A 111,068-nucleotide genomic window follows, 5' to 3' on the forward strand; every position below is an offset into this window, starting at 1 on the left:
CCAAGTGCTCCCCATTTTCCGTGGGCAACTTTGTGGATAACTCAGGTACTGCGTTGTAAAAGCGATCTAAGCTGTTGTTTTCAAAGGGGAAACAACAGTCTGCTTAAAGTTTGTGCGGTGCACAGCTTTGTCCGGCAGCTTGCTGGCGCCATCTTTTCCCTGACGAACGCCCTCCACCGCTGAGGGCGCGAGCGCCAAGCCCCTTCATCCTTTGGTATTCCCTCCGCCCGGCCGCCTTCGGCCCGGGCGCGCTGCGCATGGGCCTTCGCGTGCCCGCCGCCCCCCTCCATCCAGCCTTTTCGCGCCGCCAGCCATCCGCTTGCACCGTTTCGATTCGTCATATAGGATATATCCTGCATCCAAACCCAGACCATGACCGACATCGAAACCCTCTCCCCGGACACGGCGCGCCACAGCGCCGTCGGCAAGGCCGACACGGCACACCACCTGCATTCCCAGACCAACCTCCAGACCCACCGCAGCCGCGGCCCGCTCGTGATGGTGCGCGGCGAAGGCGCCTACGTGTTCGACGAGCACGGCCAGCGCTACCTCGAGGGCATGGCCGGCCTGTGGTGCGCCTCGCTGGGTTTCTCCGAGTCGCGGCTGGTGGACGCCGCACTGCGCCAGATGCGCCGGCTGCCCTACTACCACACCTTCAACCACCGCTCGACCGACGTCGCCTCGCTGCTCGCGGCCAAGGTCGCGGCGCTGGCGCCGATGCGCGATGCGCGCGTGTTCTTCGCCACCTCGGGCTCGGAGGCCAACGACAGCATGGTCAAGCTGGCCTGGAACTTCCACATCGCGCGCGGCGAGCCGGCGCGGCGCAAGATCCTCGCGCGCCAGCGCGGCTTCCATGGCTCGACGGTGATGGGCGCGAGCCTCTCGGGCCTGCCGAACATGCATGCCGCCTTCGGCCTGCCGATCCCCGGCATCGTGCGGCTCGAATGCCCCTCGGCCTACCGCCACGCCCTGCCCGGCGAGAGCGACGCGGCCTTCGTCGACCGGCTGGTGGCCGACCTCGAGCAGACCATCGAGCGCGAGGGCGCCGGCACCATCGCGGCCTTGATCGCCGAGCCGATCATCGGCGCCGGCGGCGTGCTGGTGCCGCCCGAGGGCTACTTCCCGCGCGTGCAGGCGGTGCTGCGGCGCCACGGCATCCTGATGCTGTCCGACGAGATCATCTGCGGCTTCGGCCGCACCGGCAAATGGTTCGGCGCGCAGTCCTTCGGCTTCGAGCCCGACATGATGGCCTGCGCCAAGGGGCTGTCGGCCGGCTACGCGCCGATCTCCTGCGTGGTGGTGGCGCCGCGGGTGTACGAGGTCATCGAGGCCGAAAGCGGCCGCACCGGCGGCTTCGGCCACGGCTTCACCTACTCCGGCCATCCGCTGGGCGCGGCCGTGGCGCTCGAGGCGCTGTCGATCTACGAGCAGATGGACCTGCCGGCCCATGCTCGTCGCCTTGGCGAGCGGCTGCACGCGAGCCTGGCGCCGCTGGCTGCGCATCCGCTGGTCGGCGAGATCCGCGGCAAGGGCTTCATCGCCGGCATCGAGCTGGTGCGCAACCGCGACACGCGCGAGGCCTTCGATCCCGCGCAGGGCGTGGGCGCCCAGGTCGAGCAGGCCACGCGCGAGCGCGGGCTGATCGTGCGCAACATGGGCGACGTGATCGCGCTGAGCCCGCCCTACGTGCTCGACGAGGCCCAGGTCGAATGGATGGCGCATACCCTCGGCGCCGCGCTCGACGAGGTGGCCGCGCGCGATCCCTGGAAGGCAACCGCCGCAGCGCGAAAGGAAGCAGCGTGAACACCACGGCCGAACGACCGCTGATCGAGCTGATCGGCGTCCAGAAGAGCTACGACGGCGAGCATCTCGTCATCCCCGACCTGAACCTGGCGATCCGTCGCGGCGAATTCCTCACCCTGCTGGGCGCCTCGGGCTCGGGCAAGACCACCACGCTGATGATGCTGGCCGGTTTCGAGAACCCGACGCGCGGGCGCATCCTCATGGACGGCCGGCCGATCCAGGACGTGCCGCCGCACAAGCGCGGCATCGGCATGGTGTTCCAGAACTACGCCCTGTTCCCCCATATGAGCGTGGCGCAGAACCTGGCCTATCCGCTGAGGATGCGCGGCATCTCGGGGCAGGCGCTGCGCGACAAGGTCGACCGCGCGATGCAGCTGGTGCGGCTCGCGGGCATGGCCGAGCGCAAGCCGGGCCAGCTCTCGGGCGGCCAGCAGCAGCGCGTGGCGCTGGCGCGCGCGCTGGTGTTCGACCCCGAGCTGGTGCTGATGGACGAGCCGCTCGGCGCGCTCGACAAGAACCTGCGCGAGCACATGCAGTACGAGATCAAGCAGATCCACCGCGAGCTGGGCGTGACGGTGGTCTACGTCACGCACGACCAGGGCGAGGCCCTGACGATGTCCGACCGGGTCGCGGTCTTCCACGACGGCCGCATCGAGCAGCTGGCGCCGCCGCGCACCATCTACGACGCGCCCGCCACCGACTACATCGCCACCTTCATCGGCGAGAACAACCGGCTCGACGGCACGATCGAGGCCGCGGGCGTGCTGCAGCTGCGCGACGGCCTGCGGATCCCGCTGCCCGAGGCCGGCCAGGGGCAGGCAGCGCATCCGGCGGGCGCGGGCTGCGCGCTGGTGCGGCCCGAGTGCGTGCGGCTGGCCGACGGCCAGGGCGTGCAGGTCAGCGCCGAGGTGGTCGACCTGGTCTACCTGGGCGACCACACGCGGCTGATCGCGCGGCTGCGCAACGGCGACCAGATCGTGGCCAAGCTCGGCCACGGCACGCTGCCCAGCGATACCGTGGTGGGCGCGGACGTCGCTCTGGGATGGCAATCCCGCGATATGCTCGTTTTCGCGCGACCCGCCTGAAAAGAACCCGTGAAACCCAAGATCAAACCCATCGACAAGACCAACCTCGCCGCGCGCGTGTACTCGGAGATGCGCGAATCGCTGATCGCCGGGCGCTTCATGCCCAGCGACCGGATCCGCATCAGCGAGGCGGCGCAGATGTTCGGCACCAGCGACACGCCGGTGCGCGAGGCGCTGCTGCGGCTGGTCAGCGAGCATGCGCTCGAGATGGAGACGGCCAAGCAGATCATCGTGCCGCCGCTGAGCCTGGAGCGCTACATCGAGATCCGCACGGTGCGCGTGGCGCTCGAGAGCGCGGCGGTCGAGCAGGCCGCGCTCAAGGTCGGCGACAAGGACGTGGCGGAGCTGGTGCGGATCAACAAGAAGTTCGCGCAGGCCGAGGCGGCGCACCATCCCGAGAACCAGCTGCGCTACAACCGCGAGTTCCATTTCGGCGTCTACGAGCACTGCGGCCTGCCGCGGCTCTTGTCGATGATCGAGAACATGTGGGCCTCGATGGGCCCGATCCTGCGTGCCTTCTACGAGAAGTCCGACGGTTCGTACGACCAGGGCTACGGCCAGCACGATGCGCTGCTCGACGCGCTCGCGCGCCGCGACCCGGCCGCCGCCGTGACGGCCATCCGGGCCGACCTGATGTCGGCCGGACCGAGCATCGAGCGCTTCCTCAAGGAATACGAGCAGAGCCTCGAGGCCGCCGAGGCCTGATCGGTCCGCGCGCTCAGCGCCAGGCGTCGAGGAAGGCCACCAGCGACGCCCCGACCACGGCGGGGTTGTAGCCGCCCTCCTGCACCAGCACCGTCGGCAACCCCAGCGATGCCACCTGCCGGCCCATGCCGGCGAAGCCCGTTTCGGTGAGCCGCAGCCCCGCGGCCGGGTCCGACACATGGGCATCGAGGCCCAGCGACACCACCAGCGCCTCGGGCGCGAAGCGCTCGATGCGCTCGAGCGCTCTCGAGAGCTGCAGCAGGTAGTCCGCGTCGCCCGTGCCCGCGGGCAGCGGCAGGTTCAAGGTGAAGCCCTCGCCCTCCCCTTCGCCGCGCTCGTCGGCATGGCCCGCGAAGAACGGGTGGTAGTCGACCGGGTCGCGATGCAGCGAGACGAAGAGCACGTCGGCGCGGCGCCAGAAGATGTCCTGCGTGCCGTTGCCGTGGTGCACGTCGAGGTCGAGCACCGCCACGCGCGCGAAGCGCTGGCGCAGATGCTCGGCGGCGATCGCGGCATTGTTGAGGTAGGTGCCGCCGCCGGCCATGTCGGCATAGGCATGGTGGCCGGGCGGCCGGCACAGCGCGTAGGCACAGCGCGCGCCGCGCAGCACGCGCTCGGCGGCCTCTACGGCCAGGTCCGCGGCGGCGCGCGCGGCCTCCCAGGTCGTGGGCCCGATCGGGGCCAGCTGGTCGTGGAAGTGGAAGGCCGCGCGGCCCTCGACCGAACGCGGATAGCCGCCACCGTGGCGCCGCATCGCGAACACGTTGGCATGCACCTCGGCCGAGGCACCCGACAGCGTCGACCACTCGGTATGCGCGGTGGCGAGAAAGTCAAGGTAGCGCGCATCGTGCACGCGCGCGAGCGGCGCCAGGCCGTGCGAGACCGTGCCGTCCTCCACCGCGAAGCCCGCTGCGCCGAGCGCGGCGCGCATGGAGTCGACACGCTCGGGCACATCGCGCGACGTGCGCCATCCGCCGCGCGCGCCCAGCAGCCCGGGGCGATGCAGCACATGCAGCGGCGTGTGCAGGATCTGCAACCCGCTGGCGTTGCCCGCCATCGCCGTGCCGCTCAGTTCGACACCCACTTCGCGAAGCGCTGCTGCAGCTCGTCGAGATGGTCGGCCCAGAAGGCGGTGTTCTGCAGCAGCGGCTGGTCGATGTTCTGCGGCGCGTTGGGCAGCTTGTCGAGCACGGCCTTCGAGAGCAGGGCCTGCGCCTTCGGATTGGCCGGACCGTAGGGAATGGTCTCGGCGAACAGCTTCTGCTGCGCCGGCGCGCTCATGTAGTCGATCAGCGCGAGCGCCTTGGCCTTGTTCGGGCTGCCCTTCACCACCACCCAGTCGGTCGGCCCGTAGACCTGGTTCTTCCACACCATGGCCAGCGAACGGCCTTCCTTGTTCGCGGCATCGATGCGGCCGTTGTAGGCCGAGGCCATCACCACCGCGCCCGAGGCCAGCCATTCGATCGGCTGGGCGCCGGCCTCCCACCATTGCACGTCCTTCTTGATCTGGTCGAGCTTCGCGAAGGCGCGATCCTGGCCGGCCTTGGTCGCCAGCAGCTTGTAGACCTCGGCGGCCGGCACGCCGTCGGCCATCAGCGCGATCTCGAGCGTCTGCTTGGCCTGCTTGCGCAGCGCGCGCTTGCCGGGCCAGCGCTTGGTGTCCCAGAAGTCGGCCCACGATTTGGGGCCGTCGGGCAGCCGCTTGCTGTCGTAGCTGAGCACCTTGGCCCACAGCATGGCCGGTACGCCGCAGGGATTCATCAGTTCCCTGGGCAGGTCGCGCGTGGCGGGCGCGGCGCTGGCCCAGTCGATCTTCTCGAGCAGGCCCGAGTCGCAGCCAACCACCACGTCCTCCTCGTCCATCTGCACCAGGTCCCAGATCACGTTGCCCGACTCGACCATGGCCTTGACCTTGGTGAGGCCGACCACGTTGCTGTCCTCCACCAGCTTCTCGGACTTCGCGGCGGCATAGGGTTGCCAGTAGGCCTTGCGGAAGGACTCCTGCAGCGCGCCGCCGACGCTCACGACGGTCAGGTCGCGCGCCTGGGTCCACGGGGCGGCGAAGGCGAGGCCGGCCAGGACGAGGCCGCGCAGGGAAAGCGAAAGGTTCATGGGAACTCCGGGAAAAAGGAACGGGGAGGAAAAGCGAAAAAGAAGGAACAGGTTCAGGCGCGCAGCCCGCCCGTGAAGCCGTCGAGGAAGTGCACGAGGTTGGCGCCGATGTGGTCGCAGTCGTAGCCGCCCTCCTGCACCATCACGCTCGGCATGCCGAGCCGGCCCAGGCGCTCGCCGATGCGGCGGAAGCCCTCGGTCGTGACCTTGAGGCCCTTGAACGGGTCGTGCTCGTGCGCATCGAGGCCCAGCGAGATCACCAGCGCGTCGGGGCTGTAGGCCGCGAGGCGGCGGCAGGCGTGCTCGAGCGCCACCAGGTAGGCGTCGTCGCCGGTCTCGGCCGGCAGCGGCAGGTTCAGGTTGTAGCCCAGGCCCGCGCCCGCGCCGCGCTCCTGCGCATAGCCGCAGAAGTACGGGTGGTAGTTCGTCGGGTCGCGGTGCAGCGAGACGAAGTAGACGTCGGAGCGCTCGTAGAAGATGCCCTGCGTGCCGTTGCCGTGGTGCACGTCGATGTCGATCACGGCCACGCGGCGGCCATGGCGGCGCAGCAGCTGCGCGGCGATCGCGGCATTGTTGAGGTAACAGACGCCGCCGCCGCGCTCGCGGTAGGCGTGGTGGCCGGGCGGCCGGCAGATCGCGTAGGCCGCCTTGGCGCCCTGCAGCACGCGCTGCGCGGCGTCGGCCGCGAGGTTGGCCGAGGCGAAGGCCGCGGCGGCCGTGCCCGGCCCGATCGGCGAGGCCAGGTCCTGCATGTGGTAGCCGGCCTGGCCCACCACGCGCTCGGGGTAGCCGTGCTGCAGGCCCGGCACCGCGAACACGTTGGGCACGATCTCGGGCGCCGCGCCCGGGATCTCGGACCAGCGGCGGTGGCCGTCCTGCAGGAAGCACAGGTAGTCGGGCGTGTGCACGTCGGCGACCGGGCCCAGGCCATGCTCGGCGGCGGCCACGAGTTCGCAGCCGGCCTGCACGGCCGCGTCGCGCAGCTGCTCCGCGCGGTCGATGCGCTCCTGCGCGGGCGTGAAGCGGCCGGTGACGAAGAAGAACGAGGGCTCGTGCTCGCGGTGGATGGGGGTGTAGAGGACGGGAAGCATGGGTGTCTCGCGATCGAAGGGAAACGGAGCGTTCAGGCGCGCGGTGCGCCGGGCAGCGGCGGCGTGCGGTAGCCGGCGGTTTCGCCGCCGTCGACCGTGAGCACCGCACCGTTGATGAAGCTGGCCTGCGCCGAGAGCAGCCAGCAGACCGTGTCGGCCACTTCGCCGGCCTCGCCGAGCCGGCCGGCGGGAATGCGCCGCGTGAGCGCGGCCAGGCGGTCGGCGTCGGCGATCACGCGCGCCATCATCCGCGTGGCGATCTGGCCGGGGCACACCGCGTTGAAGCGCACGCGCTCGCCGAACTCCAGCGCCAGCGCCTGCGTGAGCGCGATCACGCCGCCCTTCGAGGCGCAGTAGGCCGCGAGCCCCTCCTCGCCGACCTTGCCGGCGATCGAGGCCACGTTGACGACGGCGCCGCGCGGCGACTTCTGCAGCGCCGGCAGCGCCTTCTGGCTGAACAGGAACACCGAGCGCAGGTTGACCGCCATCAGCCGGTCCCAGTCGTCGACGCTCAGCTCGAGAAACGCGCTGCGCGAACCGGCGCCCGCGTTGTTGACCAGCCCGTCGATGACGCCGCCGCCCAGCGCCTCGGCGCGCGCGACGACCTCGGCCACGGCCGCGGGATCGGACGCGTCGGCGGCCGCGAAGTGGGCGCCGGTGTGCTGCGCCAGCGCCTCGCCGGCCGCGGTGTCGCGGCCGGTGAACAGCACCTGTTCGCCAGTGCCGGCCAGTTGCGCGACGATGGCCGCGCCGATGCCGTGGGTGCCTCCGGTGACGACGATCATGCGAGCTCCTTGCCGCCGCGCGCGGCGGCCACGTTCTCGTAGGGCACGGGGGTGTTGCGCGGGTCGTCCGCCGCGCGCTGCCAGTACATGCGCTGCAGCTGCTGCGTCAGCGGACCGACCTCGCCGCTGCCCACGCTGGCGCCGTCGAGCCGGGTCACGGGCATCACGCCGCCAGCGGTGCTGGTGATGAAGATCTCGTCGGCCTCGCGCAGCCGCTGCACGGGGATGTCGGCCAGTTCGCAGCCGATGCCGAGCTGGCGCGCGAGCTCGATCACGGTGCGCCGTGTCATGCCTTCGAACACGTTGCGCCGCGGCGTGAACAGCGCGCCGTCCTTGGCGCCGAAGATGTTGAAGCCCGCGCCCTCGGTCACGTTGCCTTGGGCATCGGGCAGCGCCGCGACCAGCGCGCCGCGGTCGTAGGCCTCGAAGATGCCCATGGTCAGGTCGAGCCAGTGGAAGTTCTTCACGCGCGTGTCGATCGCCGCGCTCGCGATGCGCTGCACCTGGCTGATCACCATCGCGAGCCCCGTGCGTTGTTGCGCCGGCGTGCCGATCCAGACGAAGGGCTGCGAGAAGGCATAGAAGCGGTTCTGGCATTCGCGCGGATCGCGCGAGCCCGGTGGCGGCACGCCGCGCGTGCAGGTCATCTGCACATAGGCGTCGCGCAGGCCGCTGAGCGCCACGCATTGCTCGAGGATGTGGCGCATCTCCTTCTTCGAGAGCGGCAGGCTCATGCGCAGCTCGCCCATCGACCACAGGAAGCGGTCGATGTGGTCGTCGAGCCGGAAGAAGCGGCCCTGCCAGACGTGGGCCACGTCGTAGGTGGCGTCGGAGCGCACGAAGCCGCGGTCGACGAGGGGGATGCGGGCGTCGCGCAGCGCGACGTACTGGCCGTCGACGTGGGCGACGCCGGCGGAGAAGTCTGGGTTCATGTGGAGCTTCCGGAGTCCTTGGGGCGTTGAACGGGGGCCGCGCGCTGGCTCAGCCAGGCCGACAGCGTGAGTGCCACCGCCGCGACGACCATCAGGAAGGTCGACATGGCGATGATCGAGGGGTCGATGGTGTCGCGGATGCCGTCGAACATCTGGCGCGGCAGCGTGCGCTGGCCGGGACCGCCGATGAAGATGGCGACCACGACCTCGTCGAACGAGGTGATGAACGCGAACAGCGCGCCCGAGACGATGCCCGACATGACGATCGGCACCACCACGGTGAAGAAGGCGCGCACGGGCGAGGCGCCCAGGCTGTAGGCGGCGCGCAGCAGGCCCATGTCGAACTGCTGCAGCGTGGCCGTGACCGTGATGACGACGAAGGGCGTCGACAGCACCGCGTGCGCGATGACCAGCCCCGGCAGCGAGGCCGTGAGCCCGATGCGCGAGAACAGGAAGTACATGCCCAGGCCGGTGATCACGGGCGGCACGATCATCGGCGCCATCAGGAAGCCGAGCAGCGTGCGCCGCGCCGGCAGGTTGCGCCGCGCGAAGGCGAAGGCCGCGAGCGTGCCGAGTACGGTGGCGATCAGGGTCGAGCACATGCCGACCACGAGGCTGTTGCGCAGCGAATCGAGCCAGGGGCCGGGCGAGAACACGCGCTGGTACCACTGGGTCGAGAAGCCCGGCAGCGGGTAGGACAGGAAGGAGCCGGCGCTCAGCGAGATCGGCGTCATCGCGAGCAGCGGCAGCAGCAGGAAGCACACCATCAGCGCGCCGTACAGGTAGTGCACGGCGCCGGCGGCGCGGGCGAATTGGCGGTGGGTCATGCGAAGGGGTTCCCGTCTTTCACTTGATGCCAGCGAGCTGCTTCACGCCGAGCGTGGAAGCCGCCACCAGGTACACCGCCATCACGCAGGCCAGCAGCATCAGGCCGAGCGCCGAGGCCATGCCCCAGTTGACGGTGTTGTTGGCGTAGAAGGCGACGAAGTAGCCGAGCATCTGCTCGCGCGCGCTGCCGACCAGCGAGGGCGTGATGTAGTAGCCCGCGGCCACGATGAAGGTCAGCAGGCCGCCGGCCGCCACGCCCGGCAGGCTCAGCGGCAGGTAGACGTGCAGGAAGCCGCGCACCGGGTGCGCGCCGAGCGAGGACGAGGCGCGCATCAGGTGCGGCGGAATACTCTTGAGGCTGTTGTAGATCGGCAGCACGGCGAAGGGCAGCAGGATGTGCACCATCACGATGTAGAGGCCGGTGGCATTGAAGATCAGCGCGAGCGGCTGGTTCACGACGCCGATGGCCTGCAGCAGCGCATTGACCAGCCCGTTCTCCTGCAGCACCACGATCCAGGCCGTGGTGCGCGCCAGCAGCGAGGTCCAGAAGGGCAGCAGCACCGCCAGCATGATCGCGAAGGCGATCGGCTTGGGTGCCTTCACCAGCAGCGCCGCGAGCGGATAGCCGAGCAGCAGGCAGGCCAGCGTGACCGCGCCCGCGATCGAGAGCGTGCGCCAGAGGATGTCGAGGTAGATGCGCTGGTCGGGCTCGGCGCGCACGATGCCGCCGTCGTCATCCACCGCCATGTCGAGCGCGGCCAGCAGGTAGCGTCCGGTATAGGGCGTGGCGGCGCGACGCAGCGCGCTCCAGTAGGCGGCCTCGCCCCAGCGCGGGTCGCCCTCGAGCAGCCAGGCCCTGGCATCGGTCGCGGCGGGCGCGTCGGTGCCGGCGCGGCGCGCGGTCTTCATCACCAGCGTGCGGTAGCCGCTGATCTCGTAGTTCATGCGCCGGCCGAGTTCTCCGATGGCGCGCGTGCCCTGGGCCTGCGCCATGTCGGCCGCCAGTGCGGCGAAGGCGGGATCGCCGGGCAGCGAGCCGGCCGCGGACTGCCAGTCGGCGAGGACCTGCGCGGTGCGCGGCAGCGCCTCGCGCACCTCGGGGTTGTCGACGGCGCGGTGGATCATCATCGCCAGCGGCAGCAGGAAGAAGACGGCGCCGTAGAGCAGCAGCGGCGCGACCAGCAGCAGCGACACCAGCCGCTGGCGCCGGCCCGCGCGGTGGGTCGAGCGCTTCAGGGCCGCGCCGGAACCGGCCGGCGCAGCGGGAACGGCCGGAACGGCGAGCGAGACGGCGGAGGAACCGGTGGACATCGTCGCGGGCCTCAACGTTGCGACACCCAGCGCGTGAAGCGCTGCAGCAGCTCTTCCTCATGGTCGACCCAGAAGGCGGTGTCGAGCAGCAGCGCGTTGCGCAGGTTCTGCGGCGAGGTCGGCAGCAGCGGGCGCAGCGCCTCGGGCATCGCGGCGGCGGCGCGGGTGTTGGTCACGCCGTAGGGAATGGCCTGCGCGAAGGCGACCTGGCGCTGCGCGTCGAACATCGAGTCGAGCAGCGCGTAGGCCTGCTGGCGGTGCGGGCTGCCCTTCACGATGGTCCAGTAGTCCATGCTGTAGAGCTGGCCGTCCCAGCTGAATCGGAACTGCTTGCCCTGCTGGTTGGCCGAGGCGATGCGTCCGCTGTAGGCGGCGGTGGCGGCCAGCGTGCCGCTCTCGAGCCATTCGAGCGGCTGCGCGCCCGACTCCCACCAGACGATGGAAGGCCGCAGCTGGTCGAGCTTGGCGAAGGCACGGTCCTGCCCGGCCTTGGTGGCGAGCACCTTGTAGACATCGGCGGCGGGCACGCCGTCCGCGAGCAGCGCGATCTCCAGCGTCATGCGCGGCTGCTTGCGCAGGCCGCGCTTGCCGGGCCAGCGCCGGGTGTCCCAGAACTCGGCCCAGGTGCGCGGCCCGTTGTCGCCGAACTTGCGGCCGTCGTAGGCCAGCACCTTCGACCAGACGAAGGCGCCCACGCCGCACCTGGCGAAGGCCGCGGGGTTGATGTCCTGCGCCTTCGCGAACTGCTTGCGGTCGATGGGTTCGAGCAGGCCCTGCTCGCAGGCCGAGGCCATCTCGTTCTCGTCCATCTGCACCAGGTCCCAGGTCACGTTGCCGGTCTCGACCATGGCCTTCTGCCGCGCATAGCCGCCGGGGTAGCTGTCCTCCACCAGCGCGATGCCGCCCTGCTTCCTGAACGGCTCGAAGTAGGCGCTGCGAAACGCTTCCTGCAAGGCGCCGCCGAAGCCGACGACCGTGAGATCGGCCGCCATCGACGAGGTGGCGGCGGCGGCCAGCGCGAGGAGCGCGGCGAGTTTGGAAATGCCTGCGCGACAGCGGGAACGCGCGGATGCAACCGTCATGGACAACCTTCTGGACAGTGGGTGGGAAATCGGACTTTGCAGGCCCCGATCGGTGATGTAGGATATATCCTATATGTTGATTCCGAGCGAGACAAGTCTTTTTTCGCTCGACCCGTTGATGGAAAACCCGATGGAGGACGCAGGCCCCGCACCACGCTCCCGAACCCCTCAGCCCGCCCGCGGCGCATGCCCATGCGCGCGGGCTTCTTTCACCCCCTAGCCACGCAATCGATATGCCATTCCCGTCCGAATCACCGCCCGCCCCGTCCGCCCTGTCCGCGGAAGAGCTCCACCGCCTGCGCGAGAAGGCCCGCTTCATCCGTCTCGAAACGATCCGGCTGATCGAGATCGCCAAGGTCGGCCACTACAGCTCGGTGTTCTCCGCCGCCGAGCTGTTCGCCTCGCTCTACTACGACGTGATGGCCATCCGCGCCAACGAGCCGCGCTGGCCGGATCGCGACCGCTTCCTCATGGGCAAGGGCCATGCGGCGGTGGGCCTGTTCCCGATCCTCGCGGAGTACGGCTACATCGACCGCGCCACGCTCGACGGCTACACCCGCCTGGGCAATCCGCTGGGCGACCACCCCGACATGCGCAAGGTGCCGGGCATCGACTTCAGCTCGGGCTCGATCGGCCATGCGCTGTCGGCCGGTGCCGGCATGGCCTTCGGCGGCCGTATCGCGAAGCGCGGCTTCGACACCTTCGTGATGCTCGGCGACGGCGAGATGCAGGAGGGCCAGGTCTGGGAAGCCGCGATGTTCGCGGCTCACTACCGGCTCTCGAAGCTCATCGCCATCGTCGACCGCAACGGCTTCCAGCTCGACGGCCGCGTCGACGACGTGATCGGCATCGAGGGCCTGGCCGACAAATGGCGCGCCTTCGGCTGGGAGACGCACGAGGTCGACGGCCACGACCTCTCGGCCCTCACGCAGCTGCTGCGCCGCCTCAAGCAGGACGCGCGGCGCGAGCGGCCCGCCTGCGTGATCGCCCACACGGTGAAGGGCAAGGGCGTGTCGTACATGGAGACCGAGCCCGGCTGGCACCTGGGCTACCTGTCGCCCGAGGACGCCGCGCGCGCGATCGAAGAAATCATGCAAACCGAAATCTGACCACGAGGCCTACCCGATGTCCCAACCCCTCTCCCCCGAAAGCTGGCAGTACCGCTCGCTCAACGCCACCACGCCCGGATTGAGCATGCTCTCGGACGCCCTGATCGAACTCGCCGAGGCCGGCCATCCGGTCGTGGCCGGCTCGGCCGACCTGCAGTATTCGAACGGCCTCAACAAGTTCGCGGCCGCCTTTCCCGAGCGCTACATCCAGTTCGGCATCTCCGAACAGAACATGGTGTCGGCCGCGGCCGGCCTCGCGACCACGGGCCAGATGCCGTTCGTGGCGACCTTCGCTTCCTTTCTCGGCCTGCTGTGCTGCGAGCAGATCCGCATGGACGTGGCCTACAGCGCGCTGCCGGTGCGGCTGATCGGCCACCACACGGGCATCTCGCTCGGCTTCTACGGCACCTCGCACCATGCGACCGAGGACATCGGCACGATGCGCTCGATCGCCGGGCTCACGATCATCTCGCCCGCGGACGGCCACCAGCTGCAGGCCGCGATCAAGGCCTCGGTCGACTGGCCCGAGCCGATCTATTTCCGGATCGGTCGCGGCCGCGATCCGGAGATCTACGCGGGGGGCATCGACTTCCGCATCGGCAAGGCGATCGCGCACGGCCAGGGCACCGACCTCACGATCGTTGCCTGCGGCATGCCGGTCTTCTCCGCGCTCGAGGCGGCCAAGGCGCTGCGCGCCGAGGGGCTGTCGGTCGGCGTGCTCGACATGGCCACGGTGAAGCCGCTGGACCGCGCGGCGGTGCTCGAGGCCGCCGGCCGATCGAAGCTGCTGATGACGGTGGAGGAGCACAACGTGCTCGGCGGCCTCGGCGCCGCGGTGGCGGAGGTGCTGTCGGATGTCGGCGCTTCGGTGCGCCTCGTGCGGCACGGCATCCACGACGAGTACAGCCTGATCGCCCCGCCCACGCACCTGTACCGTCACTACATGCTGGATGCCGAGGGCGTGGCCCATGTCGCGCGGCGCGCGATCGCGGGCGAGACGGTCCGGCCCGGCGCGCTGCCCGCCTGAGCGCGAATCAGGCGGCGCCGTCCGGCGATCGCGCCTGCTCGATCGCCGCCTGCACGATGGCCCGCGCCCACGCGGGCGTGGCGGCCAGCGCCGCGGCATCCTCGGGCGCCGGATGCGTGACCTGGCCACCGATGACTTCGAGCACCAGCACGGGATCGTCGATCTCCTCGCCCGGCGCGGCCTCAGCGCTGTTGTCGAACACCTGCAGCCGCGCGAGATGCGGCAGCAGCCGGATCAGGTTGGCGCGCGAGGCGGTCCAGCGCTCGCGGATCTTCGCCTCGGGGATGTCGTGGCCGCCGCGCAGCACGCGGGCGCGCACGCGGCGCAGATGCAGCTCGGGCGAGGCCAGGCCGCAGAAGATCATCGAGACGTCGTGACTGCGCGCGGCGCGCGCCAGCAGGTCAGGGATGGTGCGGGCGCCCAGCGTGGTCTCGAAGGCGAAGTTACGGCCGCTCTCGACGGCGGCCGCTAGCCGCGCACGGCCATGCTCCCAGGCGCGGCCGTTGGCATCGGCGATGTCGATGCCGAGCGCGGCCACCAGCTCGCGCGCGAAACGGTCGGGGTTGTACCAGTCGAGGCCGTGCTCGGCCAGCATCGCGCCGCCCACCGAGCTCTTGCCGGCGCCATTGACGCCGGCCAGCACGAAGATGAACGGCCGCCGTGCCGCGGCGGCGCCCATCAGAAGCTTTCGCCGGCCCGCGGACGCCGACGCTGCTTGCCGCGCGCCTCGAACAGGCCGTCGAGCCGGGCCGCGCTGTCCTCGTGCTGCAGCACCGCCAGCCGCGCATCGAAGCGCGCGCCGAGTTCCTCGAGCACGTGGGCTTCGCGCGAGCGCAGCGCCTGCAGATCGGTGGTCAGCTGTTCGTAGGTGGCCGCGTCGAGCAGCACCATCTCGACATTGGCGTGGTTCGTGATCGCCACGCTGCCCGACTGGCGGACCTGGCGCACGACCTCGCCCCAGCGGTTCTTGACCTGCGAGGCGTTCTGACGCGGCAGTTGATCGAGCGGGGGCCAGAGGGCAGCCATGGACTTCTCCGAGGGAGGAATCTGGCCATTTTAGCCCTGTTGGCTATTTTTGACCGATAAGGCTGTTTTCCGCGCCAAGCCGGCGGTCGATCAGTTCTGCGAGGACGCTTCCTTGGTCTTGCCGAGACCGCGCAGGTTCATGATGGCCAGGCAGACCTGGAGCGCGATCAGCGCCCAGGCGCTCGAATAGACGCCCCAGACGCCCCACAGCACATTGCTCGCGAGGAAGACCCAGAACCCCGTGTTGCGGCGGCCCTTCGCATTCGATGCCACCAGCCAGGCGGCGCCCACCGAAGCGACGAAGGCGGGCCACTGCAGCCAGGAGATCCAGTCCATGCGCTTCAGTTGGCGGGAGGCGGCGGACCCACGGCCGCCGAGCGGCTCTCGATCCATGCCAGGCACTGCTCGCGCAACAGGTCGATCGATGCCAGCGTGTTGCACTGCGGCTCGAAGATCGGCAGTTCGCAATGGCGCTCGCCCTGGCGATGGATCTGCGCGGTGCCCGAGAAGGTGGCGCGCGCGGGCACCGGCGCGAGGCTGTAGTGGAATTCCCAGTCCTGATGGCGCTCCGAATGCGACAGTGCATCGCGCCCGGTGCCGCTCGATGCGGGCGCTTTCGGCTGCTTCCGGAGAAAGAACGGATGGAGGGACGGAGGCAGAGGCATCGAGGACATGTCGCGTGACATAGAAACAGGCTGGCTGGAATCGGAACACCCGGTATCACCCGGGAACTGCCGACGAGCGTAGTCAGCGGCCCTCGACGCGCCTGTCGGAAAAGATGCCGACACACGCAAGCCGGTGGCCCGCCGATCGCCCGATGCGACTCGCGAACGCCCGGACTGGTTCCGCGCAAACATCGGGCTAGAGGCCCGCGTGCGACTCCCGCGCATTGAGCGCCACCCAATCGGCCGAACGAACGCCGGGGCGATAGACGCTCGTTCCCCACTTGGCCATCAGGCCCGCGAAGTCCTCCTGGTTCCGTCCCTGGCGCAGCAGGGCCATGGCTTCCGAACGCTCGTAGTGATGGACCGGAATCACGTTGAGCAAGGGCGTTCCGAGCAGTCGCGAGAGCCCTTGCTTGCGCTGCGACAGCGGTTCGCCGGTGAGGTCCGCGCCCTGCGCCATCAACAGATCGAAGACGAAATAGAACACGGGCCGGGCGCCGCGATACCACCCGCGCCGCCTCGCACGCTCGCTGAGTCCTTCGCCGTCGCAGCGGCCCTTGTCGTCGAGCACGCACGCCACCCCATCGAGGATGAAGGGACCTTCCTTCAACTGGGCCAGACTTTCCACCACCTCGGGAAACCAACCCGTCGCGTCCGATCCATCGCGCGTCTGCAATTGCACCTTGCCCGACCGCGTGGGCGTACGCGTCTGCGCCAGCAGGCGGCAACCGCTCAATCGCTGCTCGTAGATCCAACCCTCCTCGCGCAGATCGATGGGGCGCGAAGCGGCCAGCATGGGTGACAGGGCGTTCAGGCTCAGCATGCACGGGAAATTGCCGTGTGCCGGGCCCCTGGCCTGTCAGCGGGGGCCTCGGCAGCCCATGGCGATTCTTGAAAACGGCTGCCCGATAAATTGCCAACCGAAAACAGTGGGTCGAAAAGCCGGATCGCGACACATCGGAAATACAGGTCGCGAAAGCGCTCGCGCCGGATGTCTTGTTGCTGCACCATTCCACCTCTATAAATAAACTAACGGCCGTACTTGCATCGCGATCGGCTGATTGCCAATCAACGCCAGCGCCGTTCCTCCACCCCAAACCTAGGCCGTTAGCGTATTTCCATGGTCACGCCTTCCCTCTTCGATACCGACCCCGTCGGCACCCCGCATGAATCGGCTTTCGAGGAATGGCTCGCGGCGCGCAGCGCCGCCGGCACCCTGCGCGAGGCCTCGTCGATGGCGGTCTACCGCGACATGTGGAACGGCTTCACCTCGTGGTGCCTGGGCCAGTCGCCGCGGGTGACGCTGGAGTCCCTCTCCCCCGCCGATCTCGACGCCTTCAAGGCCGCGCGCTACGGCATCAAGAGCAGCGACCTGTCGCTCTCGCCGCGCCATGCGCTGCGTCTGGTGCGCCTGATCGACCACGTGCTGCGCCATCGCTGCGCCATGCACGACCTGCCGCCCAGCACGGCCGCGGCCGACTGGCTGCTGGCCCATCCCGAGATCCGCTATGCCGAAGCGGCCAGTGCCGATCCACCGCCCGAGTTCCTGTCGGCGTCCGAGGCCAAGCACCTGATCCTGTTTCTCTCGCGCGCGCGCCCGCGCCCGGGCGCCTCGTCGGAAGGCCGCGGCCAGCCGCTGACCTGGCAGCAGTTGCGCAACCATGCGGCCGTGGGATTGCAGCTCGGCGCCGGCCTCGCACCGGGCGACGTGCGCGCGCTGGCCCTCGACGCACCCACCATCGCGGGCGGCCGCGTGGCCGACCGTCCCTGGAAGATCGCCGTGCCCGGCAACGGCAACCTGCCGTCGCGCGAAACGCCGATCGCGCCCTGGGCCGCCGAGCTGCTCAAGCACTGGCTGCAGGTCCGCGCCCAACTGGGCATCCCGGGCGAGCAGCTCTTTCCCTCGACGCGCACGGGCAAGCCTTGGGGCAAGGAATCGCAGTACCGCTGCGCCCGCGAGCTGCTCGCGCAGGCCGGGCTCGACAGCGCCGAAGGCGGTTCGTTCCGCTTGCGCCATACCTTCGCGCTGCGCCAGCTTCGCCGCGGCACGTCGGTGGAACAGGTCGCGCGCTGGCTCGGCCTCGAGGTCGAGGCGATGAACAAGTACACGCGGGTGCTGATCGCCCCGGCCGACGTGGTCTGAGCCGGCGCGTCAGTGCCCGCCGTGACCCGAGCGCGCGGCCTGCCGGGCCGCCTGCGGACTCAGCCCGAAGTGGCGCTTGAAGGCGGTGCTGAAGTTCGCGGCATGGCCATAGCCCACATCGAGCGCGATCTCGGTCACGCTCTGGCGCCCCTGTTCCAGCAGAACCCGAGCGCGTGCCAGCCGCGCCCTGGCCACGTACTCGAACAGCGAGCTGCCATAGGCCTGCCGGAAGCCGCGCGCGAGGCGGCTCTCGCTGAGCCCGAAACGGCGCGCCAAGCTGCGCATGTCGAAGACCTCGCTCAGATGCGTGTCGATGTGGTCCTTGAGCGGCGCCAGCCGCTCGCGCGCCGCGGCCGTGGCGCCATCGACGGGCGCATCGCCGAAGCCGCGCGTCAGAAAGCCATGCAACAGCTCGAAGGCCTTGGCCTCGGCATAGAGCCCTCTGAAGCGGTCGCCCGATCCGTCGTCGAGCAGCGCATCGGCGATCTCGTGCTGCGCCGTGCTCAGCGGAAAGCGCAGCAGCTCGAAACGATCGGGCCGCGCCTGCATGAAGGCGCCGAAAGGCCCGTCGAGCGGCAGCTCGAGCAGGCCCAGTTCCTCCGAGAGGAAATCGCGCGAGCAGCACAGCGTGACCGAACGCTCGCGCACCTCGCTCGCGAAGAACTCCTCCTTGGCCGCGCCGGGAGGCTGCAGCAGGGTGCTCACGCTCATCGCGCTCACCGTCTGCGCGCCCGCGCTGCCGGGCTGGCCGACCCGGCTCTCGCCCTCGAGCCGGAAATGCAGCTTGATGAAGTCGCCGCTGCGATAGACCTCGCGGCTTTCTTCCAGGTGCGTGACATGGCCCAGCGACAGATAGAAGCCGGGCCGAAAGCACAGGAACTCGCGCCGGCCGCGCGCCGCGCCGGTCGGCGTCACCGTCAGTCCCTGGGTGCGGCCCCAGCGGCGGGTCGACGCGAGGCGATAGGCGGAAGGCAGACTGAACGGCGTGTCCATCGCTTGGGTCCGTGGGCGGGTTCGAAGAGGCGCCGAGGATACTCCCGCGCCCGAGTTTTCCTGCAGGCGGAACAAAGCTTTCCGCCGGAGGCGCTTCATTGCGCGCAGTGGAACACCTAGATTCGCTGGCACCGCGCGCACCCCGCGCTTCAACCAGCCGGCACCCAAGTCCGGCGCACCGGAGACCACCATGCCGACCGCGATCCGTCCCCTCTTCCACCGTACCGCCTGGACGCTGGCCCTCGGCCTCGCCGCCGTCGCCTGCGCCCATGCGCAAGACAAGTACCCGAGCAAGCCGATCCGCGTGGTGGTGCCGTTCCCCGCCGGCACCGCGCCCGACGTGATGGCGCGCTACTGGGGCGACCGCATCTCCAAGCAGCTGCAGCAGCCCGTGGTGATCGACAACCGCGCCGGCGCCTCCACCATCGTCGGCACGCAGGCCGTCACCACCGCGCCCGCCGACGGCTACACCCTGCTCTACACCGCGAGCGGCACGCTCACCATCAACCCCTTCGTCTACAAGAAGCTGCCCTACCAGCCGCAGGACCTGGTGCCGGTGACGCGCATGCTGTCGATTCCGCTGGTGGTGTCGGTGCCGGTGCAGTCGCCGTACAAGACGCTCGCCGACCTCATCAAGGACGCGAAGGCGCGGCCCGGCGAGGTCAGCTATGCCTCGTACGGCGTGGGCACCGTGCCGCACATGTCGATGGCCTATTTCGCCAACAGCGCCGGCCTCGCGCTCAACCACGTGCCCTACCGCGATGGCGGCCTGACCGACGTGCTCGGCGGCCGCGTCAGCACCGCGTTCTCGCCGATCGCCGACGTGCTGCCCTACATCAAGGCCGGCAAGGTGCGGCCGCTGGCCGTGTCGAGCACGCACCGGCTCGAGTCGCTGCCGCAGGTGCCCACCGTGGCCGAGGCCTTCCCGGGCTTCGAGGGCGACTCGTGGCATGGCGTGTTCGCGGTCAAGGGCACGCCGCAGCCCATCGTCGACCTGCTCGCCAGCCTGTCGCGCCGCATCGCCGAGTCCGACGAGTACCGTCGCTATCTCGGCGAGTTCGGGCTGATTCCGGTCGGCGGTTCCCCGGCGGACTTCACCCAGCTGGTCGGCACCGAATCGAAGCGCTGGGTCAAGGTCGTCAAGGACAACAGCATCTCGCTCGAGTGAGCCCGCTCACTGCTTCCCTGTTCCAACTCTCCAAGGATTCCGAATGACAACCCGCGACATCGTCGCCCTCTGCGGCAGCCTGCGCGCCGCCTCCGTGAACCGCCACGTGGTCCAGCTCGCGCGCGAGGTGCTGCCCGAGGGCGCCTCCCTCACTCTGCTCGAATGGCGCGAGGTGCCCGTGTTCGATGCCGACGACTACGCGCGCGGCCTGCCGCCATCGGTCGCCGCGCTGCGCGAGCGCATCCGCGCCGCCGATGGCGTGCTGATCGCCACGCCCGAGTACAACTTCAGCATTCCCGGCGGGCTCAAGAACCTCATCGACTGGCTCAGCCGCGGCGAGGACCAGCCCTTCAACGCCAAGCCGGTGGCGATCGTCAGCGCCGCGCCCGGCCCGCTGGGCGGCGCGCGCGTGCAGTACGACCTGCGCAAGGTCATGCTGTTCCTCAACGCCATGCCGCTGGTCAAGCCCGAGGTCTTCATCGGCCACGCGCCCACCAAGTTCGACGCCGAGACCGGCCGCTGCACCGACGAGACCACGCGCAAGTTCGTGACCGACCAGATGGCGGCCTTCGCGCGCTGGATCGACGCGGTCGAGCGGATGCGAGGCTAGCGCGCGGCGCCGCGCGCGGGGGCAGGCCGATTGCCTACTCGATTCCGCGCCGCGCCGCATCATTCCATCGTATCCCCCGTCCCCCCACGGAGGTCGTTTGGAAAGGTCATCGGATGCTCGTAGAGTGGACCTGCTTTCAACCCACGACGAGAGGACGCCCCATGAGCAACCCATCCGATCCCCAGAACAAGACCCCCCTGACCACCGCCTTCGGCGCGCCCGTGGTCGACAACCAGAACAGCCTCACGGCCGGCCCGCGCGGCCCGCTGCTGATGCAGGACGTCTGGCTGATCGAGAAGCTCGCCAACCTCAACCGCGAGATCATTCCCGAGCGCCGCATGCACGCCAAGGGCTCGGGCGCCTTCGGCACCTTCACCGTCACACACGACATCACGAAGTACACCCGCGCCAAGCTGTTCGGCGCCGTCGGCAAGAAAACCGAGATGTTCGCGCGCTTCACCACCGTGGCTGGCGAACGCGGCGCGGCCGATGCCGAGCGCGACATCCGCGGCTTCGCGCTGAAGTTCTATACCGAGGAAGGCAACTGGGACCTGGTGGGCAACAACACGCCCGTGTTCTTCCTGCGCGACCCGCGCAAGTTCCCCGACCTCAACAAGGCGGTGAAGCGCGATCCGAAGACCAACATGCGCAGCGCCACCAACAACTGGGACTTCTGGACCTCGCTGCCCGAGGCGCTGCACCAGGTCACCATCGTGATGAGCGACCGCGGCATCCCCTCGAGCTACCGCCACATGCACGGCTTCGGCTCGCACACCTACAGCTTCGTCAACGCGGCCAACGAGCGCTTCTGGGTCAAGTTCCACTTCAAGACGCAGCAGGGCATCAAGAACCTCACCGACGCCGAGGCCTCCGCGCTCGTCGGCAGCGACCGCGAGAGCCACCAGCGCGACCTGTTCGATTCGATCGGCCGCGGCGACTTCCCCAAGTGGACCCTCTACGTGCAGGTCATGCCCGAGGCCGATGCGGAGAAGGTGCCCTACCACCCCTTCGACCTCACCAAGGTCTGGCCCAAGAAGGACTATCCGCTGATCGAGGTCGGCGTGATGGAGCTCAACCGCAACCCCGAGAACTTCTTCGCCGACGTCGAGCAGAGCGCCTTCGCGCCCAACAACCTCGTGCCCGGCATCAGCGTGTCGCCCGACAAGATGCTGCAGGCGCGCCTGTTCGCGTATTCCGACGCGCAGCGCTACCGCCTCGGCGTCAACCACCACCAGATCCCCGTGAACGCCGCGCGCTGCCCGGTGCACAGCAACCACCGCGACGGCACCATGCGCGTGGACGGCAACTACGGCGGCACCCTGCACTACGAGCCCAACAGCTTCGGCCAGTGGCAGGAGCAACCCGACTACCGCGAGCCGCCGCTCAAGCTGCGCGGCGACGCCGACTTCTGGAATTTCCGCGAAGACGACGCCGACTACTACAAGCAGCCCGGCGACCTGTTCCGCCTGATGAAGCCCGAGCAGCAGCAGGCGCTGTTCGACAACACCGCACGCGCGATGGGCGATGCGCCGGAGTTCATCAAGCGGCGGCACATCGACAACTGCAGCAAGGCCGATCCGGCGTATGGGGCGGGGGTGGCGAAGGCGTTGGGGCTCTGATATTGGCTGGGGCGGGTCGGGCTATGGGCCCGAACCCGTATCTCGTTTCAGACAAATTTCGAATTTGTCTACGATGAGATACACATATGCCCGCAGCCCCTCCCATCGCTCCCACGGCCGACCATCGCCTCACAGCGTTCGGCCGGCGCATTCATGAGCGCCGCAAGGCGTTGAAGGTCAGCGCCACCACCGCGGCAGAGGCCGCGGGCATCTCTCGCATGACGCTGGCCCGCATCGAACGCGGCGAGCCCTCGGTCACGATGGGTGCCTACATGAATGCCATCGCGGCGCTGGGGCTCGATGTCGATGTGATCCCATCGACGCAGGCCGCCACTCCCGTGCCCGTCCCCGGCGGCATACGAGTCGCCGACTATCCGCAGTTGCGACGTCTTGGCTGGCAATTGGCGCCAGACACCGAACTCACGCCTGAGGAGGCTTGGGGTACTTACGAACGCAACTGGCGCCATGTCGATGCATCGGCGCTCGATGTGCGGGAGCGGGCATTGCTGGACGATCTGGCGCGGGTGCTGGGACGAAAGCCTTTGCACGCTTGAACGACCGAGCACTGCCTCGAGCATTCGAACAGGAGATCCTCGTCAATCGATTCTCTTCAGTGTTCGCGTTCGGCCAGGAGCTACTTTCAACCTTCGTTTGAAGTCGTGTTTCGCTATGACTGGAAATACTCATCATGGACGGTTGGTAACGCCGAGGCAAGCTGCCTCGAACCCGATTGAGGATGAGAACGAAGATTGGGGCGCTCAGGGAGCGTTGCTCGAGCGGTACCGCACATTGGTGGCAACCATGGAAACAACTCGGCATGTGGAGCCCAGGTTTCCGTTTCCTCTGGAGAGTGTGCCTGGGGCGCCCAAGCGACTTTGGTGAACGCGCCATGCGTCCTGGATGTCTGCTTTCAGCGGAGCCGAACTTCGGCTTCGGGCCCAAAGCCGAAGTTCAGCCAGCCCCTAAGCGGACGTTCAGCTCGACGTCAACTGCGCGAGAAGAGCCATCGTTGTGACCTGCCGTCTCTCTCATCGAGATAGGCTATGAACTCGTCGTCGGTATCGAGGTTGTGTTGAATTCGCTCGATGTGGTGGGACAGCCCAGCAGCACGAAGAACCGCTGAAAGGCCTTCAATATCGCGGTCAGGGCCGCAAGCTCCGTAGAGGTACGAGTCACCTTCACGCGCCTCGAAGAAGAAGCCCGTCGTGGGCGACGCCTGGCCCTGAACAAGAACCTCGGTCTTCGCCACGTCCGACCACTCGATGGTCAACGAGAAGGGACATGAAGGCAGATGAGGCCTGAGAACCTCATGGCCTTTCGGGGCAAATACCTCGATTGAGAAGTCGTCATCCATCGTTCATTCCAAGATCTGCTCCTAGCCGGAAGCAGCGTTTAGACCGCGGGGTCTGCGGCGATAAATCCATCGTCGCTGGCAGCCCATTGGATGCCTAGTACCGCCTCCTCTTTGGCAATCTCCAAGTCCGCGTAGAAGGAAGGGCTGGGCGCGTAGGAGGCCCACCCTTCGATGCCAGCGGCTTCCTTGTTGAAGTGGTATTGCTCAACGAACCCAAAACTCCCCTCCTCTCGACGAAAGAGCGCGATGCGACGTTGGCGGTCTTGTGAGTAAAAGAAGCAGATTTCCTGGCTCACCGGGCTATCACGGAAAGATGGGCGAACTCAGCCTTGACCTCAGGGGTCCGGAATTGGCCGTTAGCAGAAGTCTAGCCGCGTGCGCCTGCTTTCGATCAAGATTGGATGGGCAGCCGATTACGTACCCGCCAGCTGCGGAACAAAATTTGCAGGTCTGCTATTCGGGGAACAAATTCATGCAAGAAAACGAGGCAAAAACATGTTCTCGCAGAGGTCGTCATTCTCGCTAGATCAAGGACTTAGGTGCGATTCCTGAAGAACGCATTTTGAATGATGTCGACGGGCAGCTTAGCCAAATTCCAAGAAACTAGACTAGTTCGATATACAAGAGCAATGTCAATTTACCAACTTCCGAAAGCGCATTATCTCGAATGCCAGTTATCGCCTCGCGAAATAAATTTTTTACAAGAAATTTCTTTTCTCGAGCTGGGGCTGTGTTCCATTTAAAAAAATCTATATTCAATCCAACAAATACACTTTTTTGACTATGTTTGTGCTTTATGAAATCATGTCTTTTGTAAATAGAAGGCTCAGAAATTATGGGGAAAACGATTATCGAATCGAGTTCGCAGGAAAAATCGTCAGCCTCCGCCAGTGCCGTAACTTTCTTCGCAGTCTCGCCAAAAATTCCTACATCAACAGGATGCGTCACAATTCCAGAAATGCCGAAATTGAACTTCCTTTCCAACGCGGGCCAATCCACTTGCATGCCGCGGGCCTCGGCCTCCTTGAGGATAGCCAACTCTTTTTTATTCATTTTCATAGTGCTTCTTATATCAACAGCGTTGACTCAACGGAGGGAGGTGACCGCCGCGACTAGCAGCATATCCCGTGCACATTAGCACCTCCAAAATTCGTGCAGGCGCTCGACTTTCGAAAGTCGCAATGGGAACCATTGTGGCGTTGCGAGCGCACCCCTCATCATCGATGATGCAAGGCGGTCACTCGAATCCTTGGATGGCAGATCCAACCTTCGGAACGTTGTCCGACTGACGCAGCCGGAATTCGTATGTATCCGCCATGATGTATGCGAAGCTAGCTACATTTCATCCCTTTGAGGGCGTTATGGTCAAGAAGACAGCTGAACAGAAGAATGCAGAGGAGGGCCGCTACGTTGCCGCCAGTAGTGCCGCCAATGCAATTGAGCTTGAGCCCTTTCTGACTGACCCTAGTCAATCTATACGCGCCGTGGCGGCCACGAACCCGAAAGCAGACGCAGAGATTCTGGATCGTTTCGCGAATGACAAGTTTTGGGGCGTTCGAATGGAAGTGGTGCGCAATGCCAACGTCAGCCAGGCCACCCTGCGCAGGCTGTTGGAGTCCGATGTGCGCAAACGTGGAGTAGTGCATCACGCAGCTCACGCGAAGCTGGAAGAGCGCGGCGTGGAATTTGGTGCCGATGGCATGCCGGAAGATGCGGCGTAGAAACCAATCTCGCGTTTCCCGAACCGCCCTCGCTGTCAATGCGCCGCGAACGTCGGCTTCACGCGGATTAGGCCGTCTCAGCGAGTGGCGGGTTCTGGCCGATACTACCCATTCGCGCAGGACCGAATTTCGGTAGCCGCTGCAAAGCAGCCGCTCGCGGCGCATCGTCCAACATCTGCGGAGAAGCGCGACATCGGCATCCGCACATTTCGGCTAGCGCGTTGTTCAAACGCCGATGGCACGCGCGGGATCACATGCGTATGCATCCTGGCTGCCAACGCAGATGCCGAACGGCATTCCCCAACTGCGCCAACGCGCCAAGGTCTTTGGGCCCCGAATATCCAAAGCCAGCGGCTCACTGGGCCTGCGCTCGGCATCAACCCATCTCATACGCCCGATTGGCCAACGCCCTCGCCAACACATCCGCCGGATCCACCAACCGCACCCCCGCATGCCCCGGCACGCCATGCAGCGCCAGCGGTATCTCAGTGCAGGCCAGCAGCAGGTTCTCGCACCCATGCCGCTCGACCATCCGCCGCGCCACCTCGGCAAACAGCCGCGTCGCGAGCCCGAGGTCCCCGGCCTTCACGCCATCGCGGATACCGCGCATGACCTGCTCTCTCTCCGGCTCCGTCGGCAGATGGCACGCGATGCCGCGCTCCGCCATCGCCGCCTGGTAGAAACCCAGGCTGTAGGTGCCCTGGGTCGCGAGCAGGCACACCGCGTCGATGCGCTGGGCCGCGAGGTACTTCGCGGTCTCCTCGACGATGTGCAGCATCTCCACGTCGGGATGCGAGCGCTGCAGCTTCGCGTGCCACGCATGCGCGGTGTTGCACGCGATCGCGATGCTCGCCACGCCATGGCTTTGCAGTCCCTCGATGCCGCTCACCATCCCTTCGAAGGGCGAGGGGCCGTCCTCGAGCAGCGCCAGGGTGCGGTCGGGCACCGGCAGTTGCGCGAGCCAGTGTTCGGGAAAGGCCTGGTCGGACACGGGACTGCCGCTGGCCCGCAGCCGTGCCTCGCAGGCGCCGACGAAGAGCCGCAAAAAATCCGCGCCGGCCGCGGGCCCCATGCCGCCCAGGATGCCGACCTTGCGGGTGCCAGGCACGCCGGACTCCTTGCTCAGTAGTCCGCCGGATTCGGCGAATCCGTCGGCTTCGCGATCACCTTGGCCAGCGCATCGCTCATCGGGAAATGCAGGTTCACGCCGCGCGGCGGAATCGGCGACTGGAACCACTTGTCGTAGAGCGCCTTGATCTCGCCGCTGGCGAACAGCCGCGCGATGGCCTTGTCGGCCACGGCCTTGAACTCGGGCTCGCCGCGCGGCAGCATGACCGCGTAGGGATCGCGGCTCAGGGTGTCGGTGCTCAGGCTGAAATCGGCCGGGTTGAGCGAGAACGAGATCTGCCCGACCAGGTTGATGTCGTCCTCGAAGAAGGCATCGGCGCGGCCCGAGGTGAAGGTCAGCATGCTGTCCGAGAAATCCTTCGCCTGGATCAGGTTGAGGTTCAGGCTTTCCTTGCGGTCGATGCCGCGCAGGCGCATCACGGTGTTCGACCCCGTGGTCGCCACGACGGTCCTGCCCTTGAGGTCCTGCAGCGTGGCGAGCTTGTCGACCTTGCGCGAAACGAATTTGGTGCCCACCACGAAGTAGGTGGTGCTGAAGCTCACCAGCGCCTGACGCTCGGGGTTGTTGACGGTGGTGCCGCACTCGAGGTCGATGGTGCCGTTCTGGATCAGCGGGATGCGATTCTGCGAGGTCACGGCCTGGCGCTTCACCACGAGGTCCGGGCTGCCGATGGCGGTCTTGATGTCCTCGACGATCCTCTGGCAGATGTCCTGCGCATAGCCGATGGGCTGGCCGTTGCCACCGAGGTAGGAGAACGGGATCGAGGACTCGCGGTAGGCCACGGTGATGGTGTTGCGCTCCTTGATGGCCTTGAGGCGGCCGGTCAGTTCGGCGGCGTGCGCGCCCAGGCAGGCGAATGCGAGAGCGGCGATGGCGAGATGCGGAAGACGGGATTTCATGTGAGGTACGGGTGTGACGTTCAGAGCAGGTAATCGGGATCGGTCTTGAGCAGGCGCCGCTTGATGCTCGCCAGGTGCTGGACCGCGCTCTCGTTGCCGCCGCTGCGCATCTGCGCATAGGTGGCCGCGGCCAGTTCCTTCGGCACGGGGCTGAGCTTGCGGCCCGTGGACTCGGCCAGCACCTGCACCTCACAGGCCCGCTCGAGGTAATACAGGTCGTTCCAGGCCTCGGCGATGGTCTTGCCGACCACCATCACGCCGTGGTTGCGCATGAACACCACGTCGGCGTCGCCGATCGCCGCCGCGATGCGGTCGCCTTCCCTCGCATCGAGCGCGAGGCCATTGAAGTCGTCGACCGCCGTGCGCCCGTAGAACTTCAGCGCGGTCTGGCCGGCCCATTGCAGCGGCTGACCTTCGACCAGCGCGAGGCTGGTCGCATACGGCATGTGCGTGTGGAACGCGACACGGGCGCGCGGCAAGCTTCTATGCACCCGCGCGTGGATGAAATACGCGGTGATCTCGGGCGGCCGGTCGCCCTTGAGCACACGGCCGTCGAAGTCGCAGATGATCAGGTCGGAAGCGCGGATCTCGTCGAAGGCCAGTCCGAAGGGATTGACGATGAAGCAGTGGTCGAAGCCCGGCACCACCGCCGAGAAGTGGTTGCAGATGCCCTCTTCCATGCCGAGCCTCGCAGCCATGCGAAAGCAGGCGGCGAGGTCGATGCAGGCCTGCCGCACCTCGGGCGTGTCGAACAGGCCAGGATCGATCTCGTGTCGTGCGGTGTGGTCCACCGCCAATGAATGCGCCATAGGTTCCCGATGCCGGTTGTTGCCGTCGACTTCCGGCGTGCGCCATGATCGGCGCGCCCCGTCTGTCTTCCATGCATCGAAGTCTCCGATCCGGGGCCCGGGAGCGTCAAATCAGAATTTGACGCAACGCGATAAGGTCTTCTAATGGCCCCCCTATGAAACTCAAGCACATCGAGGTCTTCAACGCGATCATGCTGTCGGGCAGCGTGAGTGCCGCGGCGCGCATCCTCAACGTCACGCAGCCCGCGGTGACGCAGACGCTCAAGCATGCGGAGCAGCAGCTCGGCTATGCGCTGTTCGTGCGCGACAAGGGCGGCATGAAGCCGACGCCCGAGGCACGGCAGCTGCATCTGCGCGCGCAGAAGATCTTCGAGCAGGTCGACGAACTGCGGCGCCTCGCGCAGTCGCTGCGGCCCGACCACCTGGCGCAGTTCCGCATCGCGATCGTGCCCTCGCTGTCCACCACCTGCCTGTCGCGCGCGCTCGCGTCGTTCAAGGCCCGCCATCCGCGCAGCGCGGTCTCGATCAAGATCCTCCATTCCGACGAGATCGCGCGCTCGGTGGCGCTGCGCGAATGCGACCTGGGCATTGCCTATGGCGAGATCGACGCGCCACCGATCGATTCCGAGGTGGTGGGCACGGGCCACCTGGTGTGGGTCGAGCGCCGCGAAGCCGGTGCAAGGAAGCGCGCCGACACCGCGGACATGCCGATCGCCGAGATCGCGGCGCGCGACTTCATCGGCATCGACAAGGACGACCTCGTCGGCAAGGCCCTGCTGGGCCTGCTGTCGGAGAGCGCGGTGTTCGCGGGCACGCGGCTCTCGGCGCAGACCTACCAGTCCGCGCTGCTGCTCACGCTCGATGGCTTCGGGCCCTGTGTGATCGACTCCTTCACCGCGGGCTTCGCGCGCGGCGAATCGCTGTCGATCCGCAGCGTCTCGCCGCGCATCCCGGTGACGGTGTCGGCGCTGTCGGTCGCGGAAGGCCGCAGGCGCACCGATTTCGACGACCTGCTGCAGGCCTTCCGCACTTCGCTGGCGCAGGTCGACGACGCCTAGGACGTCGAGGCTTCAGGCCTCGCCCAACCAGCGAAGCGCGTTCGCGATCACCTGCCGCGACTGGTCGACCAGGCTGCGCTGCCACGCGGGCTCGCCCGGATAGAAGAAACGCAGCAGCGCGCGCCGCGTGTCCGACAGCTGCGTGCGGCCGATGCCCGTCGCCCATTCGCGCTGGTCGCGCACCAGCAGCTCGAGCATGCGCTGCGGCCGCGCGGTGCCGAACTCGAGCACGGCCGCCGTCACGCGCGCCTGCGGCAGCGCGCGCTCATAGCCCGGCGTGCTGTGGCCCGTGACCGGCGCGAAGTCCTCGGGCGCGCCGCTCTCGTGCACCGCCACCACCCATTCGCCGAACACCTCGCGCATGCGCGCCAGCGCCTCGCCCTGCTGCAGCGCGACCAGCGAGCCATAGCCGTAGGGGCCGAGGCCCGTGTGGTAGTCGACCAGGCAGACCTCGCGCGCCGAGGCGCCATGGCGGCGCAGCACGGCCTCGATGGTCAGGCGCGACCAGGTGGGCGCCTGGCCGCCGAAGCCCATGCCCTGCGCGAAGCTGTACTGCCCGGCCATCAGCGCGTTGTAGAGCGCCTCGCTGCCATGGACTCGCGCGAAGTCCGCGAGCAGCGCATCGCCCGCGGCCACGGCCGAGGCATCGCCGGGATCGAGCGCGATCGCGGCATGCAGCGGCGCGTACTTGTGCGAGGGCGGCGCCTGCGCATGGTCGATGAAGTTGCGGCACAGGTCGACGTTGTCCTCGGTGTAGCGCCGCAGCCAGGAGGCGCCCCAGGGATTGATCGCATGCACCAGCACCACGGCGGTGTCGGGCGGCAGGTCGTCGCTCGACTGCGTCAGCAGCCAGTCGATCTGGCAGCCCGAGCCCGCGAACAGCTCCACGCCATGCACGCCCGAGGTCAGCACCAGCACGCGCTGCGCGTCGGCCGGGCCGATGCGCACCACGTCGGTGGCGAGCGCCTCGCCCTGCGCGCCCGCGAGCGGATGGCCATGCACCTCGGGCGCGAGGCCGCGCAGCGCGCAGGCGGCCAGGAACTTGCGGCGCGCCGTCGCATAGTCGGCGCTGAACAGCGTATCGGTCGGGATCATCGGCGCTGCGCTCATCAATCGATCTGGAAGCCGGATTCCCGGATGATCGGCTGCCACAGCGCGAGCTCGCCGCGCACCGCCTCACGCAACTGCTGCGGATTGCCGGCCGCGGGATCGAAGCCCACGTTGGCCAGGCCCGCGGTGGTGGACGGCAGCGCCGCGATCTCGGCCACGGCCGCGCTCACGCGATCGACCAGTGCCTGCGAGGTGCCGGGCGGCGCGAACAGCCCGACCCAGCTCGAGCTGCCGAGCGCGGTGAAGCCGAGCTCGCCGAAGGTCGGCACCTCGGGCACGCTGGCCGCGCGGCGCGGGCCGGTCACGGCCAGCATGCGGATCTTGCCGGCGCGGTGCGCGCCCAGGAACCCGCCGAGCGCATCGACGGCGGCCGGAATCTGGTTACCCATCAGGTCGGCCAGCAGCGGCGCGCCGCCCTTGTAGGGCACGGGCAGCAGCTCGATGCCCTCCTTCTTGCCGACCACGTAGCCCACGAAGTGCGGCGAGCTGCCCGCGGCGGGCACGCCGAAGCTGCGCGCCTCCTGCTTCGCGCGCGCCAGCGCGAGGTACTCCTGCAGCGTCTTCGCGGGCTGCGCCGCGCTGACCGCGAGCGCCACCTCGAAGGTCGCGAGCCGGGCCACCGGCGCGAAGTCCTTCACCGGGTCGTACTTCACCGAACGCGAGGTCAGCGGCAGCGTCGAGAACATGTGGCTGTTGCCCAGCAGCAGCGCGCTGCCGTCGGGCGGCAGCGCGCGGAACTGCTCGGCCGCGATCTGGCCGCCCGCGCCCGGGCGGTTGTCCACCACCACGGTGGCGCCCAGGCGCTTCTGCAGCTCCTCGGCATAGAGGCGCGCCACCGCGTCGGCCGTGCCGCCCGCGGGATAGCCGACCACCAGGCGAATGGTGCGGCCGGCCGTGGCGGACGGCTGCGCCGCGGCCAGCGGCGGCAAGGCAGCGGCGATGACGCCGGCGGGCAGCAGGGGCAGGAAGGCGCGACGCTTCATCGGGACATCTCCGAAAGACAAGGGACGGACGGCAACGAGCGGCTGGCGGGCGCGACGCGCACCCACCGGCCACGGAACAAGGAACGCAACGAAGAGGAGAAGCCGGCGCTCAGGCCTCGAGCAACTGCTCGCCGCGCGCGAGCTGGCGCGCGTAGGTCTCGGCATCGAGGTTCGCACCGCAGACGATCAGCCCGGTGCGCTGCCCGCGCAGTTCCTCGCGCAGCGGCCCGAGCAGCGCGGCGAGCGCCGTGGCGCCGGCCGGCTCCACCGCCAGCTTGGCGTCGCGGAACATCACGGCCATCGCGCGGCAGATCTCGTCGTCGCTCACGGTCACGATGCGCTCCATGTGGCGGCGGCACAGCCCGTAGGCCATCGGCGTGGTCATCGGCGGCGCCAGGCTGTCGGCGATGGTCGAGAGCATCTCCATGCGCTGCGGCGAGCCGGCCTCGAAGCTGCGCCGCATCACGTCGGCGCCCTCGGGCTCGATGCCGATCACGCGGCAGCCGGGCATCAGCTTGCGGATCGCGGTGGCCACGCCGCTGCCGAGGCCGCCGCCGCCCACGGCCACCAGCACCGTGTCGAGGCCCGGCACCTGCTCGGCGAACTCGAGCCCCACGGTGGCGGTGCCCAGCGAGGTGCCCTCGCCCTCGAAGGGATGGATGAAGGTGCGGCCCTCGTCGCGCACCAGCGCCTCGGCCATCGCGAAGCCGGTGGCGCCGTCGGGCGCGATCAGCAGTTCGGCGCCGTAGGCGCGCGCCATCGCCACGCGCGCCGGATTGGCCGAGGCCTGCACCACGATCTTCGCGGAGACGCCGGCCTCGCGCGCCGCGAAGGCCGCGGCCACCGCGTGGTTGCCGGCGCTCATCGCGGTGATACCGCGCGCCTTCTGCTCGGGCGAAAGTCGGCGCGCCACGTTGAGCGCGCCGCGCGCCTTGAAGGTGCCGGTGCGCTGGAACAGCTCGAGCTTCATGTGCACATCGGCGCGGCCGAGCAGGCGCTCGACCGTGGGTCCGTGCAGCGGCGCGACCGGCGTGCGCAGCAGCGCCTGCGCATTGGCACGCGCGGTCTCGCGGATGGCCTCGAGGTCGAGGTCGGGCAGTTCGGAAGCGGCTGGGGATGCGGTGCTCATGGCGTCAGGCTCCAGGTGCGCGGCTTGCGCTGCGTGCACGCGCGATGGCTTCGATCTCGACCAGCGCGCCCGGCACCATCAGGTCGGCACGCACCGTCGAGCGCGCGGGCGCGGGGCCCGCGGCGGGGTCGAAGCACTCGGCATAGCTGCGGTTGAATTCGGCGAAGTCCTCCACGCGCGAGAGCCACACGGTGGTCTTCGCGACATCGGAGAGACCCAGGCCCTCGGCCGCGAGGATCTCGCCGATGCGCCCGAGGCAGCGCCGCGTCTGCTCGCCGACCGTGTCGCCCTCGATGCGCCACTGGGCGTCGAAGGCCATCTGGCCGCTGACGAAGACGAACTCGCCCTCGCGGCGCGACGGGGAGAAGAACGGTGGGGCCACGGCGGGCGTCGGGTCGGTCTGCATGCGGCGCAGTCTATCGATGGCCGCGCGGCGCGTCCTTTGCGCGACGGGCGAAAACTTATGCGCGAGCGACGCCGCGCATGGGGACTTTCCCTCAGCCCGCCGCCAGCAGCGCGCGCACGTCCGCGGTGAACTCGCTCGCGCTCTGCGCATAGCGCATCACCACGCGCATGCGGCCCTTGCGGTCGATCAGGTAGGTGAAGGCCGAATGGTCCATCGTGTAGGAGGTGCGCGTGGGCACCTTCTCGTAGAACACCTTGAACTCCTTCGCGGTCGCCTCGGTCTGCGCGAGGTCGCCGCGCAGCCCGAGGAAGCTCGGGTCGAAGGCCGCCGTGTAGGCGCGCATCACCTCGGGCGTGTCGCGCTCCGGATCGATGGTGACGAAGATCACCTGCAGGTCGTCGCCGGCCGCGCCCAGCTGCTGCTTGACCTCCGCCGCGCGCGTCAGCGCGGTCGGGCAGATGTCGGGACACTGGGTGAAGCCGAAGAAGATCATCACCACCTTGCCCTTGAAGTCGGCCAGCGTGCGCCGGTTGCCGTCGGGATCGCTCAGCGCGAAGTCGCGGCCGTAGTTGGCGCCCGTGATGTCGGTGCCGGTGAAGCTCGGCTTCGGCTCGGATTCGCCGCAGGCGGCCAGCGCGGCCCACAGGGGCAGCGTGGCGGTGCCCAGCAGCAGGCGGCGGCGGGTCGTCGGGAGTACGCGGGTCATGGATGTTCCTTCGAGGGAGTGAATGGGGGAATGCGCCGGGCCGCCGGCTTCGGTGTCAGCTTGCGGCCCAGCCGGCGCCAGCCGATCACCACGCCCGTAAGGCTCAGCGCCGCGCCGCCGAGGCTCAGCAGCACCATCGCCAGGTCCCACAACGGGCGGCGTTCGAGCAGCGGGCGCCAGTCCCAGCTGTGCAGCATCGCGAACAGCCAGCGGCTGGCGCGGCGATGGCTGTCGCTGCGGTTCAGCAAGGCGCCGGTGCGCGGATCGACGTGGGCCCAGGTGCCGGCCTCGTCCGCGAACACCACGCGCCAGATGGGCAGCGGCTTGTCGCCGCCGCCGGTCATGGTGTGCGGCTCGCGCGTGTAGTAGTGGCTGTCGTAGGCGGTCAGCACCTCGATGCGCGCGACCGGCGCGCTCGAGAGCTTCGCGACCGCGGCCTTCAACATGTCGACGTCCAGCGCCGTGGGCGCGACGCTCGCGGCATCGAGCACCGTGGGCCGCAATGCGCTGCCGCGCGCGAGCACGAGATCGCGCCCCGCGGCGCGCGTCCAGCGCAACTCGCGCACCGTGCCGCCCGCCGCCGCGATCAGCGCCTGGGGCGAAGCGGCATCGGCCGGCGGCACGAGCGGCCCGCCGTTCATCGCCTCGGTGCGCAGTGCGGGCGCGCCGCTGTCGAACACGCGCCAGGGGTTCATCGACATCAGCCCGCTGAAGATCCAGGTCAGCGTGACGGCCGCGAACAGCAGCCCCGTGATGTGATGCCAGCGCATCATGAAGCCGCGGTACGGCGAGCGCGAGCCGCTGCGGTAGCGGCCCGCGAAGCGCCAGCGCAGGATGCCGACGGCCGTTCCCATGAGCGTGACCGCGATGCCCAGGATCGAGAGCCAGTTGACGATGTCGGCCCAGTACGGATCGAGCGCGCCACCACGCAAGGGATACAGCCAGTGAATCCACGCGCCCGCGTAGTTCCACAGCCGCTCGGCGCGCGGCGCGTCGCGCACCACCTCGCCGGTCCGGCCCGAGACATAGAGCCGCGTGTGCGCCGCATCGGCCAGCGCCACCTGATGCAGCGGCCGGTGCGCGTCGAGCGCGCGCGAATGGGTGAAGGCGTCCTCGTCGAGCGTGCCCTCGTACATCAGGCCCACACCCGGTCCCGCGAAGGCCGCGGCGCTGGCCATCGCGAGTTCGCGGTCGACATCGCGCAACGGCGTGCCGGTGGCCGCGTCGATCACCACGCTGCTCTTGCCGCCCGCGGGCTGCACGAGGTACACGGCGCGGCCGCCGCTGGCCACAGCCAGGCGCAGCTCCTTGAGCGGCCCCGCGATGCCCGCCGCATCGAGCGCCTCGCGTGGCCCGAGCAGCGCGGCATCGGCCGCGAGCGGCGGCAGATGCAGCAGCCGCTCCGACTCGGTGAGCTTGGGATAGCCCACGTACATCATCACCACGCCCGAGACGAACCACATCGCGAAGAAGGCGCACACCACGATGCCGAGCCAGCGGTGCAGCAGGAACAGCCAGCGCTTGAAATGGGCCATGGAATCGCCCTCCTCAGAATGCGACGTGCAGGCTGAGGTCGCCGGTGCGCGGCGCGCCCAGGTAGGCGAAGGTGCTGCCGAGGTTGGCCGCGTAGATGCGGTCGGTGGCATTGCGCACGCGGCCCACCAGCGTGAGCGAGCGGTTGATCTTCCACGACAGGCCCAGGTCGACCAGCGTGTACGACGGCCAGCGCGCGCTGTTGGCCGCGTCGGCGTAGGTCTTTCCCACATGGCGCAGCCCCACGCTGGCCTGCAGCGCGGGCGTGATCGCGTACGACACCCAGAGGTTGGCCACCACGGCTGGCGTGTTGGTCGGCGTGCGGCCTGCGAGCGACACGCCGTTCTGCACGAAGTTGTCGTACTTCGCGTCGACGTAGCTCAGGTTGCCCTGCAGCGACCACTGCGACGTGGGCTGCAGGCCCACCGCGATCTCCACACCCTTCGACGACTGCTCGCCCACGAGCACGGTCAGCGCGCTGTTGTTCGGGTCCTGCGTGGCGATGTTCTTGCGCGAGAGGCGGTAGGCCGCCACGGTCGCCGTGCCCTTGCCCCGCCAGAAATCGAGCTTGGCGCCGACCTCGGCCTGCCGGCCGGTCGTGAGCTCGCTGTTGTTCATCACGTCGGCGAACGAGGCGGTCGACAGCACGCCCGAGGGGGGGTCGGCCGCGGTCGCGTACTGCGCATAGAGGTTGGCGCCGGGCGCGAAGTCCCACACCAGGCCGACGCGTCCCGTGGTCGGGTTGTAGTTGCGCCGGTAGCTGGCCGGCGCGCTGGCGCTGATGGCGCGCCGATTGGTCAGCGCGAGCTCGATGCGATCGTGGCGCAGCGCGCTCACGAGGTGCAGCGAGGGCGCGAGCGCCGTGCGGTTCTCGATCGACAGCGCGGTGGTCGTCACCTTGTTGTCGCGGTCGGGGTTGAAGCCCGGCCGCATGCCCGGCACCGCGAAGAAGGGCTCGGTGGCGAAGAGGTAGGGGTTCACCGTGCTCACGGTGGCCGGCAGGCTGTTCGGAAAGCGCGTCTGCTTGTTGACGCTGAAATCCAGCCCGAAGGACCAGTCGCTGCGCAGGCCCGCGAGCTGCCCCTTGTAGAGGCCCTCGATGCGGTCGCCCACCACCTGCTGGTCATGGCGCTGCAGCAGGGCCCCCGAGCGGATCACGGCCGTGTTGCTCGCATTGAAGCGGTAGCTCTCGACGTTGCGGTAGTCGCGCAGCGCGTCGTAGGCATAGAAGGTGTTCTTCAGCTGCAGCGCATCGGACACGCGCCAGTCCGCGATGGAACGCAGCCACTGCACGCGCTGCGCATAGATGCCGTCGGCGCTGTTGTAGTTCTTGAAGCGCGTGGCCGGGTCCACGCGCAGGTTGCCGACCACGGGATTGAGCAGCGGCGTGCCCCAGTACGGACGGTCCACCCATTCGTCCTGGTACTCGTACGCCAGCGTGTGCGTGACGCCGCCGCCGAAGTCCGACAGCAGCGAGGCCGCGAGCTGCGTGGCGCGCGTGCGCGTGCCGTCGGTCCAGCCGTCGGCGTCCTTGCGGTTGAGGTCGATGCGCGCGTAGTGGCTGCCCGCGCCACCATCCCCCGCGATGCGGCGGTTGAGCCCGATCGAGGCCTCCTTGAGCTGCTGCGTGCCCAGGCGCAGCCGGGCCTCGGTAAGGTCGCTGCGCTCGGCGATCTTGCTGATGTAGTTGATCGAGCCGCCGACCGCGCCCGCGCCGAACAGGAAGCTCGACGGCCCGCCGATGACCTCGACGCGATCGTAGATCCAGCTGTCGACCGGCCGCGCGGCGATCGAGTACTGCACGTTGATGCCGTTGAACATCTGGCTCAGCGAGCCGGCGCCGAAGCCGCGGTAGCTCACGCCGATGTTGCCGGGCGCGTTGTGCGCCGTGATGCCGGGCACCGCGCGCAGGATCTCCTGCGTGTCCTGCGCGCCGCGTGCCTCGATGGTGGCGCGGTCGACCACGCTGACCGAGGCCGGCGTCTCGCGCGGCGTCAGGCCCAGGCGGCTGCCGGTCTCGGAAGGCGTGTCGAGGTTGAGGCGCCCGTTGGGCGCTGGCGCGGGTGGCGGGTCGACCTCGATCGCTTGCAGCGTGGTCTGGACCTGGACCTGGGCCTGCGCGAAGGGCGCGGCGAAGGCGCCGAGCGCGAAGCAGGACAGCGCACGCGCGCGCAGGCGCTCGGCACCACGGCCGTGGGAAATGGCAATGAAAGGCACGGGATCTCTCTTCTCGCAGCGCGTGGCTGCGCTGACGGCGCAGCGGCGCGTGGCCGCGCATGCCGTCGACGAACGATGGGCGCCGCGGGCGGACCGGCACGCTCACGTGGCGGCGCCAGGGTCCGTCGCGCGACGGATTCAGCGGTTCAGGCGAAGAGGAAGGAAGGAGGCCCGCGCGCCGGCAGCGGCGCGGCGGTGGCCGCGGCGATGCGCGCGGCGGGGATCGAACGCAGGGCGTAGGACAGCGGTGCCGGCATCGGCACCTCGACCTGCGCGATCGCTGGCGGCAGGCCGCCGATCACGCACAACGGGCAGTCCATGCCCATGCTGCCCATCGGCACCGCGCCATCCTCGGTCTGCACGACCATCGTGACGTGGCCCGAGGCCGAGCACACGATGTCGATCTGCTGAGGCTTGACGATCGGCGAGGCGACCGCGACGGACAGGGACAGCACGAACCACGCCAGCACGAGGCGATGCAGGGTCGAGAGTTTTCGAAGGACGTGCACGGGCGCCATTATCGCGACGAATCATGGATCGCGAAGCAACAGCCCGTGCTTCGCCTGGGGCTAGTCGATGCCGACGCTCGCCTTCTGCTGCTCGATGATCTCCACGATCAGCTGGCCGGTATGGATGACGTGCTCCGTCACCATCGCCTTCGCGCCCTGCGCATCGCCGGCCAGGCACAGGCGCAGCAGCTTCTTGTGCTCGGCCTCGGAGCGATCGACGTTGGTCTTCGACTTCCACGGCAGGTAGAGATAGCGCCCGAGGTTGAGCCGCGCGGACTCGACCGATTGCAACAGCAGCGGCCGATCGGCCTTGGCATAGAGGCTCGCGTGGAACTCGTGGTTGAGGCGGAACACCTCCTCGACCTGCCTGGCCTTGCCGAGCTCTTCCAGCAACCCGGTGGCGCGCGCGATGTCGGCACGCGAGAGATGCGGCACGGCCAGCTCGATGAGCCGCCCTTCGAGCAGCCAGCGCAGCTCGATCAGCTCGACCGCCTCGCGCGCGCTCAGGAAGGCCACCGAGGTGCCCTTGTTGAGCCGGGCCGTGGCCAGCCCCGCGGCGACGAGCCGCGAGAGCGCCTCGCGCACCGGCACATGGCTGACGCCGAAGCGCGCGGCGATGTGGTCCTGCTTCAGCGGCGCGCCGGGTTCGAGCACGGCCGTCGCTATCTCGGAGCGAAGCGTCTCGTAGACCGACCCCGCGGCCACTTGCGAGCTGCTTTCCTTCATGTTGCGCCTTTTCTCAAAGTATATATACTTTCTTCACTTTATATATAATCATGCGCCAGGCCGGACTTCCACCTCCGCCTGGGCACTGGAACTATGGCCGAAAAAATCCCTGGCTTCTGCGCCCTCTGCCGCTCGCGCTGCGGTTCGATCAGCGTGGTGGAGAACGGCGTGCTGATCGCCCAGGAAGCCAACCCCGCCCACCCGACCGGCAAGGCCCTCTGCGTGAAGGGCCGCGCGGCGCCCGAGCTGGTCGCCAATCCGCAGCGGCTTTTGCATCCGCTGATACGCACGGCGCCGAAGGAGGCCGCCGATCCGCTCTGGCGCCAGGCCTCGTGGGACGAGGCACTGGACCTCGTCGCGCAACGCATCGGGCGCATCCGCGACGAGAGCGGTCCCGAGTCGGTGTCCTTCGCCATCACTTCACCGAGCGGCTCGCCGCTGTCCGACGGCATCGTCTGGATCGAACGTCTGGTCAATGCCTTCGGCAGCCCGAACCTGTGCCGCGGCACCGAGATCTGCAACTGGCACAAGGACGTCGCCCACGGCTTCACCTTCGGGCGCGGCATCGGCGCGCCGGACTTCTCGAACACGCAGTGCATCGTGCTGTGGGGCCACAACCCGTCGGCGACCTGGCTCGACCATGCGACAGGCGTGACGGAAGCCTTCGCGCGCGGCGCGAAGATCGTCGTGGTCGATCCGCGCAAGGCGGGCTTCGCGATGCGCGCCCACCAATGGCTGCGCGTGCGGCCGGGCTCGGACGGCGCGCTGGCGCTGGCCATCGCTGGCGAGATGATCCGCAACGGCGAATACGACATCGACTTCATCCGCCGGCACTCGAACGGCCCGCTGCTGGTGCGAGAGGACACGGGCGCGTTCCTGCGCGAAGCCGATATCACCGGCCTCGCCTCGGAACGGCTCGTGGCCTTCGACGAGGCGAGCGAATCGATCGTGCCCTACGACCCAGGCACGGCCAGCTACGCATCGCAGACCGACACCCTCGCGCTCTTCGGCGCCATGACGCTCCCAACTGCCACCGGCTCCGTTCGATGCCGGCCCGCCTTCGCGCTCTATGCCGAGCTGTGCGAGGCCATGTCGCCCGAACGCGCCGAGGAACTCTGCTGGGTCCCCGCGCAGCAGGTGCGCGACACCGCACGGCTGCTGTTCGCGCACCGCCCCGTCAGCTACTACGCGTGGTCGGGCGTCGGCCAGCACACCAACGCGACGCAGACCGACCGCGCGATCGCACTGCTCTACGCGCTCACGGGCAGCTTCGACGCGGCCGGCGGCAACGTGGACTTCGCGCATCCGCCGGCGCGCAAGGCATCGGGCAAGGAGCTGCTGTCGGCGGCGCAGCTCGCGAAATGCGTGGGCATCGACGAGCTTCCGCTCGGCCCGGCCGCGCAGGGCTGCATCGGCAGCGACACGCTGTACCGCGCCATCCTCGAAGCCAAGCCCTACGCGATCCGCGGCGTGATCGGCTTCGGCGCCAACCTGCTGCTCGCGCATGCGAACCCGCTGCGCGGCGCCGAGGCGCTGCGCCGGCTCGACTTCTTCGTGCATGCCGATGTGACGCTGACCCCGACCGCGCACTACGCCGACGTGGTGCTGCCGATCGGCACGCCCTGGGAGCGCGAGGCGCTGCGCATCGGCTTCGAGGTGAACCAGGGCGCCGAGGAACTGGTGCAGCTGCGCCCGCGGATGGTGGCGCCGGTGGGCGAGAGCCGCTCCGACGCCTGGGTGGTCTTCGAGCTCGCAAAGCGGCTCGGGCTGGCCGAGCGGTTCTGGGGCGGCGACATCGACGAGGGCCTGCGCTACATGCTCGAGCCGCTGGGCATCGGCCTCGAGGCACTGCGGCAACACCCCGAAGGCATCCGCTACCCACTGAAGACGCGCTACCAGAAGCACCTCGGCGCGGGGTTCCGCTTCGCGACCGACACCGGCAAGGTCGAGATCTATTCGGCGCTGCTGCACCGGCATGGCCAGTCGCCGCTGCCGGTGTACGTGGCGCCTCTGCCGAAGCTGCGGCTTCGCGAAGGAAGCTCGGACTTCCCGCTCGTGCTGACCTCGGCCAAGCTGCCCCAGTACTGCCACAGCCAGCACCGGCAGGTGGCGTCGCTGCGCAGCAAGGCACCCGACCCGCTCGTGGCCATGAATCCCGCCACGGCAGCCGCGCGCGGCATCAAGCCCGGCATGTGGGTGCGCGTGCGCTCGCCGAGCGGCTCGGTGCGCTTCAAGGCCACGCTCGATGCCAGCCTCGATCCACGCGTGGTCTGCGCGCAGTACGGCTGGTGGCAGGGCAACGAGCAACTGGGCCTGCCCGCGCACGCGCCGCTCTCCGAACAGGGCTCGAACTTCAACCTGCTGGTCGACGACGGCGATCTCGACCCGATCAGCGGCTCGGCGCCGCATCGTTCCTACATCTGCGAGATCGCGGCCGAAGCCGGGCCCGCCGCCTGAACACCCCACACGCACGCCATCCACTCACCACCCACTCCGTCGATACCCATGCAAGTCAAAGTCCAACGCAAGGTGCCCGAGGCCACCGACATCTGTTCCTTCGAACTGGTCGCCATCGGCGCCGAAGCGCTTCCGCCCTACGAGCCCGGTGCCCACATCGACGTCGATGTCGGCGGGGGCGAGACCCGGCAGTACTCGCTGTGCGCGCCGCATGGTGAGGGGCGCTACGTCATCGGCGTGAAGCGCGATCCGCGCTCGCGCGGCGGCTCCCGGTTCATGCACGAGGCCGTGAACGAAGGCGACGTCCTCACCATCGGCGCGCCGAAAAACCACTTCCCGCTCGCGCCGGACGGCGAGCGCTTCATCCTCGTCGCGGGCGGCATCGGGATCACGCCGCTGCTGTGCATGGCCTCGCACCTGAGCGGCGCCGGAAAAGCGCTCGAGCTGCACTACTTCGCGCAGTCTGCGGAACACGTCGCCTTCCGCCGGCATCTCGAGGACGCGGCCCTGGCCCCTGCCGTCAGGCACCACCAGGGTCATGGCCCCGACGCGCTGCCTGCGCTGCTGGCTTCGATCGTCGGCGATCCGGCGCCGGGCAAGTACCTCTACCTGTGCGGACCGCGCCCCTTCATGGAGCTCGTGCGGCAGGCCGCGGCGAACTGGCCGGCCGACCAGGTCCGCTTCGAGTATTTCGGCGCGGGCTCGACGCCTCCCGCTGCATCGGCGCCGCAGGCCTCGTTCGAGGTCTGCGCCGCCGCTTCGGGCATCTCGGCGCAAGTGGAAGCAGGCCAGAGCATCGTCGAAGTGCTGCGCGCCCACGGCGTGCACATCGAGACCTCGTGCGAGGAAGGCCATTGCGGCACCTGCATGACCACGGTGCTCGAGGGCCGGCCCGAGCATCGCGACTCCTTCCTCACCGAGCCCGAGAAGGCATCGGGCACGCTGATGCTGCCGTGCGTGTCGCGCAGCGGTTCCGCGCGGCTCGTCCTCGATCTCTGAGCGGATGGGTCATGGCGCGCGCACGCGTCATGACCGACGCAGTGCGTTCAGAACGCCGTGACGTTCCACTCGTACTCGGTCGCGACCTCGCCGAGGATGCGCAGGCGCTGCGCGGGCTCGGCGGCCAGCGCGGCCAGAATGCGGGTGTTCAGGGCCACCATCGTGGCCTTGGCGTTGTCGGCGAACTCCACCGTGATGCCCTGGTCCTCGTACTTCTGGACGAAGGCCTGCGCCGCCACCCCGATGACGAAATAGAGGCCCGCGTTGTCGAGGTCCGACTTCATGAGGTCGAAGGCGCCGCGGTACAGCAGCTTGAAGGCGTCGGAGCCCGACAGGTCGTTCGCGAAGCGGGTGCTGATGTCCTGGAAGTTCATGGTGTGTTGCCTTCGATGTGGTCAGTGATGAAACCCTTGCCGCCATGCGCCGCGGACCAGGCGACCGGATCGCGCAGGAAATCGTCGAACTCGGCGATCACCTCGCGGCCGAAACTGCCTCGCTGCACCGCCACCGCGCGGATGTCGTGCCAGTTCGCCAGCGCATGGACCTCGAGCCCCAGCGCGGCCAACGTGCGATCGGCGCCGAACATGCCGTAGTCGAACAGCACCAGCACATCGCCGACCTCGGCACCCGCGGCGCGCAGCGCGCGCGCGAAATTGGCCTTCGATGCGCCGGCCGCCATCATGTCGTCAACCAGCAGCGCGCGCTCGCCGGCGCGCACCACGCCCTCGACCTGGCGGGCGCCGACCGCGCGCTTGCGGACGTACTGCATCGGCAGGTCCAGCGCATCCGCGATCCAGGCCGCCAGCGCGATGCCGCTGGACTCGCCGCCCGCGATCGAGCCCACGCCGGCCAGGCAGCCATCGGCTCTCAGCAGCTCGATGGCATGGCCCACCAGCGCGCGGCGCGTCTCGGGAAAGGAAACGAGCCGCCGGCAATCCATGTAGACCGGCGTCGCCCATCCCGAGGGGAGCCGGAAGGGCTCGTCGGTGCGCAAGGTCACGCAGCCGGCATCGAGCAGCCGGGCGGCGACCTCGAGGCGGATCGGGTCTGGGGCTGTGGTCATGGCGGTAGAGCCTTCGGCTAGTGAATTCGGTCCAGCAATTTGCGCAGGTGCATCGCACCCGCCTTGCCCTTGTAGGCAGCCTTCCAGAGCTTGCCGATCATGGCTTCGTACATGCGCACCGCCTCGGGCGAGGCGGTCACGGTCGCGATGCCGTTGCGCACGTTCGGCAGCTCGCCGAGCCGGAACGGGCTCACGGCCAGCACGCTGCCGGCCCGGCCGGAGAACACCTGGAAGGTCGCGGTCGGCATGGCGTCGTCGATCAGTCCGATCTGCACGTCGATCGGTTCGCTCTCCATCAGGTCGGCGATGCGCTCGACCTCGCGGCGCGCCGCCAGCCGGCGCTCGGTGCGCACGCTCTCGGGCAGGTCGATGCGGCCGACCAGGCCGGTATCGACGAAGCGCTCGAGCTCGCGCAGCCCGATCAGGCTCACGATGTGCGGCCGCCGGCGCTGGAAGAAGGCCCGGCGCTCCTGCATGATCTGCAGCATCTTGTCGATGTCGGCCGAGGTCGGCCCCTTGCCCGCGCCCTTGGGCGAGGCCTCGATCAGCATCTGGCGCAGGGTCGGCAGGTAGTCCTCCGAGGTCAGCAGCAGCGAGATGGGCTCGAAGTGCGCGAGGATGCGGTCGGACGATTCCTCGAGCTGGCGCATGCGCTCGAACAGGCCCAGCGCGGTCGAGTAGTACTCCACCTCCACGCCGAGCAGCGACGCCAGCGTGGTGTCGAGCAGATGGGCCAGGCGCTCGAGCGTCTCGATCTTGACGATCTCGCCCTTCTCGAGCCGGTACACGACCGCGCGCGAGATGCCCAGCCGCTCGGCCACGTCCTCTGCCAGCAGCGAGGCGCCCACCCGGTAGGCACGCAGGCGGTTACCCAGCGCCACGTAGTCGATCGATGACTTGAAGGTCGAATTCGCAGCTTCCATCTCGTTTTCCACTTTATGGATCGAAAAAGAAACTATAGGCGAGTTTCGACATCCGCGGTCACCGGCGAGGCGCGAGGCGGTGCGGGAACTCACGCCGCGACCGGCTCGGGCACGGGCGCGTCCCGCAGGGCCCACGGCAGGCGGCTGCCGCCGAGGAAGGGATGAAGCGCCCCGCCGGCCGCGAGTTCCACGTCCTGCGGCACCTCCCAGGACGAGCGCTCCAGCGTCACGCTCGCCTCGTTGGGTGCGAGGCCATAGAAGCGCGGACCGTTGAGGCTCGCGAAGGCCTCGAGCTTGTCGAGCGCGCCCTCCTCCTCGAACGCCGTGCAATAGCTCTGCAGCGCGACCGGCGCATTGAAGATGCCGGCACAGCCGCAGCCCGTCTCCTTCAGCGTGCGAAGGTGCGGCGCGGAATCGGTCCCGAGGAAGAAACGCGCATCGCCCGAGGTCGCCACCCTGCGCAGCGCGAGCCGATGGCGTTCGCGCTTGAGCACCGGCAGACAGTACAAGTGCGGCCGGATGCCGCCGGTGAAGATCGCGTTGCGGTTGAACATCAGGTGCTGGGGCGTGATCGTCGCGGCGAGGCGCCCGCTCGCATCGGCCCTGACGAAGTCCGCGGCCTCCTCGGTCGTGATGTGCTCCAGCACCACCTTGAGCGCGGGAAAGTCGCGCAGCAGCGGACGCAGCGTCGATTCGATGAACACCGCCTCGCGGTCGAAGACGTCGACGGCCGGATCGGTGCTCTCGCCGTGCAGCAAGAGCGGCATGCCGATGGCCTGCATCGTCTCGAGCACCGGCGCCACCTTCGCGATCGACGTGACGCCATGCTCGGAATGCGTGGTGGCACCGGCCGGATACAGCTTCGCCGCGGTCAGCACGCCGTCCTCGAAGCCCCGACACAGGTCGTCGGCGGAGGTGCCGTCGCAGAGGTAGACCGTCATCAGCGGCACGAAGTCGGCACCCGGCGGCAGGGCCGCCACGATCCGCTCGCGGTAGGCCCGCGCGAGCGCGGTGGTCGTCACGGGGGTCTTGAGGTTCGGCATGACGATGGCGCGGCCGAACTGCGCGGCGCTGTAGGACAGCACCGTCTGCAGCATGGCGCCGTCGCGCAGGTGCAGGTGCCAGTCGTCGGGGCGGCGCAGGGTGATGCGGGTGGTCATGGCAAGGCTCACTTCAATCGGGCGAAGGCCGCATCCATCGCGCCGACGCCGAGCATGAAATCCTCGATGTCCATCGCTTCGTGCGGATTGTGCGAACCATTCTGGTTCCGCACGAACAACATGCCGCTCGGGATGCCGGCATTGGCGAACAGCGAGGCGTCGTGCCCCGCGCCGCTCGGAATGAGCTCGAAGGCCGCCTCCTGCGCGGCGCAGGCCTCGGACAGCACGCCGCAGAGCTTCTCGTCCATGGTCGCGGGATCGCTGAGCAGGCGCCGGTCGAATTCGAAGCGCACGCCGCGCTCGCGCTCGATCGAGCCGCATTCGGCGCGCATCAGCTGGTAGAAGGCCTCGAGCGTGTCGGTGCTCTTGCTGCGCGCCTCGAGGCTGAAGCTCACCTGCCCCGGAATGCGCGAGATCGAATGCTCGGCCGGATCGGTGCTGACGATGCCCGTGGTCACGACCAGGTCGGTGCCGCGCTCCAGCAGCACGCGCCAGTGCTCGTCGATGCGCATGATCAGGTCGGCGACCGCGAACATGGCGTCGTGGCGCAGCCAGCGCGGCACCACGCCCGAATGCTGCGCGTCGCCATGGCAGACCACGCGGTTGTGCCGCACGTTGCCGCGGATGCCCGAGACCACGGCCAGCGGAAGCTGGCGCGCGACCATCACCGGCCCCTGCTCGATGTGCAGCTCGAGGTAGGCCTTGATGCGCGCCTTGTCGAGCAGCGGCTGCTGCGCGCGGATCGCCTCCACGTCGGCGCCGCAGCGCCGCATGCAGGCCTCCATCGATTCGCCGGTGCTGCGCTGCTTGAGCGCGAGGTCGCTCTCGCTGACCTTGCCGAACAGCGCGCCCGAGCCCATGTAGGCCTTGCCGAACCAGGCGCTCTCCTCGCCGCGAAACGCGACCACCTCGAGCGGGCGCGCGTAGGGCGTGCCGCCGGCCTTCTGCGCGATGAGGCACAGAAGGCCCGCGACCACGCCCGCATAGCCGTCGAAGTTGCCGCCCTGCGGCACCGAGTCGATGTGCGATCCGCACCAGGTGACCGCGCTGGCCGCCGCGGTCTGCGGCAGGCCGAACACGAGGTTCGCGGCCCGGTCGGCACGGACCTCGAGCCCTTCGCTCGCGGCGAAGGCGCGCAGGTAGTCGGCGGTGTCCGATTCGCCGCGGCCGTAGCTCTGCCGCGTGACGCCGACCCCGTCGAAGGTCAGCTCGCGCACGTCGGAGAACAGCTTCTCGGCCATGGGGCGAAGTCCCGGCAGGCTCATCATCCTTGCCCCTCCCCTAGCCCGACTGCTGCGCGAAGCGCAGCCAGCGGTCCGAGAGCTGGCGGTCGAGCTTGACCTGGCCAGTGAGGTCGCGGATGTTCTTCACGCCCATCTCGTCGCAGTACGCGATCAGGCCGTCGATGATCTTCTGCATCGCGCCCGGGTCGATGAAGGAGGCCGTGCCCACCTGCACCGCGCTCGCGCCGGCCAGCATGAACTCGACCGCGTCGTGCGCGCTCGCGATGCCGCCACAGCCGATGACCGGGATGCGCACGCTGCGGTAGCACTGATGCACCATGCGCAGCGCGATCGGCTTGATGGCCGGCCCCGACAGGCCGCCCATCACGTTGCCGAGCATGGGCTTGCGGGTGCGCACGTCGATCGACATGGCCAGCACCGTGTTGCCCATCACGAGCGCATCGGCGCCGGCCTCTTCCGCGGCCCGCGCGACCGTCGCCACGTGCGAGGCATTGGGCGTGAGCTTGGCCCACACGGGATGGTGCGTGCGGCGGCGGATCGCGCTCACGACCTTGTAGGTGGTCTCGGGCGTCATCGCGAAGGCCATGCCGTCGGCCTCGAGGTTGGGGCAGGAGATGTTGGCCTCGATCACCGCCACTTCGGGCAGCGACATCTCGGCCACCGCGTCGGCGAACTCGTCGACCGTGTCCGCCGAGATCGAGACCACGACGGGCGTGTCGAAGCGCGTGTAGGGCGGCAGCACCGTCTCGCGGTAGTAGTCCAGGCCCTTGCTCGGAATGCCGATCGCATTGAGCATGCCGCCGCGGGTTTCCGCCACGCGCGGCGTCGGGTTGCCGGCACGGCTCTTGGGCGAGACGCTCTTGATGACCAGCGCGCCCAGCCGGTTGAAGTCGAGCGCTTCCGCGTACTCGATGGCGAAGCAGCCCGAGGCCGGCATGACCGGGTTGCGCAGGCCGACGTCGCCGACCCTGACGTTGAGATCAGCCAAACTCCACCTCCCCGACCACGTCGCCGATGGGAAACACGGGACCTTCGCGGCAGACGCGCAGGAATTGCTTGTCGCCCTCGCGGTTGAACAGCCTGACGCAGGACAGGCACACGCCCATGCCGCAGGCCATGCGCTGTTCCATCGCCACCTCGCCCCGGGTGCCCGGATGGTCGGCGAGGATGCGTTGCAGCAGCATCAGCACGCGGTGCGAGCCGCAGGTGTAGACGGCGTCGTGGTGCCGTTCGCCGAGCAGCCGGCGCACCAGCGTGTCCATGGCCTCCACCGAGGAGCTGCCGTCGGAGTCGTAGACGCAATGCACGTCGGCTTCGGCGCCGCGCAGGAACTCGTCGCGCATCAGGTCCTTGGGCGCGCGTGCCGACATCACCGCCGTGATCGCGATGCCCATGCTGGCTGCCTGCCGCAGCAGCGGCGCCATCGTCGCCAGGCCGACGCCGCGCGCGACGACCATGATGCGTTCGTCGCCCGGCGGCAGCGTGAAGGTGTTGCCCAGCGGGCCGACGATGTCCATCGCGCCGCCGACGGGCAGCGAGGCCAGCGCGTGGGTTCCGGTGCCGGTGACGTTGTAGAGGAACTCGATCGTGCCCGCCTCCGGCCCCACGCCGTAGACGCTCATCGGGCGCAGCAGGAAGGGTTGGAGGTCGTTCGTCGTCGGGCACTTCAGCTGGTAGAACTGCCCGGGCCTGGTCGCGCTCGCCAGGTCGGCCGGCGCGCTGAGCTTCAGGTACTTGTAGCGGTCGTTGACCCAGCGGTGCTCGGCGACCTCGCAACGGTACGAGGCCACGGATTGCGCGTTGCGCTGGAAGCAGGCGTCCTCGCCCTTTGGCACGGGCGGATGCACGGGCCGGAACGCGGGCGACTGGTGGTCGATGGTGGCGAGCATCATTCGAGCTCCTTGCCCTTGAGTTCGGGAATGAGGAAGTAGGTGGCGACCATGTCGACCAGGTAGATCGCGGCGAGCAGCGCGATCGCGATCTGGAACGAATAGGCGGCGACCATTGCGCCGACCACCACCGGGCCGAATCCGCCGATGCCGCGGCCGAGGTTGAACAGCACGTTCTGCGCCGTGGCGCGTGCTTCCGTGGGATAGGCCTCGGAGATCAGCGCGCCGTAGCCGCCCAGCATGCCGTTGACGAACATGCCGAGCACCGCGCCCACCCACAGCAGCGAAACCGGATCGGACAGCTGGGAGTACGCCAGCACCATCGCCACGGCGCCGGCCTGGAACAGCAGGAAGCTCGGCTTGCGCCCGATGCGGTCGGCCAGCTGGCCGAAGACGAAGATGCCCAGCATCATCCCGAGGATGGTCACCGAGGTCCACATGGCCGACTTCGTGAGGTTGAAGCCGAGCTTGTTGGCCAGGAAGCTCGGCATCCAGATCATGATCCCGTAGTAGCCGAAGTTCTGCACCGCGCACAGCACGACGATGCCCAGGCTGGTGCGGGTCGTCTGCGCGTCCTTGACCAGCAGCTTGAAGGACCTCAGGCGCGAGCCCCGGGCCTTGGGCTTGCGCACGAACACCTCGGGCTCGTGCAGCTTGTTGCGGATCACCCAGGCCACGAGCGCGGGCACGACGCCGACCAGGAACATGCCGCGCCAGCCGATGTGCGGCATCAGCAGCGGCGTGAGCAAGGCCGCGCCGAGCACGCCGAGTTGCCAGCCCAGCGCCACATAGGAAGACACGCGCGCCCTATGCCTGGCGGGCCAGGCCTCGGCCGCCAGCGCCATGCCGATGCCGAACTCGCCGCCCAGGCCGATGCCCGCGATGGTGCGGTAGACCAGCAGGTCCCAGTAGCCCTGCGCGAAGGCACAGAGCCCGGTGAAGACCGCGAACAGGACGATGGTCCAGGTCATCACGCGGATGCGCCCGAAGTGATCGCTGAGCGAGCCGAAGACGATGCCGCCGACGACGGCGCCGACCAGCGTCCAGCTCACCAGCGAGCCGGCCTGGCCCGGCGTGAGGTGCAGGTCGGCCGAGATGGCCGTGAGCATGAAGCCCAGGATCAGCAGGTCGAAGCCGTCCATCGCATAGCCGATGGCGGAACCGGCCAGCGCCTTCCAGGCGTAGCCCGAGACGGCGTCGTCGCGTGGTGCGGAGGCGGTCGAATCTGGGGTGGATGACACGTCAGGACTCCTGGTTCGACGCGGAAAGGCCGGCGCCGGCGAATGGATGGGCCATGGAAACGGTCTCGACATGGAGTCCGTTTCGCTCATTTGCGATACTAGTATCAAAAAAGATATGGATCAAGAAAAAGTTCACCGGGCTTGTCTCTGTGGATGGATGAAAGGAACGAGGGAAACCGGGGGATCGAGCCTGGCATCGGCTCGCGCGGCCGCTAGAAGCGGTGGCGGATGCCGACGCCGAGGCTGTTGCCGCCCGCGATGGCGGTCGCGCGATCGCGCATGAGGACGGCATAGACGTCGGTTCGCTTCGACAGGTAGTGATCGTAGGCCAGGCTCACCGTCGTGCGGGTGCCGTCGTAGGAGCCGGCGATCTTCGTCCTCGCGACGGCCGCGAGGATCTGACCCGCGGTCGAACCGACCGGCACGCTGGCGCCGAGGGAGCTCGTGGTGCCGCGATAGCCCGTCGCTTCGGCCTTCGACCGACCATAGCTCGCATAGGCCTTGAGCAGGCCGAAGTCGTAGGCCCCGCCCAGCATCCAGTCCTTGCGCGTGGTGGGCACCACCGCGCCGGCGACCGTGGCCGTGATGACGCCCGGGTTGACCGGGTTGGAGATCTGGTCGCGCTCGTAGAAGCCCGCCACCGTGAGCGGCCCGCTGACGTAGGTCGCGCTGATGCCGGTGTTGTTCTTCCCCTTGTAGCCGGTGTCGCTGGATTGCTCGCCGAACTGGTAATGCAGGTTCACGCGCAGGCCGCCGAAGCTCGGCGTGCTGTAGATGAGCTGGTTGCTCCAGCCGGTATCGGAGGGCGAGGTGCGGTACAGCCAGCGCGCGGTGTTGACGTTGGCATGCAGCACCAGCGGCGAGAACGCGAAGGAGTTGCCGAAGGGGTTGACCAGCACGGTCGGGATGAAGTTCGGCGCCGCGGCGCGCCCGAGCTGAAGGCTGCCGTAGGCACCGGAGATGCCGACGTTGGCATCGCGCGCGAAATAGGGGTCGCCGTCAAAGCGGCCCGATTTGCCGGTATCGGCGCGAAAGAAGGAGTTGAGCGCGAAGTAGGCCTTGAGCCCGCCGCCCAGGTCCTCGGTACCGGCGAAGCCGAAGAACGAGGTGGTCATGCCGCCGCTTCCAAGGACCTTGGTGCGGCCGAGGTCGCCCGCATAACGCATCGATCCCGCGTATTCGTCGATCAATCCCTGCACCGACACACTGCTCTGCGCGCAGGCGCAACAAGCCGTCGACAGCGCGACGGCGGCAACTACAAGACTCTTCATGGGTGGCTCACTTCTCAAGGCTCGAGGGAACGCCGGGCGCCCCTTCGCGGCACGCCCGAACGATGGACAGGGGCTCTGGCACGGGTGCACCGGCATGAGGCGTATCGCCTCGAAAACTCGGCACATCCGATAAAAAAGCACCATTAAAGAAACCAGGCTCAAAAACGAGACTGGATTCTGGCGCGGTTCCGCAAGATCGATGCCAAGGGTTTTCGAGCGGTCTGGGCCGAGCGCTTTCGCGCTATTCGCGTGCGCTCGACGCGGGGGCGAACAGCCGCGGTGCAGCGCGCCGCCACGCTGATCCCGGCCAAGTCGGCCTGACATGAAGCACGACCGCCTGCCCATGGCCGACACCGCATCCACCCCCGGCCTGACGCGCCGCGCCGGCGAGGTCGGCACCGTGCTGACCGCGCCCTCGGTCCTCAACGCCGTGTTCGCGGCCACCGGCAAGCGCATCCGCCGGCTGCCGTTCGCCGCGGAAGAACTCCAGCGGGCATGGAGCGCCGCGCCACCCACGATTGAAAATCCACGATGACAACGAACGAGCTCGGACCGAAGCTGATTGCTGCCTGCCTGGCGGTCCTGGGAGGGATCGGCGCCGCGCTGATCGGCGCACGCCGGCCCGGGCGCCTCAGCGCCGCCTCGGAGCCGTGCGCTGCTGCATGAAGTCGATGAAGGCGCGCAGCTTGCGCGGCACGTGCATGCGGCTGGCGTGGTAGAGGTGGAAGCCCGGGAAGCTGGGCCACCAGGGCTTGAGCAAGGGCACGAGCCGGCCGCTCGCGAGGTCGTCGTGCACCTGGGCCTCGAACACGCAGGCGATGCCGGCGCCGGCGCGCGCGGCGCTCAGCAGCACGTCGCCGTCGTTGGTGAGGATGGCGGCATCGACCTCCACCTCGAAGTCGCGGCCCTTGTTCGAATACTCCCAGCGGTAGACGCCGTTGCTCAGCCGGATGTTGATGCAGCGGTGCTGGCTCAGCTCCTCGGGCGTGCGCGGCGCCGCGCGTCCCTTCAGGTAGTTCGGCGCCGCGATGGTCGCGATGCGATGCGGGCCGCCGAGCGGCACGGCGACGACCTCCTGCGCGAGGTTCTCGCCGAGCCGGATGCCCGCGTCGAAGCCGCTGCCGATGAGATCGACGAGCGCGTTGTCGCAATGCAGCTCGAGCCTGATGTCCGGATAGGCCTGCGCGAACGCGGCCAGATGCGGCAGCAGCAGCAGTTCGAACGCGACGCGCGAGAGGTTGATGCGCAGCAGGCCGGCCGGCTTCTCGCGCACCTCGTTGACGCGCTCCACGGCAGCCGACAGAGCCGCCAGCGCGGGCGCCGCATCCTGCAGGAAGCTCTGTCCGATCTCCGTGACGCTGACGCGCCGCGTGGAGCGGTCGAGCAGCCGCACGCCGAGCCGCTTCTCGAGCGAACGCAGCGTCTGCGACAGCGCCGAGGGCGATACGCCGAGTTCGGCCGCGGCACGCGTGAAGCTGCCGTGATGCGCGACGCGGGCGAAAACCGCGATGAAGGGGATGAGGTCGGGAGCCATCGCTTCATTATGAAGCTCGACTTCAAACCGCATCGACCCGATCCATATTTCAATTCAGCAATCGGCGGCCTATCGTCGGGTCCAACGCTTCACCATTCAAAGGATTCACCATGACCCATCTCGCAGGCAAGGTCGCCATCGTCACCGGCTCCTCGAAGGGCATCGGCGCGGGCATCGCCGAGCGCCTCGCACGCGACGGCGCCAGCGTCGTCGTCAACTACGCACGCAGCGAGAAGGAAGCGGCCGCCGTGGTCGACCGGATCATCGCCGCGGGCGGCCAGGCCGTGGCGGTGCAGGCCGACATCTCCGAGCCGGCGCAGATCCAGTCGCTGGTCGATGCCACGCTGGCGCGCTTCGGCAGGCTCGACATCCTCGTGAACAACGCCGGCACCTACAAGCTCGATTCGCTCGACACCATCACGCCCGAGAGCATCGCCGAGCACTTCGACCTGAACGTGCGCGGCCTGCTGCTGATGACGCAGGCCGCGACGCGCGTGCTGCCCAGCGGCGGCACGGTGGTCAACATCAGCTCGGGCGTGGCCACCAGCCCCTCGCCGCAGGCGCACGTCTATTGCGCGACCAAGGGTGCCGTCGACGTGCTGACCCGCAGCCTCGGCATGGAGCTCGGTCCGCGCCACATCCGCGTGGTGGGCATCGCGCCGGGCTTCGTCCTCACCGAGGGCAACGCGGCCGGTGCCGAGGCCTATTCGGCCCACTTCGTGCCGAAGACGCCGCTGGGCCGCGCCGGCCAGCCCCGTGACATCGCCGGGGCGGTGTCCTTCGCCGTCTCCGAGGATGCGGGCTGGGTCACGGGCTGCACCATCGACGTCGCGGGCGGGATGGTTTTCTAGCTCGCGGACAGACGTTCCACCGTCGCGTCGACCAGGGCCCGCAGCCGCCCGAGCCGGCGCAGGTCGCGGTGGAACCCGACCCAGACGTCGCGCCCCGGCGGCAGTCCGCCGAGATCGACGACCTCGAGCGCCGCGCAGGCGTCGCCCAGCGGCGCCGGCAGCACGGCCAGGCCCACGCCCGCGGCGCACATCCGGGCCTGCGCCTCGCGGCTGTTGCTGCCGAAGGCCACGCGCGCCTTCGGCAGCTTCTTGCGCAGCCAGGCCGCGTCGGGGAAGTCCTGGAACGCGCTGTCGAGCGTGATCAGCGGCACGCCCTGCCCATCGCTTCGCACGGGATGCGCCGTGCCCTTCGCGCGGTAGACGCGATAGGCGACATGCACGGCCTTGCGCTGCACCACGTCCGCTTCGTCGAAGGGCTGGATGCGGAACACCAGGTCCGCCTCGCGGCGCGCCAGGCTGAAGAGGCGTGCATCGGTGATCAGCTCGATGTTGACCAGCGGGTGCTGCCGCACGAACTCCGCGAACACGGGCGTGAGGATGTGCACGCCGAACCAGTCCGACGACGACACGCGCAGCAGGCCCTCGAGCTGCTGCGCCTGGCCCGCCAGCCGGCGCTCGAAGGCCAGCGCCTCCTCTTCCATCCGCTCCGAATGCGCGAGCACCGAGGCCCCTTCGTCGGTCAGCACGAAGCCGTCCTTGCCGCGCTGGAACAGCGCCTGCCCGACCTCGCGCTCGAGCACGCGCAGTCGGCGGCCCATGGTCGGCTGCGACTGGCCGGTGAGGCGCGCGGCGCCGCCCAGCGAACCGGCCCTGGCCACCGCCAGGAAGATCTTCACGTCGCTCCAGTCCATGGTCTTCAACCCATCAAAAGTGAATGGATGTGATGCAGTTCTGTGAGTTTACGTTCAGTTTTGAACATCGAACAATGGACGCCTCTTCAAGCAACACAAGGAGTTCTCCATGTCGAAAGACGATTCGATGCGCGCACTGGTGGTGCGCGAAGCCGGTGGCCGCTTCGAGGCCGTCCGGGTGCCCCGGCCCGTGCCGCGCGAAGGCGAGGTGCTGGTGCGCATTCATGCGAGCGGCGTCAATCCGCTCGACTCCAAGATCCGTGCCGGCGCCGCGGCCCATGCGCGCCATCCGCTGCCCGCGATCCTCGGCATGGACCTCGCCGGCGTTGTCGAGCAGGTCGGCCCCGGCGTCACGGCCTTCCGCGCCGGCGACCAGGTGTACGGCCTCACCGGCGGCGTCGGCGGGCTGCATGGCTCGCTGGCCGAGTTCGCCGCGGTCGATGCCGACCTGCTCGCGCCCAAGCCCGCCAACCTCTCGATGCGCGAGGCCGCGGCCCTGCCACTGGTCGTGATCACGGCATGGGAAGGCCTGGTCGACCGCGCGCGCACCCAGGCGGGACAGAAGGTGCTGGTGCATGGCGGCGCCGGCGGCGTCGGCCATGTGGCGGTGCAGATCGCCGTCGCGCTCGGCACGCAGGTGTATGCCACCGGCCTGCCCGCCCAGGCCGAGACCATCCGCGGCTTCGATGCCACGCCGATCGACTACACGAGCACGACGGTCGAGCAGTACGTGGCGGCCCACACCAGCGGCGAAGGCTTCGACGTGGTCTACGACACCGTGGGCGGCGCCACGCTCGACGCCTCCTTCGGCGCGGCGCGCCAGTACGGCGGCCATGTCGTCAGTTGCCTCGGCTGGGGCACCCACAAGCTGGCGCCGCTGTCCTTCCGCGCGGCCACCTACTCGGGTGTGTTCACCCTGCTTCCGATGCTCAGCGGCAAGGGGCGCGCCAACCACGGCCACATCCTGCGCGAAGCCGCGAAGCTGGTCGAGGCCGGCCGGCTGCTGCCGCTGATGGACGGGCGCCGCTTCGACCTCGATGCGGCCATGCAGGCCCATGAGGAAGTCGAAGCGGGACGCGCGAAGGGAAAGATCGTGGTCGAGATCGGCGGTTAGAAGGATCCGGGCGACTCAGCGGCCCTGCAGCAGCAGGCCCAGCGGCGCGAGCGGGCCGACCGGCATGAACTCGTACTGCGCGAAGCCGCCCGTCACCAGCGGCAGCGCATCGACCGCGGCCTTGGCCTGCTCGACGGACTCGGCGCTCATGAGGAACACAACGCCGGGCTTGTCGCTGCGGAACCAGTGCTGCTCGATCCTGCCGTCGAGATAGAGCTGCAGGGTGTCGGGCACCTCCTTCGACATGACCTGCTGGCGTTGCTCGGGCGAGAGCGGCTTGACGATGGTTCCGATGGCGAGGACTTTCATGGGGGACTCCTGATGCAATTGCGTTGCGTTGTTGAGGAAGACCGAGGTTAGGGGGCGGCGCGAGAAAACCGAACAGGCGCGAACGACAACTTCACGGTCATTTCCGCCAACCTGCCGAAAGGGTTTCCAGGCTCGTTCCGGTGCCGAATGCCTATAGTCGCAAGCGACGTCTTTTCCGTCATTTCCGCCATGCACATCTTCCTGCTCGCCCTCGACGGCGTGTTCGACACCGGCCTCACCGTGATGCTCGACGCCCTCGGTCTCGCCAACAAGTTCGCGGCCCGCGAGATGGGCGGATCGCCGTCCTTCGAGGTGACGATCGTGGGCATGCGCCGGCGCGTGCGCTCGGGCCAGGGCTTCGCGCTTCCCGTGAAGCCGCCACCGCCGGGCCTGCGGCCCGACTGGGTGGTGGTGCCGGCGTTGAACACCTCGACGCCCGAATCGCTGGTGCCCGCGCTCGATCGGCCCGACGTGCGCCAGGCCAAGGCGCAATTGCGCACCTGGCATGCGCAGGGCACGCGGATCGCGGCCTCGTGCATCGGGACCTTCCTGCTCGCCGATGCCGGCCTGCTCGACGGCGGCCAGGCGACCACGACCTGGTGGCTGGGCCCGCTGTTCCGCCAGCGCTATCCCAAGGTTTCGCTCGATGAATCGCGCATGCTGGTGCCTTCGGGCCGGGTGGTGACGGCCGGCGCGGCGATGGGCCACCTCGATCTCGCGCTGTGGCTGATCCAGCAGGCCAGCCCCGACCTCGCGGCCATGGTCTCGCGCTACCTGCTCGCGGACCTGCGCTCTTCGCAGGCGCCGTACATCGTGCCCCACCATCTCGCGCAGGCCGACCCCGCGATCCTGCGTTTCGAGCGCTGGGCGCGCGACAACCTCAAGCAGGGCTTCTCGCTCGACACGGCGGCGCGCGCGCTCGCGACCAGTCCGCGCACGCTGCAGCGGCGCTGCCAGGCCGTGCTCGGCAAGTCACCGCTGGCCTACATCCAGGACCTGCGGATAGAGCGTGCGCGCTCGCTGGTGCACGGCAGCGATCTCGACCTCGAGGCCATCGCGGCCGAGGTCGGCTATGCCGATGGCTCCACGCTCGGCGCACTGCTGCGCGAACGCCTGGGCCGCGGCGTGCGCGAACTGCGCGCCGACCTGCTCTGAAGTCCGCGGAACAGAAGCGCTACCAACCGCCGCCCAGGGCGCGGAAGGTGGCGACCGCGGCACGGCCGGTGTCGGACTGCACGCGCACCAGCCGGTCGCGCGCGGCGAGCAGTTGCCGGTCCTGCTCGAGCAATTCGAGCAGGCTCACCGCGCCGCCTGCATAGGCCTGCTGCGTGGCGCCGCGCGCGCGCACATCGGCATCGACCTCCTGCAGCAGCGCGAGGCGCTCGGCATCGAGCTGCCCTTGCCGGATCAGCGCGTTCTCGACGTCCTCGGTGGCGCGCAGCAGCGATTGCCGGTAGCGCGCCAGCGCCTCGGCCTTCGCGCCCTCGGCCTTCGCCACCTCCGCGTCGACACGGCCGAAATCGAACAGCCGCCAATGCAGGCCGACCGCGGCCAGCGGTTGGAAGTTGGCCGACGACGGCGTCGCGGTGCGCAGGCTCTCGAAGCCCAGCAGCGCCGACAGCGAGACGCTCGGGTAGTACTCGGCCGTTGCCACGCCGATGCGGGCGTTCGAGGCGGCCAGGCGCCGTTCCGCGGCGATCACGTCGGGGCGCCGGCGCAGCAGCTCGCCCGGCGTGAGCGCCGTCGCCAGCGCGGGCAGCACCACGCGCGCGGCAGGCGTCGCGAGTTCGGCCGCATGCGTCCCGGGCGTGGCGGCCATTAGCACGTCGAGGCGGTTGAGCTGCGTGTCGCGCTCGGCCTGCAGCGCGGGCAGCGTGCCCTCGACCTGCGCCACCCGCGCCTCGGCCTGGGCGCGCTCGCGCGCGGTCGACATGCCCTGGCTCAGGCGCATGCGCACCAGGCTCAGCAGTTCGCGGTCGGTATCGAGCTGCGACTGCGCGACCGCGAGGCGCGCCTGCGCGGCGCGCACGCGGAAGTAGGCGTCGGCGGCCTCCGCGGCGATCGAGATGCGCACGCCCGCGTGCTCGGCCTCGGCCGCCTGCGCTTCGGCCGCAAAGGCCTCGGCGCCGCGGCGCAGGCCGCCGGCGAGGTCGAGTTCCCAGCTGGCGCCGATGCCGCTGTCGTAGAGCGAGGCATCGCGCTGGTAGCCGGGGTGCGCGCTGGCCAGCGCGCCGAGCGGGCTTTCGAGCGACTGGCGCTCCCTCGCGGCCTGCGCGTCGGCGGCGATGGTCGGGCGCTCCGAGGCCACCGCGCGCTGCGCCGCGGCACGCGCCTGCGCGACGCGCGCGAACGATGCGGCGAGGTCGAGGTTCTGCGCGAGCGCGCGCTCGACGATGCGCTCGAGCACCGGATCGCCGAAGCCCCTCCACCAGGCTTCCAGCTGCACCTCGGGTGCGGGCGACGGCACCGCAGCGTGCTGGAAGCGCTCGGGCAGCGCGGATTCGGGCTTCGCGTAGTCCGGGCCGACGGCGCACGCGGCGACACCGAGCGAGGCGATGGCGATGCCGACGCGCAACCGGCGGAAGCCGGGCCAACGCGGGCGGCGGGGCGGTATCGGCAACGGGGTCTGGCGGAGGTTCATGAAGGTTCCTTGGGCGGCGGGATTCGAAGGTCGATCGGGCAGTTACTTGCACGATGCAAGTCGCAACTGTATAGTAACTTGCATATTGCAATCCACATGGATGCAAGCCACCCGATTCCCATCCGACCAAGGAAAACAACACATGACGGACTCCTCCGTTGAAAAGGCCCCGGCAGGAATTCCGCGGCACCGGCGCCCGCACGGGCGCAGCCTCGTCGCGAGCTGCGCGGCCATCGCCGTGGTGCTGGCCGCGGCCGTCTATGGCTGGCACTGGTGGCACGGCGGGCGCTTCGTCGAACGCACCGACGACGCCTACGTGGGCGGCGACATCACCGTCGTCAGCCCCAAGGTGCCGGGCTACATCGTCAGCGCCGCGGCCACCGACAACCAGGCGGTGCATGCGGGCGACCTGCTGGTGAAGCTCGACGACCGCGACTACCGCGCCGCCCTCGACAAGGCGGAGGCCACGGTCGCGAGCCAGGAGGCCGTGCTGGCCAACCTGCTCGCCACGCGCAGCCTGCAGCAGGCCGTGATCGCGCAGGCCGAGGCGAGCGTGAGCGCCGCCGCCGCCGAAACGCTGCGCGCGCGCGACGATGCCCAGCGGCTGCAGAACCTCTCGGCCACCGCGGCCGTGTCGGTGCAGAGCGCGCAGAAGGCCGACGCCGACTACAAGCAGGCCGTGGCCAACGGCCAGAAGGCGCAGGCGAGCAGGCTGGCCGCCGAGCGCGAGCTCGACGTGATCGCCACCCGCCGCCAGCAGGCGCAGGCCGCGCTCGCGCAGGCCACGGCCGAGCGCGACATCGCGCGGCTCAACCTCGGCTACACCGAGCTGCGCGCGCCCATCGACGGCACGGTCGGCAACCGCAATGCGCGCAACGGCGCCTTCGCGGCGGCGGGCGCGCACATGATGTCGATCGTGCCGGCGCGCGGCCTGTGGATCGACGCCAACTTCAAGGAAAGCCAGCTGGCGCGCTTCCGGCCCGGCATGCCCGCCATCGTCGAGGCCGACGCCGTGCCCGGGCGCCGCTTCCACGGCCACGTGGCGAGCCTCTCGCCGGCCACCGGCGCGCAGTTCAGCGTGCTGCCGCCCGAGAACGCGACCGGCAACTTCACCAAGATCGTGCAGCGCGTGCCGGTGCGCATCGTGCTCGACGACGCCGACGGCGTGCTCGGCCTGCTGCGCCCCGGCCTGTCGGTCACGGCCGAGGTCGATGCGCGCGACGTGCAGCTCGCGAACGCACGCACGGGTGCCGCGGGTGCGGCGGGCGAACCATGAGCCAGCCCGCCTCGGGGATCGTCGACCCCGCCGGCATGACCACCTCCGCCAAGGCTCTCGCCTTCGCGGCGATGTGCGTGGGCATGTTCATCGCGCTGATCGACATCCAGATCGTCTCGGCATCGCTGCGCGAGATCGGCGGCGGCCTGTCGGCCGGCACCGACGAGACGGTCTGGGTCCAGACCAGCTACCTGATCGCCGAAATCATCGTGATCCCGATGTCGGGCTGGCTGTCGCGCGTGCTGTCCACGCGCTGGCTGTTCGCCGTCTCGGCCGCGGGCTTCACGCTCACCAGCCTGCTGTGCGGCATCGCCTGGAACATCCAGAGCATGATCGCCTTCCGCGCGCTGCAGGGCTTCCTCGGCGGCTCGATGATCCCGCTGGTCTTCACCACCGCCTTCGCCTTCTTCCAGGGCAAGCAGCGCGTCTTCGCGGCCGCCATCATCGGCGCCATCGCCTCGCTGGCGCCCACGCTCGGACCCTCGGTCGGCGGCTGGATCACCGACAGCTACTCGTGGCACTGGCTGTTCTTCGTCAACCTCGTGCCCGGCATCTTCGTCACCATCGCCGTGCCGCTGCTGGTGAAGATCGACCGCCACGACTGGTCGCTGCTGCGCAACGCGGACTACCTGGGCATCGTGCTGATGGCGCTGTTCCTCGGCTGCCTCGAGTACACACTCGAGGAGGGACCGCGCCTCGACTGGTTCGGCGACCCCGCCATCGCGGGCGCCGCCTGGGTCTCGGGCACGGCCGGCGTGCTGTTCGTCTGGCGCTCGATGACCTACGCGCACCCGGTGGTCGACCTGCGCGCGCTGAAGGACCGCAACTTCGCCCTCGGCTGCCTGTTCTCGTTCATCACCGGCATCGGCATCTTCGCCACCATCTACCTGACGCCGCTGTTCCTCGGCCGCGTGCGCGGCTTCAGCGCGCTGCAGATCGGCCTGGCCGTGTTCTCGACCGGCGTGTTCCAGATCCTGGCCATTCCCGTCTATGCCTTCTTCGCCAACCGCGTCGACCTGCGCTGGCTGATGATGTTCGGGCTGGCCTGCTTCGCGCTGTCGATGTGGCAGTTCACGCCGATCACGCACGACTGGGGTCCGGCCGAGCTGCTGCTGCCGCAGGCGCTGCGCGGCATCGGCCAGCAGTTCGCGGTGCCGCCCGCGGTCACGCTGACGCTCGGCGGCCTCGCGATGAACCGGCTCAAGCTCGCCTCGGGGCTGTTCAACCTGATGCGCAACCTCGGCGGCGCGCTCGGCATCGCGGCCTGCGCCACGCTGCTCAACGACCGCACCAACCTGCACTTCTACCGGCTGGCCGAGCACCTCACGCGCAGCAACGAGGCCACCACCGCGCTGCTCGACGGCGTGGGCAGCCGGCTGCAGGGCGCCACCGACCAGCTGGTGGGCGCCTCGGCCGCGCTGCGCCAGCTGTGGAGCCTGACCTTCCGCGAGGCGCTGACGCTGACCTTCTCCGACGTTTTCTTTGGCATCATGGTCTGCTTCATCATCGCCACCGCGATGGTGCCGCTCATGCGCAAGGTCGGGCCGCCGAAGGCGCCGTCCGCCGACGCGCACTGAGTCCCGCCGACCTCCGCGCCACCGACCTTTCCAAAAGAAGAGCCGCCATGAACCCGAAGCCCCCCACGCCCATCAGCCCCGAGCAGCGGATGAAGTACTGCCCCATCGTGCGCAGCCTCGAGCGCGTGGGCGAGCGGTGGAGCATCCTGATCCTGCGCGACGCCTTCTACGGCATCACCCGCTTCGACGACTTCGTCAACAGCCTGCAGATCGCGCCCAACATGCTGACGCGCCGGCTCAACTCGCTGGTCGAGGACGGCCTGCTCGAGAAGCGCCAGTACAGCGAGCGCCCGCCGCGCTACGAGTACTGCCTCACGCCGCTGGGGCGCGACTTCCGGCCGGTGCTGCTCTCGCTCGTGACCTGGGGCAACCGGCACTTCGCCACCGAGGGCAAGAGCGTGGTGCTGCAGGAGAAGGAGACGGGCCGGCAGATCGACCCCGTGCTGGTCGACCGCGCGAGCGGCGAGCCCATCACCGAGACCACGCACGTGCTGGTGCAGCGGCGTCCGGTCTCGCGCGCGGCGGCCGCTGCCAAGGCGTCCTGAACGGAGCAGCGATTCGATGGACGGCCTCGAGCACCTGCGCACCTTCCTCGAGGTCGCCAAGCGCGGCAGCTTCTCGCGCGCCGCCGACATGCTGGGCATCTCGAAGGCCAGCGTCAGCAAGCATGTCGCGCAGCTGGAGGCCAGCTTCAGCGTGCGGCTGTTCAACCGCTCGACGCGCTCGGTCACGCTGACCGACGCGGGCCGGCTGCTGCGCGAGCGCAGCATGCCGCTGATGGAGATGGTCGAGGACACGCAGAACGAACTGCAGGCCCACGGCGCGCGCCCGAGCGGGCGCCTGCGCGTGGCGGCGCCGCACGGCCTGGTGCAGACCGCCTTCCCCGGCCTGCTCGGCGAGTTCATCACCCTGCATCCCGACGTCCACATCGACCTGCACCTGAGCAACCGCGTGATCGACCTGGTCGAGGAAGGCGTGGACGTCGCCCTGCGCGTGGGCCGCATCGGCGACGAGAACCTGATCGTGCGCAAGCTGCGCCCGATGGCGCTGGTGCTGTGCGCCACGCCCGGCTACTGGACCCGGCGCGGCGTGCCGCGGGTGCCCGACGACATGCGCCGCCACGAGGTGCTCGCCTACTCGGCCGGCGGCGGCCCCGCGCACCTGCCCTTCGAGATCGACGGCAAGCCCCACAGCGTGCCGGTGAACGCGCGCATGGACGCCAACGATGCCGCCGCCCTGATCGCCGCGGCGCTCGCGGGCGTCGGCGCCGTCTGCGTGCCCACGCTGCTCGCGCAGCCGCACATCGACGACGGCCGGCTCGTGCCCGTGCTCAAGGACTTCATGCCCAGCGACCTCTGGCTGTTCGCGGCCTACACGCAGCGCCGCCACAACAGCGCGGCCCTGCGCGCGCTGCTCGATCTGCTGGAGGCCCGCATGCAGACGCCGGGCGCGGTGCCGCCGAAGCCCGCGCCGGCGAGTCGCCAGCGTGCCGGCTCGCAATGGCATCCATTCCAGGCGCTCGGGCACGCGCAGGCCGCCTGAGCCCGGGCCCGGCGCGGCGCTCAGAGCCCGTGCAGCGCCGCCATCTCGTCGATCAGCCCGCGCTGGAACGCATCGAAGCGCGCCGAGGGCTGCTGCAGCCCGAAGAAATCGGTGAACGGATCCTGCACCTCGGTGCGATGGCCCGAGAGTTCCTCGACCACCGCCAGACCGCAGAAGGGCACGCAGGCCTCGGCATAGCCGCCCTCGTGCACCACCACCACGCGGCCTTCGCTGTGCCGCGCCGCGAGCGCGTTGACCTGCTTCATCATCTGGCGGAACGACTCGGGATGCAGCTGCATGCGCGCGAGCGGATCGACCGCATTGGCATCGAGGCCGCTGGCCACCACGATCAGCTCGGGGCGGAAGCGCTCGACCACCGGCGCCACGATGCGCTCGAAGGCATACATGTAGCTCACGTGGCCGCCGCCGGGCTGCAGCGGCACGTTGACGTTGAAGCCCAGGCCCTCGCCCTCGCCGCGGTCCTCGGCGCCGCTGTAGCCGGGCGGGAAGCAGTTCTCCTGGTGCAGCGAGACGGTCAGCACGTCGGGGCGATCGTAGAAGATCGCCTGCGTGCCGTTGCCGTGGTGCACGTCCCAGTCGATCACGGCCACGCGCTTGACGCCATGGCGCGCCTTCATGGTCTCGATCGCCACCGCGATGTTGTTGAACAGGCAGAAACCCATGCTGTGCTCGCGCAGGCAGTGGTGGCCCGGCGGCCGCGTGAGCGCGAAGGCGTTGCGGTGGCGGCCCTGCAGCACGCTGTCCATGGCGGCGATGGCCAGGCCGGTCGAGAGCTTGGCGATCTCGTAGCTGCCGGGACCGAAGGGCGCGACCTCGCCGAGGTCGCCGCCGCCGGCATCGCTGGCGGCCTTGAACTGCTCGAGGTAGCTCGCGGGATGCACGCGCCGCAGATCCTCCTCGGTGGCCATCGGCGCGCTCAGCAGGTCGAGCTGCGCGCTCAGGCCCGACACGTCCATCAGCGACTTGATGCGGCGCTTGGAATCGGGCGACTCGGCCATGCCGCTGCCGGCCATGGGCTGGACCCAGCCGCCGACCGGCAGGAACAGGGCGTGCAGCCCGCCCGGCACGTGCCAGAAGGTGCGTTCATCGTGAAAGAAGGCGGTGTTCTTCATGCGTTGCGTCCTCGGTGGTGTGGGAAAAGGAAGAAGAGGAAATCGATGCCGCCCTTTGGGGCGGATGGCGCTGCACGCTCAGGCCGCGCCAGCCCCAGCGCTCGCGCGCCAGGCCCCAGAGACCGCGCGGCGCCAGCAGCATCACGGCCACCGCGATGCTGCCCATGGCGATCAGGTACCAGCCGCCCGACATCGCGAACCAGGTGTTGAACAGCTCGCGCAGCTCGAAGTAGATCAAGGTGCCGATCAGCGGGCCCTCGATGGTGCCGATGCCGCCGATGATCACGATGAACATCGCGGTCACGACCCAGTTGATGTCGAAGGCCGAGTCGGGCGACACGAACATCGTGCCCATGAAATGCGCGCCGCCGGCCAGCCCGAAGCCCAGGCCCGAGAGCACGAAGGCGATGAAGCGATTGCGCCAGACGTTCACGCCGATGCTGGTGGCGGCCAGTTCGTTGTCGCGCACCGCCATCAGCCCCAGGCCGAACGGCGAGCGCATCAGCAGGTAGACGCCGGCCACGGCCGCGAGGCCGATCGCGCCCGAGATCCAGAACGCGTTGCGCTGGAAGGTCTCGGCATCGACCAGCCGCACCGCCTGCAGCGGCACGCCCGATTCGCCGCCGAACAGCGGGAACTTGGCGACCAGCAGCCGCACGATCTCGGCCAGCACCCACATGCCGATCGAGAAGTAGGCGTCGCGCAGCCTGAACATCAGCGGCGCCACCGCGGCCGCCAGCAGCGCAGCGCCGACGCCGGCCAGCGGCACCATCCAGTAGGGCGAGAGGCCGAGCCGGTCGGAGACCACGAACACCAGGTAGGCGCCGATGCCGACGAAGGCCTGGTGCCCCATCGACACCAGGCCGGTGTAGCCGGCCAGCAGGTTCCACATCTGGGCCATGGCCAGCACGACGAGCACCTCGCTCAGCAGGCGCAGCAGGCCGGCATCGGCCACCGTGGGCGCGAAGACGATGGCGAGGGCCGCGGCAACGAAGCCGAGCCAGGGGACGATAGGTTGGTCGCGCATGCGGTCTCAGGCTTTGTGGCCCGCGATGCCGTTCGGGCGCACCATCAGGACGATGAAGAACAGCAGGTGCGCATAGAGCGCGCCCGCGTTGGAATCGAGCCGCTGCCCCACGAGCTGCGCCACGCCCAGCGCGATGCCGCCGGCCAGCGCGCCCCAGAACGAGCCCATGCCGCCGATGATGACGACCTCGAAGGCACCGAGCAGCCGCTCCACGCCCGAGAACGGCGTGAACGAGCTGCGCAGCGCCAGCAGCAGCCCCGCCACCGAGGCAAAGGCCAGCGACAGCCCCATGACCACGCCGTACACATGGCGCGGCCGCACGCCCATGGTGCGCACGATCTCGCGGTGGTCGGAAGTGGCGCGCACGATCAGGCCGAAGCGCGAATGCCGCAGCAGCCACTGCAGCGCGCCGAAGGCCAGCACCGCGAGCCCCAGCACCAGCACCGGATACCAGCCGATGCGCAGGCCGCCGAGCTCGAAGCCGGCCGTGGCCAGCGCGCCGCCGTCGAGCGCGCGCGGGTCGGCGCCGAACAGCTCGACCATCAGGTTGCGCAGCACCACCGCGATGCCGAAGGTGACCAGCACCGGCGTGAGCGGATCGTCGGTCGCCACCGCGCGGTTGAGCAGCAGCCGCTGCAGCAGGTAGCCGGTGCCGAAGGCGGCCAGCGCCACCGGCACCAGCAGCAGCAGCGGCGACACCTGCGGGAACTGCGCGGCCAGGAACACCGCGAAATAGGCCGCGAGCACGACGAACTCGCCGTGCGCGAGGTTGACCATGCGCATCACGCCGAAGACCAGCGCCAGCCCGAGGCCGAAGAGCGCATAGAGGCCGCCGAGCAGCACGCCGTTGATGAGGGTTTCGATCCAGGCCATGGTGCTTCTCTCAGTGCCCGAAGTAGGCGTTGGCGATCTGCTGCGCGCTGAAGTCCGACGCGCGGCCGGCCAGCGTGACGCGGCCCTTGAGCAGGCAGTACACGCGCTGCGCGATGCGGCAGGCGCGCGTCACGTCCTGCTCCACGACCAGCAGCGCCGTGCCCTGCGCCTGGATGTCGCCGAAGGCGCGGTAGATCTGCGCGATCACCACCGGCGCCAGGCCCAGCGAGATCTCGTCGCACAGCATCAGCCGCGGGTTGGCCATCAGCGCGCGGCCGATGCTCACCATCTGTTGCTGGCCGCCCGACAGCCGCGTGGCCGGCCGGTGCCGGAACTCGCGCAGGATCGGGAACAGCGCATACACGGTGGCCAGGTTCCAGTGGCCGGCCCGGCCGCACAGCGCGCCCATGCGCAGGTTCTCCTCGACCGTGAGCGAGGCGAACAGCATGCGGCCCTCGGGCACCAGCGCGATGCCGCGGCGCGCGATGCGCTCGGCCGGCTCGGCGTCGATGGCCTGGCCGTCGAAGCGCACCGTGCCGCGGCTGCGCCGGCCCAGTCCCGCGATGGCGCGGATCAGCGTGGACTTGCCGGCCCCGTTGGCGCCGATCAGCGCCGTGGCCTCGCCCTCGCCCACGTCGAGCGAGAGATCGAACAGCGCCTGCAGGTCGCCGTAGTGGCTGCAGAGGTCGCGCACTTCAAGCAACGACATGAGTGCCCTCCTCTGCTTCTTCTCCGACGCCCATGTAGATCTCGCGCACCTCGCGGCTGGCCATCGCGGCGGCCGGCGCGTCCTCGAGCAGCTTGCGGCCGAAGTTCAGCACCATGATGCGGTCGGCCACCGCCATCAGCGCCTGCGCGATGTGTTCGATCCAGATCATCGCCACGTCGCGCTTGAGCTCGAGCACCAGCGCGACCAGCACCTGCACCTCGCCCTCGGTCAGGCCGCCCGCGATCTCGTCGAGCAGCAGCAGGTGCGGCCGGGCCGCGAGGCCCTTGGCCAGTTCGAGCCGCTTGCGGTCGAGCAGCGGCAGCCGGCCCGCGGGCACCTCGGCGCGGTCGGCCAGGCCGGTGCGCTCGAGCATCTCCCAGGCCAGCTGCGCGGCCTGCGCGCGCGGCAGCCGCGCCGCGAAGCTGGCGGCGGCCAGCGCGTTCTCGTAGGCGCTCAGGTGCGCGAAGGGCTGCGGGATCTGGAAGGCGCGCGCCACGCCCAGCCGCGCGCGCGCATCGGCGCGCAGGCCGACCAGCTCGCGGCCCTCGAGCCGGATGCTGCCGGCATCGGGCACGGCCACGCCGGTGATCAGGTTGAACAGCGAGCTCTTGCCGGCCCCGTTGGGGCCGACCACGCCGAGGCACTGGCCGCGCGCGAGCGCGAGCGACACGCCGTCGGCCACCACGATCTCGCCGTAGCGCTTGCACAGGCCGTCGATGACGAGGCAATCGGTCATGCGTCGCGGGCTCAGGCCTTGAGCTGCGACAGCAGCTTGAGTTCGTCTTCCACCGGAATCTGCTTGGCGGTGCTGTTGTGCGTGATGACCAGCTCGTACGGGAACTTCGCGCCCGCGGCGGTCTTGCGCCACTGGCCCGCCACCATCGGGGTGACGGCCACGCTCTTGATCGGGCTGCCCTTGAAGTCGATGCGCCCGACCACCGAGTCGAGCTGCAGGTTGGCCAGCGCATCGCGCACCGCCTTCTTGTCCTTGGGGTTGGTCGCGTTCTTCAGCGCCGCGATGCCGACCTCGAACAGCGCATGGCCGTAGCCGATGGGCTGGGTCCACTGCTTGCCGGTGGAGCTCTCCCAGTCGGCCGCGAGCGCCTTGGCGCTCTGGCCGGTCAGCGAGGACTTGAACGGGAAGTTGGGCGTCCACCAGACCTCGGTCGACATGCCGTTGCCGGCCGCGCCCAGCGACTCGACCGCGCTCGGGAACAGGAAGGCCGCCGCCATGGTCACCACCTCGGGCCGGTAGCCCGACTGCTGCGCCTGCTTCCAGAAGGTCGCGAAGTGGTTGGCATAGGCGAAGCCCGAGACGATGTTCGCGCGCGCCGCCTTGAAGCTCGAGACCTGGTTGCTGAAGTCGTCGGTCGCGATCTTGAAGAAGCCGCCGTTGGTCTCCCTGTAGCGGCGCTGCTTCGCGCCGCCCGGGATGCCGTTGGCCGGATCGGCGAAGGCATGGCCCGGGCCGTTGTCGATGTAGAGCGTGCCCAGCGAGCGCTCCACCTTCAGCGGCTCCCACATGCCGAAGAAGTTCTTCAGCACGTCGTCGGCGCCCCAGAAGAAATGGAACGAGAACGGAAAGCCCTTCTGCGGCGTGGAGCCCCGGCCGAAGGTGATGGCCTGCCACGGGCCCATGGTCGAGACCATCGGCACGCCGTTGACGTCGCAGAGCTGGCCGGCCGCCAGCGCGGCATCGCTGTCCTGCACCAGCAGCAGATCGACCTTCTCGCGCAACAGCAGCTCGCTGGCCATCGTGGCGCCGCGGTTGGCGTCGGACTGGGTGTCGCGCACCACGATCTCGACCTTGTAATTGGTGCCGGCGATGGTCAGGCCGTCCTTCAGCGCGGCGCGCACGCGCTCCAGGCTCCAGGGGTCGGCCTCGCCGAAATTGGCGCGCACGCCCGACAAGGTCGTGAGGTAGCCGATCTTGATCGTCTTCGACTGCGCGTGCGACAGCGCCGGCACGCCGGCCAGCGCGGCCGCGCCGCCGCCGATGACGAGTTGGCGGCGCGTCAGCGCGCCGGAGGCTGCGAAAGGGAAAGCGGCGGGCATGGAATGCTCCTTGGCGATGGAGGATGGACAGGGCCGCATCCTCCCTCCGCGCGCCGGCTCGCCGTTATCGAAAACTGGCAAATCGCGGGCCGCGGCCGCTGCCCTCATTCGGGGCGCAGGTTGACCGACTTCGCGATCGCGCGGTAGCGCTCCACGTCGGCCTGGTAGCCGCGGCGCAGCTCGGCCAGCGTCTGCTCGGGCGCCACCTTGCTGCCGCCGAGCTCGATGGCGCGGCGCAGCTCGGGCTTGCGCATCATCTCGTTGAAGGCCACGTGCAGCCGCTGCTGCGCCTCCTCGGGCACGCGCTGCGACACCTGCGCGCCGGCCCAGAGGCTGTAGACGAAGTCGTCGAGCCCCTTGCTGGCGCGGATCAGCGGAATGGCGCCGAAGCGCTCGTGCGGCGTGGCGGCCGCGATGCCCAGCGCCTTGACCTTGCCGGCATCCAGCAGGTCGGGCACGTTGCCCGCCAGCGGCGCGAACACCAGGTCGATCTGGCCACCCAGCAGGTCGTTGATGATCGGCGCGAAGCCCTTGTAGGGCACGTGCAGCATCTTGGTGCCGGTCTGCTGCGTGAAGCGCTCGCCCAGCAGGTGGTAGAGCGAGCCCGGGCCGATGCTGCCGTAGCTCAGCTCCTTCGCGTCGGGTTTGCGCAGCTGCGCGATCAGCTCGTCGACGCTGCCCGGGCCCAGGTCCTTGCGCGCCAGCAGCACCATCGAGGTCACGGCCATCATGCCGATGGGGCGGAAGTCCTCGGCCTTGTAGCGCGCGCTCGCAAGCGTGAGCGGTGTGAGCATCAGCTCCATCGGCGAGCCCATCAGCAGCACCGAGCCGTCGGCCGCGCCGTTGGCGGCCTTCATCACGCCCAGCGATCCGCTGGCACCGGGCACGTTGTCGACCACGGCCGGCTGGCCCAGCAGCCGCGACAGCTCGGGCGCGGCCAGCCGCGCGTTGATGTCGGAGCCGCCGCCGGCCGGATAGGGAACGATCAGGTTCAGGGTCTTGCCGGCCAGCCCCTGGGCCGGGACGGAACCGGCCATGGTGGACAGGCCGGCCGCCAGGCCGGCACCGATCATCGAACGTCTGCGCATGCGCTTTACTCCTCGGGTGGTTGTTGTCTGTTCTCGGAATTCAGGCCGCGGCCAGCAGCGGCGAGCGCGCATCGGCCAAGGGCACGGCCTGGTGCCAGCCGTGCGCGAGCCGCAGCACCTCGAGGTCGGCGCCGGGCCGGCCGATCAGCTGCAGGCCCATCGGCAGGCCGCGCGTCGCGCCGTCGGGCGAGAAGCCGGCCGGCACCGCCATCGCGGGCAGGCCCGCGAGCGAGGGGCCGATGGTCACTTCCATCCAGCGGTGGTAGGTGTCCATCGCGCGGCCGCCGACCTCGCGCGGCCAGTGCAGGCCGGCCGGCAGCGGAAAGGCCTGCGCGGCCGGCAGCACCAGCACGTCGAAGCGCTCGAACAGCTCGAGCAGCGTGGCATGCCAGCGGGTGCGCGTGACGGCGGCCTCGTGCAGCGCGGGCACGGCCAGGCGCTGGCCCTGCTCGATCTCCCAGCAGGCCTCGGGCTTGAGCCGCTCGCGCAGCGCCGGATCGGCATGCAGGCCCTGCAGCGCGCCGGCCACGATGAAGCCGCGCAGGCGCAGCCAGGCGGTCCACAGCGCGTCGAAGTCGAAATCGGGCACGGCCGCCTCGACCGTGCAGCCCAGGGTGTCGAAGTGGCGCAGCGCCGCCTCGCACAGCGCCATCACGCCGGGGTCCATGGCCAGGTGGCCGCCGAGGTCGCCGAGCCAGGCCACGCGCGTGCCGCGGAGCTCGGCATCGAGCGGCTGCGCGAAGGCCTCGCCGTCGCCGGCCAGGCTCAGCGGCGAGCGCGGATCGTGGCCGGCCTGCACCGACAGCAGCCAGGCCACGTCCTCGGGCGTGCGGCCCATCGGCCCTTCGCAACCCAGTTGCTGGAAGAACAGCTCGGGGCCGGGCCCGGTCGGCACGCGGCCCAGAGAGGGCCGCAGGCCGTAGACATGGTTCCAGGCCGCCGGGTTGCGCAGCGAACCCATCATGTCGCTGCCGTCGGCCACGGGCAGCATCTGCAGCGCCAGCGCCACCGCGGCGCCGCCGCTGCTGCCGCCGGCCGCGCGCTCGAGGTTCCAGGCGTTGCGCGTGGTGCCGAACACCGTGTTGTAGGTGTGCGAGCCCAGGCCGAACTCGGGCGTGTTGCTGCGCCCGACGAAGATCGCGCCGGCACGGCGCAGCCGCTCGACCATGATCGCGTCGTGCGGCGTGAGCTGGTTCGCGAACAGCGGGCTGCCCATGGTGGTGGGGATGCCGGCGGTGGCGACGAAATCCTTGGGCGCCATCGGAAAGCCGTGCAGCCGGCCCACCGCCTCGCCGCGCGCCAGCCGCGCGTCGCAGGCATCGGCCTCGCGCAGCATCGCTTCGGGCGGCTGCAGCGACACCAGTGCATTGACCTTCGGGTTGAGGCTGTCGATGCGCGCCAGGCAGGCCTGCATCAGTTCGCGGCACGAGAACTCGCGGCGCTTCAGCGCCGCGGCGAGCGCGCGGGCGCTCGGCAAGGTGGACGGAAATGACGACATATGGCGATCGACGATAGCGATCGCCCGGCGAAGCGGGTATCAAGAATTGGCAAACCTGGCCTGCCGCGGACCCCGGGGTTTCCCCTGGGGTCGGCCGATGGGCCCTTCAGTGGTGCATCAGCGCGGCGCCACGCAGCGTCTGCGAGGGCAGCTCGCCGAACTGGCGCCGGTAGTCGGTCGCGAACTGGCTCAGGTGCCAGAAGCCCCAGTGCGCCGCGATGTCCTGCACCGAGCCGGCGCCGAGGCGCTTGAGTTCGCGTCGCACGCCGTTGAGGCGCAGCGCCCGGAGGTAGCGCGCCGGGCTCAGGCCCAGCGTTTCCTGGAAGCAGTAGTTGAGCTTGCGCTGGCTCGCGCCGATGCGGCCGCAGACCTCGAGCATCGACAGCGGCTCGTCGGGCCGCGCCATCATCAGCTCGCACGCGCGGCGCACCACGCGGCGCTGCGCCTCGGTGGAGCGCAGCTCGCGCAGGTCCACGTCCTCGGGCAGCGCCTCGAGCCAGGCCAGCAGCACGTCGTCGCGCAGCTGCGCGGTGGCGGTCGGGTCGGCGAGCAGCGCGGGCATCGCATCGAGCGCGGCGAAGGCGCCGAGCAGCGTGCCGCGCAGCGCGCGCATGGTCGCGTCGTCGAAGTGCAGCACCACGCGCTGCGCCAGCCACGCGGGCGGGCCGCGCTCGTCGAGGCGCTCGGCGAGCGCGCGCAGCAACGCGTTGTCGACCACGATGCCCATCAGCTCGAAGCCCGGCGGACTGCACAGGTCGAGCTCGTCGCAGCGGCCGACCATCACCGATTCGGTGTCGAGCCGCTGGCCCGAGAAGCGCGCCTCGCCCTCCTGACGGCAGGTCAGCGCGAAGCCGCAGCACTCGGGATTCATCTCGCCGTGCTGGCGCAGCGCGCGGTTGGTGGTCTCGCGCACCAGCCGCAGGCCCGGCAGCTGCACGTGGTCGAGAAAGCCCGCGAAGCTGCCGCCCGAGAGCATGTCGCACTCCAGGTGCCAGCCGCTCTGGCTGCTGGCATAGGCGTCGATGTCGTGCGTGGTGAAGGTCCAGCGCTCGATGGGAAGGCGGGGGGTGGAGGCGGTCTGGCAGTTCATGGCGGTCCGGCGAAGCGTCGGCAGGGCGTGGGACACGCACGCGCCGAAGCAATCTCCGGACCAGATTGTTTCGTTGACAACGATCTGAAAGTGCTGGGACAAACCCCAAGCCGGTGCGCCGCTACTCGAGCTCGCCGCTGGGCTCGAAGCCGGTAGTGCTGTCGAACAGCTTCTGTACGAGGCTCTGCAGCACGCGCCGCTCGTCGGCCGAGAGATGCGCGAACAGCCGCTGCGCGGTGTCGTGTGCGAGCGGCACCATGTCGCGGTAGAGCGCGAGGCCTTCTTCCTCGAGCGAGACGATGACCTTGCGCCGGTCCTCGGCGGAAGGGTGCATGTTGGCCAGGCCGAGGTCGACCAGCCGATGCTGCGCGCGGCTCACGCGTGCCTTGTCCATGCTGGTCTTGCGCGCGATCTCGAGCGCCGACAGCGCGCCGTACTTGCCGAGCACCACCACGATGCGCCACTCGGGGATCTGCAGCGCGAAGCGCCCGGCGATCGCCTGGCCCACCGACTGGCTCACGCGATTGGCGACCACCGAGAGCTGGAACGGCAGGAAGGTCTCGAGGTCGAAGGCATCGGCGATCGAGCGCGGCGGCGAGGAGTTGCGTGAACGGGGCACGGGTGCGAGCGAAGAGATGAAGTGCGCGGACAGTATAGGAACGCGTTCATGCATCACACGATGCACGCACGAGGTTTGCCAGTTTTCGATAACGCGGCATGGGGTGCGATCCCTATCGTCGCGGCATGGACTATCCCGAACTCGCCCTGCACATCGCCGGCCGATGGCGCACGCAGACCGCAGGCGGCCAGCGCGCCGTCGTCGATCCCGCCACCGAAACCATCCTCGCGCAATTGCCGCTCGCCAGCCGCGACGAACTCGCGCAGGCCGCCGAGTCCGCGCGCCGCGGCTTCGCGCTCTGGCGCGCGAAGAGCGCGCTCGAGCGCTGCAACATCCTGCGCACCGCCGCGCAGACGATCCGCGACCGCGCGAAGACCACCGCGCAGGTGCTCACGCTCGAACAGGGCAAGCCGCTGGCCGAGGCGCTGCGCGAGGTCACGCTGTCGGCCGACATCGTCGACTTCCAGGCCGAGGAGGCCAAGCGCCTGTACGGCCGGCTGGTGCCGCCGCGCGTCGAGGGCATCCTCTCGCAGGCGGTCACGCGCCAGCCCGTGGGGCCCGTGGCAGCCTTCACGCCGTGGAACTTCCCGGCCAACCTGCCGACGCGCAAGCTCGCGAGCGCGCTGGCCGCGGGCTGCAGCGTGGTCATCAAGCCGGCCGAGGAGACGCCGGGCACCTGCATGCTGCTGGTGCGCGCCTTCCTCGACGCGGGCGTGCCGCCCGATGCGCTCAACATGGTGTGCGGCGATCCGGCCGAGGTGTCCTCGTTCCTCATCGACCATCCCGCGATCGCCAAGGTCTCGTTCACCGGCTCGGTCGCGGTGGGCCAGCTGCTCGGCGAGCAGGCGGCGCGCCACGTCAAGCGCTTCACGGGCGAGCTCGGCGGCCACGCGCCGGTGATCGTCTGCGAGGACGCCGACTTCGCATTCGCGCTCAAGAACTCGATCGCCGCCAAGTTCCGCAACGCGGGCCAGGTCTGCGCCTCGCCGATCCGCTTCTACCTGCCGCGCGCGCGCTTCGGCGAATGGGCCGAGGCCTTCGTGCAGGCCGCGCGCGCGCTGCGCACCGGCGCCGGCACCGATCCCGCGACGCAGATGGGCCCGCTCGCGCATGCACGGCGCATCGAGGACATGCAGCACTTCGTCGACGACGCCGTCGACCGCGGCGCGCGGCTGCTGTGCGGCGGCCGGCGCATCGCGCGGCCCGGCTACTTCTTCGAGCCCACGGTGATCGCCGATGCGCCCGACGACAGCCGCGTGATGCGCCAGGAACCCTTCGGCCCGATCGCGGTGCTGCAGCCCTACGACACGCTCGACGAAGCGATCGCCGCGGCCAACGCCCTGCCCTACGGCCTCGGCGCCTATGCCTTCACGCGCGACCTGCAGACCGCGCACCGCCTGGGCGAAGCGCTCGAGGCCGGCATGGTCGGCATCAATCACTTCGGCGTCTCGCAGCCCGAGATGCCCTTCGGCGGCTGGAAGCAGAGCGGCATCGGCCAGGAGATGGGCGCCGAGGGCCTGCTGCACTACACCGAACTCAAGACCATCACCGTGGGAGTCCCCGCATGACAACGACAGACATCGACGCGCTCAAGCAAGACAACGCCCGCTACCTGTGGCACCCCATGGCCCATCCGCAGGCCATGCAGAAGAGCAAGCCCGACATCGTCGCGCGCGGCCAGGGCTGCTGGATCTGGGACGTGGACGGCCACAAGATGCTCGACGGCGTCGGCGGCCTGTGGGCCGCGAACCTGGGCCACAGCAACCGGGCGGTGCGCGACGCGATCGTGGCGCAGCTCGACGAACTGCCGTTCTACAACGTGTTCCGCGGCACCACGCATCCGCGCGCGATCGAGCTGTCGAAGCGCATCGTGCAGACGATGGAACCCGACGGCGTGGCCGCGGTGTTCTTCAGCAACGGCGGCTCCGACGCGGTGGAGGGCGCACTCAAGCTCGCGCGCCAGTACTGGAAGCTGCGGGGCCAGGCCGACCGCCACAAGTTCATCGCGCTGCGCCAGGGCTACCACGGCGTGCACTTCGGCGGCATGAGCGTGAACGGCAACCTCAACTTCCGCCGCGCCTACGAGCCCCTGCTGCCCGGCTGCTTCCACGTCGACACGCCGTGGCTCTACCGCAATCCCTACACGCAGGACCCCGAGGAGCTCGGCGAGATCTGCGCCACCTTGCTCGAGCGCGAGATCCAGTTCCAGGGGCCCGACACCGTGGCCGCCTTCATCGCCGAGCCGATCCAGGGCGCCGGCGGCGTGATCGTGCCGCCGCCCAACTACTGGCCGCGCGTGCGCGAGATCTGCGACAAGTACGGCGTGCTGCTGATCGCCGACGAGGTCGTCACCGGCTTCGGCCGCGGCGGCGCGCTGTTCGGCACGCGGCTGTGGAACGTCAAGGCCGACCTCTGGTGCCTGGCCAAGGGCATCTCCTCGGGCTACGTGCCGCTGGGCGCCACCGCCATCGGCACCAAGGTGGCCGAGGTCTTCCTCGACGACACCACGGGCCAGGCCGCGGTGGGCCATGGCTACACCTACAGCGCGCATCCGGTGGCGGCGGCGGCGGCGCTCGCCACGCTCGACCAGATCGAGGCGCTCGACGTGCCCGGCAACGCGGCGCGCGTGGGCGCGCATCTCCAGGCGCGCGTGCGGCCCTTCGTCGACCGCTTCAGCTTCGTCGGCGACGTGCGCGGCATGGGCCTGATGCTCGGCATCGAGATGGTGGCCGACAAGGCCACGCGCACGACGCTGCCGCGCGGCAACCCGATCGCCGCGAAGGTGGCGCAGGCGGCCTACCGGCGCGGGCTGATGGTGCGCATCTCGGGCCCGAACCTGATCCTGTCGCCACCGCTCGTCATCACGCGCGAGGAGGTCGACTACATGGTCGATGCGCTCGAGGGCGCCTTCGCCGACGTGGAAGCCACGCTGTGAGCAAGGTGCCGACCGTTCTGCTGATCGGCACCGCCGACACCAAGAGCGCCGAGCTGCTGTTCATGCGCGAATGCATCGAGGCCGGCGGCGGCCGAGTGGCCGTGATGGACGTGGGCGTGCTCGACGGCGCGCCCTTCGTGCCCGAGATCACCAATGCCGAAGTGGCCGCGGCCGCCGGCCGCAGCGTGGCCGAGGTGGCGGCCAGCGGCGACGAGAACAGCGCCATGACCCTGATGGCGCGCGGCGCCGCGAAGCTGGCCGCGCGCTGGCATGCCGAGGGCCGCATCGACGGCCTGCTGGCGCTCGGCGGCACCATGGGCACCGACCTCGCGCTCGAGGTGGCGCAGGCGCTGCCGCTGGGCGTGCCGAAGGTGGTGGTCTCGACCATCGCCTACTCGCACCTGCTGCCGCCCGAACGCATTCCGCCCGACCTGATCATGGTGCTGTGGGCCGGCGGCCTCTATGGCCTCAACAGCCTGTGCCGCTCGGCGCTGAGCCAGGCCGCGGGCGCGGTGCTCGGCGCCTGCCGCCAGGCGCGCGCGCCGGCCTTCGAGCGGCCGCTGGTCGGCATGACCTCGCTGGGCTCGAGCGCGCTGACCTACATGAAGACGCTCAAGCCCGCGCTCGAGGCGCGCGGCTACGAGGTCGCGGTGTTCCACACCACCGGCATGGGCGGTCGTGCCTTCGAGGCGCTGGCCGCCGAGGGCCGCTTCTGCGCCGTCATGGACTTCAGCCTGCAGGAACTGGCGAACCAGCTCGGCGGCTCCTGCGTGACCGCGGGGCCCGACCGGCTGCTGGGCGCCGGCCGCGCCGGCACGCCGCAGATCGTGGCGCCGGGCGCCATCGACATGCTCGACTTCCCGGCCTGGCAGCCCACACCCCAAGGCCTCGAAGGCCGGCCGGCCCACACGCACAACCGGCTGCTGGCCTCGGCGCTCAGCGCGCCCGAATTCCGGCGCGGCGTGGCGGCCGAGATCGCGAGTCGCCTGGCCCGCGCGGAAGGCGCCACCTGCGTGCTGCTGCCGCTGCAGGGCATCGAGGGCTGGGACCGGCCCGGCGAGCCGCTGCACGATCCCGAGGGCCTGGCCGCCTTCACCGCCGCGCTGCGCGACAGCGTCGGCGCCACGCGCCTGATCGAGCTCGACGCGCACATCAACGACGCCGCCTTCTGCGAGGCCGCGCTGCAGGTGTTCGATGCCTGGGTCGCCGACGGCACCGTGCCCGCGGGGAGGCCGGCATGAGCACAACGCAAGCCCTGGTGCTCGACTTCGGCGGCGTCATCAGCCGCACGCTGTTCGAGACCCATGCGCTGACCGAGGAAGCGCTCGCGCTGCCGCGCGGCACGCTGACCTGGCGCGGCCCCTTCGACCTCGCGAGCGATCCGCTGTGGCGCAACATGCAGGCCGACAAGCTCTCGGAGCGCGACTACTGGATGGCGCGCACCCGCGAGGTCGGCGCGCTGGTGGGCGAGCGCTGGGAGGCGATGGAGACCTTCGTGCAACGCGCGCGCGGCACCGATCCCGAAGCCGCGATCCGGCCCGAGGCGCTGGCCGCGATCGAGGCCGCGCGCCGCGCGGGCTGCCGGCTCGCGATCCTCTCGAACGAGCTCGACCTGTTCTACGGCGCCGACTTCCGCCGCCGCCTGCCCTTCATGGCGGCCTTCGACGTGGTGGTCGACGCCACCCACACCGGCATCCTCAAGCCCGATGCGCGCGCCTACCGGCAGTGCCTCGACGAACTCGGCCTGCCGGCCGAGGCCTGCGTGTTCGTCGACGACCAGCTGCGCAACATCGCCGGCGCCGAGCGCGTGGGCCTGCGCTGCGTGCACTTCGACGTGATGCAGCCCGCCGCGAGCTATGCGCGGGCCCTCGCGCTGCTGGGCATTCCCTCTTCCTCTTCGCAACGACCATGATCCCGACCTTCGAACCCACCGTGCCGCGCGAGCGCGTGCAGGCCCTGATGCGCGCCGAGCAGGAGCGCTACGCGCGCACCCATGCGCGATCCGGCGAACTCTTCGCGCAGGGCCAGCAGGCCTGGCTCTACGGCGCGCCCTCGCACTGGATGCGCCGCTGGATCGGCGGCTGGCCGCTCTACGTGCAGGACGCGAAGCTGCCCTACGGCGCGCGCTTCGTCGACGTCGACGGCCACGGCTATGCCGACTTCTGCCTCGGCGACACCGGCGGCATGTGCGGCCACGGCCACCCGGCCGTGGTCGAGGCACTGGCGCGGCAGGCGCGCATCGGCAGCTCGCTGATGCTGCCCACCGACGACGCGGCCTGGGTCGGCGAGGAACTCGCGCGCCGCTTCGGCCTGCCCTACTGGAACCTCACGACCTCGGCCTCGGACGCCAACCGCGCCTGCATCCGGCTCGCGCGCATGGTCACGGGCCGGCCGCGCGTGCTGGTGTTCTCGGGCTGCTACCACGGCTCGGTGGAAGAGGCGCACGTCGAGCTGCGCGATGGCGCCGTCGCGATGCGCAACGACATCCATCCCAACGGCTTCCCGCACGACCGCCTCTCGGCCGTGGTCGAGTTCAACGACCTGCCCGCGCTCGAACGCGCGCTGCGCGCGGGCGACGTGGCCTGCGTGCTGGCCGAGCCGGCCATGACCAACTACGGCATGATCGCGCCCGCGCCCGGCTTCCACGATGCGCTGCGCCGCCTCACGCGCGAGACCGGCACCCTGCTGGTCATCGACGAGACCCACACCATCTCGAGTGGCCCCGGCGGCTACACGCGCGCGCACGGCCTCGCGCCCGACATGTTCGTGATCGGCAAGGCCATCGCCGGCGGCATTCCCGCCGCGGCCTTCGGCCTCAGTGCCGAGACCGCCGAGCGCGTGTGGCAGGTGCTGCCCAAGCTGCATCCCACCAAGCGCCAGTCGGCGCATGCCGGCTTCGGCGGCACGCTGGCCGGCAATGCGCTCACCGTGGCCGTGATGCGCGCGGTGCTGTCGCAGGTGCTGACGCCCGAGGCCTTCGAGCGCATGCTCGCGCTCGCCGAGCGGCTGGCCGATGGCGTGAACGCGAGCATCGCCAGGGCCGGCCTGCCCTGGCACGCGACCCAGGTCGGCGCGCGCGTCGAGACCCTGTTTAGCCCCCACGCGCCGCGCAACGCCGCCGACGTGCGGCGCACGCGCGACGGCGAGCTCGAGGCGCTGCTGCACCTCTACATGATGAACCGCGGCGTGCTGATCACGCCCTTCCACAACATGATGCTGTGCTGCCCCGGCACCACCGAATGCGAGGTCGACGAACACGACGCGGCCTTCGCCGATTTCGCGCGGGAGTGCAGCGCATGAGTGCCGGCGATCCCTTCGGGCTGCACGGCAAGGTCGCGCTGGTCACCGGCGGCGGGCGCGGCATCGGCGCCGCGATCGCGCAGGCCTTCGCCGAGGCCGGTGCCTCGGTGCTGATCGCCAACCGCACCGGCAGCGCCGGCGATGCCGTGGCGAGCGAGTTGCGCGCGCGCGGCTTCGACGTGCAGGCGCTGGCTTGCGACATCGGCCGGCGCGACGAAGCCGAGCGCGCGGTGGCCGAGACGGTGCGCGTGTTCGGCGCGCTCGACATCGTGGTCCACAACGCCGCCGTCAATCCCTGGGCTGCGATCGATGCCATGAGCGACGAACAGCTCGAACGCACGCTGGCCGTGAACCTCAAGGCCTGCTTCTGGCTCGCGCAGGCGGCGGTGCCGCACCTGCGCGCGCGCGGCGGCGGCCGGCTGCTCGTCACCTCCTCCGTGACCGGCCCGCGCGTCGCCATGCCCGGCAGCGCCCACTACGCGGCGAGCAAGGCCGGCGTCAACGGCTTCATCCGCAGCGCGGCGCTCGAGTACGCGCGCGAGGGCATCACCGTCAACGGCGTCGAGCCCGGCTACATCGCCAAGCAGGGCGGCTCGCTGCTGTCCGATCCCGCGAAGGCCGCGCGCATCGCACGCCACATCCCGATCGGCGAGCTGGGCCGGCCCGAGGACATCGCCCTGGCGATGCGCTTCCTGGCGAGCCCCGCCGCGCGCTATATCACCGGGCAGACCCTCGTGGTCGACGGCGGCTCGACCCTGCCCGAGAGTCCCTTCTTCGCGGAGCAGGCATGAGCAGCGGAAGCTTGCAAGGCAAGGCCTGCCTCGTCGTCGGCGCCGCGAGCGGCATCGGCGCGGCGGTGGCCGCGCGCTTCGCGAGCGAGGGCGCGCGCGTCGCCGTCGCCGGCTGGCCGCGGCCGCAGCCGGTGGGCGACGGCCCCGCGCTCGACTGCGACGTGACCGACGACGCCGCCGTGCGCGCGGCCGTGGCCGCGGTGATCTCGGCCTTCGGTCGCATCGACGTGCTCGTGAACTGCGCCGGCATCGTGCGCAACGACGACGCGGCCGACATCGACGACGAGGACTGGCGGCGGCTGCACGAGGTCAACCTTGGCGGCACCATGCGCTGCCAGCGCGCGGTGCTGCCGGCCATGGTCGCGCAAGGCGGCGGCGCGATCGTCAACATCGCCTCGGTGGCGGCCTTCAATGCCGGCGCCGGCATGGCGAGCTACGCCGCCAGCAAGGCCGGCGTGGTCGCGCTCACGCGCTCGGCCGCGCAGGCCTACGGGCCGCGCGGCGTGCGCGTCAACGCGCTGTGCCCCGGCTGGGTCGACACGCCGATGAGCCGGCAGGAGATGCGCGACCTCGCGGCCGAGCACGGCATCTCCGAGGAAGCCGCGCATGCACGGACCGTGGCGCGCATCGCGCTCGGGCGCATGGCCTCGGCCGAGGAGATGGCGGCCGCGTGCCTGTTCCTCGCGAGCGACGAGGCGTCGTTCGTGACGGGTGCGGCGCTGGTGGCGGATGGGGGGGCGCGGGTGCCGGCGTCGGCGCGCTCCGCGTAGCGTCGGAACGCGTTCGCCGGCCCGCGCTAGCGGATTTCCTGACAGCCGCCGGCAACGCACATGACGAGCAAGGCATAGCCGTTGTCGCAGGCAACGGTGAAGGTCTCGTCGTTGGTGCCGCGCCCCACGAAGCTGGCCTGCGGCGCCGCATGGCAGCTGCGCTGCCGCGCGAAATCTTCCGCGCGCGCGATATTGAGTGGCGAAGCAGGTTCCATCACCGCAGGAGGCGGCGCGGACTGGATCGGCGCCGGTCGCACGGGTGCCGCCGCGACGCGCGGCGGACTCGTCGCCGGCGCTGCCGCCGCGAGCGGCGCCGCCTGCAATGGCGGTGCCGCGGCAACGGGCTGCCCGGTCGGCGGGTCCTGCGCCGCCCGCACGAAGGTGCCGGGGGTCGGACCGTCGCCGCGGTTCTCGATGCGGTCGAACAGCCGTTCCTGGCCGAACACCAGCTGCATCCAGTTCGGATAGCTGAAGCCGCCGCCGGTGCCCGCGTCCACCGCCACGCCGATCAGCCCGCCGATCATGATGTTGCCCACCATGCCCACGTTGGCACGCGAGATGGCCTGCCCCACGGCGGCCGGATGGTTCGGGTGCGTGCAACGCACCATCAGATTGCCGCCCGAGCGGCGGACCTTGGTCTCGACGCCCGAAGGCGCGCTGGCCGTGCCCTTGTCGTTGGACATCTGGCAGTCCGCCTGGGTCACGACCTCGCCCGCCTCCGTCCGGGTTTCCAGCTTCACGGTCTGTTCCGTGCCATGGGTGATCGATGCACAACCGGCCAGCCAGCCGCTCAGCACCACCACGCTCGCAAGTCCCCACCTCCGAATACCGGTCATCGTCATTTCATCTCCTCCAGTGTTGTTCTTTCGCGCGGCGGAGGATAGCCGCAGCGCGCGGGCTTGGGTTGCCTGTTGCATGGCGTGTCGCGCGGATGCCGCACCGCACGCGTTTCGCCTATTGCGTTTCCCTATTCGCCGTATCGCCGCGGCGGTTTGACGCTGCTTTTCACGACGCTGACACTTGACTCACACCCCCGCGGCAGCGCCGCATACAGATTCAAGGAACCCCGCATGACCGCCTATTTCGTGATCGAACTCGACGTCGAGGACGGCCCCAGCCTGGCCGAGTACGAACGCGAGGTCACCGAACACGTGGTGGCCGCCGGCGGCCGTTTTCTCGTGCGCGGCAACGACTACCGCCCGATCGAGGGCGACTGGCATCCCAAGCGGCTGATCGTGATCGAGTTCCCCGACCTCGACGCGGTGGAGCGCTACTACCACTCGGAACCGAACCAGACCCTCAAGCGCAAGCGCCTGGCCGGCACCGCCGGCAAGCCCGCGCGCGCGATCGCGATCCAGGGCGTGGCGCAGAGCGCCACCACCGGCGGCGCTTCCTCGGGCGGTCCGCGCGAGATCGGGGTCGACGCCAACGGCGCGGTGATCTGGGGTGCCTGAGGCACCGAGGGACGGCGCGATGAAAGCATCCGACGCTCCACCCGGGGCGCCGCACGAGCTCACGCTGGTGCAGGCGGCCTCGCTGCTGCGCGACGGCGCGCTGCGCGCCGAGGACTACGCGGCGGCGCTGCTGGCGCGCTGCCATGCGGGCGCCGGGCTCAACGCCTTCAGCGCCATCGACGACCAGGCCGTGCTCGCCGCTGCGCGCGAGGCGGACCTGGCGCGCGCCGCCGGCCAGCCGCTGGGCCAGCTGCACGGCATTCCGCTGGCGCTCAAGGACAACATCGCGAGCGAGCGGCTGCCCACCACGGCCGGCACCGCGGCGCTGGCGGGCGCGCACGCCACGGCCGGTGCGCGCGACGCGGGCGTGGCGGAACGGCTTTATGCCGAAGGCGCGCTGCTGCTCGGCAAGAACACCATGCACGAGCTCGCGATGGGCTGGACCAGCGACAACCCGCACTTCGGCCGGGTCGGCAATCCGCACGCGCCGCAGCGCATCGCCGGCGGCAGCAGCGGCGGCAGCGCCGCGGCGGTCGCCGCATTCATGGTGCCCGCGGCCATCGGCAGCGACACCAACGGCTCGATCCGAATTCCCGCGGCGCTGTGCGGGGTGGCGGGCTTCCGTCCTTCGGTCGGGCGCTATCCCACCGAGGGCGTGGTGCCGCTGTCGCACACGCTCGACACGGTGGGTCCGATCGCGCGCAGCGCGGCCGACCTGGCGCTGCTCGACGCCGTGATGTCGGGCCAGCCGCCGCAGGCGCCGCCGCGCGGCCTCGCGGGCGTGCGCCTCGCGCTCTCGCCGCGCTACTACCTGTCGCGGCTCGAGCCCGAGGTCGAGCGCGCGTTCGAGAGCGCGCGGCGCCGGCTCGCCGCGCACGGCGTGTGCTGGGTCGAGGCCGATGTGCCGGACCTGCACGCGCTCGCCGACGGCATCGCGCCCACGCTGATCGGTCACGAGTCGGCGCGCGCCCTGCCCGACTGGCTGGCGGCGCGCACCGGCGGCGTCTCGATGGACCGGCTGATGGCCGAGGCCGGTGCCGACCTGCACGAGGCGCTGCATGCCGCGCAACGGGCCGTGAACAGCCCGGCCGCGCGCGACGGCTACCGGGCCGCGCTGCGGCGGCGCATGGCGCTCGGCGGCGCGCTGCAGCGCTACTTCGCGCAGCACGCGGTGCTCGCGCTCGTGCATCCGGTGGCGCGCGTGGCGGCACCGCTGGCCAGCGCGCCCGAAGCGCGACGTTCGCCGGCACCCGCCGTGCCGCTGGCCGCGGGCGGACTGATGACGGCACGCGAAGCCTTCGGCCAGAACGTCTCGCCCGCCAGCATCGCGGCACTGCCCAGCGTGGTGCTGCCCGCGGGCTTCACGCGCGAGGGCCTGCCGGTGGGCATCGCCTTCGATGCGCCGCACGGCAGCGACGCGCGCCTGCTCGCGCTGGCCCAGACGCTGCAGCAGGCGCTGCAACACCCCCCAGAACAGGACGCGCCCGGTGCCATGCCGGGCAGCGCCGTGCACACCCTCGAACCACAGGCCCTGCCATGAAGAACTTCCAGCTCAGCGCGGTGCGGACCACCGGCACCGCGCCGCCGCCCACGCATTCCATCTCCGCCGCGCCGGACGCCGACGGCATCCGTCTCGCCCATGTGGCGCGGCGCTTCGGCAGCGGCGACGCCGCGCTGACCGCGCTGCGCGACATCGAGCTCGAGGTGCGCGCGGGCGAGTTCCTCGCGATCCTCGGCCCCTCGGGTTGCGGCAAGTCGACGCTGCTGCAGATCGTCGCGGGCCTGCTGGCGCCGAGCGCGGGCGAGGTGCTGTTTCGCGGCCGGCCGGTGACCGAGCCACCCGAGGGCATGGTCTACCTGTTCCAGCAGTACACCAAGTCGCTGCTGCCCTGGCGCAGCGTCGCGGGCAACGTGGCGCTGGCCTTCGAGGCCGACCGCCGCCTCACCCGCCAGCAGGTCCATGCGCGTGCATCCGAGTACCTGGGCCTGGTCGGCCTCGCGGGCTTCGAGAAGCACTATCCCTGGCAGCTCTCGGGCGGCATGCAGCAGCGCGTGGCGATCGCGCGCGCGCTCGCCGCCGAGCCCCGCGTGCTGCTGCTCGACGAGCCCTTCAGCGCGGTCGATGCGCTGACCCGGGTCGAACTGCAGGCGCTGGTGCTCGAGCTGCGGCGCCAGCGCGGGCTGACGGTGGTGCTGGTCACGCACGACGTCGACGAGGCCGTGTTCCTGGCCGACCGCATCGCGATCCTCTCGAAGCGGCCGACGGTGGTCGAGGAGATCGTCGAGACCCGCATCCCCCATCCGCGCGACGCCATCGAGACGCGCGAGCTGCCGCGCTTCCTCGAACTGCGGCACGCGCTGATGGAACGGCTGCTCGGACGGGAGCCGCGGCCATGAGCCGCGCACGCCTTCTCGAACGCTGGCTGCCCGGCACGCTCGCCGTCGCGGGCGTGCTCGCGGCCTGGGAACTGCTGGGCCGCGGCGGCACGCTGAACCCGGCGCTGCTGCCGGCACCGTCGGTGGTGCTGGCGACGCTCGTGGACGTGGTGCGCGACGACGCGCTGGCCCCGCCGATCGCGCGCACGCTGGCGCTGATGGCCACCGGCTACCTCATCGCCTGCGCCTGCGGCATCGCGCTCGGTGTCGCGATGGGCCGCAGCGAGGCCGTGCATGCGCTGATGGAACCGCTGGTGGAACTGGTGCGGCCGATTCCGAAGCCCGCGCTGATCCCGCCGCTGTTCCTGTTCCTCGGCATCGGCCTGCAGACCATGCTGTTCATCGTGGTGCTGGCCGCGTTCTTTCCGGTGCTCATCAACACCGTGCAGGGCGTGCGCGGGGTCGACCCGGTGCTGCTGGACACCGCGCGCACGCTGCGGCTGTCGCGCCGGGCGACGGTGCTGCGGGTGGTGCTGCCGGCCGCGCTGCCGATGGTGGCCACCGGCATGCGCGTGAGCCTCGGCCTCGCGCTGACCCTGGTGGTGGTGGCCGAGATGCTGGCCGGCGAGAACGGCGTCGGCTTCCTGATCCTCGACATGCAGCGCGCGTTCCAGATCCAGAAGATGTACGCCTGGCTGGTGGTGCTGGCGCTGCTGGGCCTGCTGCTCAACGGCGCCTTCGAATGGGCCGAACGCCGCGCGCTGCCATGGCGCGCCCACCTGTCCTGAGGCCGCCATGACCGCGTCGCACGTCTCTTCTTCCTCGCGCGCGCTGCCGCGCCTCGCGCGCACCGCCTCCGGCATCGCGCTGGTGACCGCGCTGCTGGCGCTGTGGGAGGCCTCGGCCCGCCTCGGCTGGGTCGACAGCCTCAACTGGCCGCCATTCACCGCGGTGCTGGCCGCGCTGCGCGACGGTCTGTGGTCCGGCGAGCTGCCCGCGCTGCTGGGCAATACCCTGGGCTACATGCTGGTCGGCTATGCAGCCGGCAGCGCGGCGGGCATCGCGCTGGGCCTGCTGTTGGGCCTGTCGCCGCTGCTGATGCGCATCGTCAGCCCGCTGGTCGAAACCCTGCGGCCGATCCCGATCTCCGCGATCGTGCCGCCGCTGATCCTGTTCCTCGGCGTGGGCGATGCGCTCAAGATCTTCATCGTCGCCTTCAGCAGCTTCTTTCCGGTGCTGATCAACACGGTGGCCGGGGTGCGCGACGGCAGCCCGGTGCTGCGGCAGACGGCGCGCACCCTGCGCCTGTCGCGCGCCGCCACGCTGCGCAAGCTGGTGCTGCCCGGCGCGCTGCCCGCGATCTTCGCGGGGCTGCGCACCAGCCTGGGCATCGCGCTGGTGGTGGCGATCATCGCGGAGATGGTCGCCGGCGCCAGCGGCATCGGCTACTTCATCGTGCAGGCCCAGTACGCGATGCAGCCCGCGCCCATGTACGCGGCCGTGCTGTGCCTGTCGCTCGCGGGCTATGCGCTCAACCGCGCGATCCTGCGCCTCGAGAAGACCGCGCTGCCCTGGCACGGCCGCGCCTGAAACGCGCTTCCTCTTTCCCTCACTCCGGAGATCCCCATGAAGAATGCTTTCACCGCATTGGCTTTCGCCTGCGCGTCGCTCTGCGGCGGCGCCTCGCAGGCGGCCGAACTCGCCAAGGTCCGCGTCAACGTGCAGACCATCATCGACTGCGTTCCCGTGATCGTCGCGATCCGGCAGGGCTACTTCGCGCAGGAAGGACTGGAGGTCGACACCAGCACCTCGGCCGGCGGCGCCGTCGGCATTCCCGGCCTGGTGGGCGGGGCCTACGACATCGCGCAGAGCAACACGGTGTCGGGCCTGCTGGCCTTCCACCAGGGGCTGGACGTGCAGGCGATCGCGCCGGGCGCCAAGATGCAGCCGCAGGCTCCCACCACCGAGATGGTGGGCCGCAAGGGCGAAACGTTCAGGAGCGGCGCCGACCTCGAGGGCAAGTCGATCGGCGTCAACAACCGCAACAGCATCGTGTGGCTCTATGCCCGTGCCTGGGTCAAGGCGCGCGGCGGCGATCCCGCGAAGGTGAATTTCCGCGAGGTGCCGTTCCCGCAGATGGAGGACGCGGTGCGCCGGCGCAACGTCGACGCGGCCTTCATGGTCGAGCCCTTCAAGAGCGCCGCGGCGCGCCATGCCGAACTGGCCGTGGTGGGCTCGCCCTTCAACGAGGTGCAGCCCGGCGCCGACGCGGGCCAGTACCTGACCACCGGCAAGTACGCCGCGCAGCATCCCGAGAACCTGCGCAAGTTCACGCGCGCGCTGCGCCGCGGCATCGACTGGTACAACGCCAACCTGCGTTCGCCCGAGGCGCTGCAGGTGGTCTCGGACTTCACGAAGCTGCCGGTGCCGGTGCTGCAGCAGATCAACCTGCCGCCGATGCCCACGCAGATCGAGGTGGCGCAGATCCGCAAGACGGCCGAGCTGATGCGCGACAACGGCATGCTCGCGAAGCTGCCCGACGTGGAGCGCTTCGTGAACGTGCCGGCGGCGGGCAATTGAAGCGGGGCGGCCCGACGCCGCTTCAGGCGGTGGGGCCGGGGTCGCGGCGCTCGAGGTTGTCCGCCACCAGGGCCTGCACCTTCGCCACGTCGAGCGCGTGCAGGTCGTCGCCGCCGAGGAAGGCGGCCGCCGCGGCCGCGGCGCCCATCGCCATGCAGGGCCCGATCACGCGGATCGCGCCGAGCGCGAAGGGCTCGGCATCGACGCAGCGGCCGGCCGCGACCAGGTTGCGCAGATCGCGCGCGACCATGGCGCCCAGCGGGATCCAGGTGATGTGCTCGTCGCCGAAGGTCTCCCAGTGCACGCCCTCCTCGCGGCCATGGAACTCGATCGGCCAGGCGCAGCGGCCGATGGCGTCGGGCAACCGTTCGCCGCTGCGCACCTGCGCGGTCGACAGCGTGCGCAGCGCCGCGATGCCGCGCGTCTGCCGCACGCCGGGCTGGCCCACCGACTGGATGCGCGCGCCGCCGAAGGCCTGCGGGAACTCGCCGCGCAGGAAGGCCATGACGCGGTCGATCTCGCTGCGCGCCTCGAGCGCCACGCGCGACATCGCCACGGCATCGAGCGGGGTCTGGAAATGCGTGAGGTTCACCAGGCACAGATCGCGGCCCGGAAACTCGAAGACGAAGCCGTCGCGCCGCGCGAGCCCGTAGCGCGGCGCGGCCTGCTCGAGGCGCTCGATCACGGCGGCGCGCGAGGGCACGGGCCGGCCCAGTCCGACGATCGAGAACATACAGGTGCCATACACGGGCAGCTCGGCCTGCTGCAAGGTGGCACCGGCCAGCGCGCCGAGCGCGGCATCGCCGCTGGCATCGACGAAGCAGCGCGCCGTCACCGACAGCGGCCCATGGCGGGTCCAGGCATCGATGCGCCGCAGCCGATCGCCTTCGCGCTGCGCCTCGGCCAGCACCGCGCCGAGCACCACCTCCACGCCCGCGGCGCGCAGGTGCCTGGCATAGCTGCCGGCGAGCTCGTGCTCGTCGTACAGCCCCACGAAGCTGCGCCGGCCCGGGCGCCATGCGAGCGCGCCGGCCGCCCGCAGGTCCGCCAGCACGTCGCCCGCGAAGCCGTAGCTCAGCTGGTAGGGTGCATCGCCCATCGAGAAGAAACCGCAGAGCGTGCCGATCAAGCCGTTGACCGACTGCCCGCCGATCTGCGCGAGGCTGTCCACCAGCACCACGCGCAAGCCGAGCCGGCCCGCCTCCACCGCCGCCGAGACACCGGCGGCGCCGGCGCCGACCACGCAGAGGTCGGCCTCGAGCACGCGCCGGGACGGCCGGCCCGGCACCGATTCGATGCGCCGCGGCTCCTTCATGCCGCCTCCTTCACGCAGCGGTTGCGCAGCACGCCGACATGGCCGATCTCAACTTCCACCTCGTCGCCTTCGGCCAGCCACAGCGGCGGTTGGCGCTTCGCACCCACGCCGCCCGGCGTGCCCGTGACGACCACGTCGCCGGGCTGCAGCGTCATGAAGGTCGACACGTAAGCCAGCAGCCGCGGCACCGGGAAGATCATCCGGTCGGTGGACGACTGCTGCAGCGCGCGGCCGTTCACGCGCGTCTCGACGGAAACGACGCGGTCGGCCGGCAGCTCGTCGAGCGTCACCAGCGCAGGGCCGAAGGCGCCGGTATGCGGGAAGTTCTTGCCGGGGCCGAACTGGTGCGTGTGGTTCTGCCAGTCGCGCACGCTGGCGTCGTTGAAGCAGCTCACGCCGGCGACGTGTGCCCAGGCCTCGTGCTCGGCGATGCGGCGGCCGGCCTTGCCGATGACCAGCGCGAGCTCGCCCTCGTAGTCGAACTGCGAGGACTCGCGCGGAATGACGAGCGGCGCGCCGTGCGCCTGCAGCGATTCGGCGATGCGCAGGAACACCGTCGGATGCGGCGCGACCGGACGCGCGGTCTCGGCGCGGTGTTCCTCGTAGTTGAGGCCGATGCAGACGATGGTGCCCGGATCGGGCAGCACCGGCAGCAGCGCGACCTGGTCGAAGCGCAGGTCGGGCGCCTCCGCACGCAGGGCGGCGGCGCGCGCGAGCGCATCGGCCGCGATCAAGGCCTTGAGCGTGGGCCATTCGGGCGCGAAGCGGCGGCCGAGGTCGAGCAGGCCGCCGGGAACCTCGAGGCCGTAGGAGGCACGGCCTTCGATGCTGTAGCTGAAGAATTTCATGGAGTGCTTTCGATGGAGCTCAGGAAAAGGGGTGCCCGTGCCGATGCCGCGCCGAGTTCGCCGATGGGCACCACGCGCGACCAGTAGCGGTCGGGCCGCAGCACCAGGGCCTCGGCCTGCAGCGCGTCGAGGAAGCCATCGAGCGCGCCGCTGCCGTCGCGCGTCTGCGCCAGTTCGGCGTTCGCCGCGAACGACAGGAAATCCTCGCGCGCGCGGCGCAGCGCGACCACGCGCAATGGCACGCCGGGCGGTGCCAGCGAGCGGGCGCGGGCGCGGAAGGCCGGCGAATCCCAGCCGATCACCGCGAAGCCGGTGCCGAGCAGGTCGTCGAGCCGGCACAGCGAGCGGTCGGGCAGATCGACCATCGGCTGCGGCAGCAGCTCGGGACGGCAGGCCGGCCGGTCGAGCGGCTGGTGCAGTTCGAACCAGCCGTCGCACAACCGCGGCCTGGGCTTGAAGCGCAGCTGCAGCACGTAGTCGCGCAGCGGCGGCATCAGGCAGGCGACACGCAGCAGCGTCTGCATCGCGGCCGCACCCGCGCGGCTCTTGGGCTGCATGAAGGCGCCGATGCGCAGTGCCATGCGAATCAGCGCCTGCGCATGCGGGCGGCGCTCGGTCTCGTAGCTGTCGACCAGTTCCTCGGGCAGGCCCCAGCGCGTGACGGCCGCGAGCTTCCATGCGAGGTTGGCGGCATCGCGCAGCCCGCTATTGAGGCCCTGGCCCGCGAACGGCGGCGTGAGGTGCGCGGCATCGCCGGCCAGCAGCACACGGCCGTGGCGCCAGCGTTCGGCCACGCGCGCATGGAAGGTATAGACCGCCTTGCGCACCAGCGGCAGCGCGCGGTCTTCGGGATGGCGCGCGGCCATCCAGCCGCGAAAACGCGCTTCGTCGAGCGCGAAGGCATCGTCCTCGCCCGGATGCAGCATGAATTCGTAGCGCAGCGTGCCGTGCGGTCCGGGCAGCCGGATCGCGGGGCGCAGCGGATCGCAGAAGGTCTGGGTATGGCGCAGGCTGCTGGTGCGCTCGGCCAGGTCGACGATGAGCCAGCGCTCGGCATGGGTGTCGCCCTGCAGCCGGATGCCGCAGAGCTCGCGCACGCGGCTGCGCGCGCCGTCGCAGCCGACCAGCCAGCGCGCCTCGACGCGCAGCTCGCCCGCGGGGCCGCGCACCCGGCAGCGCACGCCGCCGCCGTCGCCCTCGTCATCGAAGGACTCGAGCGCGTGGCCGAACAGCACGCGCGCGTCGTCCGCGAAGCGCGCGAGGCCCTCGCACAGCGTGCGCTCCAGCCGCGGCTGGTTGAAGGCATTGCGCTTCGGGTAACCGTACTCCTGGCGCGTCGGCTGGATGCTCGCGAAGGGCTTGCCGCGCCAGGAGAAGTACTGCACGCCATAGCCGAGCACCAGGTCGCGCACCACCGCGTCGGCAAGGCCGGCCGACTGCAGCGTGCGCAGGCTCTCGTCGTCGAGCGTCACGGCGCGCGGCTCGCGCACGGTGGCCTGGTTGCGCTCGATCACGAGCGTGCGCACGCCATGGCCGGCCAGCAGGTTCGCGAGCATCAGGCCCACGGGGCCGGCGCCGACGATCAGCACGTCGGCGCGCAGGGTTGGGGAATCGCTGGAAGTCCGCACGCCGCTCAGCTCCGCATGATCGCCATGCCCCAGCGGTTCAGCGTGCTCGGGTGGTGCGGCCAGAGGCCGGGCTCGCGGTCCTCGGGGCAGGACTCGAGGTCGCAGGAGATCTCGGCCAGGTTGCCGTCGGGATCGGCCACCATGAAGAAGGTGTCGTTGCCCGGCCCGTGCCGACCCACGCCCCAGACCAGCGCGATGCGCTCGCCCGCCATGTGGTCGGCCCAGTCGCGCAGCCGCTCCCAATCGCGCGTCTCGCAGGAGAAATGGTCGAAGCGCACTTGCGGCGCATGGAAGATCGCGAGCGCATGGTGCTCGTGGTCGGTGCGCAGGAAGGCGGCGCGCAGCACGCCTTCGGCATCGCGCACGAAATCGGAGACGACGAAGCCCAGTTCGTCGGCATAGAAGCGCGCAAGGCGCTCGGGGTCGGGGGTGCGCACCGCGTAGTGCTGCAGCCGCGCCTCGGCGCGATCGCCGGGCGACGAGGCCGGTGCCGGTCCGGCGATGAAGCACAGCCGCCGGCCCTCGGGATCGTCGAGCAGGAGCCGTGGTCCCGGCGCGCCCGTCTCCTCGAAGCGCGCGAAGGCGCGGCCCGTGAAGCGCCCGGCATAGGCGCGCAGCGCGGCCTCGTCGGCGAAGCGGAAGCGGCTTTGCGCGAGCTGGTTGGGCGCGCCCTCGCGCAGCGCCAGCACGCGCTGCGGCGCCACGCAGCGCAGCCCGTTCCCGCCCGCGGGCTGCGTCTGGCAGCGCAGGGCGCGCGCGTAGAAATCGGCCGCCAGCGCGGGCTGGGGCGTGGTCAGTTCGATCGCGTCGAGCACGGCACCGAGCGTCATTCGCGGTGCTCCCTCGCGGCCGACGCGGCGATGCCGAGCAGCAGGTCCGCCAGCGCCCGCGGTGCCGTGAGGAAGGGCGAATGCCCGCTGTCGAGTTCGTGCACGCGCGTGCGGTGGGCGGGCACGAACGCGTCGGCATCGGCGATGAAGCGGCGCGCGAGCGACGGCGGCACCGCGTTGTCGCGCAGGCAGAGCAGGTAGTGGCGCTCGATCGCGCCCCAGCGGCGCGCGTCCAGCGCGATCGGCGTGGCCATCGGTGCGAACGGCATGTCGGGCGACAGCAGGTGCAGCGCCGCCTCGGCGTCGGCCTCGGTGGCGTCGTTGTAGAAGGCCTCGCGCAAAGCGGCCCGGTAGGCGCCACCGGTGGCGAGCGGGTCGATGCGGAACGCGCCCGTGGTGGCCGGGTCGCCGAGCAGCACGGGGTTCACGCGCGCGGAGGCCGCTTCGGGCAGACCGAAGTACGCGCCGATCGGCACGCCGGGCCCGGGCATGTTGCCGGCGATGTAGACCAGCGCCGCGATCTTCTCGCTCGCGCGCTCGCCCACCGCATGGAGCACGATGCCGCCCATGCTGTGGCCCGCGAGCACCACGCGCCGATGGCCGGCGGCGCGCAGGGCGTCGATGGTGGCGATCACGCTGTCGGCGTAGTCGTCCAGGCCGACGCCCGCGAGCGGCGACCGCTCGGCGAGCAAGGCGGCCTTCTGGCCGGGCCGGCCGTAGCTGGCGGGAAAGCGCGCGCCGAGCCCGTGGCCGGGCAGGTCGCGCGCCACGGCCACGGCGCCGCCGGCCGCGAGCAGCGGCAGCAGGCGCTCGTAGCACCAGGCGCCGTGCCAGCCGCCGTGCACGAGGACGATGGCGGTTCTGTCGTGGCGGGTCGTGCCGGCGGCCGGGCCGCCGGCCATGGCCACCGAAGCGGCGGCGGCCTTGAACAGGTGTCGTTTGAAGATGTCGGGCATGGTGTGTCGAAGGGTTCGGGCAAGTGTTGATTTGCCCCGCCCCTGCGTCAAACCACCGGCCCGATTCCTAGAATTGCGTTTTGCAATAGGCGCGGGACGCGCGGCGGGCAACCATCGCCGCATGCCCGAGCGCCGCGCCCAGCCCCTTCCGTCCTCCGACCGATCGCACACGCCCATGTCCAAGCTCGACCTCGAATGGCTCTCGGTGTTCGACCGGGTCTACGAGACCCGCAGCGTCTCGCGCGCCGCGGAGCATCTCGGCATCGCGCAGGCGACGGCCAGCATCGCGCTGAACAAGCTGCGCGCGCATTTCGACGACAAGCTGTTCACGCGTACGCCCTCGGGCATGCAGCCCACCGCCCGCGCGAGCGAGATCCTGCCCTCGATCCGCAAGGTGCTCGAGCTGCTCGAGCAGACCCAGAGCGAGCGCATCGCCTTCGACCCGCAGGCCTCGGCGCGCGTCTTCCGCGTCGGCATGACCGACATCCGCCAGGTGGTGATGCTGCCGCTGCTGGTGAACCGGCTCAAGCAGATCGCGCCCGCGGTGCGCATCGAGGCCGAGACGATCTCGAGCGACAGCCCGCGGCTGATGGAGGAAGGCCGGCTCGAGCTCGCGATCGGCTACATGCCGCAGCTCGAGGCCGGCTTCTTCCAGCGCACGCTGCTCGACGAGGGCTTCGTCTGCCTGGTGTCCGAGCGCCATCCGCGCATCCGCAAGCGCATCGACAAGCGCGCCTTCCTCGCCGAGAACCACATCCTCGTCACGATGTCGGGCACCGGTCCGTCGATCGTCGAGCGCACCCTCGCGGCGCTGAAGATCAAGCCCGGCATCGGGCTGCGCGTGCCGAGCTTCCTCGGCGTGTCGCGCATCGTGGCCGAGACCGAACTGCTGGTGGTGGTGCCGCGCAGCCTCGGCGAGGCCTTCGCGGAAAGCGAGAAGCTGCGCGTGCTCGAATCGCCGATCGCGTTCCCGCCCTACTCGGTGCGGCTGCACTGGCATGAGCGCCAGCATGCGGATCCGGGCAACGTGTGGCTGCGGCAGCTGGTGGCGCAGATGTTCGCGCGCGACGAGCGGCTGCCGGCCACGGCGAGCGGGAAACGGGCCGCGGGTGCGCGTTGAGGCTCAGGCGTCCATCAGCTCATAGCCGGTACTGCGCCCACCTCCCGCCGACTTCTTCAGCACCCCCAGCGCCAGCAACTGCGTGATGTCGCGCAGCGCCGTGTCCGGCGAGCACTTGGCGATGGCCGCCCACTTGCTGCTGGTGAGCTTGCCCTCGAAACCGTCGAGCAGGCGGTTGAGCAGCTTCGCCTGGCGCTCGTTCATCGGCGTGCCGGCCCAGCGCTGCCAGAAGCGGGCCTTGGCCAGCACGCCGTCGAGCGTGAGCTGCGCGCTGGCGGTGGCCCGGCCCAGCGTGCCGAGGAACCAGGCCAGCCATGCGGTGACGTCGAGCGACTCCTTCTGCGTGCGCTCGAGGATGTCGTAGTAGGCCTTGCGCTCGCGCTGGATCTGCGCCGACAGGCTGTAGAAGCGCTGCCCCGCGCCATCGGCGCGGGCGAGGAACAGGTCGCCGACGGCGCGCGCGATGCGGCCATTGCCATCGTCGAAAGGATGCAGGGTGACGAACCACAGGTGCGCCAGGCCCGCCTTGAGGAGGGCGGGTTCGTCCGTCTCCCGGTTGGCCCAGGCCAGGAAAGCGTCCACCTGCGCGGGCAGCGTGTCCGCCGGCGGCGCCTCGAAGTGGACCTTGCGCCGGTTCACCGGGCCCGAGACGACCTGCATCGGACCGGCCGCGTCGTCGCGCCAACGGCCCACGTCGATCTTCGACAGGCCCGAGTAGCCGGTCGGGAACAGCGCCGCGTGCCAGCCGAACAGGCGCTCGGCGGTCAAGGGCTCGCCGCTGCGCGCGCTCGCGTCGAGCACCATCTCGACCACGCCTTCCACGTGCCGGTCCACGGGCGCCAGCGCGCCGATGTCCAGCCCGAGCCGACGCGCGATGGACGACCGGACCGAGGCCACGTCGAGCAGCTCGCCCTCGATCTCGCTGGTCTTGACCACGTCGTCGGTCAGCGCCGCCAGGCTGGCCTGGTCGCGCAGCGCGAGCCTCACGTCGGCCAGTCGGCCCAGCAAGGTGCCCTGCGAGCGGCTGACATCGGCCAGGGGCTGGACCAGGGCCGACAGGTCGTAGCGCCATCGCGGCCAGTCGCCGGCCTGCCAGATGTAGAGGTTTTCTCCGCTATCCATGCGGAGATTAGACGCCGGATTCGCCGCAGTGGCAACTTATTCACCGCAGAATGTGCGGTGAATTGGCCGCGCAATCTCCGCGCGGGAGCCCGGGAATGGGCTCGAAACCGCCTGCCTCTGGAAGACTCCCGAACCGTTCGTCGGCCACCCGTGGCAACCAGGCCACGCCCCGGCCCACCCACCGAAGTCCGTAGGACACAATTGCAAACTTCTTCATTCATGCCGCCTGGCAGCGGCGCGTCTCCGTTCGCCCCATGTCCCTGGAATCCGCGTTCGTCCGGTCTCGCGCCTTCGAGGATGAGGACGGACCGGCACGCCCACGCGCCGCGCACTGCGCGCCCCGGCACTGGCTGCTGGCGCTGTGGCTGCTGTTCGCCGCGCTGACGCCGGCCCTGGGCGCGCCGCCGCCCGACACCCGAGCGCCGGTGCTCTCGCTCGCGCGCCAGGCCGCCGGCCTGCCCGCGGTGCTGCAGCTCCAGTTCTTCGAGGACACGACCCGCGCCCTGAGCATCGACGAGGTCCGCACCCCGGCCCAGGAAGCGCGCTTCACCCTGCCCGACCAGCCGCTGCGCGGCCAGGAATCCGACCGCGTGCTGTGGTTCAAGCTGCAGATGCAGCTGCAGGACCCGGCCGATGCGGCGCGCGAATGGCTGATGCTGGTGCCCACGGTGTCGACGCGCGACATCCGCTTCTACGGCCCCTTCGACACCACCGGCCACGCGCTGGCCGAGCCGGTGGTCACCGGCATGCGCCACCCCTGGGCCACGCGGCCGGCCGCCTCCGAGCAGATGGCCTGGCGCTTCGAGCTGCCGGGGCCGGGCGTCTACACGGTGTACTTCCGCGTCGAGTCGACCTTCGCGCGCATCTACGACGTGACGCTCTGGGACCCGGCGGACTACCTGCAGTCGACGCAGGACAAGCGCATGTTCGACGGCGTGAGCTACGGCCTGCTGCTCGGGCTCACGGTCTACGGCCTGGTGCTGTTCGTGGTGTTCGGCGAGGCGCTTTACGCCTACTACATGCTGGCCTGCCTCTGCGGCCTGCTGGCGCTCGCGAGCATCAACGGCCATGCGCTGCGCTATCCGTTCGCCCACTGGCCGGCCGGCGCCGGCTTCGCCTACACGGCCGGGCCGGCGCTGTGGGCGCTGTGCAAGCTGCAGTTCGGCCGGCGGCTGTTGCGGCTGTCGCACTTCGCGCCGCTGCTCGACCGGCTGGTGCAGGCCTTCTCGGTCGCGCTGCTGCTGGCCATTCCCTACGCGCACTGGGGCGCCCATCCGCTGATCACCTTCCGGCTGGTGCAGATGTCGGTGGTGGCCTCGACGGCGGTGATGGTGATCGGCGCGATGTTCGCGATCCGCCGGCGCTACTGGCCGGCCGTGCTCTATTGCATCGGGGTCGGGCTGCTGCTGGCGGGCATCGGCGCGATCGTGTTCGCGAGCTGGGGCTGGATCGAATGGGCGCCCGGCCAGATGAACGTCTCGCAGGCGGCGCTGGTGGCCGAGCTGGTGGTGTTCGCGGTGGCGATGGCCTCGCGGCTGCGGCTGGTGCTGCGCTCCGAGCAGGCGCTGACGGCGCGCACCCAGCAGCTGGTGGAAGCGCTGGGCACCGACGCGCTGACCGGCGCCGCGAGCCGCGCCGGCCTGGAGAGCCGCGGCGAGGAATGGCTGCGCAACGGTCAGCCCTTCGCGCTGATGCTGCTCGACCTCGACGGCTTCAAGGAGGTCAACGACGGCCACGGCCACGCGGTCGGCGACGCGGTGCTGGTGCAGACGGTGGCGCGGCTGCGCTCGCAGCTGCGCGCGAGCGACACGGTGGCGCGCCTGGGCGGCGACGAGTTCGCGATCCTGGTGCCGGGCCGGCCCTCGCGCGAGGCGCTCGCGCAGATGGCGCGCCGCATCGTCGACGCGGGCCTGCAGCCCATCGAGGCCGATGGCGCCGAGGTCTCGGTCGGCATGAGCCTGGGCATCGCCTGCAATCCCGAGGACGGCCGCACGCTGGCCCAGCTGCTGCGCTGCGCCGACCAGGCGATGTACCGCGTCAAGCAGCAGCGCCAGGGGCCGGGCTTCGCCTTCTACGCCGACACGCACACGGGCCCGGCGCGGCCGACCCAGGCCGGGCCGCTGGCCGGCGGAACGGGTCTCGCCTGATGCGCCTGCTCGCCGCGCTCGCCCTGCTGGCATCGCTGGCCTGCCAGGCACAGGTCCCGTCTCCACCGCCGTCCCCGGCGGAAGCCCCGGTGCAGCGCCTGCGCATCGTCGGCGGGCTCGGCGGCATCACGCAGTACACGCGCCACGAGGAGAACTTCTGGGCCCGCGAGCTCGCGGCGCTCACCGGCGGGCGCTACAGCGCCAGCATCGTGCCCTTCGACCGCGCGGGCGTGCCGGGCCAGGAGATGCTCAACCTGATCCAGCTCGGCGTGGTGCCCTTCGGTACGGCGCTCATGAGCCAGATGGCGATGCAGTTCCCCGAGCTCGGCACGCCCGACATGGCCGGGCTCAACCCCGACATCGCGACCCTGCGCCGGGTGGTCGCGGCCTTTCGCCCCTATCTCGCGGCCACGCTGCGCGAGCGCTACGGCGCCGAGCTGCTGGCGATCTACATCTACCCGGCGCAAGCCGTGTTCTGCAACCGCCCGGTCGCGCGGCTGGCCGACCTCGCGCAGCGGCGCGTGCGCGTGTCGAGCGCCACGCAGGCCGACTTCATCCGCGCGCTCGGCGCCACGCCGGTCTACACCGAGTTCGCCGAGATCGTGCCGAACCTGCGCTCGGGCAACACCGACTGCGCGATCACCGGCACCATGTCGGGCCACACGCTGGGCCTGCACGCGCTCACGAGCGCGCTCTACACCATGCCGCTGAGTTGGGGCCTGGCGGTGTTCGCGGCCAACCGCGAGAGCCTCGAGGCGCTGCCGCCGGACCTGCGGGCGGTGCTGCGCCAGGAGCTGCCGAAGCTCGAGGCCGCGGTGTGGGCCGAGTCCGAACGCGAGACCACCGAGGGCATCGCCTGCAACACCGGCGCCGACGCCTGCAGCAAGCCGGTCCGCGGCCGCATGACCGCGGTCGCGCCCACGCCGCAGGACGACGTCCGGCGCCGCGAGATCCTCGCGACCCGCGTGCTGCCGGCCTGGCTGCAGCGCTGCGGCCCGGTCTGCGCGCAGGTCTGGAACGACACCGTCGGTCCCGTGGTGGGCCTGCGCGCCCCGCTCGCGCGATGACGCAGCGCTTCTCGCGTCGCGTCGCCGCCGTGGTCTACGGCGTGGCGCTGCTGTTCCTCGGCACGCTGGGGACCGTGGCCGCCAGCATCATCTGGGAGGCGCGCGCCAAGGCGATCGAGAACGCCGAGACCCAGGCCATGCGCTTCGTCGGCGGCTCCGAGGCCGCGCTCAACCGCGCGCTGCTCAGCATCGACATGCTGCTCGCCGGCGCCGGCGAGCAGCTGCGCGCCGTGCCGCGCGAGCGCCTCGCCGAGGAGGCGGCGCGGCCCGAGGTGCAGCGGCTGATCGTCAACCTGGTGCGGCAGAACCTGCTGGTGCGCTTCGTCGCCTTCGTCGACGCGGACGGCACGCCGCTCGCCTCCTCCGACCGCCGCGGCGCGCGGCTGCCGATGGCGCTGCCCGAGGGCTTCGCGCGCTCGGTGCTGGCGCAGCCGCTGTCGACCATGGCCGTGAGCGCGCCGATCGCCAGCCCGGCCACGCTGCAGAAGGTGGTGTTCTTCGCGCGCGCCGTGCCGCTGGCCGACGGCAGCCGCGTGCTGGCGGTGGCCGAGGTGCAGATCCCGCTGCTGGCCATGGTGACGATGCAGGGCGCGGCGATCCCGGGCCTGGAGATCACGCTCGAGCGCGATGCCGGCCCGCTGCTGGTGAGCGTGCCGGCGCGCGACGACCTGCTGGGCCGGCAGCTCGAGCCCGCGCTCAGCGAGCAGACCAGCGACGGCAAGCCGGTGCGCATGGCCGCGCGCCTGAGCGGCGTGCCCGCGATCCTGGTGGCGCGCCCGACGCTGCACCGCAACCTGCTGATCGTCGCGAGCATCCCGCTCGACGCGGCGCTGCGCGACTGGCGCCAGGAGCGCGACCGCATCGCCTGGACCGGCGTGGTCATCGGCGCGCTGATCCTCGCGATCGCGGCCTTCACCCACCTGCAGCTGCGGCGCCAGTGGCAGTCGCGGCAGGAGCTGGTGCGCTCCAAGGCCACGCTCGACCAGGCGCTCGAGTCGATGATCGGTGGCTTCGTGCTGCTCGATGCCGAGGACCGCGTGCTGGCCTGGAACCACAGCTTCGTCGCGATGTTCCCGTGGGTGCGGCCGCTGCTCGCGCCGCAGCTGCCGTTTCGCGAGCTGATGACCGAGACCGCGCGCCACGTGGTGCACGAGGGCGGCCCGCCCGGCTGGCTGGCGCTCAACATGCCGCAGCTCGCGCAGGACCATTCCGAGCAGGAGGCGGTGCTCGAGGACGGCCGCGTGCTGCACGCCACGCGCAGCCGCACGCCCGACGGCGGCACCGTCTGCGTCTACCAGGACATCACCGAGAAGCGGCGCCACATGGCCGCGATCGTCGAGAGCAAGGCGCAACTGCAGGCCACGCTCGAGGCGCTGCCCGACCTGCTGCTCGAGGTCGGCCTCGACGGCATCTGCCACGGCCACCACGCGCCGCGCGTGCCGCTGCCGGGCATCCAGGTCGAGCAGCCGGCCGGCCGCCGGCTGCAGGAGCTGCTGCCGCCGCAGGCGAGCGCGGAGGTCATGGCGGCGCTCAAGGAAGCCAACCAGACCGGGCGCTCGAGCGGGCGCCAGTTCGAGCGCCGCTACGCGCGCAGCAAGGCCTGGTTCGAGATCTCGGTCTCGCGCAAGGCCAGCGGCGCGCAGGCCGATCCGCGCTTCATCGTGATCCTGCGCAACATCACCGAGAGCAAGCAGGCGGCCGACGAGGTCGAGCAGCTCGCCTTCTACGACACGCTCACCGGCCTGCCCAACCGGCGCCTGCTGGTGGACCGCATCAAGCAGGCCGTCGATGCCGCGCCGGGGCGCTCGCGCTGGAGCGCGCTGCTGTTCCTCGACCTCGACAACTTCAAGACCGTGAACGACGCGCACGGCCACGACACCGGCGACGTGATGCTCAAGCAGGTGGCCAAGCGCCTGACCGCCTGCCTGCGCCGCGGCGACACCGTGGCGCGGCTGGGCGGCGACGAGTTCGTCGTGATGCTGGCCGAGCTGCACGAGCGGCGGCTGATCGCGACCTCGGAGACCGAGGCCATGGGCGCGGCCATCCTCGAGCAGCTCAACCGGCCCTACCAGCTCGGCGGCCAGCAGCACCACAGCACCTGCAGCATCGGCGTGTCGCTGTTCGACACCGCCGACGCCTCGCTCGACGAGGTCATCAAGCAGGCCGACATCGCGATGTACTACGCCAAGACCGCCGGCGGCAACGCGCTGCGCTTCTTCGAGGCCAGCATGCAGACCAGCATCACCGCGCGCGCGGCGCTGGAGAACGAGCTGCACGCGGCCGTCGAGCAGCGGCAGTTCGTGCTGCACTACCAGAGCCAGGTCACGAGCGAGGACCGCGTGGTCGCGGCCGAGGTGCTGGTGCGCTGGCAACATCCCACGCGCGGCCTGCTGGCACCCGGCGAGTTCATCGCCGCGGCCGAGGACACCGGGCTCATCATCCCGCTGGGCCTGTGGGTGCTCGAGACCGCCTGCCGCCAGCTCGCGGCCTGGAGCGAGGACCCGCGCCGCGCGCACCTGCAGCTGTCGGTCAACGTGAGCGCGCGGCAGTTCCGCACCGACGACTTCGTCAAGCAGGTCGCCCGCGTGCTCGAGCGCACCGGCGCCGATCCGCGCCAGCTCAAGCTCGAGCTGACCGAAAGCCTGTTGCAGTTCAAGGTCGCCGACACCATCGCCAAGATGAAGACCCTGGCCGGCATGGGCATCCAGTTCTCGATGGACGACTTCGGCACCGGCTTCTCGTCGCTGTCGTACATGATCCAGTTGCCGCTCAACCAGATCAAGGTCGACAAGTACTTCGTGCACGGCATCGGCCTCAACCCGAAGGTGGAGCTGGTGATCCAGACCATCATCGGCATGGCGCTCAACCTCGAGCTGCAGATCGTGGCCGAGGGCGTGGAGACGCAGGCGCAGCGCGAGTTCCTCGAGCGCCACGGCTGCCACCTCTACCAGGGCTACCTGTTCGGCAAGCCGAAGGCGCTGGAAGCGTACGAACATGACCTGGACGCACAGGCCTGATCGGGCCGCACAATGGCCCGCGGTGAACCACGCGAGGCGATCGACATGAAACTGTTGCTGTTGGGTGCGACGGGATTGGTGGGCGGCCGGGCACTGCAGCTCGCGCTCTCGAACGACGCCTTCTCCGAGGTGATCGCGCCGACGCGAACGCCGCTCGCGGCCCACGCCAGGCTGGTGAACCCGGTCGCCTCGAAGCTCGAGGACCTGGTGCCGGCCTGCATCGCGCACCGGCCCGATGCCGTCGTCTGCGCGCTGGGCACGACGCAGGCCAAAGCCGGTTCGAAGGAGGCCTTCCGCCACGTCGACCACGAGCTGCCGCTCGCCTTCGCCCAGGCCGCGCATGCCGCCGGTGTCGGCACCTTCGCGATCGTCACGGCCATGGGCGCGTCGGCCAGCTCCCTCTTCTTCTACCCGCGCATCAAGGGCGAAGTGGAACGGGACATCCGCGCCATCGGATTCCGCTCGCTGACCATCTGCCGCCCGAGCCTGATCGGCGGCGAGCGCAATGAAGAAAGGCGCGCGGAGGGCATGGCGCTGACCTGGGCGCGGCGCCTGGGGCCGCTGCTTCCGGCGCGCTGGCGCGTCAATCCGGCAGCGGCCATTGCCGCGGCGCTGCTCGACGCGGCCATCGCCGCGAAGCCCGGCTGCCACTTCATCGCCTCCGACGCCATGCATTGAGCGGCAAGCTGCCGCGTGTTCAGTCGAGCTCGAGCAGCCGCCCGGGGTTCAGGAGGTTGCGGGGATCGAGCGCGCGCTTGATGTCCCGCATCAGCGCCAGCGCAACGGGCGACTTGGTCCTTCGCAGCTCCCGCACCTTCGACTGCCCGATGCCGTGCTCGGCCGAGATCGATCCGCCGTAGGCGGCGACGCCGTCGTAGACCACGCGCGAGATCAGCGCCGCCTGCGCTTCATCGAAAGTGCTCGCGCCCGGCGGGCCCTGGATGTTGTAGTGCAGGTTGCCATCGCCCACATGGCCCAGCGTGATCAGGCGGATCGCGGGCAGCGCGTCGCGCAGCGCGCGGTCGGTGGACTCGAGAAACGCCGGAATGCGCGAGATCGGCACGGCGATGTCGTGCTTGAGGTTCGCCCCCTCCTTGGCCTGCGCCAGCGGGATCGACTCGCGCGCATGCCAGAGCCGGTTCGACTGGTCGATGCTCTCGGCGATCACCGCATCGGTGATGACCTCGCGCTCCATTGCCTGCTCCAGCAACTGGTCGAACAGCGCCCGTGCCTGCGCTGACGAGCCCTCGGCCGATTGCTCGATCAGCACGCACCAGGGCGTGTCGCCGGAGAACGGCCCCTTGAAGGCCGGAAAGTGCAGCGCGACCAGCGCGAGCGCCTCGCTCCCCATGAGCTCGAAGCCCGAGAGCGAGGCGCCGAGCCCCTCGCGCGCCAGCGCGAGCAGTTCGAGCGCCGCCGCCGCCGACGGCACCGCCACCCACGCCGTCGATTGCGCGACGGGACGCGGGAACAGCTTCAAGGTGGCCGCGGTGATGACGCCCAGCGTGCCTTCGCTGCCGATGTAGAGGTTGCGCAGGTCGTAGCCCGTGTTGTCCTTGCGCAGGCCCGACAGCCCTTCCCAGACACGGCCATCGGGCGTGACCACTTCCAGGCCCAGGCACAGGTCGCGCGCATTGCCGTAGCGCAGCACCTGCGTGCCGCCGGCATTGCTCGCGAGGTTGCCGCCGATGGTGCAGCTGCCTTCCGCGGCCAGGCTCAGGGGGAACAAGAAACCGGCGGCCGCCGCGGCCTCCTGCACCGATTGCAGGATGCAACCGGCTTCCACGGTGAGCGTCTGGTTGCGCCGGTCGAGCCCGCGCACGCGGTTCAGGCGCGCCGTGCTCAGCACCAGCTGCGTGCCCGAGTCGTCGGGCACCGCGCCGCCGACCAGTCCGGTGTTGCCACCCTGGGTCACGACGCTCACGCCAGCGGCGGCGCAGGCCGCGAGCGTCGACGCGACGCCGGCGGTCGTGTCCGGGCGCGCCACGGCCAGCGCGCGCCCGCGGTAGATGCCGCGCCAGTCGGCCTCGTGGGCCGCCAGGTCGGCGCCGAGCACCTGGGTCGGCCCGACCACGGACCGCAGATGGGCGATGAGGTCGACGGGGTTCATGCGGACTGCACCCAACGCGTCACTCGGGCTTGATGCCGGCGGCCTTGATCAGCGGGCCCAGCCGGTCCATGTCCGCGCGCAGGGCGCGCGAGAGCTGCTCGGGCGCGCCGCCGAGGATCAGCGCACCGTCTGCCTCGAGCCTGGCCCTCACGTCGGGCGTGCGCAGCGTCTCGTTGAGCCTGGCGTTCAGCACCGCGACGATCGCCGCCGGCGTTCCGGCCGGTGCCACGATGCCGTACCAGGTCAAGAGCTCGAAGCCCGGGAAGCCGCTCTCGGCGATGGTCGGCACGCCCGGCAGCGCGGGCGAGCGCTGCGCCGAGGTGACGGCGATGCCGCGCACCTTGCCGCCGTCGATGAAGCCGCGCATCGTGACGCTGGTCCCGACCCAGGCGTCGAGCCGGCCGCCGAGCATGTCCGGCATGCCCTGGGCGATGCCGCGATAGGGAATCAGGTTGAACTTCGCGCCCGACTGCTTCTGCAGCAACTCGGTCGCCAGCAGCGGGCTCACGGTCGGATAGCCGATGCTCACCGAGCCCGGCTCCTTCTTCGCCTTCGCGATGGCGGCCGCGAGATGGGCCGCGCCGCTGGCCGCGTCGACCGTGAACACATAGGGCGTGGAGGCGATCAGCCCGATCGGCTGGAAGTCCTTCACCGGGTCGAAGGCCAGCTTGTCGTAGAGCGACGGGCTCAGCGCGATGTGATCGGTGAGCGTGAGGCCGAGCGTGTAGCCGTCGGCCTTGACTTGGCCACCGCCTGCAGCGCGATGTTGCCGTTGGCGCCGCCGCGGTTGTCGATGATGACGCTGGTCTTGAGCAGCTCTCCGAGCGTCGGCGCCAGCACGCGCGCCAGCTTGTCGCCGCCGCCGCCCGGCGGGAAGGGAACGATCAGGCGCACGGGCTTGTCGGGGTAGTCGGTGTCGGCGCGTGCCCGCAGGCCGAAGGTGAAGGCGAGCGCGAGGCCCAGGAGGCTCGCGGCGGCGAGGCCGCGGCCCTTCGTGTTCGGTGTGCGCTGGATGGGGCCCATGGGATGTCTCCGGTTGATCGTTGTGTGGCGGGCAGCCGCGCCCCGGCCGCTGGCAGTCCGGCGGCAGGCGTTCTCGCGGCGGCGGAAAATCAGTTCGTCTCGACGGCGGCTTCCGGCACGCGGGCCGGCGCCTTGTGGCGCGATCGGATCGACGCGATCGCGCACGCATGGAAGCGCTCGATGTCCTCGGGGCGCCCCACGGTCATCTCCAGGTCGTTGAGCCAGCCGTTGTGCAGCCCGTAGACCCAGCCATGCACCCTCAGCGGCTGGCCGCGGCGCCAGGCGTCCTGGACCACGCCGGTACGGCAGACGTTGAGCGTCTGCTCGACCACGTTGAGCTCGCACAGCGCGTCCAGCCGCCGCTCCTCGGGCACCTCGTCGAACCAGGCCGCATGCTTCTCGAGCACGTCGGCCACATGGCGGATCCATGCGTCGGCGATGCCGATGCGCAGGCCCCGGAGCGCCGCGCCCACACCGCCGCAGCCCGAGTGGCCCACCACGATCACGTGCTCGACCTTCAGCAGGTCGACCGCGTACTGCACGACCGCGAGGCAGTTGAGGTCCGAATGCGCCACCACGTTCGCGACGTTGCGGTGCACGAAGAGCTCACCGGGCTTCAGGCCCACGAGCTCGTTGGCGGGCACGCGGCTGTCGGCGCATCCGATCCACAGGTACTTGGGTGCCTGCTGGCGCAGCAGCGACGAGAAGAAGCCGGGTTCGCTCGTCTCGACCTCGCTCGCCCAGTCGCGGTTCTTCGCCAGCAGCTTGCTCAGCGCGTCCATGGTCTGCGCGGGGCCGCGGGCCTCAGACGTGCGCTTCGGCGCCCAGCAGCGCGGTGCGAAAGCGGCTGCGCAGGAACGGGCCGTCGCGCGGCGGCAGCGCCGTCGGCGCGGGATCGGTCGTGACCTTGATGGTCGCGAGCACCGGGCCCTGGCCGTTGAGGATCCTGTCGACCGCCTCCTCGAGCTCCGCGGCCGTGCGCACCGTCAGCGCCTGCGGGAAGCCCGTGGCCTTGGCCACCTCGGTGATGTTGACGCCGCGGCCCGCGTGGGCCGGCTGCATGCCGGTCTCGGCGTAATGCTCGTTGTCGATCACGACGACCGTGAGGTTCTCGGTGCGGTCGACCGCGGCGGTCGCCAGCGAGCCCAGGCCCATCATCATCTCGCCGTCGCCGACGAACACGATGACGCGCTTCTTCGGCTGCGCGCGGGCCAGGCCCAGGCCCACCATCACGGCGCCGCCCATCGCGCCCCAGAGGTAGAAGTTCTGCGGACCGTCGCCCGCGGCGGCCACGTCGAAGGTCGGGTTGCCCAGGCTGGTGATGGCCAGCGCCTCGCCCCGGTCGCGAAGGATGCGCGCCACCACTTCGCGGCGATTCAGGACGGCTTGGTTCTTGGCTGTGGATGACATGGCGATGCTCACTTGTTGAAATTCTTCGTGCCGATGACGCGCTGTCCGATCAGCACCGCGACGCTGCGCCCGGTCTGGTAGGCGAACTTCGCGCCGGCGAGCACGGTGGGCGGAACCTCCTCGGGCGTATCGGCGCGGTACACGTACACGCCCGAGTCCTCGAGCACCGCCTGCGTCGACTTGCCCATCGCGACCTGCCAGGGGTTGAACTCGCCCCACTCGCCGCGCATCGTCACGACCATGAACAGCGGCATGCGCGTCTCGTGCTGCAGCGACAGCATGTTGATGCAGTTGCCGACGCCGCTGGACTGCAGCAGCAGCACGCCGCGGTCGCCGCCGAGCCAGGCACCGCCCAGCATCGCGACGCCCTCCTCCTCGGTGGTGAGCGATACCGCGTGGATCTCGGGGTCCGCCTCGCACAGGCGGATCAGCTGGCTGTGGCCCGCGTCGGGGACGTAGGCGACCTGCCGGACGCCGAGGTTCTTGAAGCCTTCGAAGATTTGCTGGGGCCAATCGATGGTGGACATGGGAGTGGGTGGGGTGGTGAATGATGGAAAGAAGGGATCGATGCTCAGCGCATGACGAAGGGGTTGGCCGTCGCCGCGCCGGTGTTGATCCAGACGCTCTTGGTCTGCAGGTATTCGTTGATCGCGTCCATGCCGTTCTCGCGGCCCAGGCCCGAATCCTTGTAGCCGCCGAACGGCGACATGAAGCTCACGGCGCGGTAGGTGTTGATCCACACCATGCCGGCCTGCAGCCGCTCGGACATCCGGAACGCGCGGCCCATGTCGCGCGTCCACACGCCCGAGCCGAGCCCGAAGCGCACGTCGTTGGCGATGCGCACCGCATCGTCCTCGTCCTTGAAGCGGATGATCGAGAGCACGGGGCCGAAGACCTCCTCCTGCGCGATGCGCATGCCGTTGTCGACGTCGCCGAAGATCGTCGGCTGCACGAACCATCCGCTGCCGCAGGCCTCGCCCGTGGCGGGACCGCCGCCGAGCAGCAGCCGGGCGCCCTCGTCCTTCGCGATCTGGATGTAGCTCAGCACCTTGTCGTACTGGGGCCGCGTGGTCACCGGGCCGACCTGGGTGTCCATCGACATCGGGTCGCCCATGCGCGCGGTGCGCGCCAGCGCCAGCAGGCGCTCGACCACCTCGTCGTACACCGCGTCCTGCACCAGCAGGCGCGAGCCCGCGATGCAGGTCTGGCCGGTGGCGGCGAAGATGCCCGAGACCGCGCCGTTCACGGCGTCGTCGAGGTTCGCGTCCGCGAAGACGATGTTGGGCGACTTGCCGCCGAGCTCCAGGCTCACGTGCTTGAACTGGCGCGCGGCCGCCTCGTTGATGGCGCGACCGGTGGCGTCGGCGCCGGTGAAGGTGATCTTCGCGACCCGCGGATGCTCGACGAGCGTGGCGCCCACCTCGCGGCCGAAGCCCGTGACCACGTTGACCACGCCGGCGGGAAAGCCCGCCTCCTCGAACAGCCGGGCGAACTCCAGGCTTGACGCGGACGTGAACTCCGAGGGCTTGATCACCACCGTGCAGCCCGCGGCGAGCGCGGGGGCGATCTTCCACGTGGCCAGCAGCAGCGGCGAGTTCCAGGGCGTGATGGCGGCCACCACGCCGAGCGGCTCGCGGCGCGTGAAGTTGAAGTAGCCCGGCTTGTCGAGCGGCATCACGCGCCCCTCGACCTTGTCCGCCAGCCCGCCGAAGTAGTAGAACCACTGGGGGATGTAGTGGAGCTGCCCCAGCATCTCGGCCAGCAGCTTGCCGTTGTCGCGCACCTCGATCTCGGCCAGCCGGCGCGCATCGCGGGCGATCAGGTCGCCGACGCGGCGCAGCAGCGCACCGCGCTCGGTGGCCGTGAACTTCGACCACGGGCCCTCGGTGAAGGCCCGGTGCGCCGCCTGCACGGCGGCGTCCACGTCGGCCGCGCTGCCCGAGGCGATCTCGGCCCATGCCTCGCCGGTGTAGGGGTTGTGTGTTTCGAACCAGGTGCCGCCGAGGGGGGCGGCTTCCTGTCCGTCGATCCAGTGTGAGTAGCGTTTCATATCGGTGGACGAAGCTTCCTACATCGATGCGCGCGGCGCCATTTGCGATTCGCAAACAGGCACTTCAGAAGTGCTCAAGACGACCCGGCCGGTGTTTGGCCACGCGAAATGGCGGCTTGTGGAACCGCAAATTGCGCGGTGCGTACGCGCTGGGCATCCTTCATGGCGAACTCACTCGCGAAACCATGACACTGTCCCAACGCTCCTTCCTCTTCGTGCCCGCGAACCGTCCCGACCGCTTCGACAAGGCGCTGGCCTGCGGCGCCGATGCCGTCGTCATCGACCTCGAGGACGCGGTGCCTCCCGAGAACAAGACCGAGGCGCGCCATTCCGTGGCCGCCTGGCTGGCGGCCCACCATCGCGTGATCGTCCGCATCAACGCAGCCGACACGCCGTGGTTCAAGGACGACCTGGCGCTGGCCCGCCTGCCCGGCGTGGCCGGGATCATGCTGCCGAAGACGGAGCGCATCGACGAGGTGTTCAGCGTGTCGTGCATCGGCGCGGGCACGGCGGTGTTTCCGATGATCGAGACCGCCGCCGGCCTGCACAACGTCCACACCATCGCGCGGGCGCAGGGCGTGCAGCGGCTGGTGTTCGGCTCGATCGACTTCCAGCTCGATCTGGGCATCTCGGGCGACGAGCTCGAGCTGCTGCCCTACCGCGCGCAACTGGTGATGGCCTCGCGCCTGGCCCGGCTGGGCGCGCCGATCGACGGCGTCAGCACCTCGATCGACGACCAGGCCGCGCTCACGGCCGACACGCTGCGCTCGCGGCGGCTCGGCTTCGGCGCCAAGCTGTGCATCCATCCGAAGCAGGTGGGCGCGGTGAACGCGTCCTTCTGCGCCACCGCCGAGGAACTCGCCTGGGCGCGCCGCGTGCTCGAGGCGGCCGCGCGGTCGGCGGGTGCCGCCGTCGCGGTGGACGGCAAGATGGTGGACCGCCCCGTGATGATGCGTGCCCAGGCGATCGTGCAGGAAGCCGGCGAACGCGCATTGAAGCTGGCCGGCACGGCGGGAGCGCAGGCATGAAGGCCTTCGTCGCGGTCAAGCGGGTCGTCGACTACAACGTGAAGGTGCGCGTCAAGAGCGACGGCACGGGCGTGGACATCGCCAACGTCAAGATGAGCATGAACCCCTTCGACGAGATCGCCGTCGAAGAGGCCGTGCGCCTGAAGGAGAAGGGCGTGGTGACCGAGGTCATCGCCGTCTCGTGCGGCGACGCCAAGTCGCAGGAAACCCTGCGCACCGCGATGGCCATCGGCGCCGACCGCGGCATCCTGGTCGAGACCTCGGAAGAGCTGCAGCCGCTGGCCGTGGCCAAGCTGCTCAAGGCGCTGGTCGACAAGGAACAGCCCTCGCTCATCATCCTCGGAAAGCAGGCCATCGACGACGATGCCAACCAGACTGGCCAGATGCTGGCCGCGCTGGCCGACCTGCCGCAAGCCACCTTCGCCTCGAAGGTCGAAGTCGCCGGTGACAAGGCCAACGTCACGCGCGAAGTCGACGGCGGCCTCGAGACCGTCTCGCTCACGCTGCCGGCCGTCATCACGACCGACCTGCGCCTCAACGAGCCGCGCTACGTGACGCTGCCCAACATCATGAAGGCCAAGAAGAAGCAGCTCGACACCTTCAAGCCCGAGGACCTCGGCGTGGACGTCAAGCCGCGCCTGAAGACCCTCAAGGTCTCGGAACCGCCGAAGCGCGGTGCCGGCATCAAGGTGCCCGACGTGGCGACCCTGGTGGACAAGCTGAAGAACGAAGCCAAAGTGATCTGAGGAAGACAACGAACATGACCGCACTCGTCATTGCCGAACACGACCACGCCAGCATCAAGCCGGCCACCCTCAACACCGTGACCGCCGCGTTCGCCTGCGGTGGCGACGTCCACGTGCTCGTGGCCGGCGCCAACGCGGCCGAAGCCGCCAAGGCCGCGGCCCAGATCGCTGGCGTCACCAAGGTCATCGCGGCCGACAGCCCTAGCCTCGCCGAGAACCTGGCCGAGAACGTCGCGGCGCAAGTCCTTGCGATCGCCGGCAACTACAGCCACATCCTGTTCCCCTCGACCGCCAACGGCAAGAACGTCGCGCCGCGCGTGGCGGCCAAGCTCGACGTCGCGCAGATCAGCGACATCACCAAGGTCGACAGCCCCGACACCTTCGAACGTCCGATCTACGCGGGCAACGCGATCGCCACCGTGCAGAGCAGCGATGCCACCAAGGTGATCACCGTTCGCACCACCGGCTTCGACGCCGCAGCCGCCACCGGTGGCAGCGCAGCGATCGAAACCGCCGAAGGCGTGGCCGACAGCGGCAAGAGCAGCTTCGTGGGCCGCGAGGTCACGAAGAGCGAGCGCCCCGAACTGACGGCCGCCAAGATCATCGTCTCGGGTGGCCGCGCGCTGGGCAGCGCCGAGAAGTTCACCGAAGTGATGGCCCCGCTGGCCGACAAGCTCAACGCCGGTCTCGGTGCCAGCCGCGCAGCCGTCGACGCGGGCTACGCGCCGAACGACTGGCAAGTGGGCCAGACCGGCAAGATCGTCGCGCCGCAGCTGTACATCGCCGCGGGCATCTCGGGCGCGATCCAGCATCTGGCCGGCATGAAGGACTCCAAGGTGATCGTGGCGATCAACAAGGACGAGGAAGCACCGATCTTCTCGGTGGCCGACTACGGCCTCGTGGCCGACCTGTTCACGGCCGTGCCCGAACTCGCGAACGGAATCTAGGCGTCCGATGCGCGCCTGGCCGACAGCGCGTCGGCCTTCAGCAGCTCGACCAGGTCGCGCGCGAAGCCCGGCAAGGCTTCGAGGCTGCGAAAGCAGATCTGCAGGTTGCGCAGGGCCCAGTCGTCCTCGAGCTGGACGACCTGGACCGCCATGTACTGCCGGTAACGCTCGGCCGAAGTGCCCGGCATGATGCTGATGCCGACGTTCGATTCGGTCATCTTGCAGCAGGCCTCGAAGTTGCCGACCTGGATGCGCGGCTTGAGCACGCGGTTCATGTCGCGCGCGATCTGGTTCAGGAACGAATGGATCGCCGTGCCCTCGTTGAGCACCACGTGCTCGTACTCGAGGGTCTCGGCGAAGGGCACCGGCGAGCGGGCCGCCAGCGCATGGCCATCGGGCACCACCAGCACCAGCCGGTCCTCGCGATAGGGCACGACCTCGAGCCCCTCGGTGCGCACGCGCCCCGAGACGATGCCGATGTCGGTGTGGCCGTCGGACACCGCGCGCACGATGTCGCCGCTGCCGCGCTCGCGCAGGTCGACGTTCACGTCGGGATGGGTGATGAGGTAGCGGCTCATCACGGCCGGCAGGAAGTCGGTGATGGCCGTCGTGCTCGCGAACACGCGCAGATGGCCCTTGATGCCGCTGGCGTACTCCTGCAGGTCGTTGCGCAGGTGTTCGAGCTGGCCGACCACCAGGCGCGCGTGATAGGCCAGCGCCTGGCCCGGCGGCGAGAGGGTCACGCCCTGGCTGCTGCGGTACAGCAGCTTGGTGCCCACGCTCTCCTCGAGGTTCTTGACGCGGATGCTCGCCGCCGAGACCGACATGAACGTGGCCTCGGCGCCGCGCGTGAGGCTGTTGGCCTCGGCGATGGCCAGGAACAGCCGCAGGTCTACCAAATCGAAATGGATCATCTTGCTTTCCGACGTTGCCCCCCGCCCGCCGCCCCGGCCCGCGAGCTCATCGGGAAGCGACCGGCTCCAGCAGGATGCCGACGCGCGCCACCGACATCAGCGACCAGGCCCAGCCGATGACGCTCTGCATCTCGGCGGCCGTGGCGCCGTCGCGGTAGAGGGCCAGG

General features: G+C 70.0%; 111 protein-coding genes (2 of these 111 cut by a window edge). 44 read left to right on the plus strand and 67 right to left on the minus strand.

Annotation, left to right across the window (positions count from 1 at the left end):
* From INQ48_31995 to INQ48_32010, 4 genes are all read left to right on the plus strand, one after another.
* Positions 1-59, plus strand: partial view of a hypothetical protein gene (locus tag INQ48_31995; protein ID QRF62179.1) — the end only. The gene continues 298 nt to the left of window position 1, outside the view; only the last 59 of its 357 coding nucleotides appear in the window; its start codon lies off the left edge, out of view; its stop codon occupies positions 57-59.
* Positions 60-372: 313 nt separating this feature from the next.
* A complete protein-coding gene (locus INQ48_32000) occupies positions 373-1,803 on the plus strand; it encodes an aminotransferase class III-fold pyridoxal phosphate-dependent enzyme (GenBank protein QRF62180.1) in 1,431 nt (476 codons plus the stop codon).
* Positions 1,710-2,888: an ABC transporter ATP-binding protein gene (locus tag INQ48_32005; protein ID QRF62181.1), complete on the plus strand. Its 1,179-nt coding sequence runs from the start codon at positions 1,710-1,712 to the stop codon at positions 2,886-2,888. The genes INQ48_32000 and INQ48_32005 overlap by 94 nt, the downstream gene beginning before the upstream one ends.
* A 9-nt stretch (positions 2,889-2,897) precedes the next feature.
* Positions 2,898-3,593, plus strand: a complete 696-nt coding sequence (locus tag INQ48_32010; protein ID QRF62182.1) for a GntR family transcriptional regulator — start codon at positions 2,898-2,900, stop codon at positions 3,591-3,593.
* Between the two features lie 13 nt (positions 3,594-3,606).
* Here INQ48_32010 and INQ48_32015 read toward each other — a convergent pair whose 3' ends face one another.
* Genes INQ48_32015 through INQ48_32050 form a run of 8 tightly spaced genes read right to left on the minus strand, consistent with a single transcriptional unit; the run spans position 3,607 to position 11,734 of the window.
* A complete protein-coding gene (locus tag INQ48_32015; GenBank protein ID QRF63040.1) occupies positions 3,607-4,650 on the minus strand; it encodes a histone deacetylase family protein in 1,044 nt (347 codons plus the stop codon).
* A gap of 11 nt (positions 4,651-4,661) precedes the next feature.
* The gene (locus INQ48_32020; GenBank protein QRF62183.1) at positions 4,662-5,705 is read right to left on the minus strand and encodes an ABC transporter substrate-binding protein; all 1,044 of its coding nucleotides are present in this window, start codon (positions 5,703-5,705) and stop codon (positions 4,662-4,664) included.
* 53 nt (positions 5,706-5,758) lie between these two features.
* On the minus strand, positions 5,759-6,796 hold the full coding sequence (locus INQ48_32025) for a histone deacetylase family protein (GenBank protein ID QRF62184.1): 1,038 nt from the start codon (positions 6,794-6,796) through the stop codon (positions 5,759-5,761).
* Between the two features lie 32 nt (positions 6,797-6,828).
* Positions 6,829-7,581, minus strand: coding sequence for an SDR family oxidoreductase (locus INQ48_32030; protein QRF62185.1), 753 nt, complete (start codon positions 7,579-7,581; stop codon positions 6,829-6,831).
* Complete coding sequence (locus INQ48_32035) at positions 7,578-8,513, minus strand: aminotransferase class IV (GenBank protein QRF62186.1); 936 nt, start codon at positions 8,511-8,513, stop codon at positions 7,578-7,580. Before INQ48_32035 ends, INQ48_32030 begins: the two co-directional genes overlap by 4 nt.
* Positions 8,510-9,340, minus strand: coding sequence for an ABC transporter permease (locus INQ48_32040; protein QRF62187.1), 831 nt, complete (start codon positions 9,338-9,340; stop codon positions 8,510-8,512). The genes INQ48_32035 and INQ48_32040 overlap by 4 nt, the downstream gene beginning before the upstream one ends.
* 19 nt (positions 9,341-9,359) lie before the next feature.
* Positions 9,360-10,652, minus strand: a complete 1,293-nt coding sequence (locus INQ48_32045; GenBank protein ID QRF62188.1) for an ABC transporter permease — start codon at positions 10,650-10,652, stop codon at positions 9,360-9,362.
* An 11-nt stretch (positions 10,653-10,663) separates the two neighbouring features.
* The gene (locus INQ48_32050) at positions 10,664-11,734 is read right to left on the minus strand and encodes an ABC transporter substrate-binding protein (protein QRF62189.1); all 1,071 of its coding nucleotides are present in this window, start codon (positions 11,732-11,734) and stop codon (positions 10,664-10,666) included.
* A 233-nt stretch (positions 11,735-11,967) separates the two neighbouring features.
* Here INQ48_32050 and INQ48_32055 point away from each other — a divergent pair, with 233 nt between their 5' ends.
* Together INQ48_32055 and INQ48_32060 are read left to right on the plus strand one after the other, a co-directional pair.
* Entirely contained in the window at positions 11,968-12,843 is an 876-nt protein-coding gene (locus INQ48_32055; protein QRF62190.1) for a transketolase, read from the plus strand.
* 16 nt (positions 12,844-12,859) lie between these two features.
* Positions 12,860-13,870: a transketolase gene (locus INQ48_32060; protein QRF62191.1), complete on the plus strand. Its 1,011-nt coding sequence runs from the start codon at positions 12,860-12,862 to the stop codon at positions 13,868-13,870.
* A gap of 7 nt (positions 13,871-13,877) precedes the next feature.
* Here the strand turns inward: INQ48_32060 and INQ48_32065 are convergent, their stop codons facing one another.
* The 5 genes from INQ48_32065 to INQ48_32085 all read right to left on the minus strand — a co-directional run bounded on the left by INQ48_32065 (position 13,878) and on the right by INQ48_32085 (position 16,384).
* Positions 13,878-14,549: a hypothetical protein gene (locus tag INQ48_32065; protein ID QRF62192.1), complete on the minus strand. Its 672-nt coding sequence runs from the start codon at positions 14,547-14,549 to the stop codon at positions 13,878-13,880.
* Positions 14,549-14,896 carry a type II toxin-antitoxin system prevent-host-death family antitoxin gene (locus INQ48_32070; GenBank protein ID QRF62193.1) on the minus strand — a complete coding sequence of 116 codons (348 nt, stop codon included), beginning with the start codon at positions 14,894-14,896 and terminating at the stop codon, positions 14,549-14,551. Before INQ48_32070 ends, INQ48_32065 begins: the two co-directional genes overlap by 1 nt.
* A 90-nt stretch (positions 14,897-14,986) precedes the next feature.
* The gene (locus INQ48_32075; GenBank protein QRF62194.1) at positions 14,987-15,232 is read right to left on the minus strand and encodes a hypothetical protein; all 246 of its coding nucleotides are present in this window, start codon (positions 15,230-15,232) and stop codon (positions 14,987-14,989) included.
* A gap of 5 nt (positions 15,233-15,237) precedes the next feature.
* The gene (locus tag INQ48_32080; protein ID QRF62195.1) at positions 15,238-15,570 is read right to left on the minus strand and encodes a hypothetical protein; all 333 of its coding nucleotides are present in this window, start codon (positions 15,568-15,570) and stop codon (positions 15,238-15,240) included.
* A gap of 187 nt (positions 15,571-15,757) precedes the next feature.
* Positions 15,758-16,384, minus strand: coding sequence for a hypothetical protein (locus INQ48_32085; GenBank protein ID QRF62196.1), 627 nt, complete (start codon positions 16,382-16,384; stop codon positions 15,758-15,760).
* 297 nt (positions 16,385-16,681) lie between these two features.
* Here INQ48_32085 and INQ48_32090 point away from each other — a divergent pair, with 297 nt between their 5' ends.
* Positions 16,682-17,704, plus strand: a complete 1,023-nt coding sequence (locus INQ48_32090; GenBank protein QRF62197.1) for a site-specific integrase — start codon at positions 16,682-16,684, stop codon at positions 17,702-17,704.
* Between the two features lie 9 nt (positions 17,705-17,713).
* Here the strand turns inward: INQ48_32090 and INQ48_32095 are convergent, their stop codons facing one another.
* Positions 17,714-18,697, minus strand: a complete 984-nt coding sequence (locus tag INQ48_32095; GenBank protein ID QRF62198.1) for a helix-turn-helix transcriptional regulator — start codon at positions 18,695-18,697, stop codon at positions 17,714-17,716.
* A 190-nt stretch (positions 18,698-18,887) separates the two neighbouring features.
* Here INQ48_32095 and INQ48_32100 point away from each other — a divergent pair, with 190 nt between their 5' ends.
* The 4 genes from INQ48_32100 to INQ48_32115 all read left to right on the plus strand — a co-directional run bounded on the left by INQ48_32100 (position 18,888) and on the right by INQ48_32115 (position 22,648).
* On the plus strand, positions 18,888-19,865 hold the full coding sequence (locus INQ48_32100) for a tripartite tricarboxylate transporter substrate binding protein (GenBank protein QRF62199.1): 978 nt from the start codon (positions 18,888-18,890) through the stop codon (positions 19,863-19,865).
* Between the two features lie 43 nt (positions 19,866-19,908).
* A complete protein-coding gene (locus INQ48_32105; protein QRF62200.1) occupies positions 19,909-20,475 on the plus strand; it encodes an NAD(P)H-dependent oxidoreductase in 567 nt (188 codons plus the stop codon).
* Positions 20,476-20,636: 161 nt separating this feature from the next.
* Positions 20,637-22,094, plus strand: a complete 1,458-nt coding sequence (locus tag INQ48_32110; protein ID QRF62201.1) for a catalase — start codon at positions 20,637-20,639, stop codon at positions 22,092-22,094.
* Positions 22,095-22,180: 86 nt separating this feature from the next.
* On the plus strand, positions 22,181-22,648 hold the full coding sequence (locus tag INQ48_32115) for a helix-turn-helix transcriptional regulator (GenBank protein ID QRF62202.1): 468 nt from the start codon (positions 22,181-22,183) through the stop codon (positions 22,646-22,648).
* 431 nt (positions 22,649-23,079) lie between these two features.
* Here INQ48_32115 and INQ48_32120 read toward each other — a convergent pair whose 3' ends face one another.
* From INQ48_32120 to INQ48_32130, 3 genes are all read right to left on the minus strand, one after another.
* On the minus strand, positions 23,080-23,448 hold the full coding sequence (locus tag INQ48_32120) for a hypothetical protein (GenBank protein ID QRF62203.1): 369 nt from the start codon (positions 23,446-23,448) through the stop codon (positions 23,080-23,082).
* Positions 23,449-23,486: 38 nt separating this feature from the next.
* Positions 23,487-23,744, minus strand: a complete 258-nt coding sequence (locus tag INQ48_32125; protein ID QRF62204.1) for a hypothetical protein — start codon at positions 23,742-23,744, stop codon at positions 23,487-23,489.
* A gap of 307 nt (positions 23,745-24,051) precedes the next feature.
* Positions 24,052-24,501, minus strand: a complete 450-nt coding sequence (locus tag INQ48_32130; protein QRF62205.1) for a hypothetical protein — start codon at positions 24,499-24,501, stop codon at positions 24,052-24,054.
* Positions 24,502-24,809: 308 nt separating this feature from the next.
* Here INQ48_32130 and INQ48_32135 point away from each other — a divergent pair, with 308 nt between their 5' ends.
* Positions 24,810-25,169: a hypothetical protein gene (locus INQ48_32135; protein ID QRF63041.1), complete on the plus strand. Its 360-nt coding sequence runs from the start codon at positions 24,810-24,812 to the stop codon at positions 25,167-25,169.
* 376 nt (positions 25,170-25,545) lie between these two features.
* On the opposite strand, the gene INQ48_32140 is transcribed toward INQ48_32135, so the two are convergent.
* The 3 genes from INQ48_32140 to INQ48_32150 are packed head-to-tail and all read right to left on the minus strand — an operon-like array spanning position 25,546 to position 28,006.
* Complete coding sequence (locus tag INQ48_32140; GenBank protein QRF62206.1) at positions 25,546-26,277, minus strand: aspartate/glutamate racemase family protein; 732 nt, start codon at positions 26,275-26,277, stop codon at positions 25,546-25,548.
* A 14-nt stretch (positions 26,278-26,291) separates the two neighbouring features.
* Positions 26,292-27,197, minus strand: a complete 906-nt coding sequence (locus INQ48_32145; protein QRF62207.1) for an amino acid ABC transporter substrate-binding protein — start codon at positions 27,195-27,197, stop codon at positions 26,292-26,294.
* A 20-nt stretch (positions 27,198-27,217) separates the two neighbouring features.
* A complete protein-coding gene (locus tag INQ48_32150; GenBank protein ID QRF62208.1) occupies positions 27,218-28,006 on the minus strand; it encodes an aldolase in 789 nt (262 codons plus the stop codon).
* A gap of 155 nt (positions 28,007-28,161) precedes the next feature.
* Between INQ48_32150 and INQ48_32155 the strand changes: the two genes are divergently transcribed.
* Positions 28,162-29,064 (plus strand): LysR family transcriptional regulator, encoded by a 903-nt coding sequence (locus tag INQ48_32155; GenBank protein QRF62209.1) that lies wholly within the window; start codon positions 28,162-28,164, stop codon positions 29,062-29,064.
* A 12-nt stretch (positions 29,065-29,076) separates the two neighbouring features.
* On the opposite strand, the gene INQ48_32160 is transcribed toward INQ48_32155, so the two are convergent.
* The 9 genes from INQ48_32160 to INQ48_32200 form a co-directional block, all read right to left on the minus strand.
* On the minus strand, positions 29,077-30,174 hold the full coding sequence (locus INQ48_32160; protein QRF62210.1) for a DUF2817 domain-containing protein: 1,098 nt from the start codon (positions 30,172-30,174) through the stop codon (positions 29,077-29,079).
* Entirely contained in the window at positions 30,174-31,157 is a 984-nt protein-coding gene (locus tag INQ48_32165) for a Twin-arginine translocation pathway signal (GenBank protein QRF62211.1), read from the minus strand. The genes INQ48_32160 and INQ48_32165 overlap by 1 nt, the downstream gene beginning before the upstream one ends.
* A gap of 109 nt (positions 31,158-31,266) precedes the next feature.
* Positions 31,267-32,286 carry a pyridoxal-phosphate dependent enzyme gene (locus tag INQ48_32170; GenBank protein ID QRF62212.1) on the minus strand — a complete coding sequence of 340 codons (1,020 nt, stop codon included), beginning with the start codon at positions 32,284-32,286 and terminating at the stop codon, positions 31,267-31,269.
* Between the two features lie 4 nt (positions 32,287-32,290).
* A complete protein-coding gene (locus INQ48_32175; protein ID QRF62213.1) occupies positions 32,291-32,692 on the minus strand; it encodes a RidA family protein in 402 nt (133 codons plus the stop codon).
* Positions 32,693-32,783: 91 nt separating this feature from the next.
* Positions 32,784-33,398, minus strand: a complete 615-nt coding sequence (locus INQ48_32180) for an SCO family protein (protein QRF62214.1) — start codon at positions 33,396-33,398, stop codon at positions 32,784-32,786.
* Positions 33,395-34,933, minus strand: coding sequence for a PepSY domain-containing protein (locus INQ48_32185; GenBank protein QRF62215.1), 1,539 nt, complete (start codon positions 34,931-34,933; stop codon positions 33,395-33,397). Before INQ48_32185 ends, INQ48_32180 begins: the two co-directional genes overlap by 4 nt.
* 13 nt (positions 34,934-34,946) lie before the next feature.
* A complete protein-coding gene (locus INQ48_32190) occupies positions 34,947-37,022 on the minus strand; it encodes a TonB-dependent siderophore receptor (GenBank protein QRF63042.1) in 2,076 nt (691 codons plus the stop codon).
* A gap of 272 nt (positions 37,023-37,294) precedes the next feature.
* Complete coding sequence (locus INQ48_32195; protein QRF62216.1) at positions 37,295-37,666, minus strand: hypothetical protein; 372 nt, start codon at positions 37,664-37,666, stop codon at positions 37,295-37,297.
* A gap of 51 nt (positions 37,667-37,717) precedes the next feature.
* Complete coding sequence (locus tag INQ48_32200; GenBank protein ID QRF62217.1) at positions 37,718-38,383, minus strand: GntR family transcriptional regulator; 666 nt, start codon at positions 38,381-38,383, stop codon at positions 37,718-37,720.
* A gap of 93 nt (positions 38,384-38,476) precedes the next feature.
* Here INQ48_32200 and INQ48_32205 point away from each other — a divergent pair, with 93 nt between their 5' ends.
* A complete protein-coding gene (locus INQ48_32205; GenBank protein ID QRF62218.1) occupies positions 38,477-40,840 on the plus strand; it encodes a molybdopterin-dependent oxidoreductase in 2,364 nt (787 codons plus the stop codon).
* 48 nt (positions 40,841-40,888) lie between these two features.
* Positions 40,889-41,839: an oxidoreductase gene (locus INQ48_32210; protein QRF62219.1), complete on the plus strand. Its 951-nt coding sequence runs from the start codon at positions 40,889-40,891 to the stop codon at positions 41,837-41,839.
* 47 nt (positions 41,840-41,886) lie between these two features.
* On the opposite strand, the gene INQ48_32215 is transcribed toward INQ48_32210, so the two are convergent.
* The 9 genes from INQ48_32215 to INQ48_32255 form a co-directional block, all read right to left on the minus strand.
* On the minus strand, positions 41,887-42,213 hold the full coding sequence (locus INQ48_32215; GenBank protein QRF62220.1) for a hypothetical protein: 327 nt from the start codon (positions 42,211-42,213) through the stop codon (positions 41,887-41,889).
* Complete coding sequence (locus INQ48_32220; protein QRF62221.1) at positions 42,210-42,902, minus strand: orotate phosphoribosyltransferase; 693 nt, start codon at positions 42,900-42,902, stop codon at positions 42,210-42,212. The genes INQ48_32215 and INQ48_32220 overlap by 4 nt, the downstream gene beginning before the upstream one ends.
* Positions 42,903-42,919: 17 nt before the next feature.
* Positions 42,920-43,825, minus strand: coding sequence for a helix-turn-helix transcriptional regulator (locus tag INQ48_32225; GenBank protein QRF62222.1), 906 nt, complete (start codon positions 43,823-43,825; stop codon positions 42,920-42,922).
* Between the two features lie 89 nt (positions 43,826-43,914).
* Positions 43,915-44,985 carry a dihydroorotase gene (gene pyrC, locus INQ48_32230; protein ID QRF62223.1) on the minus strand — a complete coding sequence of 357 codons (1,071 nt, stop codon included), beginning with the start codon at positions 44,983-44,985 and terminating at the stop codon, positions 43,915-43,917.
* Positions 44,986-44,993: 8 nt separating this feature from the next.
* Positions 44,994-46,250 carry a hydantoinase/carbamoylase family amidase gene (locus INQ48_32235; GenBank protein QRF62224.1) on the minus strand — a complete coding sequence of 419 codons (1,257 nt, stop codon included), beginning with the start codon at positions 46,248-46,250 and terminating at the stop codon, positions 44,994-44,996.
* A gap of 16 nt (positions 46,251-46,266) precedes the next feature.
* The gene (locus INQ48_32240; GenBank protein QRF62225.1) at positions 46,267-47,217 is read right to left on the minus strand and encodes a dihydroorotate dehydrogenase; all 951 of its coding nucleotides are present in this window, start codon (positions 47,215-47,217) and stop codon (positions 46,267-46,269) included.
* Complete coding sequence (locus INQ48_32245; GenBank protein QRF63043.1) at positions 47,210-48,118, minus strand: dihydroorotate dehydrogenase electron transfer subunit; 909 nt, start codon at positions 48,116-48,118, stop codon at positions 47,210-47,212. The genes INQ48_32240 and INQ48_32245 overlap by 8 nt, the downstream gene beginning before the upstream one ends.
* Positions 48,118-49,431, minus strand: a complete 1,314-nt coding sequence (locus INQ48_32250) for an MFS transporter (protein ID QRF62226.1) — start codon at positions 49,429-49,431, stop codon at positions 48,118-48,120. The genes INQ48_32245 and INQ48_32250 overlap by 1 nt, the downstream gene beginning before the upstream one ends.
* A gap of 140 nt (positions 49,432-49,571) precedes the next feature.
* The gene (locus INQ48_32255; GenBank protein QRF62227.1) at positions 49,572-50,630 is read right to left on the minus strand and encodes a porin; all 1,059 of its coding nucleotides are present in this window, start codon (positions 50,628-50,630) and stop codon (positions 49,572-49,574) included.
* A 322-nt stretch (positions 50,631-50,952) separates the two neighbouring features.
* On the opposite strand from INQ48_32255, the gene INQ48_32260 reads away from it, so the two are divergent.
* Positions 50,953-51,165: a hypothetical protein gene (locus tag INQ48_32260; GenBank protein ID QRF62228.1), complete on the plus strand. Its 213-nt coding sequence runs from the start codon at positions 50,953-50,955 to the stop codon at positions 51,163-51,165.
* Positions 51,166-51,261: 96 nt separating this feature from the next.
* Here INQ48_32260 and INQ48_32265 read toward each other — a convergent pair whose 3' ends face one another.
* Positions 51,262-52,164: a LysR family transcriptional regulator gene (locus INQ48_32265; GenBank protein QRF62229.1), complete on the minus strand. Its 903-nt coding sequence runs from the start codon at positions 52,162-52,164 to the stop codon at positions 51,262-51,264.
* 110 nt (positions 52,165-52,274) lie between these two features.
* Here INQ48_32265 and INQ48_32270 point away from each other — a divergent pair, with 110 nt between their 5' ends.
* Positions 52,275-53,015, plus strand: a complete 741-nt coding sequence (locus INQ48_32270) for a glucose 1-dehydrogenase (protein ID QRF62230.1) — start codon at positions 52,275-52,277, stop codon at positions 53,013-53,015.
* Here INQ48_32270 and INQ48_32275 read toward each other — a convergent pair.
* On the minus strand, positions 53,012-53,866 hold the full coding sequence (locus INQ48_32275; GenBank protein ID QRF62231.1) for a LysR family transcriptional regulator: 855 nt from the start codon (positions 53,864-53,866) through the stop codon (positions 53,012-53,014). The two genes, INQ48_32270 and INQ48_32275, sit on opposite strands and share 4 nt — an antisense overlap.
* A gap of 109 nt (positions 53,867-53,975) precedes the next feature.
* Here INQ48_32275 and INQ48_32280 point away from each other — a divergent pair, with 109 nt between their 5' ends.
* Positions 53,976-54,980 (plus strand): zinc-dependent alcohol dehydrogenase family protein, encoded by a 1,005-nt coding sequence (locus tag INQ48_32280; protein ID QRF62232.1) that lies wholly within the window; start codon positions 53,976-53,978, stop codon positions 54,978-54,980.
* A gap of 15 nt (positions 54,981-54,995) precedes the next feature.
* On the opposite strand, the gene INQ48_32285 is transcribed toward INQ48_32280, so the two are convergent.
* Positions 54,996-55,289, minus strand: a complete 294-nt coding sequence (locus tag INQ48_32285) for a hypothetical protein (GenBank protein ID QRF62233.1) — start codon at positions 55,287-55,289, stop codon at positions 54,996-54,998.
* 189 nt (positions 55,290-55,478) lie between these two features.
* Here INQ48_32285 and INQ48_32290 point away from each other — a divergent pair, with 189 nt between their 5' ends.
* Positions 55,479-56,444 carry a helix-turn-helix domain-containing protein gene (locus tag INQ48_32290; GenBank protein QRF62234.1) on the plus strand — a complete coding sequence of 322 codons (966 nt, stop codon included), beginning with the start codon at positions 55,479-55,481 and terminating at the stop codon, positions 56,442-56,444.
* A 19-nt stretch (positions 56,445-56,463) separates the two neighbouring features.
* On the opposite strand, the gene INQ48_32295 is transcribed toward INQ48_32290, so the two are convergent.
* Entirely contained in the window at positions 56,464-57,930 is a 1,467-nt protein-coding gene (locus INQ48_32295) for an efflux transporter outer membrane subunit (protein ID QRF62235.1), read from the minus strand.
* A gap of 142 nt (positions 57,931-58,072) precedes the next feature.
* On the opposite strand from INQ48_32295, the gene INQ48_32300 reads away from it, so the two are divergent.
* The 4 genes from INQ48_32300 to INQ48_32315 all read left to right on the plus strand — a co-directional run bounded on the left by INQ48_32300 (position 58,073) and on the right by INQ48_32315 (position 62,325).
* On the plus strand, positions 58,073-59,206 hold the full coding sequence (locus INQ48_32300; protein ID QRF62236.1) for an HlyD family secretion protein: 1,134 nt from the start codon (positions 58,073-58,075) through the stop codon (positions 59,204-59,206).
* Positions 59,203-60,783 carry a DHA2 family efflux MFS transporter permease subunit gene (locus tag INQ48_32305; protein QRF62237.1) on the plus strand — a complete coding sequence of 527 codons (1,581 nt, stop codon included), beginning with the start codon at positions 59,203-59,205 and terminating at the stop codon, positions 60,781-60,783. Before INQ48_32300 ends, INQ48_32305 begins: the two co-directional genes overlap by 4 nt.
* An 89-nt stretch (positions 60,784-60,872) precedes the next feature.
* Entirely contained in the window at positions 60,873-61,328 is a 456-nt protein-coding gene (locus INQ48_32310; GenBank protein QRF63044.1) for a helix-turn-helix transcriptional regulator, read from the plus strand.
* Positions 61,329-61,344: 16 nt separating this feature from the next.
* On the plus strand, positions 61,345-62,325 hold the full coding sequence (locus INQ48_32315; protein ID QRF62238.1) for a LysR family transcriptional regulator: 981 nt from the start codon (positions 61,345-61,347) through the stop codon (positions 62,323-62,325).
* A 20-nt stretch (positions 62,326-62,345) separates the two neighbouring features.
* Here the strand turns inward: INQ48_32315 and INQ48_32320 are convergent, their stop codons facing one another.
* The 10 genes from INQ48_32320 to INQ48_32365 all read right to left on the minus strand — a co-directional run bounded on the left by INQ48_32320 (position 62,346) and on the right by INQ48_32365 (position 72,417).
* Complete coding sequence (locus INQ48_32320; protein QRF62239.1) at positions 62,346-63,458, minus strand: class II histone deacetylase; 1,113 nt, start codon at positions 63,456-63,458, stop codon at positions 62,346-62,348.
* Entirely contained in the window at positions 63,430-64,485 is a 1,056-nt protein-coding gene (locus INQ48_32325; GenBank protein ID QRF62240.1) for a branched-chain amino acid ABC transporter permease, read from the minus strand. Before INQ48_32325 ends, INQ48_32320 begins: the two co-directional genes overlap by 29 nt.
* A gap of 6 nt (positions 64,486-64,491) precedes the next feature.
* The gene (locus INQ48_32330; GenBank protein QRF62241.1) at positions 64,492-65,358 is read right to left on the minus strand and encodes a branched-chain amino acid ABC transporter permease; all 867 of its coding nucleotides are present in this window, start codon (positions 65,356-65,358) and stop codon (positions 64,492-64,494) included.
* 10 nt (positions 65,359-65,368) lie between these two features.
* Positions 65,369-66,067 (minus strand): ABC transporter ATP-binding protein, encoded by a 699-nt coding sequence (locus tag INQ48_32335; protein ID QRF62242.1) that lies wholly within the window; start codon positions 66,065-66,067, stop codon positions 65,369-65,371.
* Positions 66,054-66,803, minus strand: a complete 750-nt coding sequence (locus INQ48_32340; protein QRF62243.1) for an ATP-binding cassette domain-containing protein — start codon at positions 66,801-66,803, stop codon at positions 66,054-66,056. Before INQ48_32340 ends, INQ48_32335 begins: the two co-directional genes overlap by 14 nt.
* Before the next feature lie 11 nt (positions 66,804-66,814).
* Entirely contained in the window at positions 66,815-68,122 is a 1,308-nt protein-coding gene (locus INQ48_32345) for an ABC transporter substrate-binding protein (GenBank protein QRF62244.1), read from the minus strand.
* A 104-nt stretch (positions 68,123-68,226) separates the two neighbouring features.
* Positions 68,227-69,210: a tripartite tricarboxylate transporter substrate binding protein gene (locus INQ48_32350; protein QRF62245.1), complete on the minus strand. Its 984-nt coding sequence runs from the start codon at positions 69,208-69,210 to the stop codon at positions 68,227-68,229.
* Between the two features lie 40 nt (positions 69,211-69,250).
* Positions 69,251-70,708 (minus strand): amidase, encoded by a 1,458-nt coding sequence (locus INQ48_32355; protein ID QRF62246.1) that lies wholly within the window; start codon positions 70,706-70,708, stop codon positions 69,251-69,253.
* Between the two features lie 106 nt (positions 70,709-70,814).
* On the minus strand, positions 70,815-71,798 hold the full coding sequence (locus tag INQ48_32360; GenBank protein ID QRF62247.1) for a helix-turn-helix domain-containing protein: 984 nt from the start codon (positions 71,796-71,798) through the stop codon (positions 70,815-70,817).
* Positions 71,799-71,919: 121 nt separating this feature from the next.
* Positions 71,920-72,417, minus strand: coding sequence for a winged helix-turn-helix transcriptional regulator (locus INQ48_32365; protein QRF62248.1), 498 nt, complete (start codon positions 72,415-72,417; stop codon positions 71,920-71,922).
* A 125-nt stretch (positions 72,418-72,542) separates the two neighbouring features.
* Here INQ48_32365 and INQ48_32370 point away from each other — a divergent pair, with 125 nt between their 5' ends.
* The 7 genes from INQ48_32370 to INQ48_32400 are packed head-to-tail and all read left to right on the plus strand — an operon-like array spanning position 72,543 to position 80,213.
* Positions 72,543-73,985 (plus strand): NAD-dependent succinate-semialdehyde dehydrogenase, encoded by a 1,443-nt coding sequence (locus tag INQ48_32370; GenBank protein ID QRF62249.1) that lies wholly within the window; start codon positions 72,543-72,545, stop codon positions 73,983-73,985.
* Positions 73,982-75,352, plus strand: coding sequence for an aminotransferase class III-fold pyridoxal phosphate-dependent enzyme (locus tag INQ48_32375; GenBank protein QRF62250.1), 1,371 nt, complete (start codon positions 73,982-73,984; stop codon positions 75,350-75,352). Before INQ48_32370 ends, INQ48_32375 begins: the two co-directional genes overlap by 4 nt.
* Positions 75,349-76,593 (plus strand): Tm-1-like ATP-binding domain-containing protein, encoded by a 1,245-nt coding sequence (locus INQ48_32380; protein QRF62251.1) that lies wholly within the window; start codon positions 75,349-75,351, stop codon positions 76,591-76,593. The genes INQ48_32375 and INQ48_32380 overlap by 4 nt, the downstream gene beginning before the upstream one ends.
* Positions 76,590-77,264 (plus strand): HAD-IA family hydrolase, encoded by a 675-nt coding sequence (locus tag INQ48_32385; GenBank protein ID QRF62252.1) that lies wholly within the window; start codon positions 76,590-76,592, stop codon positions 77,262-77,264. Before INQ48_32380 ends, INQ48_32385 begins: the two co-directional genes overlap by 4 nt.
* A complete protein-coding gene (locus INQ48_32390; protein ID QRF62253.1) occupies positions 77,261-78,652 on the plus strand; it encodes an aminotransferase class III-fold pyridoxal phosphate-dependent enzyme in 1,392 nt (463 codons plus the stop codon). The genes INQ48_32385 and INQ48_32390 overlap by 4 nt, the downstream gene beginning before the upstream one ends.
* Positions 78,649-79,443, plus strand: a complete 795-nt coding sequence (locus tag INQ48_32395; GenBank protein ID QRF62254.1) for an SDR family oxidoreductase — start codon at positions 78,649-78,651, stop codon at positions 79,441-79,443. The genes INQ48_32390 and INQ48_32395 overlap by 4 nt, the downstream gene beginning before the upstream one ends.
* Entirely contained in the window at positions 79,440-80,213 is a 774-nt protein-coding gene (locus INQ48_32400) for an SDR family oxidoreductase (GenBank protein QRF62255.1), read from the plus strand. The genes INQ48_32395 and INQ48_32400 overlap by 4 nt, the downstream gene beginning before the upstream one ends.
* 26 nt (positions 80,214-80,239) lie before the next feature.
* On the opposite strand, the gene INQ48_32405 is transcribed toward INQ48_32400, so the two are convergent.
* A complete protein-coding gene (locus tag INQ48_32405; protein QRF62256.1) occupies positions 80,240-81,055 on the minus strand; it encodes a hypothetical protein in 816 nt (271 codons plus the stop codon).
* Between the two features lie 228 nt (positions 81,056-81,283).
* Between INQ48_32405 and INQ48_32410 the strand changes: the two genes are divergently transcribed.
* The 6 genes from INQ48_32410 to INQ48_32435 are packed head-to-tail and all read left to right on the plus strand — an operon-like array spanning position 81,284 to position 86,623.
* Positions 81,284-81,667 carry a DUF1330 domain-containing protein gene (locus INQ48_32410; protein ID QRF62257.1) on the plus strand — a complete coding sequence of 128 codons (384 nt, stop codon included), beginning with the start codon at positions 81,284-81,286 and terminating at the stop codon, positions 81,665-81,667.
* A gap of 19 nt (positions 81,668-81,686) precedes the next feature.
* Entirely contained in the window at positions 81,687-83,207 is a 1,521-nt protein-coding gene (locus INQ48_32415; protein QRF62258.1) for a hypothetical protein, read from the plus strand.
* On the plus strand, positions 83,204-84,064 hold the full coding sequence (locus INQ48_32420; GenBank protein ID QRF62259.1) for an ABC transporter ATP-binding protein: 861 nt from the start codon (positions 83,204-83,206) through the stop codon (positions 84,062-84,064). Before INQ48_32415 ends, INQ48_32420 begins: the two co-directional genes overlap by 4 nt.
* Complete coding sequence (locus INQ48_32425) at positions 84,061-84,831, plus strand: ABC transporter permease (protein ID QRF62260.1); 771 nt, start codon at positions 84,061-84,063, stop codon at positions 84,829-84,831. Before INQ48_32420 ends, INQ48_32425 begins: the two co-directional genes overlap by 4 nt.
* Positions 84,832-84,838: 7 nt before the next feature.
* Positions 84,839-85,633, plus strand: coding sequence for an ABC transporter permease (locus tag INQ48_32430; GenBank protein QRF62261.1), 795 nt, complete (start codon positions 84,839-84,841; stop codon positions 85,631-85,633).
* Between the two features lie 36 nt (positions 85,634-85,669).
* Positions 85,670-86,623, plus strand: a complete 954-nt coding sequence (locus tag INQ48_32435) for an ABC transporter substrate-binding protein (protein QRF62262.1) — start codon at positions 85,670-85,672, stop codon at positions 86,621-86,623.
* Between the two features lie 22 nt (positions 86,624-86,645).
* On the opposite strand, the gene INQ48_32440 is transcribed toward INQ48_32435, so the two are convergent.
* Genes INQ48_32440 through INQ48_32460 form a run of 5 tightly spaced genes read right to left on the minus strand, consistent with a single transcriptional unit; the run spans position 86,646 to position 92,146 of the window.
* Positions 86,646-87,938, minus strand: coding sequence for an FAD-dependent oxidoreductase (locus INQ48_32440; protein ID QRF62263.1), 1,293 nt, complete (start codon positions 87,936-87,938; stop codon positions 86,646-86,648).
* Entirely contained in the window at positions 87,935-88,786 is an 852-nt protein-coding gene (locus tag INQ48_32445; GenBank protein QRF62264.1) for a fumarylacetoacetate hydrolase family protein, read from the minus strand. Before INQ48_32445 ends, INQ48_32440 begins: the two co-directional genes overlap by 4 nt.
* The gene (locus INQ48_32450) at positions 88,783-90,414 is read right to left on the minus strand and encodes a bifunctional 3-(3-hydroxy-phenyl)propionate/3-hydroxycinnamic acid hydroxylase (GenBank protein QRF62265.1); all 1,632 of its coding nucleotides are present in this window, start codon (positions 90,412-90,414) and stop codon (positions 88,783-88,785) included. Before INQ48_32450 ends, INQ48_32445 begins: the two co-directional genes overlap by 4 nt.
* A gap of 5 nt (positions 90,415-90,419) precedes the next feature.
* Positions 90,420-91,244, minus strand: coding sequence for a VOC family protein (locus tag INQ48_32455; protein ID QRF62266.1), 825 nt, complete (start codon positions 91,242-91,244; stop codon positions 90,420-90,422).
* Entirely contained in the window at positions 91,241-92,146 is a 906-nt protein-coding gene (locus INQ48_32460; protein QRF63045.1) for an alpha/beta fold hydrolase, read from the minus strand. Before INQ48_32460 ends, INQ48_32455 begins: the two co-directional genes overlap by 4 nt.
* A gap of 229 nt (positions 92,147-92,375) precedes the next feature.
* On the opposite strand from INQ48_32460, the gene INQ48_32465 reads away from it, so the two are divergent.
* Positions 92,376-93,320: a LysR family transcriptional regulator gene (locus INQ48_32465; protein QRF62267.1), complete on the plus strand. Its 945-nt coding sequence runs from the start codon at positions 92,376-92,378 to the stop codon at positions 93,318-93,320.
* 3 nt (positions 93,321-93,323) lie between these two features.
* On the opposite strand, the gene INQ48_32470 is transcribed toward INQ48_32465, so the two are convergent.
* Positions 93,324-94,442 carry a Fic family protein gene (locus INQ48_32470; GenBank protein QRF62268.1) on the minus strand — a complete coding sequence of 373 codons (1,119 nt, stop codon included), beginning with the start codon at positions 94,440-94,442 and terminating at the stop codon, positions 93,324-93,326.
* Positions 94,443-94,696: 254 nt separating this feature from the next.
* On the opposite strand from INQ48_32470, the gene INQ48_32475 reads away from it, so the two are divergent.
* The 4 genes from INQ48_32475 to INQ48_32490 are packed head-to-tail and all read left to right on the plus strand — an operon-like array spanning position 94,697 to position 101,351.
* A complete protein-coding gene (locus tag INQ48_32475; GenBank protein QRF62269.1) occupies positions 94,697-96,589 on the plus strand; it encodes a GGDEF domain-containing protein in 1,893 nt (630 codons plus the stop codon).
* Positions 96,589-97,656 (plus strand): TRAP transporter substrate-binding protein, encoded by a 1,068-nt coding sequence (locus tag INQ48_32480; GenBank protein ID QRF62270.1) that lies wholly within the window; start codon positions 96,589-96,591, stop codon positions 97,654-97,656. Before INQ48_32475 ends, INQ48_32480 begins: the two co-directional genes overlap by 1 nt.
* A complete protein-coding gene (locus tag INQ48_32485; GenBank protein ID QRF62271.1) occupies positions 97,653-100,673 on the plus strand; it encodes an EAL domain-containing protein in 3,021 nt (1,006 codons plus the stop codon). The genes INQ48_32480 and INQ48_32485 overlap by 4 nt, the downstream gene beginning before the upstream one ends.
* Positions 100,674-100,718: 45 nt before the next feature.
* Positions 100,719-101,351: an NAD(P)H-binding protein gene (locus INQ48_32490; GenBank protein ID QRF62272.1), complete on the plus strand. Its 633-nt coding sequence runs from the start codon at positions 100,719-100,721 to the stop codon at positions 101,349-101,351.
* Between the two features lie 19 nt (positions 101,352-101,370).
* Here the strand turns inward: INQ48_32490 and INQ48_32495 are convergent, their stop codons facing one another.
* From INQ48_32495 to INQ48_32520, 6 genes are read right to left on the minus strand one after another with little or no spacing between them, the layout of a single operon-like run.
* On the minus strand, positions 101,371-102,783 hold the full coding sequence (locus INQ48_32495) for an FAD-binding oxidoreductase (protein QRF62273.1): 1,413 nt from the start codon (positions 102,781-102,783) through the stop codon (positions 101,371-101,373).
* A 19-nt stretch (positions 102,784-102,802) separates the two neighbouring features.
* Positions 102,803-103,975, minus strand: a complete 1,173-nt coding sequence (locus INQ48_32500; GenBank protein ID QRF62274.1) for a hypothetical protein — start codon at positions 103,973-103,975, stop codon at positions 102,803-102,805.
* A complete protein-coding gene (can, locus tag INQ48_32505) occupies positions 103,896-104,588 on the minus strand; it encodes a carbonate dehydratase (protein ID QRF62275.1) in 693 nt (230 codons plus the stop codon). Before can ends, INQ48_32500 begins: the two co-directional genes overlap by 80 nt.
* Before the next feature lie 22 nt (positions 104,589-104,610).
* Positions 104,611-105,216 (minus strand): aldehyde dehydrogenase, encoded by a 606-nt coding sequence (locus INQ48_32510; protein ID QRF62276.1) that lies wholly within the window; start codon positions 105,214-105,216, stop codon positions 104,611-104,613.
* Positions 105,217-105,224: 8 nt separating this feature from the next.
* Positions 105,225-105,743 (minus strand): phosphonopyruvate decarboxylase, encoded by a 519-nt coding sequence (locus INQ48_32515; GenBank protein ID QRF62277.1) that lies wholly within the window; start codon positions 105,741-105,743, stop codon positions 105,225-105,227.
* 44 nt (positions 105,744-105,787) lie between these two features.
* On the minus strand, positions 105,788-107,266 hold the full coding sequence (locus INQ48_32520) for an aldehyde dehydrogenase (GenBank protein QRF62278.1): 1,479 nt from the start codon (positions 107,264-107,266) through the stop codon (positions 105,788-105,790).
* 185 nt (positions 107,267-107,451) lie between these two features.
* Here INQ48_32520 and INQ48_32525 point away from each other — a divergent pair, with 185 nt between their 5' ends.
* The 3 genes from INQ48_32525 to INQ48_32535 are packed head-to-tail and all read left to right on the plus strand — an operon-like array spanning position 107,452 to position 109,987.
* Positions 107,452-108,294, plus strand: coding sequence for a CoA ester lyase (locus INQ48_32525; GenBank protein ID QRF62279.1), 843 nt, complete (start codon positions 107,452-107,454; stop codon positions 108,292-108,294).
* Complete coding sequence (locus INQ48_32530; GenBank protein ID QRF62280.1) at positions 108,291-109,040, plus strand: electron transfer flavoprotein subunit beta/FixA family protein; 750 nt, start codon at positions 108,291-108,293, stop codon at positions 109,038-109,040. The genes INQ48_32525 and INQ48_32530 overlap by 4 nt, the downstream gene beginning before the upstream one ends.
* Positions 109,041-109,054: 14 nt before the next feature.
* Positions 109,055-109,987, plus strand: coding sequence for an electron transfer flavoprotein subunit alpha/FixB family protein (locus INQ48_32535; GenBank protein QRF62281.1), 933 nt, complete (start codon positions 109,055-109,057; stop codon positions 109,985-109,987).
* Here the strand turns inward: INQ48_32535 and INQ48_32540 are convergent.
* Both INQ48_32540 and INQ48_32545 read right to left on the minus strand, forming a co-directional pair.
* Positions 109,984-110,901 carry a LysR family transcriptional regulator gene (locus tag INQ48_32540; protein QRF62282.1) on the minus strand — a complete coding sequence of 306 codons (918 nt, stop codon included), beginning with the start codon at positions 110,899-110,901 and terminating at the stop codon, positions 109,984-109,986. The two genes, INQ48_32535 and INQ48_32540, sit on opposite strands and share 4 nt — an antisense overlap.
* Positions 110,902-110,947: 46 nt before the next feature.
* Positions 110,948-111,068 carry the 3' portion of an MmgE/PrpD family protein gene (locus INQ48_32545; GenBank protein ID QRF62283.1) on the minus strand. The gene runs 1,256 nt beyond the window's last position, so 121 of the gene's 1,377 nt are visible here — the last part of the coding sequence; its start codon lies beyond the right edge, outside the window; it ends in the stop codon at positions 110,948-110,950.

This window comes from Variovorax paradoxus, from assembly GCA_016806145.1.
Classification (GTDB): domain Bacteria; phylum Pseudomonadota; class Gammaproteobacteria; order Burkholderiales; family Burkholderiaceae_C; genus Variovorax.

Bases quoted from the DNA above. Each gene is read 5' to 3' on its own strand.
- INQ48_32000 (QRF62180.1), top strand. From the start codon at position 373: ATGACCGACATCGAAACCCTCTCCCCGGACACGGCGCGCCACAGCGCC.
- INQ48_32005 (QRF62181.1), top strand. From the start codon at position 1,710: ATGGATGGCGCATACCCTCGGCGCCGCGCTCGACGAGGTGGCCGCGCG.
- INQ48_32015 (QRF63040.1), bottom strand. From the start codon at position 4,650: ATGGCGGGCAACGCCAGCGGGTTGCAGATCCTGCACACGCCGCTGCAT.
- INQ48_32020 (QRF62183.1), bottom strand. From the start codon at position 5,705: ATGAACCTTTCGCTTTCCCTGCGCGGCCTCGTCCTGGCCGGCCTCGCC.
- INQ48_32025 (QRF62184.1), bottom strand. From the start codon at position 6,796: ATGCTTCCCGTCCTCTACACCCCCATCCACCGCGAGCACGAGCCCTCG.
- INQ48_32030 (QRF62185.1), bottom strand. From the start codon at position 7,581: ATGATCGTCGTCACCGGAGGCACCCACGGCATCGGCGCGGCCATCGTC.
- INQ48_32035 (QRF62186.1), bottom strand. From the start codon at position 8,513: ATGAACCCAGACTTCTCCGCCGGCGTCGCCCACGTCGACGGCCAGTAC.
- INQ48_32040 (QRF62187.1), bottom strand. From the start codon at position 9,340: ATGACCCACCGCCAATTCGCCCGCGCCGCCGGCGCCGTGCACTACCTG.
- INQ48_32045 (QRF62188.1), bottom strand. From the start codon at position 10,652: ATGTCCACCGGTTCCTCCGCCGTCTCGCTCGCCGTTCCGGCCGTTCCC.
- INQ48_32050 (QRF62189.1), bottom strand. From the start codon at position 11,734: ATGACGGTTGCATCCGCGCGTTCCCGCTGTCGCGCAGGCATTTCCAAA.
- INQ48_32055 (QRF62190.1), top strand. From the start codon at position 11,968: ATGCCATTCCCGTCCGAATCACCGCCCGCCCCGTCCGCCCTGTCCGCG.
- INQ48_32060 (QRF62191.1), top strand. From the start codon at position 12,860: ATGTCCCAACCCCTCTCCCCCGAAAGCTGGCAGTACCGCTCGCTCAAC.
- INQ48_32065 (QRF62192.1), bottom strand. From the start codon at position 14,549: ATGGGCGCCGCCGCGGCACGGCGGCCGTTCATCTTCGTGCTGGCCGGC.
- INQ48_32070 (QRF62193.1), bottom strand. From the start codon at position 14,896: ATGGCTGCCCTCTGGCCCCCGCTCGATCAACTGCCGCGTCAGAACGCC.
- INQ48_32075 (QRF62194.1), bottom strand. From the start codon at position 15,232: ATGGACTGGATCTCCTGGCTGCAGTGGCCCGCCTTCGTCGCTTCGGTG.
- INQ48_32080 (QRF62195.1), bottom strand. From the start codon at position 15,570: ATGTCCTCGATGCCTCTGCCTCCGTCCCTCCATCCGTTCTTTCTCCGG.
- INQ48_32085 (QRF62196.1), bottom strand. From the start codon at position 16,384: ATGCTGAGCCTGAACGCCCTGTCACCCATGCTGGCCGCTTCGCGCCCC.
- INQ48_32090 (QRF62197.1), top strand. From the start codon at position 16,682: ATGGTCACGCCTTCCCTCTTCGATACCGACCCCGTCGGCACCCCGCAT.
- INQ48_32095 (QRF62198.1), bottom strand. From the start codon at position 18,697: ATGGACACGCCGTTCAGTCTGCCTTCCGCCTATCGCCTCGCGTCGACC.
- INQ48_32100 (QRF62199.1), top strand. From the start codon at position 18,888: ATGCCGACCGCGATCCGTCCCCTCTTCCACCGTACCGCCTGGACGCTG.
- INQ48_32105 (QRF62200.1), top strand. From the start codon at position 19,909: ATGACAACCCGCGACATCGTCGCCCTCTGCGGCAGCCTGCGCGCCGCC.
- INQ48_32110 (QRF62201.1), top strand. From the start codon at position 20,637: ATGAGCAACCCATCCGATCCCCAGAACAAGACCCCCCTGACCACCGCC.
- INQ48_32115 (QRF62202.1), top strand. From the start codon at position 22,181: ATGCCCGCAGCCCCTCCCATCGCTCCCACGGCCGACCATCGCCTCACA.
- INQ48_32120 (QRF62203.1), bottom strand. From the start codon at position 23,448: ATGGATGACGACTTCTCAATCGAGGTATTTGCCCCGAAAGGCCATGAG.
- INQ48_32130 (QRF62205.1), bottom strand. From the start codon at position 24,501: ATGAATAAAAAAGAGTTGGCTATCCTCAAGGAGGCCGAGGCCCGCGGC.
- INQ48_32135 (QRF63041.1), top strand. From the start codon at position 24,810: ATGGTCAAGAAGACAGCTGAACAGAAGAATGCAGAGGAGGGCCGCTAC.
- INQ48_32145 (QRF62207.1), bottom strand. From the start codon at position 27,197: ATGAAATCCCGTCTTCCGCATCTCGCCATCGCCGCTCTCGCATTCGCC.
- INQ48_32150 (QRF62208.1), bottom strand. From the start codon at position 28,006: ATGGCGCATTCATTGGCGGTGGACCACACCGCACGACACGAGATCGAT.
- INQ48_32155 (QRF62209.1), top strand. From the start codon at position 28,162: ATGAAACTCAAGCACATCGAGGTCTTCAACGCGATCATGCTGTCGGGC.
- INQ48_32160 (QRF62210.1), bottom strand. From the start codon at position 30,174: ATGAGCGCAGCGCCGATGATCCCGACCGATACGCTGTTCAGCGCCGAC.
- INQ48_32165 (QRF62211.1), bottom strand. From the start codon at position 31,157: ATGAAGCGTCGCGCCTTCCTGCCCCTGCTGCCCGCCGGCGTCATCGCC.
- INQ48_32170 (QRF62212.1), bottom strand. From the start codon at position 32,286: ATGAGCACCGCATCCCCAGCCGCTTCCGAACTGCCCGACCTCGACCTC.
- INQ48_32175 (QRF62213.1), bottom strand. From the start codon at position 32,692: ATGCAGACCGACCCGACGCCCGCCGTGGCCCCACCGTTCTTCTCCCCG.
- INQ48_32180 (QRF62214.1), bottom strand. From the start codon at position 33,398: ATGACCCGCGTACTCCCGACGACCCGCCGCCGCCTGCTGCTGGGCACC.
- INQ48_32185 (QRF62215.1), bottom strand. From the start codon at position 34,933: ATGGCCCATTTCAAGCGCTGGCTGTTCCTGCTGCACCGCTGGCTCGGC.
- INQ48_32195 (QRF62216.1), bottom strand. From the start codon at position 37,666: ATGGCGCCCGTGCACGTCCTTCGAAAACTCTCGACCCTGCATCGCCTC.
- INQ48_32200 (QRF62217.1), bottom strand. From the start codon at position 38,383: ATGAAGGAAAGCAGCTCGCAAGTGGCCGCGGGGTCGGTCTACGAGACG.
- INQ48_32205 (QRF62218.1), top strand. From the start codon at position 38,477: ATGGCCGAAAAAATCCCTGGCTTCTGCGCCCTCTGCCGCTCGCGCTGC.
- INQ48_32210 (QRF62219.1), top strand. From the start codon at position 40,889: ATGCAAGTCAAAGTCCAACGCAAGGTGCCCGAGGCCACCGACATCTGT.
- INQ48_32215 (QRF62220.1), bottom strand. From the start codon at position 42,213: ATGAACTTCCAGGACATCAGCACCCGCTTCGCGAACGACCTGTCGGGC.
- INQ48_32220 (QRF62221.1), bottom strand. From the start codon at position 42,902: ATGACCACAGCCCCAGACCCGATCCGCCTCGAGGTCGCCGCCCGGCTG.
- INQ48_32225 (QRF62222.1), bottom strand. From the start codon at position 43,825: ATGGAAGCTGCGAATTCGACCTTCAAGTCATCGATCGACTACGTGGCG.
- pyrC (QRF62223.1), bottom strand. From the start codon at position 44,985: ATGACCACCCGCATCACCCTGCGCCGCCCCGACGACTGGCACCTGCAC.
- INQ48_32235 (QRF62224.1), bottom strand. From the start codon at position 46,250: ATGAGCCTGCCGGGACTTCGCCCCATGGCCGAGAAGCTGTTCTCCGAC.
- INQ48_32245 (QRF63043.1), bottom strand. From the start codon at position 48,118: ATGCTCGCCACCATCGACCACCAGTCGCCCGCGTTCCGGCCCGTGCAT.
- INQ48_32250 (QRF62226.1), bottom strand. From the start codon at position 49,431: ATGTCGAGACCGTTTCCATGGCCCATCCATTCGCCGGCGCCGGCCTTT.
- INQ48_32255 (QRF62227.1), bottom strand. From the start codon at position 50,630: ATGAAGAGTCTTGTAGTTGCCGCCGTCGCGCTGTCGACGGCTTGTTGC.
- INQ48_32260 (QRF62228.1), top strand. From the start codon at position 50,953: ATGAAGCACGACCGCCTGCCCATGGCCGACACCGCATCCACCCCCGGC.
- INQ48_32265 (QRF62229.1), bottom strand. From the start codon at position 52,164: ATGGCTCCCGACCTCATCCCCTTCATCGCGGTTTTCGCCCGCGTCGCG.
- INQ48_32270 (QRF62230.1), top strand. From the start codon at position 52,275: ATGACCCATCTCGCAGGCAAGGTCGCCATCGTCACCGGCTCCTCGAAG.
- INQ48_32275 (QRF62231.1), bottom strand. From the start codon at position 53,866: ATGGACTGGAGCGACGTGAAGATCTTCCTGGCGGTGGCCAGGGCCGGT.
- INQ48_32280 (QRF62232.1), top strand. From the start codon at position 53,976: ATGTCGAAAGACGATTCGATGCGCGCACTGGTGGTGCGCGAAGCCGGT.
- INQ48_32285 (QRF62233.1), bottom strand. From the start codon at position 55,289: ATGAAAGTCCTCGCCATCGGAACCATCGTCAAGCCGCTCTCGCCCGAG.
- INQ48_32290 (QRF62234.1), top strand. From the start codon at position 55,479: ATGCACATCTTCCTGCTCGCCCTCGACGGCGTGTTCGACACCGGCCTC.
- INQ48_32295 (QRF62235.1), bottom strand. From the start codon at position 57,930: ATGAACCTCCGCCAGACCCCGTTGCCGATACCGCCCCGCCGCCCGCGT.
- INQ48_32300 (QRF62236.1), top strand. From the start codon at position 58,073: ATGACGGACTCCTCCGTTGAAAAGGCCCCGGCAGGAATTCCGCGGCAC.
- INQ48_32305 (QRF62237.1), top strand. From the start codon at position 59,203: ATGAGCCAGCCCGCCTCGGGGATCGTCGACCCCGCCGGCATGACCACC.
- INQ48_32310 (QRF63044.1), top strand. From the start codon at position 60,873: ATGAAGTACTGCCCCATCGTGCGCAGCCTCGAGCGCGTGGGCGAGCGG.
- INQ48_32315 (QRF62238.1), top strand. From the start codon at position 61,345: ATGGACGGCCTCGAGCACCTGCGCACCTTCCTCGAGGTCGCCAAGCGC.
- INQ48_32320 (QRF62239.1), bottom strand. From the start codon at position 63,458: ATGAAGAACACCGCCTTCTTTCACGATGAACGCACCTTCTGGCACGTG.
- INQ48_32325 (QRF62240.1), bottom strand. From the start codon at position 64,485: ATGCGCGACCAACCTATCGTCCCCTGGCTCGGCTTCGTTGCCGCGGCC.
- INQ48_32330 (QRF62241.1), bottom strand. From the start codon at position 65,358: ATGGCCTGGATCGAAACCCTCATCAACGGCGTGCTGCTCGGCGGCCTC.
- INQ48_32335 (QRF62242.1), bottom strand. From the start codon at position 66,067: ATGTCGTTGCTTGAAGTGCGCGACCTCTGCAGCCACTACGGCGACCTG.
- INQ48_32340 (QRF62243.1), bottom strand. From the start codon at position 66,803: ATGACCGATTGCCTCGTCATCGACGGCCTGTGCAAGCGCTACGGCGAG.
- INQ48_32345 (QRF62244.1), bottom strand. From the start codon at position 68,122: ATGCCCGCCGCTTTCCCTTTCGCAGCCTCCGGCGCGCTGACGCGCCGC.
- INQ48_32350 (QRF62245.1), bottom strand. From the start codon at position 69,210: ATGCGCAGACGTTCGATGATCGGTGCCGGCCTGGCGGCCGGCCTGTCC.
- INQ48_32355 (QRF62246.1), bottom strand. From the start codon at position 70,708: ATGTCGTCATTTCCGTCCACCTTGCCGAGCGCCCGCGCGCTCGCCGCG.
- INQ48_32360 (QRF62247.1), bottom strand. From the start codon at position 71,798: ATGAACTGCCAGACCGCCTCCACCCCCCGCCTTCCCATCGAGCGCTGG.
- INQ48_32370 (QRF62249.1), top strand. From the start codon at position 72,543: ATGGACTATCCCGAACTCGCCCTGCACATCGCCGGCCGATGGCGCACG.
- INQ48_32375 (QRF62250.1), top strand. From the start codon at position 73,982: ATGACAACGACAGACATCGACGCGCTCAAGCAAGACAACGCCCGCTAC.
- INQ48_32385 (QRF62252.1), top strand. From the start codon at position 76,590: ATGAGCACAACGCAAGCCCTGGTGCTCGACTTCGGCGGCGTCATCAGC.
- INQ48_32390 (QRF62253.1), top strand. From the start codon at position 77,261: ATGATCCCGACCTTCGAACCCACCGTGCCGCGCGAGCGCGTGCAGGCC.
- INQ48_32395 (QRF62254.1), top strand. From the start codon at position 78,649: ATGAGTGCCGGCGATCCCTTCGGGCTGCACGGCAAGGTCGCGCTGGTC.
- INQ48_32400 (QRF62255.1), top strand. From the start codon at position 79,440: ATGAGCAGCGGAAGCTTGCAAGGCAAGGCCTGCCTCGTCGTCGGCGCC.
- INQ48_32405 (QRF62256.1), bottom strand. From the start codon at position 81,055: ATGACGATGACCGGTATTCGGAGGTGGGGACTTGCGAGCGTGGTGGTG.
- INQ48_32410 (QRF62257.1), top strand. From the start codon at position 81,284: ATGACCGCCTATTTCGTGATCGAACTCGACGTCGAGGACGGCCCCAGC.
- INQ48_32415 (QRF62258.1), top strand. From the start codon at position 81,687: ATGAAAGCATCCGACGCTCCACCCGGGGCGCCGCACGAGCTCACGCTG.
- INQ48_32420 (QRF62259.1), top strand. From the start codon at position 83,204: ATGAAGAACTTCCAGCTCAGCGCGGTGCGGACCACCGGCACCGCGCCG.
- INQ48_32425 (QRF62260.1), top strand. From the start codon at position 84,061: ATGAGCCGCGCACGCCTTCTCGAACGCTGGCTGCCCGGCACGCTCGCC.
- INQ48_32430 (QRF62261.1), top strand. From the start codon at position 84,839: ATGACCGCGTCGCACGTCTCTTCTTCCTCGCGCGCGCTGCCGCGCCTC.
- INQ48_32435 (QRF62262.1), top strand. From the start codon at position 85,670: ATGAAGAATGCTTTCACCGCATTGGCTTTCGCCTGCGCGTCGCTCTGC.
- INQ48_32440 (QRF62263.1), bottom strand. From the start codon at position 87,938: ATGAAGGAGCCGCGGCGCATCGAATCGGTGCCGGGCCGGCCGTCCCGG.
- INQ48_32445 (QRF62264.1), bottom strand. From the start codon at position 88,786: ATGAAATTCTTCAGCTACAGCATCGAAGGCCGTGCCTCCTACGGCCTC.
- INQ48_32455 (QRF62266.1), bottom strand. From the start codon at position 91,244: ATGACGCTCGGTGCCGTGCTCGACGCGATCGAACTGACCACGCCCCAG.
- INQ48_32460 (QRF63045.1), bottom strand. From the start codon at position 92,146: ATGGCCGGCGGCCCGGCCGCCGGCACGACCCGCCACGACAGAACCGCC.
- INQ48_32465 (QRF62267.1), top strand. From the start codon at position 92,376: ATGTCCAAGCTCGACCTCGAATGGCTCTCGGTGTTCGACCGGGTCTAC.
- INQ48_32470 (QRF62268.1), bottom strand. From the start codon at position 94,442: ATGGATAGCGGAGAAAACCTCTACATCTGGCAGGCCGGCGACTGGCCG.
- INQ48_32475 (QRF62269.1), top strand. From the start codon at position 94,697: ATGTCCCTGGAATCCGCGTTCGTCCGGTCTCGCGCCTTCGAGGATGAG.
- INQ48_32480 (QRF62270.1), top strand. From the start codon at position 96,589: ATGCGCCTGCTCGCCGCGCTCGCCCTGCTGGCATCGCTGGCCTGCCAG.
- INQ48_32485 (QRF62271.1), top strand. From the start codon at position 97,653: ATGACGCAGCGCTTCTCGCGTCGCGTCGCCGCCGTGGTCTACGGCGTG.
- INQ48_32490 (QRF62272.1), top strand. From the start codon at position 100,719: ATGAAACTGTTGCTGTTGGGTGCGACGGGATTGGTGGGCGGCCGGGCA.
- INQ48_32495 (QRF62273.1), bottom strand. From the start codon at position 102,783: ATGAACCCCGTCGACCTCATCGCCCATCTGCGGTCCGTGGTCGGGCCG.
- INQ48_32500 (QRF62274.1), bottom strand. From the start codon at position 103,975: ATGCGTGCGCGATCGCGTCGATCCGATCGCGCCACAAGGCGCCGGCCC.
- can (QRF62275.1), bottom strand. From the start codon at position 104,588: ATGGACGCGCTGAGCAAGCTGCTGGCGAAGAACCGCGACTGGGCGAGC.
- INQ48_32510 (QRF62276.1), bottom strand. From the start codon at position 105,216: ATGTCATCCACAGCCAAGAACCAAGCCGTCCTGAATCGCCGCGAAGTG.
- INQ48_32515 (QRF62277.1), bottom strand. From the start codon at position 105,743: ATGTCCACCATCGATTGGCCCCAGCAAATCTTCGAAGGCTTCAAGAAC.
- INQ48_32520 (QRF62278.1), bottom strand. From the start codon at position 107,266: ATGAAACGCTACTCACACTGGATCGACGGACAGGAAGCCGCCCCCCTC.
- INQ48_32525 (QRF62279.1), top strand. From the start codon at position 107,452: ATGACACTGTCCCAACGCTCCTTCCTCTTCGTGCCCGCGAACCGTCCC.
- INQ48_32530 (QRF62280.1), top strand. From the start codon at position 108,291: ATGAAGGCCTTCGTCGCGGTCAAGCGGGTCGTCGACTACAACGTGAAG.
- INQ48_32535 (QRF62281.1), top strand. From the start codon at position 109,055: ATGACCGCACTCGTCATTGCCGAACACGACCACGCCAGCATCAAGCCG.
- INQ48_32540 (QRF62282.1), bottom strand. From the start codon at position 110,901: ATGATCCATTTCGATTTGGTAGACCTGCGGCTGTTCCTGGCCATCGCC.